Annotated in this window: 110 protein-coding genes, 1 tRNA gene and 3 rRNA genes (2 of these 114 running past the window's edge); 82 read left to right on the top strand and 32 right to left on the bottom strand. The window is 65.4% G+C overall.

The annotated features are described in order from the left end of the window. The 27 genes from thrC to ACQPZ2_RS38400 form a co-directional block, all read left to right on the top strand. On the top strand, positions 1 to 629 hold the 3' portion of the coding sequence (gene thrC / locus ACQPZ2_RS38530) for a threonine synthase (protein ID WP_433527634.1). It extends 433 nt beyond the left edge of the window; 629 of the gene's 1,062 nt are visible here — the last part of the coding sequence; its start codon lies off the left edge, out of view; the stop codon is at positions 627 to 629. Between the two features lie 25 nt (positions 630 to 654). Next, positions 655 to 1,611, top strand: a complete 957-nt coding sequence (gene thrB / locus ACQPZ2_RS38525; protein WP_433522894.1) for a homoserine kinase — start codon at positions 655 to 657, stop codon at positions 1,609 to 1,611. Between the two features lie 474 nt (positions 1,612 to 2,085). Continuing rightward, the gene (gene rho / locus ACQPZ2_RS38520; RefSeq protein ID WP_433527633.1) at positions 2,086 to 4,050 is read left to right on the top strand and encodes a transcription termination factor Rho; all 1,965 of its coding nucleotides are present in this window, start codon (positions 2,086 to 2,088) and stop codon (positions 4,048 to 4,050) included. Positions 4,051 to 4,273: 223 nt separating this feature from the next. After that, positions 4,274 to 4,396: a hypothetical protein gene (locus ACQPZ2_RS38515; RefSeq protein WP_433522893.1), complete on the top strand. Its 123-nt coding sequence runs from the start codon at positions 4,274 to 4,276 to the stop codon at positions 4,394 to 4,396. A gap of 430 nt (positions 4,397 to 4,826) precedes the next feature. After that, on the top strand, positions 4,827 to 5,057 hold the full coding sequence (rpmE, locus tag ACQPZ2_RS38510) for a 50S ribosomal protein L31 (protein ID WP_062982643.1): 231 nt from the start codon (positions 4,827 to 4,829) through the stop codon (positions 5,055 to 5,057). A gap of 84 nt (positions 5,058 to 5,141) precedes the next feature. Next, positions 5,142 to 6,212, top strand: coding sequence for a peptide chain release factor 1 (gene prfA, locus ACQPZ2_RS38505; protein ID WP_433522892.1), 1,071 nt, complete (start codon positions 5,142 to 5,144; stop codon positions 6,210 to 6,212). A gap of 148 nt (positions 6,213 to 6,360) precedes the next feature. Continuing rightward, the gene (gene prmC, locus ACQPZ2_RS38500) at positions 6,361 to 7,233 is read left to right on the top strand and encodes a peptide chain release factor N(5)-glutamine methyltransferase (protein ID WP_433522891.1); all 873 of its coding nucleotides are present in this window, start codon (positions 6,361 to 6,363) and stop codon (positions 7,231 to 7,233) included. 72 nt (positions 7,234 to 7,305) lie between these two features. Then, positions 7,306 to 7,971: an L-threonylcarbamoyladenylate synthase gene (locus tag ACQPZ2_RS38495; RefSeq protein WP_433522890.1), complete on the top strand. Its 666-nt coding sequence runs from the start codon at positions 7,306 to 7,308 to the stop codon at positions 7,969 to 7,971. A gap of 40 nt (positions 7,972 to 8,011) precedes the next feature. After that, positions 8,012 to 9,154, top strand: coding sequence for a glycosyltransferase family 4 protein (locus ACQPZ2_RS38490; RefSeq protein ID WP_040687108.1), 1,143 nt, complete (start codon positions 8,012 to 8,014; stop codon positions 9,152 to 9,154). A gap of 26 nt (positions 9,155 to 9,180) precedes the next feature. Further along, positions 9,181 to 9,636, top strand: coding sequence for a hypothetical protein (locus ACQPZ2_RS38485; protein WP_433522889.1), 456 nt, complete (start codon positions 9,181 to 9,183; stop codon positions 9,634 to 9,636). A 243-nt stretch (positions 9,637 to 9,879) separates the two neighbouring features. Continuing rightward, positions 9,880 to 10,728: a F0F1 ATP synthase subunit A gene (atpB, locus tag ACQPZ2_RS38480; protein WP_245721385.1), complete on the top strand. Its 849-nt coding sequence runs from the start codon at positions 9,880 to 9,882 to the stop codon at positions 10,726 to 10,728. A 72-nt stretch (positions 10,729 to 10,800) separates the two neighbouring features. Continuing rightward, positions 10,801 to 11,049 carry an ATP synthase F0 subunit C gene (locus ACQPZ2_RS38475; RefSeq protein WP_063047767.1) on the top strand — a complete coding sequence of 83 codons (249 nt, stop codon included), beginning with the start codon at positions 10,801 to 10,803 and terminating at the stop codon, positions 11,047 to 11,049. Positions 11,050 to 11,056: 7 nt separating this feature from the next. Beyond that, on the top strand, positions 11,057 to 11,617 hold the full coding sequence (locus ACQPZ2_RS38470; protein ID WP_364393234.1) for a F0F1 ATP synthase subunit B: 561 nt from the start codon (positions 11,057 to 11,059) through the stop codon (positions 11,615 to 11,617). A gap of 19 nt (positions 11,618 to 11,636) precedes the next feature. Then, on the top strand, positions 11,637 to 12,443 hold the full coding sequence (locus ACQPZ2_RS38465) for a F0F1 ATP synthase subunit delta (RefSeq protein ID WP_433522888.1): 807 nt from the start codon (positions 11,637 to 11,639) through the stop codon (positions 12,441 to 12,443). 49 nt (positions 12,444 to 12,492) lie between these two features. Further along, a complete protein-coding gene (atpA, locus tag ACQPZ2_RS38460; RefSeq protein ID WP_433522887.1) occupies positions 12,493 to 14,130 on the top strand; it encodes a F0F1 ATP synthase subunit alpha in 1,638 nt (545 codons plus the stop codon). Between the two features lie 56 nt (positions 14,131 to 14,186). Next, positions 14,187 to 15,158 (top strand): F0F1 ATP synthase subunit gamma, encoded by a 972-nt coding sequence (locus ACQPZ2_RS38455; RefSeq protein WP_433522886.1) that lies wholly within the window; start codon positions 14,187 to 14,189, stop codon positions 15,156 to 15,158. An 18-nt stretch (positions 15,159 to 15,176) separates the two neighbouring features. Beyond that, on the top strand, positions 15,177 to 16,619 hold the full coding sequence (gene atpD, locus ACQPZ2_RS38450) for a F0F1 ATP synthase subunit beta (RefSeq protein ID WP_063047772.1): 1,443 nt from the start codon (positions 15,177 to 15,179) through the stop codon (positions 16,617 to 16,619). Positions 16,620 to 16,625: 6 nt separating this feature from the next. Continuing rightward, positions 16,626 to 17,000 (top strand): F0F1 ATP synthase subunit epsilon, encoded by a 375-nt coding sequence (locus tag ACQPZ2_RS38445; RefSeq protein ID WP_040687139.1) that lies wholly within the window; start codon positions 16,626 to 16,628, stop codon positions 16,998 to 17,000. Between the two features lie 274 nt (positions 17,001 to 17,274). Next, entirely contained in the window at positions 17,275 to 17,697 is a 423-nt protein-coding gene (locus tag ACQPZ2_RS38440) for a DUF2550 domain-containing protein (RefSeq protein ID WP_040687141.1), read from the top strand. Between the two features lie 9 nt (positions 17,698 to 17,706). Further along, positions 17,707 to 18,288 (top strand): cob(I)yrinic acid a,c-diamide adenosyltransferase, encoded by a 582-nt coding sequence (locus ACQPZ2_RS38435; protein WP_433522885.1) that lies wholly within the window; start codon positions 17,707 to 17,709, stop codon positions 18,286 to 18,288. A 150-nt stretch (positions 18,289 to 18,438) separates the two neighbouring features. Then, positions 18,439 to 19,698 (top strand): UDP-N-acetylglucosamine 1-carboxyvinyltransferase, encoded by a 1,260-nt coding sequence (murA, locus tag ACQPZ2_RS38430; protein WP_433522884.1) that lies wholly within the window; start codon positions 18,439 to 18,441, stop codon positions 19,696 to 19,698. A gap of 506 nt (positions 19,699 to 20,204) precedes the next feature. Continuing rightward, a 16S ribosomal RNA gene (locus tag ACQPZ2_RS38425) occupies positions 20,205 to 21,723 on the top strand. A 327-nt stretch (positions 21,724 to 22,050) separates the two neighbouring features. Beyond that, a 23S ribosomal RNA gene (locus ACQPZ2_RS38420) occupies positions 22,051 to 25,183 on the top strand. A gap of 122 nt (positions 25,184 to 25,305) precedes the next feature. Beyond that, positions 25,306 to 25,422, top strand: a 5S ribosomal RNA gene (gene rrf / locus ACQPZ2_RS38415). Together the 16S, 23S and 5S rRNA genes form the textbook arrangement of a ribosomal RNA operon. A 189-nt stretch (positions 25,423 to 25,611) precedes the next feature. Then, on the top strand, positions 25,612 to 26,361 hold the full coding sequence (locus ACQPZ2_RS38410; RefSeq protein ID WP_433522883.1) for a rhomboid-like protein: 750 nt from the start codon (positions 25,612 to 25,614) through the stop codon (positions 26,359 to 26,361). Positions 26,362 to 26,419: 58 nt separating this feature from the next. After that, the gene (nucS, locus tag ACQPZ2_RS38405; RefSeq protein ID WP_063047965.1) at positions 26,420 to 27,106 is read left to right on the top strand and encodes an endonuclease NucS; all 687 of its coding nucleotides are present in this window, start codon (positions 26,420 to 26,422) and stop codon (positions 27,104 to 27,106) included. Positions 27,107 to 28,526: 1,420 nt separating this feature from the next. Beyond that, positions 28,527 to 28,835 carry an ATP/GTP-binding protein gene (locus ACQPZ2_RS38400; RefSeq protein WP_433522882.1) on the top strand — a complete coding sequence of 103 codons (309 nt, stop codon included), beginning with the start codon at positions 28,527 to 28,529 and terminating at the stop codon, positions 28,833 to 28,835. Between the two features lie 719 nt (positions 28,836 to 29,554). Here the strand turns inward: ACQPZ2_RS38400 and ACQPZ2_RS38395 are convergent. Together ACQPZ2_RS38395 and mce are read right to left on the bottom strand one after the other, a co-directional pair. Further along, complete coding sequence (locus tag ACQPZ2_RS38395; protein ID WP_433522881.1) at positions 29,555 to 30,559, bottom strand: hypothetical protein; 1,005 nt, start codon at positions 30,557 to 30,559, stop codon at positions 29,555 to 29,557. Positions 30,560 to 30,645: 86 nt separating this feature from the next. Continuing rightward, entirely contained in the window at positions 30,646 to 31,119 is a 474-nt protein-coding gene (mce, locus tag ACQPZ2_RS38390) for a methylmalonyl-CoA epimerase (RefSeq protein WP_433522880.1), read from the bottom strand. A 197-nt stretch (positions 31,120 to 31,316) separates the two neighbouring features. Between mce and ACQPZ2_RS38385 the strand changes: the two genes are divergently transcribed. The 3 genes from ACQPZ2_RS38385 to ACQPZ2_RS38375 all read left to right on the top strand — a co-directional run bounded on the left by ACQPZ2_RS38385 (position 31,317) and on the right by ACQPZ2_RS38375 (position 33,874). Beyond that, the gene (locus tag ACQPZ2_RS38385; RefSeq protein WP_063044703.1) at positions 31,317 to 32,495 is read left to right on the top strand and encodes an acetyl-CoA C-acetyltransferase; all 1,179 of its coding nucleotides are present in this window, start codon (positions 31,317 to 31,319) and stop codon (positions 32,493 to 32,495) included. A 97-nt stretch (positions 32,496 to 32,592) separates the two neighbouring features. Beyond that, entirely contained in the window at positions 32,593 to 32,961 is a 369-nt protein-coding gene (locus ACQPZ2_RS38380) for a DUF3817 domain-containing protein (protein ID WP_433522879.1), read from the top strand. A 61-nt stretch (positions 32,962 to 33,022) separates the two neighbouring features. Further along, entirely contained in the window at positions 33,023 to 33,874 is an 852-nt protein-coding gene (locus ACQPZ2_RS38375; RefSeq protein ID WP_433527632.1) for a tetratricopeptide repeat protein, read from the top strand. A gap of 765 nt (positions 33,875 to 34,639) precedes the next feature. Here the strand turns inward: ACQPZ2_RS38375 and glgB are convergent. Genes glgB through ACQPZ2_RS38360 form a run of 3 tightly spaced genes read right to left on the bottom strand, consistent with a single transcriptional unit; the run spans position 34,640 to position 39,512 of the window. Then, complete coding sequence (glgB, locus tag ACQPZ2_RS38370; RefSeq protein WP_433522878.1) at positions 34,640 to 36,796, bottom strand: 1,4-alpha-glucan branching protein GlgB; 2,157 nt, start codon at positions 36,794 to 36,796, stop codon at positions 34,640 to 34,642. Beyond that, positions 36,793 to 38,799 carry a maltotransferase domain-containing protein gene (locus tag ACQPZ2_RS38365; RefSeq protein WP_433522877.1) on the bottom strand — a complete coding sequence of 669 codons (2,007 nt, stop codon included), beginning with the start codon at positions 38,797 to 38,799 and terminating at the stop codon, positions 36,793 to 36,795. The genes glgB and ACQPZ2_RS38365 overlap by 4 nt, the downstream gene beginning before the upstream one ends. A 38-nt stretch (positions 38,800 to 38,837) precedes the next feature. Further along, positions 38,838 to 39,512 carry a LysE family translocator gene (locus ACQPZ2_RS38360; protein ID WP_433522876.1) on the bottom strand — a complete coding sequence of 225 codons (675 nt, stop codon included), beginning with the start codon at positions 39,510 to 39,512 and terminating at the stop codon, positions 38,838 to 38,840. 189 nt (positions 39,513 to 39,701) lie between these two features. Here ACQPZ2_RS38360 and glgP point away from each other — a divergent pair, with 189 nt between their 5' ends. Then, positions 39,702 to 42,272 (top strand): alpha-glucan family phosphorylase, encoded by a 2,571-nt coding sequence (gene glgP / locus ACQPZ2_RS38355; protein ID WP_433522875.1) that lies wholly within the window; start codon positions 39,702 to 39,704, stop codon positions 42,270 to 42,272. Between the two features lie 15 nt (positions 42,273 to 42,287). On the opposite strand, the gene ACQPZ2_RS38350 is transcribed toward glgP, so the two are convergent. Beyond that, on the bottom strand, positions 42,288 to 42,974 hold the full coding sequence (locus tag ACQPZ2_RS38350; protein ID WP_433522874.1) for a hypothetical protein: 687 nt from the start codon (positions 42,972 to 42,974) through the stop codon (positions 42,288 to 42,290). A 216-nt stretch (positions 42,975 to 43,190) separates the two neighbouring features. Here ACQPZ2_RS38350 and ACQPZ2_RS38345 point away from each other — a divergent pair, with 216 nt between their 5' ends. Both ACQPZ2_RS38345 and ACQPZ2_RS38340 read left to right on the top strand, forming a co-directional pair. Then, positions 43,191 to 44,552, top strand: a complete 1,362-nt coding sequence (locus ACQPZ2_RS38345; RefSeq protein ID WP_433522873.1) for an NCS2 family permease — start codon at positions 43,191 to 43,193, stop codon at positions 44,550 to 44,552. 111 nt (positions 44,553 to 44,663) lie between these two features. After that, positions 44,664 to 45,209: a DoxX family protein gene (locus ACQPZ2_RS38340; RefSeq protein ID WP_433522872.1), complete on the top strand. Its 546-nt coding sequence runs from the start codon at positions 44,664 to 44,666 to the stop codon at positions 45,207 to 45,209. Here ACQPZ2_RS38340 and ACQPZ2_RS38335 read toward each other — a convergent pair. The 3 genes from ACQPZ2_RS38335 to ACQPZ2_RS38325 form a co-directional block, all read right to left on the bottom strand. Continuing rightward, the gene (locus ACQPZ2_RS38335) at positions 45,193 to 45,930 is read right to left on the bottom strand and encodes a methyltransferase domain-containing protein (protein ID WP_433522871.1); all 738 of its coding nucleotides are present in this window, start codon (positions 45,928 to 45,930) and stop codon (positions 45,193 to 45,195) included. The genes ACQPZ2_RS38340 and ACQPZ2_RS38335 overlap by 17 nt on opposite strands. A 194-nt stretch (positions 45,931 to 46,124) precedes the next feature. Beyond that, entirely contained in the window at positions 46,125 to 48,173 is a 2,049-nt protein-coding gene (locus tag ACQPZ2_RS38330) for an ATP-dependent DNA helicase (RefSeq protein WP_433522870.1), read from the bottom strand. A gap of 123 nt (positions 48,174 to 48,296) precedes the next feature. After that, positions 48,297 to 48,863, bottom strand: coding sequence for a nicotinamidase (locus ACQPZ2_RS38325; protein ID WP_063044710.1), 567 nt, complete (start codon positions 48,861 to 48,863; stop codon positions 48,297 to 48,299). Between the two features lie 116 nt (positions 48,864 to 48,979). Between ACQPZ2_RS38325 and ACQPZ2_RS38320 the strand changes: the two genes are divergently transcribed. Continuing rightward, a complete protein-coding gene (locus ACQPZ2_RS38320) occupies positions 48,980 to 49,243 on the top strand; it encodes a hypothetical protein (RefSeq protein ID WP_433522869.1) in 264 nt (87 codons plus the stop codon). Here the strand turns inward: ACQPZ2_RS38320 and ACQPZ2_RS38315 are convergent. Continuing rightward, a complete protein-coding gene (locus tag ACQPZ2_RS38315; RefSeq protein ID WP_433527631.1) occupies positions 49,173 to 50,471 on the bottom strand; it encodes a nicotinate phosphoribosyltransferase in 1,299 nt (432 codons plus the stop codon). The two genes, ACQPZ2_RS38320 and ACQPZ2_RS38315, sit on opposite strands and share 71 nt — an antisense overlap. Before the next feature lie 120 nt (positions 50,472 to 50,591). Between ACQPZ2_RS38315 and clpS the strand changes: the two genes are divergently transcribed. From clpS to rdgB, 10 genes are all read left to right on the top strand, one after another. After that, positions 50,592 to 50,912, top strand: coding sequence for an ATP-dependent Clp protease adapter ClpS (clpS, locus tag ACQPZ2_RS38310; protein WP_040687186.1), 321 nt, complete (start codon positions 50,592 to 50,594; stop codon positions 50,910 to 50,912). A 23-nt stretch (positions 50,913 to 50,935) separates the two neighbouring features. Next, the gene (locus tag ACQPZ2_RS38305) at positions 50,936 to 51,505 is read left to right on the top strand and encodes a DUF2017 domain-containing protein (RefSeq protein WP_364355678.1); all 570 of its coding nucleotides are present in this window, start codon (positions 50,936 to 50,938) and stop codon (positions 51,503 to 51,505) included. A 9-nt stretch (positions 51,506 to 51,514) separates the two neighbouring features. Continuing rightward, on the top strand, positions 51,515 to 52,591 hold the full coding sequence (locus tag ACQPZ2_RS38300; RefSeq protein WP_433522868.1) for a P1 family peptidase: 1,077 nt from the start codon (positions 51,515 to 51,517) through the stop codon (positions 52,589 to 52,591). Positions 52,592 to 52,764: 173 nt separating this feature from the next. Continuing rightward, positions 52,765 to 53,187: a Mov34/MPN/PAD-1 family protein gene (locus ACQPZ2_RS38295; RefSeq protein ID WP_040687189.1), complete on the top strand. Its 423-nt coding sequence runs from the start codon at positions 52,765 to 52,767 to the stop codon at positions 53,185 to 53,187. A gap of 33 nt (positions 53,188 to 53,220) precedes the next feature. Continuing rightward, on the top strand, positions 53,221 to 53,493 hold the full coding sequence (locus ACQPZ2_RS38290; RefSeq protein WP_387292356.1) for a MoaD/ThiS family protein: 273 nt from the start codon (positions 53,221 to 53,223) through the stop codon (positions 53,491 to 53,493). Between the two features lie 8 nt (positions 53,494 to 53,501). Next, a complete protein-coding gene (locus ACQPZ2_RS38285) occupies positions 53,502 to 54,464 on the top strand; it encodes a PLP-dependent cysteine synthase family protein (protein ID WP_433522867.1) in 963 nt (320 codons plus the stop codon). 89 nt (positions 54,465 to 54,553) lie between these two features. Beyond that, positions 54,554 to 55,261 carry a rhomboid family intramembrane serine protease gene (locus ACQPZ2_RS38280; protein WP_433522866.1) on the top strand — a complete coding sequence of 236 codons (708 nt, stop codon included), beginning with the start codon at positions 54,554 to 54,556 and terminating at the stop codon, positions 55,259 to 55,261. Between the two features lie 78 nt (positions 55,262 to 55,339). Next, on the top strand, positions 55,340 to 56,104 hold the full coding sequence (locus ACQPZ2_RS38275; protein ID WP_433522865.1) for a cyclic nucleotide-degrading phosphodiesterase: 765 nt from the start codon (positions 55,340 to 55,342) through the stop codon (positions 56,102 to 56,104). A 42-nt stretch (positions 56,105 to 56,146) separates the two neighbouring features. Beyond that, positions 56,147 to 56,917: a ribonuclease PH gene (gene rph / locus ACQPZ2_RS38270; protein WP_040687192.1), complete on the top strand. Its 771-nt coding sequence runs from the start codon at positions 56,147 to 56,149 to the stop codon at positions 56,915 to 56,917. Beyond that, positions 56,917 to 57,528, top strand: coding sequence for an RdgB/HAM1 family non-canonical purine NTP pyrophosphatase (rdgB, locus tag ACQPZ2_RS38265; RefSeq protein ID WP_063044716.1), 612 nt, complete (start codon positions 56,917 to 56,919; stop codon positions 57,526 to 57,528). The genes rph and rdgB overlap by 1 nt, the downstream gene beginning before the upstream one ends. A 383-nt stretch (positions 57,529 to 57,911) precedes the next feature. On the opposite strand, the gene ACQPZ2_RS38260 is transcribed toward rdgB, so the two are convergent. The 3 genes from ACQPZ2_RS38260 to ACQPZ2_RS38250 form a co-directional block, all read right to left on the bottom strand. Continuing rightward, complete coding sequence (locus ACQPZ2_RS38260; RefSeq protein WP_245567036.1) at positions 57,912 to 58,211, bottom strand: DUF3817 domain-containing protein; 300 nt, start codon at positions 58,209 to 58,211, stop codon at positions 57,912 to 57,914. Between the two features lie 71 nt (positions 58,212 to 58,282). Further along, positions 58,283 to 58,738, bottom strand: a complete 456-nt coding sequence (locus ACQPZ2_RS38255) for a transcriptional regulator (RefSeq protein ID WP_433522864.1) — start codon at positions 58,736 to 58,738, stop codon at positions 58,283 to 58,285. Between the two features lie 50 nt (positions 58,739 to 58,788). Beyond that, the gene (locus tag ACQPZ2_RS38250) at positions 58,789 to 59,664 is read right to left on the bottom strand and encodes an oxidoreductase (RefSeq protein WP_433522863.1); all 876 of its coding nucleotides are present in this window, start codon (positions 59,662 to 59,664) and stop codon (positions 58,789 to 58,791) included. Between the two features lie 141 nt (positions 59,665 to 59,805). Between ACQPZ2_RS38250 and ACQPZ2_RS38245 the strand changes: the two genes are divergently transcribed. The 5 genes from ACQPZ2_RS38245 (at position 59,806) to ACQPZ2_RS38225 (ending at position 65,442) form a co-directional block, all read left to right on the top strand. Further along, positions 59,806 to 60,453: a PadR family transcriptional regulator gene (locus tag ACQPZ2_RS38245; RefSeq protein ID WP_433522862.1), complete on the top strand. Its 648-nt coding sequence runs from the start codon at positions 59,806 to 59,808 to the stop codon at positions 60,451 to 60,453. 180 nt (positions 60,454 to 60,633) lie between these two features. Beyond that, entirely contained in the window at positions 60,634 to 61,842 is a 1,209-nt protein-coding gene (locus tag ACQPZ2_RS38240) for an FAD-dependent oxidoreductase (RefSeq protein ID WP_433522861.1), read from the top strand. A gap of 106 nt (positions 61,843 to 61,948) precedes the next feature. Then, positions 61,949 to 62,713, top strand: a complete 765-nt coding sequence (locus ACQPZ2_RS38235) for an ABC transporter ATP-binding protein (protein WP_040687208.1) — start codon at positions 61,949 to 61,951, stop codon at positions 62,711 to 62,713. Continuing rightward, on the top strand, positions 62,698 to 64,266 hold the full coding sequence (locus ACQPZ2_RS38230) for a hypothetical protein (RefSeq protein WP_433522860.1): 1,569 nt from the start codon (positions 62,698 to 62,700) through the stop codon (positions 64,264 to 64,266). Before ACQPZ2_RS38235 ends, ACQPZ2_RS38230 begins: the two co-directional genes overlap by 16 nt. A 252-nt stretch (positions 64,267 to 64,518) precedes the next feature. Next, complete coding sequence (locus ACQPZ2_RS38225; protein WP_433522859.1) at positions 64,519 to 65,442, top strand: LysR family transcriptional regulator; 924 nt, start codon at positions 64,519 to 64,521, stop codon at positions 65,440 to 65,442. A gap of 244 nt (positions 65,443 to 65,686) precedes the next feature. Here ACQPZ2_RS38225 and ACQPZ2_RS38220 read toward each other — a convergent pair whose 3' ends face one another. Then, complete coding sequence (locus ACQPZ2_RS38220) at positions 65,687 to 66,493, bottom strand: helix-turn-helix domain-containing protein (protein ID WP_433522858.1); 807 nt, start codon at positions 66,491 to 66,493, stop codon at positions 65,687 to 65,689. Positions 66,494 to 66,616: 123 nt separating this feature from the next. Here ACQPZ2_RS38220 and ACQPZ2_RS38215 point away from each other — a divergent pair, with 123 nt between their 5' ends. From ACQPZ2_RS38215 to ACQPZ2_RS38205, 3 genes are read left to right on the top strand one after another with little or no spacing between them, the layout of a single operon-like run. Further along, positions 66,617 to 67,057, top strand: coding sequence for a hypothetical protein (locus ACQPZ2_RS38215; RefSeq protein WP_433522857.1), 441 nt, complete (start codon positions 66,617 to 66,619; stop codon positions 67,055 to 67,057). Then, a complete protein-coding gene (locus ACQPZ2_RS38210; protein WP_433522856.1) occupies positions 67,054 to 67,446 on the top strand; it encodes a cupin domain-containing protein in 393 nt (130 codons plus the stop codon). The genes ACQPZ2_RS38215 and ACQPZ2_RS38210 overlap by 4 nt, the downstream gene beginning before the upstream one ends. Further along, on the top strand, positions 67,443 to 68,462 hold the full coding sequence (locus tag ACQPZ2_RS38205; protein ID WP_433522855.1) for a zinc-dependent alcohol dehydrogenase family protein: 1,020 nt from the start codon (positions 67,443 to 67,445) through the stop codon (positions 68,460 to 68,462). Before ACQPZ2_RS38210 ends, ACQPZ2_RS38205 begins: the two co-directional genes overlap by 4 nt. A gap of 6 nt (positions 68,463 to 68,468) precedes the next feature. Here ACQPZ2_RS38205 and ACQPZ2_RS38200 read toward each other — a convergent pair whose 3' ends face one another. Together ACQPZ2_RS38200 and ACQPZ2_RS38195 are read right to left on the bottom strand one after the other, a co-directional pair. Next, entirely contained in the window at positions 68,469 to 68,693 is a 225-nt protein-coding gene (locus tag ACQPZ2_RS38200; protein ID WP_433522854.1) for a hypothetical protein, read from the bottom strand. 35 nt (positions 68,694 to 68,728) lie between these two features. After that, positions 68,729 to 69,508, bottom strand: coding sequence for an HNH endonuclease family protein (locus ACQPZ2_RS38195; RefSeq protein ID WP_433522853.1), 780 nt, complete (start codon positions 69,506 to 69,508; stop codon positions 68,729 to 68,731). 624 nt (positions 69,509 to 70,132) lie between these two features. Here ACQPZ2_RS38195 and ACQPZ2_RS38190 point away from each other — a divergent pair. After that, entirely contained in the window at positions 70,133 to 71,005 is an 873-nt protein-coding gene (locus tag ACQPZ2_RS38190) for a haloalkane dehalogenase (RefSeq protein WP_433522852.1), read from the top strand. Positions 71,006 to 71,089: 84 nt separating this feature from the next. Next, positions 71,090 to 71,974, top strand: coding sequence for an RNA polymerase sigma factor (locus ACQPZ2_RS38185; RefSeq protein ID WP_433522851.1), 885 nt, complete (start codon positions 71,090 to 71,092; stop codon positions 71,972 to 71,974). Here the strand turns inward: ACQPZ2_RS38185 and ACQPZ2_RS38180 are convergent, their stop codons facing one another. Further along, positions 71,975 to 72,862 carry an oxidoreductase gene (locus ACQPZ2_RS38180; protein ID WP_433522850.1) on the bottom strand — a complete coding sequence of 296 codons (888 nt, stop codon included), beginning with the start codon at positions 72,860 to 72,862 and terminating at the stop codon, positions 71,975 to 71,977. A gap of 75 nt (positions 72,863 to 72,937) precedes the next feature. Here ACQPZ2_RS38180 and ACQPZ2_RS38175 point away from each other — a divergent pair, with 75 nt between their 5' ends. Together ACQPZ2_RS38175 and ACQPZ2_RS38170 are read left to right on the top strand one after the other, a co-directional pair. Beyond that, the gene (locus ACQPZ2_RS38175) at positions 72,938 to 73,537 is read left to right on the top strand and encodes a TetR/AcrR family transcriptional regulator (protein ID WP_433522849.1); all 600 of its coding nucleotides are present in this window, start codon (positions 72,938 to 72,940) and stop codon (positions 73,535 to 73,537) included. A gap of 29 nt (positions 73,538 to 73,566) precedes the next feature. Next, positions 73,567 to 74,391 (top strand): acyl-CoA thioesterase, encoded by an 825-nt coding sequence (locus ACQPZ2_RS38170; protein ID WP_433522848.1) that lies wholly within the window; start codon positions 73,567 to 73,569, stop codon positions 74,389 to 74,391. A 4-nt stretch (positions 74,392 to 74,395) separates the two neighbouring features. On the opposite strand, the gene ACQPZ2_RS38165 is transcribed toward ACQPZ2_RS38170, so the two are convergent. Beyond that, positions 74,396 to 75,535 (bottom strand): TDT family transporter, encoded by a 1,140-nt coding sequence (locus ACQPZ2_RS38165; protein ID WP_433522847.1) that lies wholly within the window; start codon positions 75,533 to 75,535, stop codon positions 74,396 to 74,398. Between the two features lie 70 nt (positions 75,536 to 75,605). Between ACQPZ2_RS38165 and ACQPZ2_RS38160 the strand changes: the two genes are divergently transcribed. After that, a complete protein-coding gene (locus ACQPZ2_RS38160; protein WP_433522846.1) occupies positions 75,606 to 76,514 on the top strand; it encodes a LysR family transcriptional regulator in 909 nt (302 codons plus the stop codon). Here ACQPZ2_RS38160 and ACQPZ2_RS38155 read toward each other — a convergent pair. Further along, a complete protein-coding gene (locus tag ACQPZ2_RS38155; RefSeq protein WP_433522845.1) occupies positions 76,511 to 77,161 on the bottom strand; it encodes a phosphate signaling complex PhoU family protein in 651 nt (216 codons plus the stop codon). The two genes, ACQPZ2_RS38160 and ACQPZ2_RS38155, sit on opposite strands and share 4 nt — an antisense overlap. 102 nt (positions 77,162 to 77,263) lie before the next feature. On the opposite strand from ACQPZ2_RS38155, the gene ACQPZ2_RS38150 reads away from it, so the two are divergent. The 13 genes from ACQPZ2_RS38150 to ACQPZ2_RS38090 all read left to right on the top strand — a co-directional run bounded on the left by ACQPZ2_RS38150 (position 77,264) and on the right by ACQPZ2_RS38090 (position 88,702). Next, positions 77,264 to 77,395 carry a hypothetical protein gene (locus tag ACQPZ2_RS38150; RefSeq protein ID WP_433522844.1) on the top strand — a complete coding sequence of 44 codons (132 nt, stop codon included), beginning with the start codon at positions 77,264 to 77,266 and terminating at the stop codon, positions 77,393 to 77,395. Positions 77,396 to 77,404: 9 nt separating this feature from the next. Next, positions 77,405 to 77,800, top strand: a complete 396-nt coding sequence (locus tag ACQPZ2_RS38145) for a nitroreductase/quinone reductase family protein (RefSeq protein ID WP_433522843.1) — start codon at positions 77,405 to 77,407, stop codon at positions 77,798 to 77,800. Positions 77,801 to 77,863: 63 nt separating this feature from the next. After that, complete coding sequence (locus ACQPZ2_RS38140) at positions 77,864 to 78,946, top strand: calcium:proton antiporter (protein ID WP_433522842.1); 1,083 nt, start codon at positions 77,864 to 77,866, stop codon at positions 78,944 to 78,946. A 198-nt stretch (positions 78,947 to 79,144) separates the two neighbouring features. Further along, the gene (locus ACQPZ2_RS38135; protein WP_433522841.1) at positions 79,145 to 79,984 is read left to right on the top strand and encodes an ABC transporter permease; all 840 of its coding nucleotides are present in this window, start codon (positions 79,145 to 79,147) and stop codon (positions 79,982 to 79,984) included. Next, positions 79,984 to 80,850, top strand: a complete 867-nt coding sequence (locus ACQPZ2_RS38130; RefSeq protein ID WP_433522840.1) for an MlaE family ABC transporter permease — start codon at positions 79,984 to 79,986, stop codon at positions 80,848 to 80,850. The genes ACQPZ2_RS38135 and ACQPZ2_RS38130 overlap by 1 nt, the downstream gene beginning before the upstream one ends. A gap of 3 nt (positions 80,851 to 80,853) precedes the next feature. After that, positions 80,854 to 81,888, top strand: coding sequence for an MlaD family protein (locus ACQPZ2_RS38125; protein WP_433522839.1), 1,035 nt, complete (start codon positions 80,854 to 80,856; stop codon positions 81,886 to 81,888). Then, positions 81,885 to 82,889 (top strand): MlaD family protein, encoded by a 1,005-nt coding sequence (locus tag ACQPZ2_RS38120; protein ID WP_433522838.1) that lies wholly within the window; start codon positions 81,885 to 81,887, stop codon positions 82,887 to 82,889. The genes ACQPZ2_RS38125 and ACQPZ2_RS38120 overlap by 4 nt, the downstream gene beginning before the upstream one ends. Then, positions 82,877 to 83,884, top strand: coding sequence for an MlaD family protein (locus ACQPZ2_RS38115; RefSeq protein WP_433522837.1), 1,008 nt, complete (start codon positions 82,877 to 82,879; stop codon positions 83,882 to 83,884). The genes ACQPZ2_RS38120 and ACQPZ2_RS38115 overlap by 13 nt, the downstream gene beginning before the upstream one ends. Further along, entirely contained in the window at positions 83,884 to 84,972 is a 1,089-nt protein-coding gene (locus ACQPZ2_RS38110; RefSeq protein ID WP_433522836.1) for an MlaD family protein, read from the top strand. The genes ACQPZ2_RS38115 and ACQPZ2_RS38110 overlap by 1 nt, the downstream gene beginning before the upstream one ends. After that, entirely contained in the window at positions 84,969 to 86,006 is a 1,038-nt protein-coding gene (locus ACQPZ2_RS38105; protein ID WP_433522835.1) for an MlaD family protein, read from the top strand. The genes ACQPZ2_RS38110 and ACQPZ2_RS38105 overlap by 4 nt, the downstream gene beginning before the upstream one ends. Continuing rightward, entirely contained in the window at positions 86,003 to 86,959 is a 957-nt protein-coding gene (locus ACQPZ2_RS38100; RefSeq protein ID WP_433522834.1) for an MlaD family protein, read from the top strand. Before ACQPZ2_RS38105 ends, ACQPZ2_RS38100 begins: the two co-directional genes overlap by 4 nt. A gap of 116 nt (positions 86,960 to 87,075) precedes the next feature. Continuing rightward, positions 87,076 to 87,774, top strand: coding sequence for a hypothetical protein (locus ACQPZ2_RS38095; protein ID WP_433522833.1), 699 nt, complete (start codon positions 87,076 to 87,078; stop codon positions 87,772 to 87,774). A 46-nt stretch (positions 87,775 to 87,820) separates the two neighbouring features. Then, complete coding sequence (locus ACQPZ2_RS38090; RefSeq protein ID WP_433522832.1) at positions 87,821 to 88,702, top strand: aminoglycoside phosphotransferase family protein; 882 nt, start codon at positions 87,821 to 87,823, stop codon at positions 88,700 to 88,702. Between the two features lie 133 nt (positions 88,703 to 88,835). Here ACQPZ2_RS38090 and ACQPZ2_RS38085 read toward each other — a convergent pair whose 3' ends face one another. Further along, entirely contained in the window at positions 88,836 to 89,393 is a 558-nt protein-coding gene (locus ACQPZ2_RS38085) for a TetR/AcrR family transcriptional regulator (RefSeq protein WP_433522831.1), read from the bottom strand. 217 nt (positions 89,394 to 89,610) lie between these two features. On the opposite strand from ACQPZ2_RS38085, the gene ACQPZ2_RS38080 reads away from it, so the two are divergent. After that, on the top strand, positions 89,611 to 90,828 hold the full coding sequence (locus tag ACQPZ2_RS38080; protein WP_433522830.1) for a cytochrome P450: 1,218 nt from the start codon (positions 89,611 to 89,613) through the stop codon (positions 90,826 to 90,828). Between the two features lie 13 nt (positions 90,829 to 90,841). Here ACQPZ2_RS38080 and ACQPZ2_RS38075 read toward each other — a convergent pair whose 3' ends face one another. Both ACQPZ2_RS38075 and ACQPZ2_RS38070 read right to left on the bottom strand, forming a co-directional pair. After that, positions 90,842 to 91,210, bottom strand: coding sequence for a DUF5313 family protein (locus ACQPZ2_RS38075; protein ID WP_433522829.1), 369 nt, complete (start codon positions 91,208 to 91,210; stop codon positions 90,842 to 90,844). Next, positions 91,207 to 91,677 (bottom strand): MarR family winged helix-turn-helix transcriptional regulator, encoded by a 471-nt coding sequence (locus ACQPZ2_RS38070; RefSeq protein ID WP_387292284.1) that lies wholly within the window; start codon positions 91,675 to 91,677, stop codon positions 91,207 to 91,209. The genes ACQPZ2_RS38075 and ACQPZ2_RS38070 overlap by 4 nt, the downstream gene beginning before the upstream one ends. Positions 91,678 to 91,867: 190 nt before the next feature. On the opposite strand from ACQPZ2_RS38070, the gene ACQPZ2_RS38065 reads away from it, so the two are divergent. Both ACQPZ2_RS38065 and ACQPZ2_RS38060 read left to right on the top strand, forming a co-directional pair. Continuing rightward, positions 91,868 to 92,893, top strand: coding sequence for a DUF418 domain-containing protein (locus tag ACQPZ2_RS38065; RefSeq protein ID WP_433522828.1), 1,026 nt, complete (start codon positions 91,868 to 91,870; stop codon positions 92,891 to 92,893). Positions 92,894 to 92,928: 35 nt separating this feature from the next. Next, a complete protein-coding gene (locus ACQPZ2_RS38060; protein WP_433522827.1) occupies positions 92,929 to 94,506 on the top strand; it encodes a Na+/H+ antiporter in 1,578 nt (525 codons plus the stop codon). Positions 94,507 to 94,588: 82 nt separating this feature from the next. Here ACQPZ2_RS38060 and ACQPZ2_RS38055 read toward each other — a convergent pair whose 3' ends face one another. Then, on the bottom strand, positions 94,589 to 95,404 hold the full coding sequence (locus ACQPZ2_RS38055) for an NAD(P)H-binding protein (RefSeq protein ID WP_433522826.1): 816 nt from the start codon (positions 95,402 to 95,404) through the stop codon (positions 94,589 to 94,591). Between the two features lie 89 nt (positions 95,405 to 95,493). Here ACQPZ2_RS38055 and ACQPZ2_RS38050 point away from each other — a divergent pair, with 89 nt between their 5' ends. After that, positions 95,494 to 96,402 (top strand): AraC family transcriptional regulator, encoded by a 909-nt coding sequence (locus ACQPZ2_RS38050; RefSeq protein ID WP_433522825.1) that lies wholly within the window; start codon positions 95,494 to 95,496, stop codon positions 96,400 to 96,402. On the opposite strand, the gene ACQPZ2_RS38045 is transcribed toward ACQPZ2_RS38050, so the two are convergent. Then, on the bottom strand, positions 96,351 to 96,542 hold the full coding sequence (locus tag ACQPZ2_RS38045) for a heavy-metal-associated domain-containing protein (protein WP_062990687.1): 192 nt from the start codon (positions 96,540 to 96,542) through the stop codon (positions 96,351 to 96,353). The genes ACQPZ2_RS38050 and ACQPZ2_RS38045 overlap by 52 nt on opposite strands. Positions 96,543 to 96,685: 143 nt before the next feature. Here ACQPZ2_RS38045 and ACQPZ2_RS38040 point away from each other — a divergent pair, with 143 nt between their 5' ends. Continuing rightward, entirely contained in the window at positions 96,686 to 97,177 is a 492-nt protein-coding gene (locus ACQPZ2_RS38040) for a hypothetical protein (RefSeq protein ID WP_433522824.1), read from the top strand. Between the two features lie 11 nt (positions 97,178 to 97,188). Further along, entirely contained in the window at positions 97,189 to 97,347 is a 159-nt protein-coding gene (locus tag ACQPZ2_RS38035) for a DUF6131 family protein (RefSeq protein ID WP_169814592.1), read from the top strand. A gap of 51 nt (positions 97,348 to 97,398) precedes the next feature. Here the strand turns inward: ACQPZ2_RS38035 and ACQPZ2_RS38030 are convergent, their stop codons facing one another. The 5 genes from ACQPZ2_RS38030 to ACQPZ2_RS38010 form a co-directional block, all read right to left on the bottom strand. Further along, positions 97,399 to 98,121, bottom strand: coding sequence for a VIT1/CCC1 transporter family protein (locus ACQPZ2_RS38030; RefSeq protein WP_433522823.1), 723 nt, complete (start codon positions 98,119 to 98,121; stop codon positions 97,399 to 97,401). Positions 98,122 to 98,131: 10 nt separating this feature from the next. Beyond that, positions 98,132 to 99,724, bottom strand: a complete 1,593-nt coding sequence (locus tag ACQPZ2_RS38025; protein ID WP_433522822.1) for a GMC oxidoreductase — start codon at positions 99,722 to 99,724, stop codon at positions 98,132 to 98,134. 62 nt (positions 99,725 to 99,786) lie between these two features. Beyond that, a complete protein-coding gene (locus tag ACQPZ2_RS38020) occupies positions 99,787 to 100,359 on the bottom strand; it encodes a YdcF family protein (protein WP_433522821.1) in 573 nt (190 codons plus the stop codon). Between the two features lie 70 nt (positions 100,360 to 100,429). Then, positions 100,430 to 101,134 (bottom strand): flavodoxin family protein, encoded by a 705-nt coding sequence (locus ACQPZ2_RS38015; protein ID WP_433522820.1) that lies wholly within the window; start codon positions 101,132 to 101,134, stop codon positions 100,430 to 100,432. Positions 101,135 to 101,523: 389 nt separating this feature from the next. Next, positions 101,524 to 104,409, bottom strand: coding sequence for a BTAD domain-containing putative transcriptional regulator (locus tag ACQPZ2_RS38010; protein ID WP_433522819.1), 2,886 nt, complete (start codon positions 104,407 to 104,409; stop codon positions 101,524 to 101,526). A 304-nt stretch (positions 104,410 to 104,713) separates the two neighbouring features. On the opposite strand from ACQPZ2_RS38010, the gene bla reads away from it, so the two are divergent. Then, positions 104,714 to 105,613 (top strand): class A beta-lactamase, encoded by a 900-nt coding sequence (gene bla, locus ACQPZ2_RS38005; protein WP_433522818.1) that lies wholly within the window; start codon positions 104,714 to 104,716, stop codon positions 105,611 to 105,613. On the opposite strand, the gene ACQPZ2_RS38000 is transcribed toward bla, so the two are convergent. Continuing rightward, positions 105,602 to 106,624, bottom strand: a complete 1,023-nt coding sequence (locus ACQPZ2_RS38000; protein WP_433522817.1) for an AraC family transcriptional regulator — start codon at positions 106,622 to 106,624, stop codon at positions 105,602 to 105,604. The genes bla and ACQPZ2_RS38000 overlap by 12 nt on opposite strands. Before the next feature lie 96 nt (positions 106,625 to 106,720). Between ACQPZ2_RS38000 and ACQPZ2_RS37995 the strand changes: the two genes are divergently transcribed. After that, positions 106,721 to 108,259 carry a flavin-containing monooxygenase gene (locus ACQPZ2_RS37995; RefSeq protein ID WP_433527630.1) on the top strand — a complete coding sequence of 513 codons (1,539 nt, stop codon included), beginning with the start codon at positions 106,721 to 106,723 and terminating at the stop codon, positions 108,257 to 108,259. Here ACQPZ2_RS37995 and ACQPZ2_RS37990 read toward each other — a convergent pair. Next, on the bottom strand, positions 108,232 to 109,464 hold the full coding sequence (locus ACQPZ2_RS37990) for an FAD-dependent oxidoreductase (RefSeq protein ID WP_433522816.1): 1,233 nt from the start codon (positions 109,462 to 109,464) through the stop codon (positions 108,232 to 108,234). The genes ACQPZ2_RS37995 and ACQPZ2_RS37990 overlap by 28 nt on opposite strands. A gap of 80 nt (positions 109,465 to 109,544) precedes the next feature. On the opposite strand from ACQPZ2_RS37990, the gene ACQPZ2_RS37985 reads away from it, so the two are divergent. Both ACQPZ2_RS37985 and ACQPZ2_RS37980 read left to right on the top strand, forming a co-directional pair. Next, complete coding sequence (locus tag ACQPZ2_RS37985) at positions 109,545 to 110,012, top strand: MarR family winged helix-turn-helix transcriptional regulator (RefSeq protein ID WP_433522815.1); 468 nt, start codon at positions 109,545 to 109,547, stop codon at positions 110,010 to 110,012. Between the two features lie 50 nt (positions 110,013 to 110,062). Further along, complete coding sequence (locus ACQPZ2_RS37980; RefSeq protein WP_433522814.1) at positions 110,063 to 110,779, top strand: hypothetical protein; 717 nt, start codon at positions 110,063 to 110,065, stop codon at positions 110,777 to 110,779. Between the two features lies 1 nt (position 110,780). On the opposite strand, the gene ACQPZ2_RS37975 is transcribed toward ACQPZ2_RS37980, so the two are convergent. Next, positions 110,781 to 111,194 (bottom strand): VOC family protein, encoded by a 414-nt coding sequence (locus tag ACQPZ2_RS37975; RefSeq protein WP_063044765.1) that lies wholly within the window; start codon positions 111,192 to 111,194, stop codon positions 110,781 to 110,783. Between the two features lie 101 nt (positions 111,195 to 111,295). Between ACQPZ2_RS37975 and ACQPZ2_RS37970 the strand changes: the two genes are divergently transcribed. After that, positions 111,296 to 111,369: transfer RNA gene (locus tag ACQPZ2_RS37970), tRNA-Met, on the top strand. A gap of 756 nt (positions 111,370 to 112,125) precedes the next feature. Further along, a protein-coding gene (locus tag ACQPZ2_RS37965; protein ID WP_433522813.1) for a type I polyketide synthase crosses the window boundary here: on the top strand, positions 112,126 to 113,268 show its 5' portion. It continues 12,705 nt past the right edge of the window; 1,143 of the gene's 13,848 nt are visible here — the first part of the coding sequence; its start codon is at positions 112,126 to 112,128; the stop codon falls past the right edge of the window.

The following is a 113,268-nucleotide window of genomic DNA, read 5'->3' as shown; positions in this document are numbered from 1 at the left end:
TCACCGCGGAATTCCCGACCGTCGGTCTGGTGAATTCGGTGAACCCGGCCCGTATCGAGGGCCAGAAGACCGCCTCGTTCGAGATCTGCGATGTGCTCGGCAAGGCGCCCGACGTGCACGCCCTCCCGGTGGGCAACGCGGGCAATATCACCGCCTACTGGCGCGGGTACCGCGAGTACTACGCCGACGGCATCACCACCGGCCTGCCGCGCATGCTCGGTGTGCAGGCCGCGGGCGCTGCCCCGCTGGTCAACGGTGCCCCGGTCAAGGATCCCGAGACCATCGCGACCGCCATCCGGATCGGCGCGCCCGCGTCCTGGAACGGCGCGGTGGAGGCCAAGGAGCAGTCCGGCGGCGCCTTCCGCGCCGCCACCGACGAGGAGATCTTGGAGGCGTACCGACTGGTCGCCGCGACCGAGGGTGTTTTCGTCGAGCCCGCGTCGGCGGCCAGCATCGCCGGCCTGCTCGCCGCGCGCAAGGAGGGTTGGCTGGATTCCGGGCTGACCGTCGTGTGCACGGTGACCGGCAACGGCCTCAAGGATCCGGATAACGCGCTCGCGGGAATGCCGCAGGTGCAGGCGATTCCGGTCGACCCGATCGCGGTCGCCCACGAACTCGAGCTGGCCTGAGTTGAATTCGCGCGAAAGCCAACTGATGACGAGGACGCTGCCCGCCGGTCTGTCCGTGACCGCGCGGGTGCCCGCGTCCAGTGCCAATCTCGGCCCCGGATTCGATTCGCTCGGTATGGCTTTGGGCATCTACGACGAGATCGAGGTGCGCACTACCGATTCCGGCCTTACCATCCGAGTGGAGGGTGAGGGAGCCGACGATGTGCCATGGGGCCCTTCACATCTCGTGGTGCGCGCGATCGAGCGCGGCCTGGAGGCGGCGGGCGTCTGGGCCGATGGTCTCGATGTGGTGTGCCGCAACGTAATTCCGCATTCGCGTGGTCTCGGCTCGTCGGCCTCGGCGGTCGTCGGCGGGCTCGCCGCGGGCTGCGGGCTCGCCGCGAAATTGGATCCGGCCTTGGCCATCGGCAGTGACCAATTGGTCCAGCTCGCATCGGAATTCGAAGGTCATCCGGACAATGCCGCGGCCAGCGTGCTCGGCGGAATCGTGGTGTCCTGGACCGAAACCGCGGCGGACGCCGCAAGCGACGGTGCCGTGGCGCTCGATCACGGCCGCGTCTACCGTGCGGTGCGCCTCGATCCGCATCCCACGCTGCGTCCGGTGGTGCTGATTCCCGAGGAGCGCTCGTCGACCGCGCATACCCGCGGCTTGTTGCCCGAGGTCGTGCCGCACGGCGATGCCGCGTTCAATGTCAGCCGCGCCGCACTCGCGGTTGTCGCCCTGACGCAACGTACCGACCTGCTCCTGCCCGCGACGGCCGATCGTCTGCATCAGACCCAGCGCGCGCCCGCACTGCCGCTGACCACCGAATGGATCGCCCGGCTGCGCGCGGCCGGGATCGCGGCCACGGTATCCGGCGCGGGACCGACCGTACTGGCCTTGGGTACCAGCGAATTCCCCGCCGAGCTCCGCCAACTGGCGGCCATCGACGGGCTCCGCGTGGTCGAGCCGGGACTCGCGGAAGGCGTCCAGGTCGACTGACGGCGCGTCTGCCTTGCCGATGTTCCAGGTTGCCAGCTATCCTGAGCACGTCCGTACATCGTGCGCATCAGACGCCGGTGCTTCATCAGGGCAATCGCTCCAGCAGGCTCCAGGCTCGAGCCTCCAGGCCATGGGGGTGCTGCGTAGCTGCGCAACTGGAATGATCTCTCCCACCTTTCGGGAACTGGTGGCGAAGCCGCCGGTCCGGCGGGGCAGGTGATACGGCAAAAAGCGCCGGTCCGAGCTTTGTGCTCGGCCCTCGCATCCGAGTCCGGCAGAACGCACGGACTGCGGGACGAAACCCTCGAAACAGCACACGGCAATCGAGGGAAGGAAAGGATTTCCGTGACAGATACGGACCTGCTCGCGACACCCGGGGTGGATTCCAACCCGACAGGGGACCGCGAAAGTGACTCCGGACAGATTTCGAAGATGAGCGAACAAACCGACGTCGCACGATCGGGGCTGACTGGAATGCTGTTGCCGCAATTGCGCGCGCTCGCGGGGGAGCTCGGTATCCGAGGCACCTCTGGAATGCGCAAGGGCGATTTGATCGCCGCCATCAAGGAAAATCAGGCCGGAAAGTCGGCGAAGGCGGAAAAGTCCGCGCGAGGCGAGGTGAAGTCCGATGCGGACGCCGCCAAGGCGGCGCCGGCGAAGGCCGAGCAGGGCACCCTCGACGTGACGCCCGCCGCTTCCGCCCCGGCGAAGGAGGCTCCCGCTCCGGCGAAGGAAGCCCAGGCCAAGGACGCTCCGGCGAAGCAGGCTGTCGCGAAGGAGGCCGTCGCCGAATCCGCAGCGCCGAAGGCCGCCGAGAAGTCTGCCGAGTCGAAGTCCGATCAGTCCCAGGCCGATGCCGCGTCGGCGGAGACCACTGAGGATTCCGGTCGCGAGGGCGGTCAGCGCGGTCGCGGCAGGCAGCGTCGCGGTCGCGACCAGGCGCGCGCCGGTGGCGATGCCGCCGCGGGCGAGGCCCGTGCCGACGAGCCCAAGCAGGAGCAGGAACAGGGCGAACGCCGCCGCGAGCGCAGCCAGGGCGGCGACCGCAATCAGGGCGGCGACCGCAGCCAGGGTAGCGAGCGCAGCCAGGGTGGCGACCGCAACCAGAACGGCAGTGCCAACGGCGGCCGCGGCGGCGAGGGCGGCGGCCGCGGCGAGGCCAACCGTGGCGGTGACGAGGACGAGGGCGGTCGCGGACGGCGGGGACGCCGGTTCCGGGAACGTCGTCGTGGTCGCGACCGCGAGGGTGGCGCCGGTGGCGGTGAGGCCCGCGAGCTCGAGATCCGCGAGGACGATGTCCTGCAGCCGGTCGCGGGCATCCTCGACGTGCTGGACAACTACGCCTTCGTGCGCACCTCCGGCTACCTGGCCGGACCGAACGACGTCTATGTCTCGATGAACCTGGTCCGCAAGAACGGCCTCCGCCGCGGTGACGCGATCACCGGTGCGGTGCGCGCCCCGCGCGACGGTGAGCAGAGCAACCAGCGCCAGAAGTTCGATCCGCTGGTGCGCCTGGACACGGTCAACGGCGGTGAGGTCGACGCGGCGAAGCGGCGGCCCGAGTTCAGCAAGCTCACCCCGCTGTACCCGAACCAGCGTCTGCGCCTGGAAACCCAGCCGAACAAGCTGACCACCCGCGTCATCGACCTGATCATGCCGATCGGTAAGGGCCAGCGTGCCCTGATCGTCTCCCCGCCGAAGGCCGGTAAGACGACGATCATGCAGGACATCGCGAACGCCATCGCCATCAACAACCCGGAGGTCTACCTCATGGTTGTGCTGGTCGACGAGCGTCCGGAAGAGGTCACCGATATGCAGCGTTCGGTGAAGGGTGAGGTCATCGCCTCGACCTTCGACCGTCCGCCGTCAGATCACACCTCGGTCGCCGAACTGGCCATCGAGCGCGCCAAGCGCCTGGTGGAAATGGGCAAAGACGTTGTGGTGCTGCTCGACTCGATCACCCGATTGGGCCGCGCGTACAACAACTCCTCGCCCGCATCGGGCCGCATCCTCTCCGGTGGTGTCGACTCGACCGCCCTGTACCCGCCCAAGCGGTTCCTCGGCGCGGCTCGCAATATCGAGAACGGCGGCTCGCTCACCATCATCGCGACCGCCATGGTCGAGACCGGTTCGACCGGTGACACGGTGATCTTCGAGGAGTTCAAGGGCACCGGCAACGCCGAGCTCAAGCTGGACCGCAAGATCGCGGAACGGCGCGTGTTCCCGGCCGTCGACGTCAACCCGTCCGGTACTCGCAAGGACGAGCTACTGCTCAGCCCCGACGAGGCGGCGGTGCTGCACAAGCTGCGCCGCGTACTGTCCGGCCTGGACTCGCACCAGGCGATCGATCTGCTGATCGACCGTCTGAAGAAGTCCAAGAACAACCTCGAGTTCCTGATGCAGGTCAGCAAGACCGCACCGGGCGCGCTGGACGAATGAGTGAACGGGGACTCCGCGGAGGCGGAGTCCCCGTACTGTTTGCACAAACGCCGCAACAGATTTCGTGGGCACATGGGTAACTCGTCGGGTACGCCCAGAACTGAAGTCCACTTTCCGCCGCCGGTCCGCAGCGGTGGTCTCCGTGCACATGACCTCCGGCAAAAGGCGCGGGGCGGCGGGGGAGCGTCCTTTCGGCGTTCTCGGGCTGAAGAACGCGAGACCTATGGCTGCCGCGCCCGCGATCATGAAGGCCAGGATGATCGCCGTTGTGGCGGCTGGAACACTGCCGTTCGCGGCGGTAGTCGCCGGGGCGAACTGTGCGGCAGTGGGCCTCGCGTACGCGTAGGTGTCCGGGCGATCCGGAGTGGTTGACCAGCCGCCCGCGACAGTGAGAATCAACGAAACGAAGACCGCCAGAGCAACGCGGCTGTTCACAGTGTTCTCCCTTCTGTCTCGGCACGCCGATGTGCATCAGGCCTTAAACTCTATGAACATTGGTGTTCGTATCCGCGAGTAGTTGACTACCTGTATTAAGGGTTCCGTAAGAACACGATCAACGCGTGCCAGTAGTTCAATTGGCAATGGGACTCGGGGACTACCTAGGGGGCGGGAACAAACCGGGGGTCTGGGGTGTTTTGGGAGCGTAACCACCGTTCTGGCATACTGAGCGGTCGTTGCGTCTGCTCCGATGAGCAGGCCTCCCGCCTAAGTCGGCTCCGGTTCACGTCCTCGCGATCTGCGCGGGCGACCCGGCGGCCAATATCGAGAGGACACCCATGAAGGCAGGAATTCACCCGGCGTATGTCGAGACCACGGTCGTCTGTGGTTGCGGCAACACCTTCCAGACTCGCAGCACCAAGGAGTCGGGACACATCACCGTCGAGGTCTGCTCGCAGTGCCACCCGTTCTACACCGGCAAGCAGAAGATCCTCGACACCGGTGGTCGCGTGGCCCGCTTCGAGGCTCGCTACGGCAAGCGTGCCGGCAAGAAGGCCGACGCAAAGTAGCTTCCCCGCCGACGCCCGGTCCTGCACTGCAGGCCGGGCGTCGGCGCTTTTGTGTGGCCAGTACGGATATTGAGAGGAAGCACCGTGACGCAACCGTCCGCGATCGATGACATTCTGGCCGAGCACGCGGGCCTGGAGACGCAGCTCGCCGATCCGGCGCTGCACAACGATCCGGGTGCCGCGCGCCGGGTCGGCAAGCGGTTCGCCGAGCTCGCCCCGATCATGGCCACCTACAACAAGCTGAAGTCCGCCCGCGACGATCTCGCCGCGGCGCAGGAACTCGCGGCCGACGACGCGTCCTTCGCCGCCGAGGTGCCGGGCCTGGAACAACAGGTCACCGAGTTGGAGCAGACACTCGCGGATCTGCTGGCCCCGCGCGACCCGCACGACGGCGACGATGTGGTGCTCGAGGTGAAATCCGGTGAGGGCGGTGAGGAATCGGCGCTGTTCGCCTCGGATCTGGCCCGCATGTACGTCCGCTATGCCGAGCGGCACGGCTGGAAGGTCGAGATTCTCGATGTGAACATCTCAGATCTGGGCGGCTACAAGGACGCGACCATCTCCATCAAGAGCCGCGACGCCGCGCGCGACGGTGTCTGGTCCCGCTTCAAATTCGAGGGCGGCGTGCACCGCGTCCAGCGGGTTCCGGTGACCGAATCGCAGGGTCGCATCCACACCTCGGCGGCCGGTGTACTGATCTATCCGGAGCCCGACGAGGTCGAAGAGGTGCAGATCGACGAATCGGATCTGCGCATCGACGTCTACCGCTCCTCCGGCAAGGGGGGCCAGGGCGTCAACACCACCGACTCCGCGGTCCGCATCACCCACCTGCCCTCGGGCATCGTCGTGACCTGCCAGAACGAGCGTTCTCAGCTGCAGAACAAGGCCCGCGCCATGCAGGTGCTCGCGGCTCGACTGCAGGCGCTCGCCGAGGAACAGGCCGATCAGGAAGCCGCCGCGGGTCGGGCCAGCCAGATCCGCACCGTGGACCGCTCCGAGCGCATCCGAACCTACAACTTCCCGGAAAACCGCATCACCGATCACCGCATCGGCTTCAAGGCGCACAACCTCGACGCCGTACTCGACGGTGATATGGACGCACTACTGGATGCCCTGGGTAAGGCGGACCGCGAAGCCCGAATGGCTGCGGAATAAATCGCGGTTGGACACCGTCCCGTCGCGTCGACTGATTTGGTATGAACATGGGCAACCGCTCGGGGACGCGACCCGGCAACCAACCGCTGGCGCGCGACGCCAGTGCGCACCTACAACCGGCAAGATACGCGGAGAGACGGACAAGCCCATGACGCGTGTGGCATTGCGCCCCGCCATAAACCAAGCGGTCGAAGCTCTCCGGGCGGCGGGCGTGCACAGTCCGCAGGCCGACGCCGAACATTTGGCCGCTCATCTGCTCGGTGTCGATCGGACCCGACTGGTGCTGTCCCCGCTGGTCGCGCCGGAACTGCTCGAGGACTATCGAGCCCTGGTGGACCGGCGCGCGCAGCGTATTCCGCTGCAGCACTTGACCGGCACCGCGGCGATCGGCGAAATCGAACTCGCGGTCGGTCCCGGCGTCTTCGTGCCCCGTCCCGAGACCGAGCTGCTGTTCGCCTGGGCATTGGCGCAATTGGAGGCGCTGCCGCACGATCACACACCAGTCGTCGTCGATCTGTGCACCGGTTCCGGTGCGCTGGCACTTGCCATTGCCCAGGCCCGCCCGGATGCGGACGTGCACGCGATCGAAATCGATCCCGCGGCCCTGCAGTGGGCGCGGCGCAATGCCGATCTGCGCATTGCCGAGGGCGACACCCCGATCACCCTGTACGCCGACGATGTCACCGATCCGAATCTGCTCACCGAATTGAACGGTGTGGTCGATCTCGTCGTCGCCAATCCGCCGTACATTCCCGAAGGCGCCGACCTCGATCCCGAGGTCGCCGATCACGATCCGCATCTGGCCCTCTTCGGCGGTCCGGACGGACTGGACGTCATCCGCCGGATGACCCCCACCGTCACCCGCCTGCTGCGCTCCGGCGGCTCCTGCGCCGTCGAACACGACGACACCAACGGCTCCGATCTCGCCGCTCTGCTGGCCGAACATGATGACTTCACCGACATCGTCGAGCATCCGGACCTCGCGGGTAAGCCCCGCTTCGTCGCCGCGACTCGTGCTTGACCCGGCGACCATCGGATCGAACCAACCCCGCCGATGGTGGCATCGAGTGGCACGCGTGACAGGATGGTGGCCGTGAGTACCGTCTACGACTGCGCGGATCCCGACTCGCGCGCCGCCGGACTGACCGCGGCCACCAGCGCCCTGAAATCCGGCCGGCTGGTCGTACTGCCGACCGATACCTTGTACGGCCTGGCCGCGGACGCGTTCGATTCCACCGCGGTGAGCGATCTGCTCGCCGCCAAGCGGCGTGGTCGCGATATGCCGGTGCCGGTGCTGGTCGGCTCCTGGCACACCATCGACGGTCTGGTGTTCTCGGTGCGCCCGCAGGCCCGCGACCTGATCCGGGCATTCTGGCCCGGTGGGTTGAGTCTTGTTGTGCAGCAGGCGCCTTCGCTCGCCTGGGACCTCGGTGACACCCGTGGCACGGTCATGCTGCGGATGCCGCTGCACCCGGTCGCGCTGGAACTGCTGCGCGAGGTCGGCCCGCTTGCGGTCTCCAGCGCCAATGTCTCCGGACAGCCACCCGCCAAGACCGCCGCCGAGGCGCGCGATCAGCTCGGTGATCTGGTCGGCGTCTATCTCGACGGCGGCCCGGCCGAACATGCGATCGCGTCCACCATCGTCGACCTCACCGCCGATCAGCCGCGGATCCTGCGCGCGGGCGCGGTTCCGGTCGGCGATATCGCCGATGTGCTCGGAATGTCCCCGGAGGCGCTGACCAGCGTCGCGACGCGGTGACCTCGGGACGCAGTGATCAGATGGCGGATCAGATAAACGGATGATCGGTTCGGGTGCGGTAGTTCCTTTGCGCGAGCTGCTGCTCGTGCTTCTCATCTCGGGCACGGTGACCTTCCTGGCCACCGGCGGAATTCGGGTGCTCGCCATCGCCTTCGGCGCGGTGGCTGTGCCGCGCGAGCGCGATGTGCACGTCAAACCGATTCCGCGAATGGGCGGCGTCGGCATGTACGTCGGGGTGGTCGCCGCGGTGCTGTTCGCGCACCAATTGCCCGCGCTGCGAAGGGGGTTCGATTACGCGCCGGATATCCCGGCGGTGCTGGTGGCGGCCACGCTCATCGTGCTCGTCGGCATTGTCGACGACCGCTGGGGCCTGGACGCGCTGACCAAATTCGCGGGTCAGGTGACCGCCGCCGGTGTGATGGCGGTGATGGGCCTGAGCTGGTACGTCATCTACAACCCGTTCAACGACACGACAGTGGTGCTGGACGCGCTGCAGGGCGGCCTGGTCACGGTCGGCATCACGGTGACGCTGGTCAACGCGATGAATTTCGTCGACGGTCTCGACGGCCTCGCGGCCGGATTGGGTCTGATCTGCGCGGGTGCGGTCTTCGTATTCACCGTCGGCCTGCTCTACAGCCAGGGCGGTTCGGTCGACACATATCCGCCTGCCCTGCTCGCCGCCGCGCTCGCGGGCGCCTGCATGGGATTTCTGCCACACAACTTTTCGCCCGCCCGGATATTCATGGGTGATTCCGGTTCGATGTTGATCGGGCTCATGTTGGCCGCGGTGTCGACGGGTGCCTCGGGCCGAATCAATTTGGCGGGCTACGGACCTCGCGACATCGTCGGTCTGCTTTCGCCGCTGCTGCTCGTCGGCGCGGTGATGTTCATTCCGGTATTGGATCTGCTGTTGGCGATCGTGCGCCGGGTCCGGGCCGGTGTGAGTTTCTCGACACCGGACAAAATGCACTTGCATCACCGGCTGTTGCAGATCGGACATTCGCACCGTCGCGTTGTGCTGGTGATCTATTTGTGGGTCGGTGTGCTCGCCTTCGGCGCCGTCGGCACTTCGCTGATCCATGACCGCCGGATTGTGGTGTTGATGATGGCGGGCGGGCTGGTTTTCGCGCTGGTGGTGACCGCCATACCGGGCCTGCGGCGCAAGGAGCCCGCGGATTCGTAAAGCAAGGCCCAGGTAAAGTTCGGGTCGTGAGTCTTACTAACCCTGCCCCCGGTCCTGACGCCCCGCTGAAGGCGGCGCTGCGCTACGGCGTGATCGGTTTGGCTGTGTTGGTAGTGGTTTCGGTGGCCATCGCCTCGGCCGTCGCGGGCCTGTCCGGGCTCTGGGGCGCACTGCTCGGCGCGGCCATCGGCGGCGGCTTCATTCTCACCACCGCGGCCGTCGTGCTGTTCGGCGCGAAGCTGCCTGCGAGCACCGCGGGCCTGGTCATGCTGGTGAGTTGGGTGGGCAAGCTGCTGGTCGCGATGATCGTGATCGCGGTGCTGCAGCGGTTCGACTTCTACGACCGGATGGCACTGTTCCTGACCGTGGTCGGGTCCTTGCTCATCGTGCTCGGCGCGGAGACGTATGGCGTTCTGCGGCAGAAGGTTCCGTACGTAAACGTACCGACCGGTGAGTCCGATTTGCCCTCTGCGCAGCAATAATCGCCCCCACCTACACGCTGTCGTAGATAACTTGGTAAAGTGTTGGTAAGCAAGCGACCAAGCAAGGGGGGATCACCGAGATCCCGCCGACTGCCGCTATGCTTACTGCCGTGCCGGGCTCCGAGGGGTTCCGGTTCTGCATGTCGACGAATGTCGCCGACACTACGTACAGACGCCCGGGCGGGATGCCGCACAGCTGCTGACGAATTTCGAGCCGACCTGAGTCGACCCAATTGATCGTCAATGTCCGATCGAACCGCGGGAATGACCGTACCCGCGGCCCGAACACGGGAGAGAACGCTGAGCGTCACCACTTTGGCGGGCGAGTTCCACGCGCCATCGCTGTCCGACTTCTTCCCTCCAGCAGTGCTGTTCGAGGGTACGCCGTTCGAACTCGACCGTTTGATGCTGATCCGGCTGCTGATGACCGCCGTATTGGTGCTCGTCATGGTGCTGGCATTCCGCAATCCTCGCATCGTCCCGCGTGGTCTGCAGAACATCGCCGAAACCGGTTTGGTCTTCGTCAAGGATCAGATCTGTGACGAAGTGCTCGGCAAGGAATCCGGTCGCAAGTACTTCCCATTGATCGCGACGATCTTCTTCGCGGTTCTCTTTCTCAACTTCTCCGGCATCATTCCGGGGCTGAACATCTCGTCGAACGCCCGAATCGGCATGCCGCTGGTGCTGGCCCTCATCGCGTACCTCGCGTTCAACTTCGTGGGTATCAAGAAGTACGGGTTCGTCACCTACATGCGCAGCAGCATCGTCGTTCCGAATGTTCCGCCCGCATTGCACGTGTTGCTGATTCCGATCGAGTTCGTCTCGACGTTCATCCTGCGTCCGTTCACGCTGACCGTCCGACTCATGGCGAATATGCTGGCCGGCCACATCATGCTGGTGCTGTTCTTCAGCGCCACCTGGTTCTTCCTGTTCGATGCCGCGGCCTGGATGAAGGTGTTCTCGCCGTTCTCGCTGCTGGCCGGACTCGGGTTCACGCTGTTCGAAATGTTGGTCATCTTCCTGCAGGCCTACGTTTTCGCGCTGCTGACCGCCGTTTACATCGGACTCGCACAACACGCCGATTCGCACTGACCACACAACTACCGGATATCTGCTGCACCACGCCGACCGGCGGGTGAGCAAAAGAAAGGGAATGGAAGACTCATGAGCCTCGCGTACCTGGCCCAGGAAGCCGCCACCACCACCGAGAAGTTCAAGGGCTTCGGCGCCATCGGCTACGGTCTCGCCGCCATCGGCCCCGGCATCGGCGTCGGCATCGTGGTCGGTAAGGCCATCGAGGGCATCGCCCGGCAGCCCGAGCTCCAGGGCACCATCCGCACCAACATGTTCCTCGGTATCGCGTTCACCGAGGCCCTCGCCCTGATCGGCCTTGTGGCCGGCTTCATCTTCTGAGATTGCTATGAGCACGCTTTCTATGCTCGCGGCGGAGACAGGGGAGGACATCAATCCCCTCATCCCCGAGACCTACGACATCGTCTGGTCGGTGGTCTGCATTGCGATCGTCGGCGCCATTTTCTACAAGTACGTCATCCCCCGCCTTATCAAGGTGTTGGATGAACGTGCGGACAAGATCGAGGGTGGAATCCAGCGGGCCGAGGCCGCGCAGGAAGAAGCCCAGCTGACGCTGCAGCAGTACCAGCAGCAGTTGGCTGACGCTCGGCTCGAGGCCGCGCGCATCCGTGAGGACGCACGCACCCAGGGCCAGCAGATCCTCGCGCAGATGCGCGCGGAAGCACAGGCCGAAAGCGACCGCATCGTCGCTGCCGGTCACAGCCAGCTGGAAGCACAGCGCCAGCAGATCCTGACCGAGCTGCGCGCCGAAGTCGGCAAAACTGCCGTCGATTTGGCCGAAAAGATTATCGGACAGTCGGTTTCGGACGAAGCTAAGCAAGCGGCATCGATCGACCGGTTCCTGTCCGAACTCGATCAGTCGGATGCCGGCATCGGGGTCGGAAGGTAGCGACGCGAAAGTGAGAAGCATGTACGCAGCGAGCCGCGAGGCAAGCTCCCGGGCACGGGAGGCACTTCGGGCCGCTCTGACCGGAAGCGACAGTGTTGCGGCCACGACGGGGTCGGAACTGTTCGCCGTTGTCGCCGTGCTGGATGACCAGCGTTCGCTGCGTGTTGCGCTCGCGGACGTGTCGGTGGCCGGCTCGGCACGCGCCGAACTCAGCGAGCGGGTCTTCAGCGGCAAGGTCAGCCCCGCCACCCTGGCGGTGCTGACCACCGCGGTGGCCCAGAACTGGTCGCGCACCGCCGATTTGGTCGACACCCTGGTGTTGCTCGGCCAGGAGGCGTTGCTGGAGTCCGCCGCCGACAGCGGACGACTCGGGGCGGTCGAGGACGAATTGTTCCGGCTCGGCCGGATCATCGGCGACAATCCCGAACTGGAGCAGGCACTTTCGGATCGTGCGAAGCCCGCAGCGGCCAAGCGCGAACTGATCGACCGGCTGCTCGCGGGCAAGACCGAGACCATCACCCAGACCCTGGCGGATCAGGTGGTCACCCGGTCGACGAATATCGGCGGCGCGTTCGGCGAGCTGTCCGATCTCGCGGCCGCGCGGCGCGATCAGATCGTCGCGCATGTGCGTGCCGCGGTCGCGCTGACCGACCAGCAGCGCGACCACCTCGGGGCGTCGTTGCAGCGCATCTACGGCAAGCCGGTCACGGTGCACGTGCAGGTCGATCCGAGTCTGCTGACCGGCGTCGTGGTGCAGGTCGGCGACGACCTGATCGACGGCAGCGCCACCGGCCGCTTGGAACGGCTGCGTCGGGCTCTGGCCTGACGACCCACCTCCCCCGACATCCAGACCAGACAGCGAGAGCAGGAAGACTATGGCGGAGCTGACGATCTCCACCGATGAGATCCGTAGCGCGATCGAGAGCTACACCCAGAGCTATACCCCGGAAACCTCCATCGAAGAAGTCGGTGTTGTCACCGACTGCAGTGACGGCATCGCGCACGTCAGCGGCCTGCCCTCGGCGATGGCCAATGAGCTGCTCGAGTTCCCGGGTGGTGTGCTCGGCGTCGCGCTGAACCTCGAGGACCGCGAGATCGGTGCGGTTATCCTCGGCGAGTTCGCGGAAATCGAAGAGGGCCAGCAGGTTCGCCGCACCGGCGACGTGCTCTCGGTCCCCGTCGGTGACAAGTTCCTCGGCCGCGTGGTCAACCCGCTCGGCCAGCCGATCGACGGCCTCGGCGAGATCGAGGCCGAAGAGCAGCGCGTGCTGGAGCTGCAGGCCGCGACCGTGCTGCAGCGTCAGCCGGTCGAGGAGCCGCTGGCCACCGGCATCACCGCCATCGACGCCCTGACCGCCATCGGTCGCGGTCAGCGTCAGCTGATCATCGGCGACCGCAAGACCGGTAAGACCGCGGTCTGCATCGACGCGATCCTGGCGCAGAAGGCGAACTGGGAGACCGGCGACCCGACCAAGCAGGTTCGCTGCATCTACGTCGCGATCGGCCAGAAGGGTTCCACCATCGCGGGCGTGAAGACCGCGCTGGAATCGCACGGTGCGATGGAGTACACCACCATCGTCGCGGCCCCCGCCTCGGACTCGGCCGGCTTCAAATGGCTTGCGCCCTACACCGGTTCGGCGATCGGCCAGCACTGGATGTACCAGGGCAAGCACGTCCTGATCGTGTTCGACGACCTGACCAAGCAGGCCGAGGCGTACCGCGCCATCTCGCTGCTGCTGCGTCGTCCGCCGGGCCGCGAGGCGTACCCGGGTGACGTCTTCTACCTGCACTCGCGTCTGCTGGAGCGTTGCGCGAAGCTGTCCGACGAGATGGGCGCCGGCTCGATGACGGGTCTGCCGATCATCGAGACCAAGGCCAACGACATCTCGGCGTTCATCCCGACCAACGTCATCTCCATCACCGACGGCCAGGTCTTCCTCGAGTCCGACCTGTTCAACAAGGGTGTCCGTCCGGCGATCAACGTCGGTACCTCGGTCTCCCGTGTCGGTGGCGCCGCCCAGACCAAGGGCATGAAGAAGGTCGCCGGTTCGCTGCGTCTGGAAATGGCGCAGTACCGCGAGCTGGAGGCGTTCTCCGCGTTCGCCTCCGACCTCGACGCCGCCTCGCTCGCACAGCTCGAGCGCGGTGCCCGCTGGGTCGAATTGCTCAAGCAGGACCAGTACTCGCCGGTTCCGGTCGAGGACCAGATCGTCTCGATCTTCCTGGTCGACGCCGGCTACTTCGACTCGGTTCCGGTTGCCGACATCCGTCGCTTCAACGTGGAACTGCTCGAGGATCTGCACCGCAGCGCGGCCGACGCCTTCAAGTCGATCCAGGGCGGCAAGGTCCTCGACAACGAGAACGGCGACGCCATCAAGGCGGCCACCGACAAGTTCAAGCAGGGCTTCCTCGCTTCCGACGGCTCGCGCGTCGTGAACGAGGCTGCCGCCGGTGAGCTCGACCACGAAGAGGTCGAATCGCTGTCGGTGACCCGCAAGCACGTCGAGAAGTAATCGAGCCCGCTGATGCGTTATTCGATTCTGGCGAATGAAGGGAGTGTGAACCGCTGATGGCAAGCTTGCGTGAATTGCGCTCCCGCATTCGTGGTGTGAGTTCGATCAAGAAGATCACCAAGGCCCAGGAGCTGATCGCGACCTCGCGAATCTCCAAGGCCCAGGCCAGGGTTGCGGCCGCGAAGCCGTTCGCCGAGGAGATCACCAAGGTCCTCGGCGAACTGGCGAGTGCGTCGACGAATCTGTCGCACCCGCTGCTGACCGAGCGGGCCAACCCGCGCCGCGCCGCCATCCTGGTGATCACCAGTGACAGTGGCATGTGCGGTGGCTACAACTCCAACGTGCTCAAGCGCGCCGAGGAGCTCATGGTCACCCTGCGTGGCGAGGGCAAGGAGCCGGTGCTGTACGTGATGGGCAATAAGGGCCTCACGTACTACACCTTCCGGAATCGGCCGGTGGTCAACGCGTGGACCGGGTTCTCCCAGCAGCCGAAGTACAACGATGCCACGGCCGCGTGCCACCACCTGGTGGACGCGTTCATGGCGGGCTCCGAGGCCGAGGTTCCGGCCCCGAACGGGGTGGGCAATATCGAGGGCGTCGACGAGTTGCACATCGTGTACACCCGTTTCGTCTCGATGCTGACCCAGACCCCCGAGGTGCGTCGCCTGGCGCCGATCCAGGTCAGCTATGTCGACGAAGACTACGACATGGGTGAGGACAGCTTCACCGACTCGCCGACCGCGGAACTCACCGCGCAGTACGAGTTCGAGCCCGATGCCGATGTGCTGCTGGCGGCGCTGCTGCCCAAGTACATCAACACGCGCATCTACTCATCGTTGCTCGAGGCAGCGGCATCCGAGTCCGCGGCTCGGCGCACCGCAATGAAGGCAGCCACCGACAACGCCAACGAACTGGCCAATGTGCTTACCCGGCAGGCGAATTCGGTGCGGCAGGCCCAGATCACGCAGGAAATCAGCGAAATCGTCGGCGGCGTGAACGCGCTGGCTTCGAGCTCGGACCGCGACTAAAGGCGCAGGAAGAGAAAAATGACCGCAGCAGTCACACAAGAGAGCCGGACCGGCGCGAAAACAGGTCGCGTCGTCCGCGTCATCGGCCCCGTCGTGGACGTCGAGTTCCCGCGGGGTTCCATCCCTGAGCTGTTCAACGCTCTGCACGCCGAGATCACCCTGACCTCGGTGGCCAAGACCCTGACCCTCGAGGTCGCCCAGCACCTCGGTGACAACATCGTGCGCACCATCTCGATGCAGCCCACGGACGGTCTGGTCCGTGGCGCCACCGTCACCGACACCGGCAAGCCGATCTCGGTGCCCGTCGGCGACATCACCAAGGGCCACGTGTTCAACGCCCTCGGCGACTGCCTCGACACCCCGGGTCTCGGCCGCGACGGCGAGCAGTGGGGCATCCACCGCAAGCCTCCGTCATTCGACCAGCTCGAGGGTAAGACCGAGATCCTGGAGACGGGCATCAAGGTCATCGACCTGCTGACCCCGTACGTGAAGGGCGGCAAGATCGGTCTGTTCGGTGGTGCCGGTGTCGGCAAGACCGTTCTGATCCAGGAGATGATCACCCGTATCGCGCGGGAGTTCTCCGGCACCTCGGTGTTCGCGGGCGTCGGTGAGCGCACCCGTGAGGGCACCGACCTGCACCTGGAAATGGAAGAGATGGGCGTCCTGCAGGACACCGCCCTCGTCTTCGGCCAGATGGACGAGCCGCCGGGCACTCGTATGCGCGTCGCGCTCTCGGCTCTGACCATGGCTGAGTACTTTCGTGACGTGCAGCACCAGGACGTGCTGCTGTTCATCGACAACATCTTCCGGTTCACCCAGGCCGGTTCCGAGGTGTCGACCCTGCTCGGCCGCATGCCTTCGGCCGTCGGTTACCAGCCAACGCTGGCCGACGAGATGGGTGAGCTGCAGGAGCGCATCACCTCGACCCGTGGTCGGTCCATCACCTCGCTGCAGGCCATCTACGTGCCCGCCGACGACTACACCGACCCGGCCCCGGCGACCACCTTCGCCCACCTCGATGCGACGACCGAGCTCTCCCGCCCGATCTCGCAGAAGGGCATCTACCCGGCCGTCGACCCGCTGACCTCGACCTCCCGCATCCTGGAGGCCTCGATCGTCGGTGCGGAGCACTTCCGGGTCGCCAACGAGGTGAAGCGGATCCTGCAGAAGTACAAGGAACTGCAGGACATCATCGCCATCCTCGGCATGGACGAGCTCTCCGAAGAGGACAAGGTCCTCGTCGGCCGGGCCCGTCGTCTGGAGAAGTTCCTCGGCCAGAACTTCATCGTGGCCGAGAAGTTCACCGGCCAGCCGGGCTCCGTGGTGCCGCTGACCGACACCATCGAGGCGTTCGACCGCGTCTGCAAGGGCGAGTTCGACCACTTCCCGGAGCAGGCGTTCAACTCCTGCGGTGGTCTCGACGACGTCGAGGCGGCCGCGAAGAAGATCGCCGGAAAGTAGTCACCCATGGCGGAGATGTCAGTTGATCTGGTCGCCGTCGAACGTTTGCTCTGGTCCGGCCAGGCGACGTTCGTCAGCGCGCAGACCACCGAAGGTCAGATCGGCATCATGGCGGGTCACGAGCCGCTGCTCGGCCAGCTGGTCGAGGGCGGCATCGTGAGCATCGTGCCCACCGAGGGTGAGCGGATCACCGCGGCGGTGCACGGCGGGTTCTTCTCGGTGACCGCGACCTCGGTCCGGGTGCTGGCCGAATCCGCGGAGTTCGCCGATGAGATCGACGTCGAGGCGGCCCGTCGGGTGCTGGCCGACGCCGATGCCTCCGAGGAAGCGAAGATCGCGGCCCAGGGCCAGGTGCGCGCGGTCGAAGAGGCGAAGGCGTAGTACCGCACCAGGATTGGGTACGACCCGATAGCACGGCGCTGTCGGCGGCGAAGGTATTCGCCGCCGACAGCGCCGTTTCCGGATTCGAATGTTCAAAGACAAGGCCCGGCCATTTGTAAACTCGGGGCCGTGGTTGAATGGCCGCACGCGGTGTGAGCATCAGGCCCGGAGGCGGTAGCCTGCGTGGCCACGGAGGGCCTGCGAATACCGCAATCGAATACCGTGTCGTCGACACGGCGGCGGAACGAAGGGACGAACGGCATTGCAGACCGGGATGGTTCTCCTGATCATTCTGGTGCTCACGCTCGTTCTGTTGGCGTTGGCCTCCACCTACCGGCTGATCATGTTGCGCCGCGGCGGCACCGCCGCGATTCTGCGGGTGCTGCCCGCGCGCGGCGGTCAGGGGTGGCGGCACGGCCTGATTCGATATGACGAGGATCGCCTTGTCTTCTACAAGCTCTCCAGCCTGAAACTGGGCCCCGACTCCACCATTCGACGCCAGGGCATCGAGATCGGTGATCGGCGCGGCCCGCGTGGCGACGAATACGACATCATGACCGACGAGATCGCGGTGACCGCGGTTTCCGATAATGACGGTAATTACGAATTGGCCCTGGATCGCGGCTCACTGGCCGCCTTCCTCTCCTGGGTCGAATCCCGGCCCTCGGATCGCACCCGTCGGCTGCCCGGACTCTAGGCTGAACTCGTGAATGTGCACCTGACGCGGATCTATACGCGGACCGGCGACGACGGAACGACCGGTCTCAGCGATTTTTCGCGGGTGGTCAAAACAGATCCGCGTCTGGTCGCCTATGCCGACTGTGACGAAACGAACGCCGCTATCGGTGTAGCCGTCGCGCTCGGTGACCCTGGCCCGGAGTTGCTGAGGGTATTGCGCCAGGTGCAGAACGATCTGTTCGATGCGGGCGCGGATCTTTCGACCCCGGTGGTCGAGGAGCCGAAGTATCCGCCGCTGCGCATCACCCAGCCCTATATCGACCGCCTCGAAGCCTGGTGCGATGAATTCAATGCCGATCTGCCCGCACTGAATTCGTTCATTCTGCCCGGCGGTACGCCGCTCGCCGCCCTGCTGCACACTGCTCGAACGGTGGCGCGGCGGGCGGAGCGTTCGGCATGGGCCGCGGTGCAGGCGCATCCGGACGATACGAATATCCTTCCGGCCAAGTACCTGAACCGCCTCTCCGACCTGCTGTTCATCCTCAGCCGTGTCGCCAACCCGGGCGGTGACGTGTTGTGGAAGCCTGGTGGCGAACAAGGTGGTTCGTGAACTGTCCGATCCGCACCGACACGCGCAAAAGTTGCTGGACACCCCGAAAGTCGTCCCAGCTACCTGGATATAACCCCGGCACTGCTACCACCGGCCCGCAACGCAACTATCCTTTGCACCAACAGTGCGCCGAATACGCGGAGAGGCGGCATGGAACGGTTTTTGGTTACTGGCGGGAATCGACTCGTCGGTGAGGTCACGGTCGGGGGTGCGAAGAACAGCGTCCTCAAGTTGATGGCGGCTGCATTGCTGGCCGAAGGCACGACCACCATTACGAACTGCCCGGACATCCTCGATGTTCCGTTGATGGGTGATGTGCTGCGCGGCCTCGGCTGCGACGTCACGATCGACGGGTCGGTCGTCACGATCAACACGCCTGCGGAGCCCAAATACCACGCGGATTTTCCGGCGGTGACGCAGTTCCGTGCCTCGGTTTGTGTGCTCGGTCCGCTGATGGCGCGGTGTAAGCGCGCTGTTGTCGCACTGCCCGGTGGTGACGCGATCGGTTCGCGGCCATTGGATATGCATCAGGCGGGTCTGCGTCTGCTCGGCGCGACCAGCGAAATCGAGCACGGTTGTGTAGTGGCGCGCGCCGAAGAACTTCAGGGTGCGCGGATCAGGCTGGACTTTCCCTCGGTGGGCGCTACCGAAAACATCCTCATGGCGGCCGTGCTGGCCGAGGGGGAGACGGTCATCGATAACGCGGCCCGTGAACCCGACATCGTCGATCTGTGCAACATGCTCGTTCGGATGGGCGCGCGGATCAGCGGCGCGGGTACCTCGGTGCTCACCATTCAGGGTGTCGAGCGGCTCGAGCCGACGACGCACCAGGTGATCGGCGACCGGATCGTGGCCGCGACTTGGGGGATTGCCGCGGTGATGACCATGGGCGATGTCCGGGTCACCGGTGTGAACCCCAAGCATCTGTCCCTCGTACTGGACAAGCTGCGCTCGGCCGGTGCGCGTATTTCGTTCGAACCGGATGGTTTCCGGGTTATCCAGGCCGATCGGCCGCGCGCGGTGAATTTCTCGACGTTGCCTTTCCCCGGATTCCCGACCGATCTACAGCCGATGGCCATCGGTCTGGCGGCAATTGCGGACGGCACCTCGATGATCACCGAGAACATCTTCGAGGCGCGGTTCCGTTTCGTGGAGGAGATGATCCGGCTGGGCGCCGACGCGCGGACCGATGGACATCACGCGGTGGTGCGTGGAATTCCGCGGCTGTCGAGCGCGCCGGTGTGGTCGTCGGATATTCGGGCCGGCGCTGGTTTGGTACTTGCCGGTCTGGTTGCCGATGGCACCACCGAGGTGCACGACGTCTTCCATATCGACCGCGGCTACCCGAATTTCGTCGAGCAGCTGCAGGCGTTGGGTGGTCAGGTGGAGCGAGTCGGCGCCGCGGATTGATCATGTGAACGGAAGGCGACGATCACCTCTTGCTGAAAACCGTTCCTGACCAGGCGATTTGACATCGTGCACACCGACACGTAACTTTATTCGAGTCAGAGCGACACGGACACCGACCCGGGGCCCGACGCGCTGAGCCGAAAGGCTGGGCGAAGGACCAGGGAAACGAGGTAGGACGTTGAGCGCCTGACGATCACACTAGCTCGAACGAGACCCCGATTTTGAATCGAGTTCCCGGCTGAGCTAAGCTGGATAAGTTGCCTCACCGATCGACCGGGATCAAACCCGCTAGATGGTGTGTGCGTGTGTTCTTTGAGAACTCAATAGTGTGTCGATGAATGTCAGTGCCAATTATTTATTGGTTCCGGTCCTTTCATACCCCCGTGTGGTGAGGGCTGGACATTTAGTCAGCAAATTTTTTTGCTGGCGTTTGATTTTGCCAAGGTTTTCGGACTCTGGTTAATTCTTCTGATTGCGCCTCTTTTTTGGGGTGTGGTTGAGAGTCTTCAACGGAGAGTTTGATCCTGGCTCAGGACGAACGCTGGCGGCGTGCTTAACACATGCAAGTCGAGCGGTAAGGCCCTTCGGGGTACACGAGCGGCGAACGGGTGAGTAACACGTGGGTGATCTGCCCTGTACTTCGGGATAAGCCTGGGAAACTGGGTCTAATACCGGATATGACCATGGGATGCATGTCTTGTGGTGGAAAGATTTATCGGTGCAGGATGGGCCCGCGGCCTATCAGCTTGTTGGTGGGGTAATGGCCTACCAAGGCGACGACGGGTAGCCGACCTGAGAGGGTGACCGGCCACACTGGGACTGAGACACGGCCCAGACTCCTACGGGAGGCAGCAGTGGGGAATATTGCACAATGGGCGGAAGCCTGATGCAGCGACGCCGCGTGAGGGATGACGGCCTTCGGGTTGTAAACCTCTTTCGACAGGGACGAAGCGTGAGTGACGGTACCTGTAGAAGAAGCACCGGCCAACTACGTGCCAGCAGCCGCGGTAATACGTAGGGTGCGAGCGTTGTCCGGAATTACTGGGCGTAAAGAGCTTGTAGGCGGTTCGTCGCGTCGATCGTGAAAACCTACCGCTCAACGGTGGGCTTGCGGTCGATACGGGCGGACTAGAGTACTTCAGGGGAGACTGGAATTCCTGGTGTAGCGGTGAAATGCGCAGATATCAGGAGGAACACCGGTGGCGAAGGCGGGTCTCTGGGAAGTAACTGACGCTGAGAAGCGAAAGCGTGGGTAGCGAACAGGATTAGATACCCTGGTAGTCCACGCCGTAAACGGTGGGTACTAGGTGTGGGTTTCCTTCCACGGGATCCGTGCCGTAGCTAACGCATTAAGTACCCCGCCTGGGGAGTACGGCCGCAAGGCTAAAACTCAAAGGAATTGACGGGGGCCCGCACAAGCGGCGGAGCATGTGGATTAATTCGATGCAACGCGAAGAACCTTACCTGGGTTTGACATACACCAGAAACACCTAGAGATAGGTGCCCCCTTGTGGTTGGTGTACAGGTGGTGCATGGCTGTCGTCAGCTCGTGTCGTGAGATGTTGGGTTAAGTCCCGCAACGAGCGCAACCCTTATCTTATGTTGCCAGCGCGTTATGGCGGGGACTCGTGAGAGACTGCCGGGGTCAACTCGGAGGAAGGTGGGGACGACGTCAAGTCATCATGCCCCTTATGTCCAGGGCTTCACACATGCTACAATGGCCGGTACAGAGGGCTGCGATACCGTGAGGTGGAGCGAATCCCTTAAAGCCGGTCTCAGTTCGGATCGGGGTCTGCAACTCGACCCCGTGAAGTTGGAGTCGCTAGTAATCGCAGATCAGCAACGCTGCGGTGAATACGTTCCCGGGCCTTGTACACACCGCCCGTCACGTCATGAAAGTCGGTAACACCCGAAGCCGGTGGCCTAACCCCTTGTGGGAGGGAGCCGTCGAAGGTGGGATTGGCGATTGGGACGAAGTCGTAACAAGGTAGCCGTACCGGAAGGTGCGGCTGGATCACCTCCTTTCTAAGGAGCACTTCTGCACGGCACCCCGAAGAGTCGGGGATGGTAAACGCTGGTGCCAGAGACCGTTTCGGAAACATATGTTTTCCGGCGGATGCTCATGGGTGGAACGCTGACAGGTTCATCGCATCAGATCGGAGCCGAGTCTTCGATCGCGGTGAATATATCGACACACTGTTGGGTCCTGAGAGAACAGACGTTCTTTCCAGGCAAGATAACGATCCGCTCGGGTTTTCTGTGAAACCGCCAGTGATTCTGGTCAGGTCCTGAAGTTCAATTCGGTGCGGGTGTGTTGTTTGAGAACTGCACAGTGGACGCGAGCATCTTTGTTTGTAAGTGTTTAAGAGCGTACGGTGGATGCCTTGGCACCAGGAGCCGATGAAGGACGTAGGAGGCTGCGATAAGCCTCGGGGAGCTGTCAACCGAGCTGAGATCCGAGGATTTCCGAATGGGGAAACCCAGCACGAGTGATGTCGTGTTACCCGCATCTGAATATATAGGGTGTGTGGAGGGAACGTGGGGAAGTGAAACATCTCAGTACCCACAGGAAGAGAAAACAATAGTGATTCCGTGAGTAGTGGCGAGCGAAAGCGGATGAGGCTAAACCAGGAGCATGTGATAGACGGCAGTTGTTGTGTTCTTGGGGTTGTGGGGCTCACTTTCTCGATTCTGCCGAGTCGAGCGACAGTCAGAAAAGTGCGTGTTAGTCGAAGTGGTCTGGAACGGCCCGCCATAGACGGTGATAGTCCGGTAGGTGAAAATGCGTGCTCTGTTGTAGTGGGTGCCCGAGTAGCAGCGGGCCCGTGAAATCTGCTGTGAATCTGCCGGGACCACCCGGTAAGCCTGAATACTCCCTGGTGACCGATAGCGGACTAGTACCGTGAGGGAAAGGTGAAAAGTACCCCGGGAGGGGAGTGAAATAGTACCTGAAACCGTGCGCTTACAATCCGTCAGGGCCTGCGAGTGACTTTGTTGCTGTGGGTGATGGCGTGCCTTTTGAAGAATGAGCCTGCGAGTTAGTGGCATGTGGCGAGGTTAACCCGTGTGGGGTAGCCGTAGCGAAAGCGAGTCCGAATAGGGCGTTTGAGTCGCGTGTTCTAGACCCGAAGCGGAGTGATCTACCCATGGCCAGGGTGAAGCGACGGTAAGACGTCGTGGAGGCCCGAACCCACTTAGGTTGAAAACTGAGGGGATGAGCTGTGGGTAGGGGTGAAAGGCCAATCAAACTCCGTGATAGCTGGTTCTCCCCGAAATGCATTTAGGTGCAGCGTCACGTGTTTCACACCGGAGGTAGAGCTACTGGATGGTCTAGGGGGCCTACAAGCTTACCGAAATCAGCCAAACTCCGAATGCCGGTGTGTGAGAGCGTGGCAGTGAGACTGCGGGGGATAAGCTTCGTAGTCGAGAGGGAAACAGCCCAGATCGCCGGCTAAGGCCCCTAAGCGTGTACTAAGTGGAAAAGGATGTGGAGTCGCGAAGACAACCAGGAGGTTGGCTTAGAAGCAGCCATCCTTGAAAGAGTGCGTAATAGCTCACTGGTCAAGTGATTCTGCGCCGACAATGTAGCGGGGCTCAAGTACACCGCCGAAGCCGCGGCATTCACACAATACATCCGCCATAGATTACGGTTTGTGGTGCAGTGGTGTGGATGGGTAGGGGAGCGTCCTACAGCCATGGAAGCAGCAGCGTGAGCTAGTTGTGGAGGCTGTGGGAGTGAGAATGCAGGCATGAGTAGCGAAAGACGAGTGAGAAACTCGTCCGCCGAATGACCAAGGGTTCCTGGGCCAGGTTAATCCGCCCAGGGTGAGTCGGGACCTAAGGCGAGGCCGACAGGCGTAGTCGATGGACAACGGGTTGATATTCCCGTACCCGTGTATCCGCGCCCAATGGCGAATCAGTGGTGCTAAGTATCCAAAAGCGGACCTATCACCTTCGGGTGAAGAGAAGTGGCTGCATACGACCCCTGCTGTAGTAGTCAAGCGATGGGGTGACGCAGGAAGGTAGCTGGGCCAGGTAATGGTTGTCCTGGTGTAAGCCTGTAGGGAGAACGGTAGGTAAATCCGCCGTTCATATATCCTGAGAGGTGATGCGTAGCCGATTGAGGTGAATTCAGTGATCCTATGCTGCCGAGAAAAGCCTCTAGTGAGTTGGTACACGGCCCGTACCCCAAACCGACACAGGTGGTCAGGTAGAGAATACTGAGGCGATCGAGAGAACTGTGGTTAAGGAACTCGGCAAAATGCCCCCGTAACTTCGGGAGAAGGGGGACCATGTCTGGTGAACGGATTTACTCCGGGAGCTGGGGGTGGTCGCAGAGACCAGAGAGAAGCGACTGTTTACTAAAAACACAGGTCCGTGCGAAGTCGTAAGACGATGTATACGGACTGACGCCTGCCCGGTGCCGGAAGGTTAAGAGGACCGGTTAGCCAGTAATGGCGAAGCTGAGAATTTAAGCCCCGGTAAACGGCGGTGGTAACTATAACCATCCTAAGGTAGCGAAATTCCTTGTCGGGTAAGTTCCGACCTGCACGAATGGCGTAACGACTTCTCTGCTGTCTCAACCACAGACTCGGCGAAATTGCATTACGAGTAAAGATGCTCGTTACGCGCGGCAGGACGAAAAGACCCCGGGACCTTCACTATAGCTTGGTATTGGTGTTCGGTACGGTTTGTGTAGGATAGGTGGGAGACTGTGAAGCGGGCACGCCAGTGTTTGTGGAGTCATCGTTGAAATACCACTCTGATCGTATTGGACCTCTAACCTCGGGCCATGATCTGGTTCAGGGACAGTGCCTGGTGGGTAGTTTAACTGGGGCGGTTGCCTCCTAAAATGTAACGGAGGCGCCCAAAGGTTCCCTCAGCCTGGTTGGCAATCAGGTGTCGAGTGCAAGTGCACAAGGGAGCTTGACTGTGAGAGTGACAGCTCGAGCAGGGACGAAAGTCGGGACTAGTGATCCGGCACCGGCAAGTGGAAGCGGTGTCGCTCAACGGATAAAAGGTACCCCGGGGATAACAGGCTGATCTTCCCCAAGAGTCCATATCGACGGGATGGTTTGGCACCTCGATGTCGGCTCGTCGCATCCTGGGGCTGGAGTAGGTCCCAAGGGTTGGGCTGTTCGCCCATTAAAGCGGCACGCGAGCTGGGTTTAGAACGTCGTGAGACAGTTCGGTCTCTATCCGCCGCGCGCGTCAGAAACTTGAGGAAGGCTGTCCCTAGTACGAGAGGACCGGGACGGACGAACCTCTGGTGTGCCAGTTGTCCTGCCAAGGGCACTGCTGGTTAGCTACGTTCGGAAGGGATAACCGCTGAAAGCATCTAAGCGGGAAGCCTGTTCCAAGATGAGGTTTCTCACCACCTTCGAGTGGTTAAGGCCCCCTACAGACCATGGGGTTGATAGGCCAGAACTGGAAGCCCGGTAACGGGTGTAGGTGACTGGTACTAATCGGCCGAGGACTTACCAACGAAGAAGCTACGCGTCCACTGTGCGGTATCTGAAACAACACACAGACACTGCAGCAGACGGTTCGTGAGGGTTTATGCCCTCGGGGACTTGTCGCGTTGTTGTGTGGATAGTTTCATAGAGTTACGGCGGCTATAGCGGTGGGGAAACGCCCGGTCCCATTCCGAACCCGGAAGCTAAGGCCACCAGCGCCGATGGTACTGCACTCGACAGGGTGTGGGAGAGTAGGACACCGCCGGAACATCCTTGCGAAAGGCCCCCAACACCAGTTGGGGGCCTTTTTGCTTTCATGTCTTCTTTGTGTGCTGTACACCACGAGGTTTCGGAGCAATCTCACAGGGAACAGTCACCCTATGCGGCGCTCCGGCGTTCATCATGGAGAGTGACAGTAAGTAGTAATCAGCGTCGGCATGCTCGATAGGAGCGGTCGATGCGCATGGAGGTGTTGATGGTCGCAGCGACGACAACCGCCGACCGCGCGCCGGTCGATCCCCTCAGACCGCTTCGCTCGCGCTGGTGGCAGCTGAGGCTCCCGGCGACGTTCGGATATCTGGCGGCTCTTGTCGCTGTCACAGCTGTCTTCTCCGCGATGAGTGAGACCTCGCAGGCACGGGTGGTGCTGCACGCGAGCACGAATCTGCACAATCTGCTGAATGGCCGGGTGGGCACCGTGCTCTCGAGCGCACTGGTGATCGGCGATGTCAGTGCCGCCTGGGTGCTGATTCCATTGCTCGGTTGTCTGCTCGCACTTGCCGAACTGCGCTTCGGCGCGGTCCATATGGTGCGGGTGTTCCTGGCTGGACATATCGGTGCCACGCTCCTTGTCGCGGCCGGTCTCTGGATCGCGATCGAGGCCGATTGGTTGCCCACGAGCATCCGCTGGGCGCAGGACGTCGGCGTGAGTTACGGCGCTATGGCATTGGTCGGGGCGATTGTGGTCGCCATTCCGCATCGCTGGCGAATCGCTTGGTCGACGGTGTGGTTTCTCGTCGCGGCCGAGGGCGTGCTGATCGAACAGACCTTCACCAATGTCGGTCACCTGCTGGCCTTCTGTATCGGAACCGGGGTCGGCTTCGGCATGCTGCGCGCGAAAGCGGCATCTACTCGGCGGCTCACCCGGATCGAATCCGGTCTGCTCGCCGTGAGCGCGTTCCTCGCGGCAATTCTGCTCATGGGCTGACCGCCGACGCTGCAGGGGTGACGCTGGGCCGGGCCGGGCGTTCCCCTACAGTGCTTGGGTGCGCCTAGTGATTGCTCGCTGTCAGGTCGACTACGTAGGGCGACTCACCGCCCATCTCGCGATGGCCCGCCGATTGTTGCTGATAAAAGCGGACGGATCGGTCCTCGTGCATTCCGATGGCGGCTCGTACAAGCCGCTGAACTGGATGAGCCCACCGTGCTGGTTGGAGGAGCGCGACGGTGATGCGGTTCCCGAGGGGGCGAAGGCCTTCTGGGTGGTTACCAATAAGGCGGGTGAGGAACTGCGCATCACCATCGAGGACATCGAGCACGACTCCGCGCACGAGCTGGGTGTGGACCCCGGTCTGGTGAAAGATGGTGTGGAGGCCCATCTTCAGGAGCTGCTCGCCGAACACGTGCAGACCCTCGGCCCCGGCTACACACTGATCCGCCGTGAGTACATGACCGCGATCGGTCCGGTCGACCTGCTCTGCCGCGACGCCGACGGTTCAACCGTGGCCGTCGAGATCAAGCGGCGTGGTGAAATCGATGGCGTCGAACAGCTCACCCGCTACCTCGAACTCCTGAACCGGGACCCGCTCCTTGCCCCGGTCGCCGGTGTCTTCGCCGCCCAACAGATCAAGCCCCAGGCCCGCACCCTCGCCGAGGACCGGGGCATCCGCTGCCTGACCCTCGATTACGACGCCCTACGCGGCACCGAGAGCAACGAATTCCGCCTCTTCTAGCAACCCCTCGGCGCACGAGTTCGCCTGCGGCGCATGAATTCCTCGCCGCGCACCGGTTTGCCGCCGCTGCGTGTGAGTTTGCCCGCCTGTACGTCGGTTCGTGCGCCACGCGTGAGCTCGCGCGCTGCCGATAGATTCGCCAGGCAAGGGTGGACGGCGCGCGAGGGTGTTGAGCGGGAAGGCACGGACCGTGCCTCTGGTATGCGAGGTCATCGGCGGTTCGTGACGTCGCCCGCAGTACTTTAGCTTCGGGAGCCGCGGGTGGCTTTGCTGGCCGTGCAGGGGTTGCCTGCTGCACGAGCTCATGCGCCGCGCATGGATTCGCCGGGCAAAGGTGGACGGCGCGCGAGGGTGTTGAGCAGGAAGGCACGGACCGTGCCTCCGGGGCGTGAGTTCGTGGTCGGTACGCACGTTCGGTGGCCGCGCATGCCTTTGCTCGCTGCATATGAGCGCATTGCATACGGATTCGCCGGGCAACGTGCACGCTGCGGGAGGCGGGGCGTGGGAAGGGGCCGACTGCGCTCCCGGTAGGTGAGGACACCGGCTGTGCGTGACGTCGCCCGCGGTGGCGTTGCTTATGTTCGGAGCCGTGCATGGCTTTGCTCGCCGTGCACGGGGGTGCCGGTGTGCACGAGTTCGTGCGCCGCGCATGGATTCGCAGGGTAAACGTTGAGGCGCGGGAGGGTGCTGAGTAGGGAGGGACGGACTGTGCCGTCGGTACGGGAGTTCGGCGTCGGTGCTTGACGTCCGCCCGCCGTGGTTATGTGTTGGCGGCCACGCATGGCTTTGCTTGCCGCGCATTTTGTTTGTTCGCCGGGCACGGTTTTGTTCGCCGCCTGTGGGTTGCCCGCACGAGTTCGTGCGTTGCGCGTCGATTCGCTGCGCCAGCATGGGCGGTGCGGGAGGTGTTGCGTGGAAGGGACGGAGTGCGTCCCGGGCATGGGAGGTACTCGGCGGTACGTGACGTCGTCTGCAGTGCGTATGTTCGGCGGTCGCGCATGAGTGTCCGCGGCGGACGGGTTCGTGCATTGCGCGCGCCGCGGCGGATGCGTTCGTGCGCTGGGGATGAGTTTGGCGGGCGCACAGTGGTTTGTCGGCGCACTGGTTTGGCCGCCGCGCACTGGATGGCCGCTGCGTATGACTTTCCCGCTGGGCATGGTTCGTGGGCAGGGGTAGATGCGCGGGCTGGGCGTGGATTTGCGGGCTGGGCGTGGATTTGCGGGCTGGGCGTGGATTTGCGGGCTCGGCGTGGATTTGCGGGCTGGGTATGGCGGGCTGTTCGTTGGCTCGGGTGTGCGCATGGATTGGTCGGGCATTGGCTTGCGCGGCGTAGGTAGTGCGGGGGAAGGGGTGTGGGTGGTGCGTCGGAAGGATGGACTGCGCGCGCTGCGTGAAGTAGGCCACGACCTAGGCTTATGGGATGCCCCGACGGAAACCGCGGACGGAACGCCAGGTGGGCCGCTCGCAGGAGGGCAACCCGCCGATCGGCGATGTCTTCGGTAGGCGGGAGGCCGGACCGGACAGCGACGACACGTACATCGTGCGAACCATCCCAGGCAGCCGGGCCGTCAAAACCTATCGCTGCCCCGGCTGCGATCACGAAATCCCGCCCGGCGTAGCACATATCGTCGCCTGGGCGGTCGACGACGGCGAAGACGACCGCAGGCACTGGCACCGCGGCTGCTGGAACGGCCGCCGCACCCGCCGGATCACCCGCCGCTGGTCCTGAATCCCACTGCGCCTCAGAGCAACCCATTGCGCCCCTGGATCGCCAGTGCACACCCCGCGTAGACGGTATGCGGCCACACAAACGGTGCGCGTCCAAGTCAGCAGGTGCTTGGGTTAAGGGTGCCCGCAGGGTGAGTCTGCGGACTGACCGGGCGCGCCTACAGACAGTGGGCTGCTGCGGGCAGTGCGCATCTGTGGACGGGGTAGCGCTTGCGGCAAAGTGCGGACTTCCGGCCTGAAGGCGTACCTTCGCCCCGAGGGGGCACTTACCAGGAAGAAGCGGGGCACCTGCGGGCAGGAGTCCTGCGTCCGAGGTTGTGCAGGTCGCATGTGCGGGTATATGGCCGCGCCTGGGAGGCGAGGGGCTGAGTATCTCTGGAAAAGCGGATGTCGTCGTGCCGTGCACGGCATCGCTGGTGGCCACATGAGTCCACATCGGAAGCCGGGACGCGGCACCCGGTCGTCAGGCGGCCGGAGCTTCCGACAAGACTGTGGATCTCCTTTGGGCTGAACATCTCTGGGGTTGCCAAGGGCTGCAAACCCGAATGTTCCAGGGGCTCTGGGCGTCTCGATTGGCCGGGATGTCTTTCTGGTGGGCTGTGTCCCGTATCGCGGCAGTTTCCGGCTACTCGGGACATTAGGAAGGCCGCCCCGGTATGGGGCGGCCTTGGTGTGAATTCGGTTGGGGTGTTGCGTTTGTCGCCGCTCAGCCCGCCGTCGTCAGTTGGTGATTTCGGCGTTCTCGCGCTCGTCGGCGTCGATGTCGTCTTCCTCGGCCGAGAGCTCGGGGATGGCCTTGGCGCGCGAACCGCCGGTGACCGACTTGGTGCCGCCGCCGATGGACTTGCGCTGATCCGGAACCCCGTCCAGCAGTTCGCTTTCCCGGTTGACGGCCGCGAGCATGGCGGGCACCGAGTCGAGCTGGCCGCGGATACCGAGCAGCTGGGCGAGCACCCGGCCGCGCAGCACGCGCATCTCCTCGGCGAGTTCCTTGGCGTGCGCGATCTTGCGCTCGGAGGTCTGCGTGGCGGAGGTGATGAGGCGGTTGGACTCGTCGGTCGCGTCCTTGATCCGCTGAGCGGCCTCGGCGCGGCTGGTGGCCTCGAGCTCCTCCATGGCGCGGGTGAGCTTGGTGCGACGCTCCGCCATGGTGGCCTCGAAGTCCTGCTGGGTCGCCTTGCGCTTGGCATCGGCTTCCTTGCCGAGGCGGTCGGCCTCGGCCTGAGCGGCCTCGATGATCTTGGCGGACTCGGTACGCGCATTCGCCAGGGTCTGCTCGAATTCGATTTCGAGCGCCTCGCGCTTCTCCTTGGTCTCGGCGAGCAGCGATTCGTACTTACCACGCATTTCGGTGGCCTGCTGCTCGGCGATCGACACCATTTCCGCCGCCTCGGCCTGCGCGAGCGCGCGGACCTCGGACGCCTCGTCGGACGCCAGGCGCAGCATCCGGGAGATGCGGTCGGACATGCCTTCCGCAGTGGTCGGCGGAACCGAAAGGCGATCGACTTCCTTACGGAGCTCGTCGATCTCGTCCCGCGCGTCCTCCAGCTGGCTGGCGAGGTTACGGGCTTGCGCCGCAGCGGCATCCCGATCTGTGGCGGTGACCCTTAACTCGGCATCGAAACGGTCGAAGTAGTTGCGTACCTCGTCTTGCGCATAACCCTTGCGCACAACGGTGAAGGGCAGTGCAACGAAGCGATTGCGATCGGACTCAGGTGACGACATGGCACACAAACTACAGCCTACTTGCACCTCATGGTGACTCGACCGCGAATGTGATGCGGACGAGTTTTTCAGGCCCGATCTTGATACTAGTGCGTAACATTCGCGTTGGGTTCGACCAACTCGATCAGCACACCGCCAGCATCCTTCGGGTGAATGAAATTGATGCGGGAATCTGCGGTTCCGTGACGGGGGGCGTCATACAGCAAACGCAGACCTCGATCACGAAGATACATGGAGACGGCCTCGATATCGGTAACGCGATAGGCGAGTTGCTGCAGGCCCGGTCCGCTGCGGTCGATGAACTTGGCGATGGTGGAGTCCGCGTTGAGGGGCGCCAGCAACTGCAGGGCAGTCGCGCCGTCCGGTGCACCGGGCAATGACAGCATCGCCTCGTGCACACCTTGGGCCTCGTTCACCTCCCGATGGGTCTCGATCATGCCGAGATTGTCGGCATACCAGGCAATTGCGGCATCCAGGTCGGGTACCGCGATACCCACGTGGTCGACGGCGATGACGTAGTCGCCGGGGATGAAGTTCGACGGGTCGATAGTGTTGCTCACCCCTCGAACGTAGCGCCTGATCCGACACAGTCGGCTGGAGGCTGTCATCAGTCCCTTGCGCTTGGCCGAGCGTAGGCGAGGGCACCGCCTACCTGGGAGGGGGCGTTCGGGTAGGACAAGCTACCGTTGGGTACAGAGGTTGACGTCGCGGGTGCTCGGTGCGCGACGCTGTTCGATCAATGAATGCGAGGCTCGTCGTGACCACAACCGTGATCGTTTCCGGTGCGCGTACCCCGGTCGGTCGGCTGCTCGGGGGTCTGAAGGACTTCACCGGTTCCGACCTGGGCGGTTTCGCCATCAAGGCGGCGCTGGAGAAGGGCGGCGTCGCGCCGGAGCAGGTCGACTACGTGATCATGGGCCAGGTGCTCACCGCGGGTGCTGGGCAGATCCCGGCCCGGCAGGCAGCGGCCGCCGCGGGGATTCCGATGGATGTGCCCGCGCTGACGGTGAACAAGGTGTGCCTGTCCGGTATCAATGCGATCGCGCTGGCGGATCAGCTGATTCGCGCGGGCGAGTACGAGATCGTCGTCGCGGGCGGTCAGGAATCCATGAGCCAGGCCCCGCATCTGCTCGAAAAGAGCAGGGAGGGTTACAAATACGGCGATGTGACGCTGCGCGACAGTATGGCCTACGACGGTCTGCACGACATCTTCACCGATCAGCCGATGGGTGCGCTGACCGAACAGCGCAACGACGCCGAGCCGGTCAGCCGCGAGGATCAGGACGCGTTCGCGGCGGCCTCGCATCAGCGTGCGGCGGCGGCGTGGAAGAACGGCGTCTTCGATGACGAGGTGGTCCCGGTCTCGGTACCGCAGCGCAAGGGCGATCCGATCGTGGTGAGCACCGACGAGGGCATTCGCGCGGACACCACCGTCGAATCGCTGGCCAAGCTGCGCCCGGCCTTCCGCAAGGACGGCAGCATTACCGCGGGCACTGCCTCGCAGATCTCCGATGGCGCGGCCGCGGTGGTCGTGATGAGCAAGGAGAAGGCGCAGTCGCTCGGCCTGAGCTGGATCGCCGAGATCGGCGCCGCGGGCGTGGTGGCCGGTCCGGATTCGACCCTGCAGGATCAGCCTGCCAATGCGATCGCGAAGGCGTGTGCGCGCGAAGGCATTTCGCCCGCCGAGCTGGATCTGGTCGAGATCAACGAGGCGTTCGCGGCGGTCGGCATCGCGTCCACCCGCAAGCTGGGGATCGATGCGGAGAAGGTGAACGTCAACGGTGGCGCGATCGCCATCGGTCACCCGCTCGGCATGTCCGGTGCGCGCATCCTGCTGCATCTGGCGCTGGAGCTGAAGCGGCGCGGTGGCGGTATCGGCGCGGCCGCGCTGTGCGGTGGCGGCGGTCAGGGTGACGCGCTGATCATCAAGGTGTAATTCCCGGCTCCGCCGGCCCGGATCTACGGGGTCGGCGGAGTTCAGGTGTGACCGGTTCAACTACGACCCGTCGTAGCAGTCCGGCACAATGGTGGTCATGGGCAATTTCTTCGACTTGAGCACCGTGGCCAAGCGGTTCCGCTTCATCGCCGTGCTGGAGGCGATCTCCTGGGTTTTCCTGATCGTCGGCATGGTGTTCAAGCGCCTCCCCGAACCGGTGCTGTGGCCGGTCAAGGTGTTCGGGATGACGCACGGCATCATCTTCGTCCTTTTCGTCATCACCGCGATCCTCGCGGCCCGCGAGCTGGCCTGGAACACAAAGACCACGGCGCTCGCGTTGCTGTCGAGCATTCCGCCGTTCTTCACGGTCCTCTTCGAGGTGTGGGCGGTGCGTGCGGGCCAGCTCGGTGAGCTGAGCGACGTGACTTCCGTCGACTCCGGAGCCCCGGCCTCGGTCACGCCGTGACAAACTGGAAACCGTGACTCGACCCGCTGCCCGCCGCCCTTCGCCAGCCGTCGCCGCCGCCATGTCAGGTGCGGTGGATCTGTCCAGCCTGAAGCAGCCCCCGGCCGGTGCGTCGGGCGCGGGAGGCGGCGGCGACTACGCCGTCTCGGAGGCGGATTTCGAAACGAAGGTGCTGCGCCGGTCCACCCAGGTGCCGGTGGTCGTCGTGCTGTATTCGCAGCGCAGCCCGGGCAGCGTCGAACTGGTCCGGACGCTGGAGCGGCTCGTCCAGGAGGGCGCGGGCGCGTGGGATCTGGCCACGGTCGAGGCCGAGGCCAATATGCGGATTGCGCAGGCCTTCGGTGTGAAGGGCATTCCGACGGTGATCGCGGTGGCCGGTGGCCGCCCGCTCGCGGATTTCGAGGGCGCCCAGCCGGAGCCGCAGGTCCGGCAGTGGTTGAGCGCGGTCGTCGAGGCGGTCGGCGGGCAGCTCGAGGGCGGTGAGCAGCAGCCCCAGGCCGTAGAGGACCCGCGTTTCACTGCCGCGGAGGCCGCGCTCGAGCGCGGCGACATGGCCGGTGCCGAAGCGGCCTATGAGGCCATCATCGCTGCGGAGCCGGGCAATGAGGAGGCAAAGAACGCGCTGCGTCAGGTGCGTTTCCTGTCCCGTGCCCAGACCATTTCGGACTCCGCGATCGCCACGGCCGATGCCGATCCGGCCAATGTCGACGCGGCCCTGGATGCCGCCGACCTGGAGATGATGAGCCAGCAGCCGGAGGCCTCGTTCGACCGGTTGATCGCCGTGATCAAGAAGACGGCCGGCGATGATCGAACCAAGGCGCGCACCCGGCTACTCGAACTCTTCGAATTGTTCGACCCGGCAGAGCCTTTCGTGGTTGCTGCCCGCCGCAAACTGGCTGCCGCGCTGTACTGACCCGGGCTGCTGCGGCGCGCATGGCATCGGCGGATCGCCTGCGCTGATGGAATCGCCAGGCACTATTCGCCGACCGCAGCCGTGCGGTCGGTTGCCGGGCGGTCATCTGCAACGCACCGGCCCAGCTGAGCGCCGGGACCTGCGGGACTGGCGCGGCTGAGCGCTGCGGGTGGCTTGCGGCTCGCTCTACCTGTGTGGTGGCCAATGACTCTGGTGCGGGCTGGATCGCAGGTGTTCGGAGCTAGCGCCATGGTGGCTGAGGGCCGGGCTCAGGGCTGCGGCTTTGCCTGCGCGACTCACCCGGGTGGCCTGCTCAACCTAGCGTGTTGTGGCTTATGTCTTTGGCACAAGCCAGATCGCGGTATTCGACGCGAGGGCCACGGTGGCCGACGCCGGGGTCGGCGCCGCGGTTCGGCCTGCTCGAATCACCGCGTGGTGGCCTGCTCGCCTATCCGTGGCGTGGCTTATGTCTTTGGCGCGAGCCGGATCGCGGTGTTCGGGACCGGCGCTACTGGGGCCGAAGCCGGGCTGAGCGCTGCGGGGTGGCGCCTGCTCGACCTGCCCGCGTGGTGGCTTATATCTCCGACGCGGGCCAGATGGCGGTATTCGTGGTCGGCTACTGGGCTGAAGTCCAGGCTGACGCTTGCGGGGTGGCTCGACCACTGCGTGGTGGCTTATGTCTTGGGCGTGAGTTCGATCGCGGTGTTCGGGATCGCGCTACCGGCGCCGTAGCCATGCTGAGCGCTGCGCGGTGGCGCTCGCCCCTTATGTCTCCGGTGCCAGCCAGATCGCGGTGTTCGGGGCCAGCGCCACGGTGGCCGATGCCGGTCGACCGTGCCATGGCTCGTCGGTCGCTTCGACACCGCCCAGGTTTCCGATGCCGGAGCCGCCGTAGTCGGCGGCGTCGGTGTTGAGGATTTCGCGCCAGGTGCCTGTGCTCGGCAGGCCGACGCGGTATTCGCCGTGCACCGAGCCGGAGAAATTGAAAACGCAGGCGATCACCGAACCGTCGGAGCCGTAGCGCAGGAAGGCGATCACGTTGTTTTCGCGATCGTCGGCCTGCACCCAGGAGTAGCCGCCGGGGCTGGTGTCCTGACTCCACAGCGCGGGGTGGGCGCGGTAGACCGCGTTCAGATCCCGGACGGCAGCCGTAATGCCCTGGTGCAGTGGGTTTTCCAGTTCGTGCCAGTCCAGGCCGCGGTCGTGTGACCATTCCCGGAACTGGCCGAAATCCTGGCCCATGAACAGCAATTGCTTGCCGGGATGCGACCACATGTAGGCCAGCAGTGCGCGCACGCCCGCCGCCTTGGCGAAATCGTCGCCGGGCATTCTGGTCCAGAGGGTGCCCTTGCCGTGCACGACCTCGTCGTGGCTGATGGGCAGCACGTAGTTCTCACTCCACGCGTACACCAGCGAGAAGGTGATCTCGTTGTGATGCCAGGAGCGGTGGATCGGATCGCGCCCCAAATAGCCCAGGGTGTCGTGCATCCAGCCCATATTCCACTTCATGGTGAAGCCGAGTCCGCCGACATCGGCGCCGCGGGTGACGCCGGGCCAGGTGGTGGATTCCTCGGCGATGGTGACGACGCCGGGATGGTGGCGGTGCACGGTTTCGTTGAGGTCCTGCAGGAAGTCGACGGCCTCCAGGTTCTCCCGGCCGCCGTGCACATTGGGTTCCCATTCGCCGTCGGCGCGTGAGTAATCCAGGTACAGCATGGAGGCGACCGCGTCGACGCGCAGTCCGTCGATATGGAATTCCTCGATCCAGTACCGCGCATTGGCGACCAGGAAGTTGCGCACCTCGTTGCGGCCGAAGTCGAAAATATAGGTGCCCCAGTCGAGTTGCTCGCCGCGGCGTGGGTCGGCGTGCTCGTAGAGCGCGGTGCCGTCGAAGCGCGCGAGCGCCCATTCGTCGCGGGGGAAGTGCGCGGGCACCCAATCGAGCAGGACGCCGATGCCTGCCGCATGCATGCGGTCGATGAAGGCGCGGAAATCGTCGGGGGAGCCGAAGCGTGCGGTGGGTGCGTAGTACGACGTGACCTGGTAGCCCCAGGAGCCGCCGAACGGGTGCTCGGCGATCGGCAGCAGTTCGATATGGGTGAATCCGGCCGCGCGCACGTAATCGGCGAGCTGATCCGCCAATTCACGGTAGCCCAGGCCGGGCCGCCAGGAGCCCAGGTGCACTTCGTAGACACTCATCGGAGCGCGAGTGGGGTCGGTGCGTGCGCGGGTCGAAACCCAGTCACCGTCGGACCACACGTAATTACTTTCGGTGACCACCGATGCCGTCGCGGGCGGCAGCTCCGTCGCGAAGGCCAGCGGATCGGCGTGATCCACGGTGCGTCCGTCCGCGCCGTGCACCCGGAACTTGTATCTGGTGCCGACGCCGACCCCGGGTACGAAGACCTCCCATACCCCGGAAGACCCGAGCGAACGCATCGGTGCGGTACTCCCGCTCCAACCGTCGAAATCCCCGATCACGGTGACACCCCGGGCATTCGGTGCCCAGACGGCGAACGAGGTCCCGTCCACCTCGCCGTCGAGGGTGGTGTAGTGACGCGGGTGCGCGCCGAGCACATCCCAAAGGTGTTCGTGGCGGCCCTCGCCGATGAGATGCAGGTCCAGCTCGCCGACGGTGGGCAGGAAGCGGTAGCCGTCTGCGCTGATGATCGTCTGTGCGCCTTGGTAATTGGTGACGATGCGGTAATCCATCAGGTCCGGATGTGGTATGACACCGGCGAAAATGCCGTGCCCCAATGACTTCAGCGGATGGTCGACGCCGCCGACCCGGGCGAACACCGTATCGGCATGTGGGCGCAGCACCCGCACGATCGTGCCGTCTGGATGCGGGTGCGCGCCGAGCACGGTATGGGGATCGGTATGGGTGCCCGCCGCGAGCAACATCAGATCGCGACGCTTCATCGAAATGTCCTCCGGAACGCCAGTTCCGCGCGCGCCTGCTGCGATACGGCGGGCAGCGTGAGAATGTGGGCGACCGCGCCGGCCGGATCCAGCCGCACGTAATTGGTCTGCGCCCAGTGGTATTCCTCGCCGCTGACCTCGTCGAACACCACCGGATGGTCGTGCCATTCGCGGCCGATGGCGGGCAGGTCGAGCGAGATCATGCCCCATTCGGCCGCATAGGGATTCAGATTCACCACGACCAGCACCGCGTCACCGCTGACCGGATCGACCTTCGAATAGGCCAGCAGTGCGTCGTTGTCGACGTGATGGAAGTGGATGCAGCGCAACTGCTGCAGCGCCGGATGCGCGCGACGGATCTCGTTGAGCCGAGTGATCCACGGCTCCAATGATTCTCCGCGCGCGAGCGCCTCGGCGAACGGGCGCGGGCGCAGCTCGTACTTCTCCGAATCCAGGTATTCCTCGCTGCCCGGACGCACCGCCTGATGCTCGAAGAGTTCGAATCCGGAGTAGACACCCCAGGTCGGGGCCATGGTCGCGGCCAGCACCGCGCGGATGGCGAACATGCCGGGCCCACCATGCTGCAGGCTCTCGTGCAGGATGTCGGGAGTGTTGACGAACAGGTTCGGTCTGGCCTCGTCGGCCTTGGCGGCCAGTTCGTTGCCGAATTCGGTCAGCTCCCATTTGGCGACGCGCCAGGTGAAATACGTGTAGGACTGGCTGAATCCGCGGCGGGCCAGACCATAGAGCCGGGCCGGTCGGGTGAACGCCTCGGACAGGAAGATCACATCTGGATCGGTGCGCCGCACGGTCGCGATCAGCCATTCCCAGAAATCGGCGGGCTTGGTGTGCGGGTTGTCGACGCGGAAGATCTTGACGCCCAAGCCGATCCAGTGCCGGACTACACGCAGCACCTCCGCGTACAGTCCGTCCGGATCGTTGTCGAAGTTGACCGGGTAGATGTCCTGGTACTTCTTCGGTGGATTCTCGGCGTAGGCGATGGTGCCGTCCGGGAGCGTGGTGAACCACTCCGGGTGCGCGGCGACCCACGGATGATCCGGTGCACACTGCAGCGCCAGGTCGAGCGCGACTTCGAGGCCGAGTTCGGCTGCGGTGGTGACGAATTCGGCGAAGTCGGCGGCGGTGCCGAGTTCCGTATGAATCGCGTCGTGCCCGCCATCCTTCGACCCGATCGCCCACGGGGAGCCGACGTCACCGGGTTCGGCGGCGAGCGCGTTGTTGCGGCCTTTGCGATTGATCTCGCCGACCGGGTGGATCGGCGGCAGATAGACCACATCGAAGCCCATGCCCGCGATGCGCGGCAATTCCTTTGCGGCGGTGGCGAAAGTGCCGTGGATCGGGTTGCCCGCGGCATCACGGCCGCCGGTCGAGCGCGGGAAGAACTCGTACCACGAGCCGTACAGTGCGCGTTGACGTTCCACCAGCACCGAGTGCTGCGGGCCGCGAGTGACCATGTCCCGTAATGGCGTATCGCGCAGGATCTCCGCGACCTCCGCGCTGAAGGCGGGGGCGACCCGGGCGGGCAGCTGTTCGTCGGCGCGCAATGCCGTCGCGGCGGCGCGCAAGCGCTCGAACTGCTTCTTGGGCACCGCCTGCGCGGCGCGTTCGAACAGCCGGGCGCCGAGCTCCAGGTCATTGGCGAGGTCGGCGGCGCTCTGCCCGACGGCGAGCTTGGCCTCTACCGCCGCACGCCAGGTGGCGATCGGATCGCTCCAGCCCTCGATGCGGTAGGTCCACGTGCCGGGCAGGTTCGGTACGAAGGTGGCATTGAAGACATCCGGCTCGTAGTCCGGCGTCATGCGAATGCGGGTGATCCGCGTAGAGCCGGGGCCGCGCACCGCGAGCGTGGCGGAGACGGCGTCGTGTCCCTCGCGCCAGACCACGGTTCGCACCGGAAACACCTCGCCGACCACGGCCTTGGCCGAACTGTTGTTCAGCCATATCGAAGGGGCGGTGTCATCGATGGCGATGCGGCCGGTCACGTCGACCAACCTACCGGGTGCGGGTCGGGTGGACGGGATCAGCGTGCGTCGGCCGCCAGACCGAGACCGAGTGCGACCAAGATCGCGCCGAGCGTGCGCTCCACCCGCTGCCGGATTCCGGTTCGCCGCAGCCAGGTCCCCGCGCGGTCCGCCGCCAGCACGATGCCGATGCACCAGGCGGTATCGATGACCAGCTGGATACCCGCCAGGATCAACACGGTCGGCAGCACCGGACCGCTCGACGGCAGGAACTGCGGCAGGATTGTCAGGCCGAAGACGGCCGCCTTCGGATTCGCCGCGATCGAGATCAGTGCGGCGCGAAACGCCGAACCTGGGGTCCGGCCGGTGGGCAGCAGCTTGGTCGCCAGGGGATGGCAGCCGGCGGGGCGGGTAAGCGCTGTGCTGCCGAATTCGTCCGTACCGCGGGCGCCGCGCCAGGCCTGCACACCGAGCCAGATCAACACCAGCGCCCCGATGACGTGCACCGCCGTATTCATGAACCGGTTCGCGACCAGCAGCACAGACAGACCTGCGCCACCGGCGAGCGTCCAGCCGAACACCCCGATCTCGTTTCCGGCCACCGCCGCCAGCCCGGCCGCGCGACCGTCGCGCACTGCGCGCTGAAGGAACAGCGCCGTCGCCGGTCCGGGTAATGCGGCCAGAATGAGGCAGGCCAGCAGGAACTGGGGGAGCACATCGATCCAGTGCGGCATCAGCCGATGCTCTCATTCACGCGGGTTCGCCGCGAATGATATTCCGGCGCGATTCAGTAGCGACCGCGGCAGTTCCTGTGGTTCGTCGCGTCTGCTCCGGTTGCTCGGTAGCAGACCCGCGGCGGCCTCGATGGGTGCCGTGGCCCGCTGGAGCCACCAGGTGCTGCGGCATTGGGTAGGGTTCGGTTGGTGAAGGCACTCCGTCGTTTCACCGTCCGTGCCCATCTGCCCGAGCGTTTGGCGGCCCTGGGCGAGCTTTCCACGAATCTGCGCTGGTCGTGGCATTGGGCTACCCAGGATCTGTTCGCGGAGCTCGATCCCGAGCTGTGGCGCGAGCTCGGCCACGATCCGGTGCGCATGCTGGGTGAGGTGCCCGCGGCCCGGCTGGACGAGCTCGCCGCCGATGCGGACTACATCGGGCGAGTGGACGCCGTCGCCGCGGATCTGCGCGACTATCTGACGCGGCCGGGCTGGTTTCAGCGGCAGACCGATGAGCCGGTGCACGGCATTGCCTATTTCTCGATGGAGTTCGGCGTCACCGAGGTCCTGCCGAACTATTCGGGCGGCCTCGGGATTCTCGCCGGTGATCATCTGAAGTCCGCATCGGATCTGGGACTGCCGCTGATCGGCGTCGGATTGCTCTACCGCTCCGGCTATTTCCGGCAGTCGCTGACCGCGGACGGTTGGCAGTCCGAGCACTATCCGGCGCTGGATCCGCAGGGGCTGCCCTTGCGGCTGCTGACCACCGAAGGTTCGCCGGTGTTGATCCACGTGGCCATGCCCGATCAGCGGGTGCTGCGGGCGCGGGTGTGGATCGCGCAGGTCGGGCGGGTGCCATTGCTGCTGCTGGATTCCGATATCGCCGAGAACGATCCGGAACTGCGCGCGGTCACCGACCGGCTCTACGGCGGTGATCAGGACCATCGGATCAAGCAGGAGATCCTGGCCGGTATCGGTGGCGTGCGGGCGGTGCGCGCCTATACGCGCGCCGCGGGTGTGCCGGATCCCGATGTGTTCCACATGAACGAGGGGCACGCCGGATTCCTCGGCGTCGAGCGGATCCGTGAATTCGTCTCGGCCGGACTGGATTTCGACACCGCGCTGACTGCGGTGCGGGCCGCTACCGTGTTCACCACGCACACGCCGGTACCCGCCGGTATCGACCGGTTCCCGATGCCGTTGGTGCGCAGGTACTTCGGCGGTGGCCACGGGGAATCCGAATCCGCCATGCTGCCGGGGCTTTCCGTCGACCGGATCGTCGCGCTCGGTCGTGAAGCAGATCCGTCCGTATTCAATATGGCGCATATGGGCTTGCGACTCGCCCAGCGCGCCAACGGTGTTTCCAAACTGCACGGCGAGGTGAGCCGCGACATGTTCGCGCCCCTGTGGCCCGGCTTCGACGCGACCGACGTGCCGATCGGTTCGGTGACCAATGGTGTGCACGCCCCGACCTGGGCGGCGCGCGAATGGTTCGACAAGGCACGCGAGCACATCGGTCCCGAGCTGGTCGAGGAGGCGCGTGGTTGGGAGAAGCTGCGCGATTTCGACCTGGGTGAATTGTGGTCGACCCGGAATGCCTTGCGCGCCACCCTCGTTGCCGAGGTGCGCCGACGGGTTCGCGCGTCCTGGTTGGAGCGCGGCGCGGCTTCGGCTGAATTGGGATGGGTCGATAGCGTTTTCGATCCGAATGTGTTGACCGTCGGTTTCGCGCGCCGGGTGCCGACCTACAAGCGGTTGACCCTGATGCTGCGCGATCCGCAGCGCTTGCGTGCGCTGCTGCTGAATCCCGATCGGCCGATGCAACTGGTCGTCGCGGGTAAGAGTCATCCGGCCGACGATGGCGGCAAGGCGCTGATTCAGCAGGTCGTTCGGTTCGCCGACGATCCGGAAGTGCGTCATCGCATCGTCTTCCTGCCCGATTACGACATGTCGATGGCCCGCTACCTGTACTGGGGTTGCGATGTCTGGCTGAACAATCCGCTGCGTCCGCTGGAGGCCTGCGGCACCTCGGGTATGAAGTCCGCGCTGAACGGCGGGCTCAACCTCTCCATCCGCGACGGCTGGTGGGACGAGATGTACGACGGCGAAAACGGTTGGGCCATACCGACCGCCGACGGCGTCTCCGATGAACACCGCCGCGACGACCTCGAGGCCGCCGCCCTCTACGACCTGTTCGAACGCACCGTCGCACCGCGCTTCTATGACCGCGACGGCTCCGATATGCCGGTGCGCTGGGTCGAGATGGTGCGTCACACCCTGCAAACGCTCGGTCCGCAGGTGCTGGCCTCCCGCATGGTTCGCGACTATGCCGTCGAGTACTACACCCCCGCCGCATCGGCCGGTAAGCGCGTGAGCGCCGACGAATTCGCCGGTGCCCGAGCGGTTTCGGAGTATCGCCGCCGGGTCGAGGCCGCCTGGCCCTCGGTCAAGATCATCCAGGTCGACAGCGCGGGCCTGCCCGACACCCCGGTCATCGGCGCCGAACTCTCGCTCGCCGCCCGCATCGACCTCGCTGGCCTCACCCCCGCAGACGTCACGGTGCAGGCGGTACTCGGCCGAGTCTCACCGACCGACGACCTCTCCGACACCACCATCTTCCCGATGACCCACACCGGATCCGACTCCGGTGTAGACCTTTTCACCGTCGAAACCCCAGTCCCCCTGTCCGGCGCCGTCGGTTACACGGTCCGGGTCCTGCCCCGCAACGAACTACTCGCCAGCGACGCCGAACTGGGCTTGATAATCGCCCCGAACGGCTGATGTCGAATCCGGGACCTACTCGGAGCTCAGTTGGACCAGGCCTTTCGGGTCCCAGGGCAATGGTCCGGTCGGGAAGCTGAAGCGGAGCATTCGGTGGGGCGCGGCGGCGTCGAAGTGCAGGGTGAAGGCGGGCAAGATGCCGTGGATCACCTTGTCGAGTAGGCCGTTGATGTGGGCGAAGCTGGGTTTGGCTTTGACCTGCCAGGCGTCGAATTTGCCTGCGGGGACGTCGATGGTGGTGCGCTTTTCGACTTTGACCTCCACGGGCCAGTGGATCGAATAGGCGAGCCAGAGGTTGATGGTGGCCTTGGCGCCCTTGGTGAAATCCAGGCCGCGGAAGGTGGTGGCGCCGCCGAGCAGTGAGGTCAGTGGGCTGGGGAACGGTTCGACCTTGCCGCCGAACTGCAGGTGTGCGGTGCCTTCGAAATTGCCGTCCTCACGGCTGACCAGGGTGTCGCCGAGTTTGCTCTCCGCGACATAGCTGCGCGTGGAGAGCGTGCCGCCGGTGCGGTCGAAGAACTGCTCGACGCTCATGGTGAAGTTGTTCGCCATCTCGACCGTCAGCTGGGTGCGGTAGGCGTCGTCGCCGTGGTGTTCGACCAGGGAAGACACCTGGTACCGGATCGGGTCGTCGCCGACGGTCGCCACATACTGGGACAGCTCGCCGTCGGCAATGCCGGGATCGCGAAAAGTGTTGCGCACGTTTACTTCCCCTTGAGTGTTTCGGTCCGCCGATTCGAGCACCATTGCTTGCGAGACGTCGTGCGAAGCAAAGGTAGATCAATCTGTCTGAGATGGCTACCGTGACGCTGCTCACGAAAACCTGATACCTGCTGATGGGCCGGGTTCTCGAGTGCAGTGAATTGTCGGCTACCGTGCCCTGGCACGCCTGTACTCGTTTTTCGACTGGAGAGCTTCATGGTCACCGACGTTCTGACGCGAACCCGAGGACGCCTCGACGCGTACTTCGGCATCAGTTCGAACGGTTCGACCATGAAGCGTGAGTTGATGGCCGGAACCATCACCTTCCTCGCCATGTCCTATGTGCTCGCCGTGAATCCGTCGGTGCTCGGCGACGAGGGCGCGCTCGGTGCCAAGGGCATTCCCATGCAGGCGGTCTTCACCGCGACGGCCGTCGCCGCGGTCTTCGGCACACTGGTCATGGGGGTGTGGGCCAGATATCCGATCGCACTCGCGCCGGGTATGGGCCTGAATGCCTTCTTCGCCTATTCGGTGGTGCTCGGGATGGGGATCCCGTGGCAGTTGGCGCTGTCGGGAACCTTCCTGTCCGGGGTGATCTTCTTCGTACTCGCGATCACCAAGGTGCGCGAACGCATTCTCAATGCGATTCCGATGCAGATGAAGCTGGCCGTCGGCGCGGGCATCGGCATGTTCGTCGCATTCCTCGGTCTGAAGAACGCGGGCATCGTGGTCAATAGCGAGGCCACCCTCGTCACTCTCGGCGACTTCACCAAGGGCACCACGCTGCTCGCGCTGTTCGGTCTCGTGATGACCGTGGTGTTCCTGGTCATCGGCTGGCACGGGGCGGTGCTCTACGGCATCGTGCTCACCGCCATCGCGGGCGTCATCAGCGGTCTGGTCGATCTGCCCAACGGTGTCGTCGCGATGCCGAAGGGCCTCGAGCACACCTTCGGTCAGGCCATCATCCATCTGCCCGACGCGTTCACCGGGCAGATGGCCGTCGTCGTTCTCACCATGCTCTTCGTCGACTTCTTCGACTGCTCCGGCACCCTTATCGGCGTCGCCAACCAGGCTGGACTGCTCGACAAGGACGGCAAACTGCCGCGCGCGGCCAGTGCACTGGCCGCCGACTCGGTGGGCACCATGGCCGGTGCGGTCATCGGCACCTCGACCACCACCGCCTATGTCGAATCGACGGCGGGTGTCTCAGCGGGCGGCCGGACCGGTATGACCGCTGTGACCACGGCGGGCTGGTTCCTGATCGCCATGTTCTGCTATCCGATATTCGCGGTGGTCGCCGGTTCGGCGGCCATCACCGCACCCGCGCTGATCGTGGTCGGCGTGCTGATGGCCCGCGCGCTCGGCGAGATCGATTGGAATCGGCTGGAGTACTCGACTCCGGCCTTCGTCACCGTCGTCATGATGCCGCTGACCTACTCCATCGCCAATGGACTGGCGATGGGCATGCTGTTCTATCCGATCGTCATGGTCGCGAAGGGGCGCGTCAAAGAGGTGCATCCGGCGATGTGGGCGCTGATGGTGATGTTCCTCGGATATTTCTTCTTCCTCGCGGAATAAGCCTCGCCTATCGCGCGGTTGGGCTGAACTGTGGGATAATCGGACCGCAGTCCGATTCATTGCCGAGGCTAAAGAGCCATTGTTCATACCGATGCGCGGATGAGGACCAGCATGACTTCCAACGGCACACTCGAACGCCCCACTCATCCGAGTGGCGTGACTCTCGACAACTCCGCCGCCGATATCGGCCTCCTGGTGCTGCGCGTCGTCTTCGGCGGCCTGCTCGCGGCGCACGGCTCACAGAAACTGTTCGGCTGGTTCAGTGGCCCGGGTTGGCGCGGCAACGCCTCCTCCTTCGACTCCATGGGCTACAACCCCGGAAAACTGTTCGGCACCCTCGCCGGACTCAGCGAATTCACCGGCGGCCTCCTGCTGGTGCTCGGCCTGCTGACGCCGCTGGCCTCGGCCATCGTGCTCGGCACCATGATCAATGCGATCAATGCGACCTGGGGCGGCGGCCTGCTGACCGGTAAGGGCTATGAAATGCCCTTGCTGTTCGCCACCGTCGGCGCGGTTGTCGCATTCACCGGGCCCGGCAAGTTCTCTATCGACCACGGGCGTCCGTGGCAGCGGCAGGGCTTTGTCTGGGGCGTGGCGGCGATTGTGGTGGCCGTGATCGCGGCTGTCGTCACATTGATCCTCAAGTGGACGCTCTGATCTGTCGTTTCCACGTATGGTCCCGGTTCGAGTGCAGGACCAGAACCGTGGTCGCGCCGTGGTGGAACTCGTAGGCCGTCTCCCGGAGCGACGAGCGGATTCCCTTGTCGTGCAGTTCTTTTCGCAGATGCGCGACCAGATCGTCTTGGCGTGCGCCGGTGTGATCGACCAGTGGATACAGGCGAGTCTCGCCTGCGGACACTCGGGAGAGTTCGAGCAGGGACGCCAGATGGAAATCCGGATCGAGGCGGTCGGCGTAGGTGAAGAGCAGATGTGAGCTCAGGACCAGATCGAAACTGTTGTCGGGGAAGGGAAGCGACGGCAATAGCGCCGCGACGTACCGATCGCGATGCGCGGTGAGGTCGGCGCCGAAGCGGGCCGCCGCGGCCAGGCGTATCGCTCGGTGCTGTTGCGGATCGCCGTAGAAGTCCCACCGATACCGGTCCAGATGTGCTGTCGCCCAAATGTTTCCGCGATCGGTCTCGGAGACCGCGAGGGTGCGCAGTCGCTCCGCGGGTTGGGCGTAGATCGGATCCGCCGCGATGACCGTGGCCCCGAGTTCACTCGCCTCGGCGGTGAAACTTGCTGCGCCGCCTGGACAGTCGAGTAGGCGTCCGCTGAGGTCGGCTTCGGTGAGTGCGAAGATCGCACGGTATTCGGCCAAAGATCTTGCGCTGATCAAGAATTCGCCGAGAGTGTCGATATCTGGCTGGTGCGTCATTGGGAAACGGTCTCATGGGTGGACCGGCGGTGACAGGGATTTGTGGTGTCCCCGCGCCGCGTGCAGGGCTTGGCGCGGGGACTCGCCGATACATCCGGTGTGGGAATTGGGGTTCCACCGAAGTATCGGTTCTCAACTTACTTCTGCCTGGAAACATTGGAATGCTTTGTGAGTGGTCTCACAGGTTCGCCAGCTCAGGCGCTTGCGGCGGTCAGCCGACGCAGTGCTTTGGTGACGACTTCGGGATCCGAGGTCTCCCAGTACGGCGGCAGTGAGGCCCGCAGATAGCCGCCATAGCGTGCGGTCGCCAAACGAGAATCGAGGATCGCTACGACACCCCGGTCGTCGACGCTACGCAAGAGCCTGCCGGTGCCCTGGGCCAGCAGCAGCGCGGCGTGATTGGCCGCGACGGTCATGAAGCCGTTGCCGCCGCGCGACTCGACGGCCCGCTGTCGCGCGGTCAGCAGCGGATCGTCAGGGCGTGGGAACGGGATCCGATCCAGGATCACCAGACTCAGTGACGGACCCGGCACATCGACGCCCTGCCACAGCGACAGCGTGCCGAACAGCGAAGTCTCGGGGTCGTCCGCGAACTTGCGCACCAGCGCGCCGGTTGCGTCGTCCCCTTGACACAAAACGGGCGTATTCAGCCGCTCGCGCAGTGCGTCGGTGGCCGCGCGTGCGGCGCGCATCGAGGAGAACAGCCCGAGCGTGCGCCCACCTGCAGCGCCGATCAGCCGCTCGATTTCGTCGAGGTAGGCCGGTGCCAGACCGTCTCGGCCGGGCGCGGGCAGATGCTTCGCGACGTACAGGATGCCGGATTTGGCATGGTCGAACGGCGAGCCGACGTCGAGCGAACTCCAGCGCACGGTCTCCGCGTCCGAGGGCGCCTGGGCGCCGTTGGCGGTTGCGGTATCGCTGCGGTTGGCCGATTGCGCGGGCAGGCCCCAGGTGATGGCGAGTCCGTCGAAGGAGCCGCCGATCTGCAGGGTGGCCGAGGTCAGCACGACGGTGGCGGTGCCGAAAAGTCTGCTGCGCAGTAGTCCGCCCACCGACAGCGGCGCCATCCGCAGCGTGCGCCGGGTGACGCCGCGGATCTCGTCGGCGGCGAGCCAGATGACATCGTGACGCTTGGCCGGATCGGATTCGTCGAATGCGGTCGCGGCGCGTACCGCGCTGTCGTGCACCTCATCGATGGCGGCCAGCGCCTGGGTGCGGGCGGCGGCGCTTTCCGGATCACCCTGTGCGGTGGTGCCGCCGCCCTGTGGCGCGAGAGCGGTGCGGGCATTCCAGGCGGCATCGCGGACCAGCGCCAGCACCGGCGCGATGCCGTCGGGCAGTGCGTCCCAGCGGGCGGCGGGCAGTTCGTCGAGCACCGCGTGCCAGGCCTCTGCGGCCTCCTCGAGCCGGTCGACCTCCTGTTGGTCGATGAGTTTGGCGCAGCGCCGTGCCGCGGCGCTGATCGCCGATGCGGCCAGTTCGGCGGTGGCGACGCCGGTGACCCGATCGACCAATTCGTGCGCCTCATCGATCACGACCACATCATGTTCGGGCAGCACCTGGATGCCGCTGATCGCATCGATGGCGAGCAGGGCGTGATTGGTCACCACCACATCGGCCTGCGCCGATTCCGCCCTGGCCAATTCGGCGAAGCAGTCCTGGCCGAACGGGCAGCGCGACTTACCGAGGCACTCCCGCGACGACACGCTGACCTGCCGCCAGGCCCGATCGGTGACACCGGGCGCGAGCTCGTCCCGGTCGCCGGTTTCGGTATTGGAGGCCCATTCGTTGAGCCGCTGCACCTCCCGGCCCAACCGCGAGATGGCGAATGCGTCGAAGAGTTCCGCCTCCGCGGGCTCGTCCGGAATCACGCTATTGATCTTGTTCAGGCACAGATAGTTATTGCGCCCCTTCAAGATCGCGAATTTCGCCTCCCGGCCCAGCGGTTTGCTCAGCGCCTCGGCCAGCCGCGGCAGATCCCGGTCGACGAGCTGACGCTGCAGCGCGATCGTCGCCGTCGACACCACCACGGTCCGGCCGGTGCGCACCGCGTGACGCAGACTCGGCACCAGATACGCCAGCGATTTTCCGGTCCCGGTGCCCGCCTGCACCGCGAGGTGTTCCTTGGTATCGATGGCGTGATCCACCGCGGCCGCCATCGTCACCTGCCCGACGCGCTCCTTCCCGCCGAGCGCGCGCACAGCGGTGGCCAAAAGCTCGGGGACGGGCGGCAGTTCGGGCACGCGACGAGCCTACTGCTTGGGACCGACACCGATCACCGCCCGATCGGATCCTCGGCCCGCTTCGCACACCTTCCATGCGCGAACCCGGCGTGTCCTGCGGCAGGTCGGGGCGGGCGGTTTGCGTCAGCGAACGACCGAACCCTCGATGTCGACTCCCGCCGTGCGCATGCGGTCGAGTGCGGCGGCGGTCGTGTCGGGTGCGACGCCCGCGGTGAAGTCCAGCAGCACCCTGGTGTCGAAACCTTCGATGCGGGCGTCCAGTGCGGTCGCGCGGACGCAGTGGTCGGTGGCGATGCCGACGATGTCGAGTTCATCGATGGCGCGCTCGCGCAGCCAGTCCGCCAGGCCGGTGCCGTCCTCGGTGGCGCCTTCGAAACCCGAATAGGCCGCGGAGTATTGGCCCTTGGAGAAGATCTCCTGGATCTGCTCGGTATTCAGGGCGGGATGGAAATCCGCGCCGGAGGTGCCGACCCGGCAGTGCGGCGGCCAGGTATCCACATAATCGGGGTGTTCGGAGAAATGGCCGCCGGGATCGATGTGGTAGTCGCGGGTGGCGACGACCGCACTGTAATGCGCGGAGTTCAGGTAGCCGGTGATGCGCCGGGCGACCGTGGCCCCGCCGGTGACGGCCAGCGATCCGCCCTCGCAGAAATCGTTCTGCACGTCGACGATGATCAACGCTCGGTTCATGTCGACCTCACTTTCCCACGATCTGAGCACCGAGGCTGTAAACACTCGGCACCTGTCTGTGGATTACATTGTGCCGCCTGATCGATCGGGCGGGCTACGAACACTCGGAGGTCCAGGTGAGCAGCACCGTCAGAATCTCGATCGCTTTCTTCATCGGCTATACGGCCTATCTCGCCGTCGACTTTCTGCTCGGCAACCGACCCGACGAGGCCGTCGATTGGGTACTGCTGGTGCTCAGGGGCGTCCTGATCGTGCTGGTAGCCGTCTCCGTCGTGGAATGGGCGAACCGACGCAACGCCGCAGCCCGGGTCAATTCACAAATGTCGTCGGAATCGCAGGTTCCCCAGCCGACAGTTTCAGGCCCTCCCACGGCAGGCTGACCAACCCGCGCGCCACCAACTTGCGACTGTCCGCGAGGGTGGGCAGTCCATCGACCGGTTCGCCACCGCGCACCAGCGGTGCCAGCAGCTCGCGAACCTCGAATCCGTTTGCGGCGGGCTGGTTTCCGGCGGCCGGGTAGACGATCTCCTCGACCACGGTGCCGGTCCGGCGGGACAGCCGAATCGCCTTCTTGGTGCCGCCGCGCGACTCCTTGTGGCTGCTGCGTTTCGCGACCGGCAGCCCGTCTACCTCGACCAACTTGTAGACCATTCCGGCGGTAGGCGCCCCGGATCCGGTGACCAGCGACGTCCCGACCCCATAGGCGTCCACCGGTTCGGCGCGCAGTGCGGCGATCGCGTACTCGTCCAGATCGCCGGAGACCACGATGCGGGTCTTGGTCGCGCCGAGTCCGTCGAGTTGGTCGCGCACCTGCCTGGCCAGCACGCCGAGATCACCGGAATCGATACGCACACCGCCCAATTCGGGCCCGGCTATCTCGATTGCGGTCGCCACCCCCTGGGTGATGTCGAAGGTGTCGACCAGCAGTGTGGTGCCGATGCCGAGCGCCTCGATCTGGCCGCGGAACGCGGCCGCCTCGTGCGCACCGTCCGCGGCGCTGTGCAGCAGGGTGAACGCATGCGCGCTGGTGCCCGCGCCGGGCACGCCGAAGCGCCGCACGGCCTCCAGATTGGAGGTGGCGTCGAAGCCGGCCAGATATGCGGCGCGCGAGCAGGACGGTGCGGCGAGTTCGTGAGCGCGGCGCGAGCCCATTTCGATCATCCGGCGACCGTCGGCCGCGCTCACCATGCGGGCGGCGGCCGAGGCGATCGCGCTGTCGTGATTGAGGATCGACAGGGCCAGGGTCTCCAACAGGACGCATTCGGCGAAGCTGCCGCGCACCGAAAGAATCGGGGAGCCCGGGAAATACAGCTCACCCTCCGGATAGCCGTCGATATCGCCGGTGAAGCGGTAGTCGCGCAGCCAATCGATGGTCTTCGAGGAGTCCAGGAAACCGGCCGCGATCGCGAGCTCCGATTCCTCGAAACGGAAATGCGCCAGCGCGTCGACGAGTCGGCCGGTGCCCGCGACAACGCCGTAGCGGCGACCATTCGGCAAGCGCCTTGCAAACACCTCGAAGGTGCAGCGGCGGTGCGCCGAGCCGTCGCCGAGGGCGGCCGCGAGCATGGTCAGTTCGTACTGATCGGTCAGCAGTGCGGTGCTGCGCATGTCCACGCAAGCCACTGTAGACAGCCGTGGCGGGCATGATAGGCCGGTGTGGCCGGGGCGTCCGTCGATTCCTGGTGCGCGGGTGTTGTGTATCCGGAGTCGAGTCGTACCCTGAGTGTTATGGCCTTGTGCGAAGTGAACGCGACACTGTCGGCGGCACAGGCGACTCCGGAGGCGGTCGAATACACCGAGATCCTGGAGGCCGAGGACCGTCCGTGGGTGACGGTCGTCTGGGATGATCCGGTCAACCTCATGCACTACGTCGCCTACATCTTCCAGAAGCTGTTCGGCTACAGCAAAGCGAAGGCGACCGAATTGATGCTCAAGGTGCACAACGAGGGCAAGGCAGTGGTGTCGTCGGGTTCGCGGGACAAGATGGAACAGGACGTGCGACGGCTGCACGCCGCGGGACTCTGGGCGACCATGCAGCGGGACGACTGACCGGTACGACTACCCTGACGTCAGTGCGTAAGTGGAGCCGGAAGAACTCGCTGAGCGGCCTCAAATTGCGATCCGAAATGGACGCGCGTGAGGCGAGCGTACTGCGGTCCCTGGTCGGCGCTGTTTCCGGGCTGCTGACCGAGCGGGCCGAATCCGCACCCGATGATGAGCTCGCCGAGCTCACCGGGCTGCGTAGCGGCAATACGACCCCGCCCGATGATCCCCGGCTGCACCGATTGCTCCCGGATTTCCACCGGAGTGAACCGGGCTCTCCCGACGCCGATCGCGCCGATCTCAACAGCGCGCTGCGCGGCTTACACGAGCCGGAGATCATCGATGCCAAATTGGCGGCCGGATCGGTGGTACTGAATACGGTGCCGACCGACGGCGGGAAGATCGTCCTGACGCCGGAGCAGGCCGACGCCTGGTTGACCGCGCTGACCGATGTGCGGCTGGCATTGGGCACGGTGCTCGGAATCGATGCCGAGACACCGGATCACCTCGAACCCGACGATCCGCGTGGGCCGCATCTGGATGTTTATCACTGGCTGACTTGGATGCAGGATTCCCTGCTGCAGGCCCTCGCGCCCTGACGGTTGATCGTGACGAACAGCCAGGAGAATGTGCAAGCGGGACAGCGGAATTCGCTCACCGATGTGCCCAGCCTGCTGGTCGGGCATCATCATGTGCTCGATCCGGATGCGACGTTGGGTTCCGGCGCGGCGACCGGCTGTACCGTCGTGCGCGTACCCGGCGGTGCGGTCGCCGCGGTCGATGTGCGCGGCGGCGGACCGGGGACCAGGGAAACCGATCTGCTCGACCCGGGCAACACTGTGCGCCAAGTGAATTCGATTCTGCTCACCGGCGGTAGCGCCTACGGACTCGCGGCCGCGGACGGCGTAATGCGTTGGCTGGAGGAACATCACGAGGGCATACCGATGGATCCGGCCGACCCGAGCCGGGTGGTGCCCATCGTCCCCGCCGCGGTGATCTTCGATCTTCCGGTGGGGGACTGGCGAATTCGACCGACCGCCGACTTCGGCTTCCTGGCGGCCGAAGCTGCGGCGGAGGAGTTCGAGCGCGGGTGCGTCGGCGCGGGCGTCGGTGCGCGTGCCGGTTCGATCAAGGGCGGCGTGGGGACCGCGAGCGTCGTGCTCGGTGCGGGTGCCGCCGCGGGCGTCACGGTGGCGGCGCTGGTCGTCGCCAATCCGGTCGGCTCGGTCTTCGATCCGCGTACCGGCCTGCCATGGGGCGTCGGGACCGAAGGCCCCGAGGTATTCGACCTGTATCCCGCGACGCCCGAGCAACTGGCCGTGGCCAACGCCCTCCCGGTCAAGGGCACCGTTCTCAACACGACCATCGGTGTGGTCGCCACCGACGCACCTCTGGACCCCGCCGGTTGCCAGCGTATGGCCACCACCGCCCATGACGGGCTCGCCCGCGCCATCCGTCCCGCGCACTCACCCCTCGACGGTGACACTCTCTTCGCACTGTCCACCGGCACCGCCGAAATCACCGCCGCCCCGATGCCGCCCGCCTTCCCGTCCGACCTGCTGGTGCTGGATGAGGTCTGCACCGCGGCGGCGGTCTGCGTCGAGCGCGCCATCGTCGACGCGATCCTTTCCGCCCACTCCGTGGCAGGCATCCCTGCCTACTCGGACCTCTTCCCGCGCTCCTAGCGGGTTCCCGTACCGACATGCCGGGCGGAATCCGCGAAAGTGTGCGGGAGCGTTGGCAACAGCGCCGGGGAGGGTACCGGCCGACAGGCGGGCGGGAATAGCCGAATATTCTGGGTCGTTGTCGGGTGCGATAGGTCGGCAGCGGATATGCCGAATGCGGAAGGGTTTGACTCGTGCTGGTGATCAGGACCGACCTGGTGGAGGCGATGGTGGCGCACGCGCGCGCCGATCACCCGGACGAGGCCTGCGGCGTCATCGCCGGTCCGGAGGGTTCGGATCGGCCGGAGCGGTTCATCGCCATGGTCAATGCCGAGCGCTCGCCGACCTTCTACCGGTTCGATTCCGGTGAACAGCTGAAGGTGTGGCGGGCGATGGACGATGCCGACGAGACCCCGGTGGTGATCTACCACTCGCATACCGCCACCGAGGCCTACCCGAGCCGCACCGATATCTCCTACGCGTCCGAGCCGTTCGCGCATTATGTGCTGATCTCCACCCGCGATCCCGAGCAGCACGAGTTGCGCAGCTACCGGATCGTGGACGGTGAGGTCACCGAGGAGCCGGTCCGGATCGTCGATGCGTACGAGACCGTTTAGTACCCCTATGTTCGTCGAATTCGAGGAGTTCCCATGCCGGTAACCGTGTCCATCCCGACCATCATGCGTGGCCTTACCGGAGGCGAGAAGCGCGTCGACGCGCAGGGCTCGACCCTGTCCGCGCTGATCGACAACCTCGACGCCAACCATCCGGGCCTCGCGGAGCGGCTGCTCAAGGACGGCAAGCTGAACCGCTACGTCAACATCTACGTCGACGACGAGGATGTGCGCTTCGCGGGCGGCCTCGAGGCGGAGGTGCCCGAGGGCGCGAGCGTCACCATCCTGCCCGCCGTCGCTGGAGGCTGATCGACCCCGTGGCGCGCTACGAATCGCTGATCGCGACCCTCGGCAACACCCCGCTCGTCGGGCTGCGCAACCTGTCCCCGCAGTGGGACGGTGACAATCCGGTGCGGCTGTGGGCCAAGCTCGAGGACCGCAACCCGACCGGTTCCATCAAGGACCGGCCGGCCCTGCGGATGATCGAACAGGCCGAGGCCGACGGCCTGCTGACGCCCGGCTGCACGATCCTGGAGCCGACCAGCGGAAATACCGGCATTTCGCTGGCCATGGCGGCCAAACTCAAGGGCTACCGGCTGGTGTGCGTGATGCCCGAGAACACCTCGGTCGAACGCCGTCAGCTGCTGACCATGTTCGGTGCGGAGATCATCGATTCCCCGGCCGCGGGCGGTTCGAATCAGGCGGTCGCGCTGGCCAAGCAGATCGCGGCGGAGAATCCGGACTGGGTGATGCTGTACCAGTACGGCAATCCGGCCAATGCCTTGGCGCACTACGAGACCACCGGCCCGGAGATCCTCGCCGACCTGCCCGAGATCACGCATTTCGTCGCGGGTCTCGGGACGACCGGCACGCTCATGGGGACCGGTCGCTTCCTGCGCGAGAAGGTGCCCGGCATCGAAATCGTCGCGGCCGAACCGCGCTACGGCGAACTCGTGTACGGACTGCGCAATATCGATGAGGGCTTCATTCCCGAGCTCTACGACGAGTCGGTGCTGACCACTCGCTTTTCGGTAGGTCCCTTCGATGCGGTGAAGCGCACGCGCGAGCTGGTATTGGAAGAGGGCATTTTCGCGGGCATTTCGACCGGCGCGATTCTGCATGCGGCGCTCGGTGTCGCGCGCAAATGCGTGCGTGCGGGCACGCGGGCGGATATCGCCTTCGTGGTTGCCGACGGCGGGTGGAAGTACCTGTCCACCGGCGCGTACGACGGAACTCTCGAAGAGGCCGAGGAACGCCTCGACGGCCAGCTCTGGGCCTGAGTTCATCGGCCGCTGGGTCGCGATAGGCCCGGTACGCTCGAAGGAGCGGGCCCTCGCGCGCCGAGGTCTCGCTCCACGAGGAGGTTGCGATGACCGGCGGTTCGGGAATCGGTTCGTCGTTCGATCCGGAGCGGATCGCCGCACTACGCGCCCAACTGGGGCAACCGATCGGTTCGACTCCCGCGAAGGCGAACAGCTTCGCGCCGGTCAAACAGCTCTGGTTGCGCGCGGGCATCATCATCACCGCATTCGTCGCACTGCTCTACGGCGTCGAAGGCGTCGACGAACTCGACCACAATCAACTCGATTACAACGGCATCGAACCGCGTGAGGCGGACGGTCTGTGGGGCATTCTCTGGGCCCCGGTCCTGCACCACGGCTGGGACCACCTGTTCGCCAATACGCTTCCGGTTATCGTCCTCGGCTTCATCACCCTGCTCGCGGGCATCGGGCGCGGACTCGCCGCCACCGCGATCATCTGGATCGTGGCCGGAGTCGGCGTCTGGCTCACCGGCGCGACCGGGTCGGTGCACCTCGGCGCGTCCTCGCTGATCTTCGGCTGGCTGACCTTCCTTATCTGTCGCGGCTGGTTTGCCCGCAATCTCGTGCAGATCGGCATCGGCCTGGTTGTACTGGCGATTTACGGGTCGGTGCTGTGGGGTGTGCTGCCCGGACAGCCCGGAATCTCTTGGCAGGGGCATCTTTTCGGGGCAATGGGTGGAGTGCTGGCCGGCTGGGTACTCTCTGGTGATGAACGTCGACACCGTCGCGGGGATCGAGCCGGAGTCAATGCGTAGCCGTGGTACTCGCGCGGCGCGCAGCGGAATGTGGGGGATCGGTTCTTGAGTCAGAATTCGTCGTGGGAGCATGGGGGAATGCGCCTTACCGTCCTCGGGTGCTCGGGCAGTGTGTCCGGCCCGGACTCCCCAGCGTCGGGGTACCTACTGACCGGGCCGGATATGTCGCCGGTGGTCATCGATTTCGGACCCGGCGTGCTCGGCGCATTGCAGCGCTATGCCGATCCCGGTGAGGTCGACATCTTCCTCACGCATCTGCATGCCGATCACTGCCTCGATCTGCCCGGACTGCTGGTCTGGCGGCGCTACCACCCGACGCCCCCGGTGGGGCGGGCGATCGTGCGTGGTCCGTCCGATAGCGCGGTGCGCATCGGCAATGCCTCCGCCGAAATCGGCGGTGAATGCGACGACTGGTCCGACGTCATCGATCACCAGACGTGGGTCGACGGCGAGGCGGTCGAATTCGGTCCTGGCCATACAGTGCTCGCGCGTCGGATGTATCACCCGCCGGAGTCGTACGGGCTGCGCATCGCGACCGCGTCCGGGCGGACCTTCGTCTACACCGGCGATACCGCGATGTGCGATGCGGTTCTCGAACTCGCGCAGGGCGCCGACCTTCTCATGTCGGAGGCGTCGTGGACGCACGACCCGGCCAACCGGCCCCCCGGCATTCATCTCTCCGGCACCGAGGCGGGCATCATCGCCGCCCGTGCGGGCGTGAAAGAGCTGCTGCTCACCCACATTCCGCCGTGGACCTCCCGCGAGGACGTGATCGCGGAGGCGAAGGCGCAGTTCTCCGGACCGGTGCACGCCGTCGCACCGGGCGAAACCTTCGACATCTGACCGGTTGCCGCGCGCGGTAAGCCATGTGACTAGGCTTGGCGCGTGTCGAGACGAGCCGATGGCAGGGCGGACGATGAGCTCCGCGAGGTACGGATCACCCGTGGTTTCACCACGCATCCAGCCGGTTCGGTGCTGGTGGAGTTCGGGCAGACCCGGGTGATGTGCACCGCGAGCGTCACCGAGGGCGTGCCCCCGTGGCGTCGCGATTCCGGGCTCGGCTGGCTCACCGCCGAATACGCGATGCTGCCCGCGGCCACCCATACCCGCAGCGGGCGGGAATCGGTGAAGGGCAAGGTCGGCGGGCGCACCCAGGAGATCAGCCGGTTGGTCGGCCGGTCGCTGCGCGCATGCATCGACCTGGCTGCCATCGGCGAGAACACCATTGCCATCGACTGCGATGTGCTGCAGGCCGACGGTGGCACGCGGACCGCGGCCATCACCGGCGCGTATGTCGCGCTCTCGGATGCGGTGACTTACCTCGGCGCGGCGGGCGGATTGGCCGACCCGCAGCCGATCTCGTGTGCGATCGCCGCGGTGAGCGTCGGCGTCGTCGACGGCCGGGTGCGGTTGGACCTGCCGTACGAAGAGGATTCGCGCGCCGAGGTCGATATGAATGTGGTTGCCACCGATACCGGCACCCTGGTGGAGATTCAGGGCACCGGTGAAGGCGCCACCTTCCCGCGCTCCACCCTGGACAAGCTGCTCGACTCCGCACTCGCGGGATGCGACCGGCTGTTCGCCATCCAGAAAGAGGCGCTCGCACTGCCGTATCCGGGTGTGCTGCCGCAGCCTGCCGAGTCGAAGAAGAAGTGATGTCGCGCCGCGTCCTGGTCGCCAGTCGCAATGCCAAGAAGTTGAACGAACTGCGTCGGATTCTCGCCGATGCGGGTATCGCGGGCATCGAGATCGTCGGACTCGGCGATGTGCCCGCCTACGACGAGGCGCCCGAGACCGGCGCGACCTTCGAGGAGAATGCGCTGGCGAAGGCGCGCGATGGCGCCGCCGCCACCGGATTGCCTTGTGTCGCAGACGATTCCGGTATCGCGGTGGACGCGTTGAACGGGATGCCCGGTGTGCTGTCCGCGCGCTGGTCCGGGGGGCACGGCGATGATGCGGCCAATAACGCGCTGCTGCTCGCGCAACTCGGTGACGTTCCGGACGAGCGGCGCGGTGCACAGTTCGTTTCCACCTGTGCGCTGGTGGTGCCCGGTGGTACCGAGATCGTGGTGCGCGGTGAATGGCCCGGTGCGATCGGCCGGAAACCGGTGGGTGACGGCGGTTTCGGCTACGACCCGCTGTTCATTCCGGCGGGCGGCGATATCACCGCTGCTCAGCTGACCCCCGCTGAGAAGGACGCCGTATCTCACCGCGGACGCGCGCTCACCCAACTTCTCCCCGCGCTCGCGGCCCTCGCCGAGTCCTGAATCAGCGGCACCCTCGGGGCCACAACGGATGCGGATCCCGGCGACGGATGTGCGCCGCGCAACGGGTGCTGTTCTCCGGCCATGGAGGCGGATCCCGACGACGCGTGCGGGCGCCGGGTTCGGCTCCACAGCGGGTGTGGATCCGGCGACAGGCGTGGGCCACGCGACGGGTACGGGCCGCACCACGCGTGTTGACCCGCGACAGGTGCGGATCCCGGCGAAAGGTGGCTGGTCCAAGCGCTGGGGCTGAACTCGGGGCTGTGGGAAGTGTGCGGATCCCGGCGAAGGGGCTGGCCCATAGCGGGTGCGGATACGGACGACGGGTGTAGGCCCAACTCCGAATGCCGCACCCCGCTAAGGGTGCGGCATTCGGAGCGATCCGGTCAGAGGTTGAAGTCTTGCTTGACCTTGTTCGCGTTGACGTGTTCGACGAAGAAGGACAGCAGCGGGATGGTGCCTGCGATCAGGGTGCCGACGGTGCGCGGGATCGGCCAGCGCACCTTGACCGCGAGGTCGGCGGTGACCAGCAGGTAGACGAAGTAGACCCAGCCGTGCACGACCGCGATCCAGTTCGGGGTGTGCACATCGAAGCCGTACTTGGCGATCATTTCGCCGGTCAGCAGCAGCAGCCACAGACCAGTCGTCCAGGCGAGCACACGGTAGCGCAGCAGCGCGGGCTTGATCTTCGCGACGTTCGTGGCCGTCGGCTCGGGGGTGAGCGTCGCGGCGGATTCGGTCGAGTTCTCGCTGGTGGTCAACCGGCGCTCCTGTGTGTGTCGTGGGCCAGGCCCGCATCCCGGACGTGTTGGTCGATATCTTGGGCGTGCAGCTCGGCCAGATATTTGTTGTATTCGGCGAGCACCGGATCATCGTCGCGGGCAGCCTTTGGCCGCTCGGGCAGCAGTCCGGCCGGAATCTCGCGCGGTGCATCGACTTTCGCGGGTCGGCGCGCCTTCGCGGGAGCCGGTTCGGCTTCCGGCTCCTTATCCGCTTCCGATTCCAGCCGCACGAACCGGAAGTACGCGAAGACCGCGAACCCCGCGAACAGCGGCCACTGCAATGCGTAGCCGAGATTCTGACCGGTGCCGCTCGCGGATTCGAACCGCTCCCACTGCCACCATCCCAATGCCAGGCAGGCGAGGGCGGCCACGATCACCAGCACGATGAGGGCCGGGCGATTGTGTGCCGAGCGGCGAGGTGGAGCGGACACGCATACCACGGTACCCGTCTACTACACGATACGTAGGAGCAGGTCGGGCCTCAGAATTTGTAGGTGACCCCGGTCATGCGCTCGGATTCCTCCCACAGGCGGCGCAGCAGTTCCGGATTGTTCGACAGCTTGCTCGACGGCGAGGGCTCGACCGGGCCCTGGCTCTGGAACAACCGGTTCGGACCCCAGTAGGTGGTGGGGTCGGCATCGGGCATGGTGGCCGCGAACAGCGTGGAGTGGGCGGCCTTGGCCGGGGGATGGCCGATGATGCGGATGAAGGGTTTGCTGATCCGGTCCAGTGGGGTTTCGGTCCTGGCGAACAGATCGGTCGCCGAGACGCCCGGGTGCACCGCGTAGGAGCGCTTGTCGGAGCCCGCTTCGGTGAGTCGCCGCTGCAGTTCGCGGGCGAACATGAGGTTGGCCAGCTTGGACTGGGCGTAGGCGAGATTGCGCTGGTAGCGGCGGTTCTCGTAGTTGAGATCGTCGATCCACAGTTTCGGGGTCTGCTTGTGCGCGATGCTCGCCAGGCTCACCACCCGGTCCCGGAGGCGATCCAACAGCAGTCCGGTCAGCGCGAAATGTCCGAGGTGGTTGACGCCGAACTGAGTCTCGAACCCGTCCTTGGTGCGGGAGAACGGAATGTTCATCAGACCGGCATTATTGATGAGCACATCGAATTCGCCGGTCTTGGCGGCGAATTCGCGCACCGATGCCAGATCCGCCAGATCCAATTGCTCGACCCGGACGTCGCCGTCGATCCGGTCGGCGATCGGCTGCGCCTTCGCGACATTGCGGCAGGCCATGATCACGGTGCCGCCCTTGCTCGCCAGCGCCGTGGTTGTCTCGACGCCGAGGCCGCCGTTGGCTCCGGTGACGACAAAGGTGCGCCCACTCTGGTCGGGCATATCTTTCGGGTTCCATGCCATGAGCCGACCTTACTCTGGAGTAAGTTACGGCGGAAGAGCGACACGCGATCTGGACCTGCGGGGAGCGCGAGCCTGTCTGCGACCAGTACTTGTGCCCGAATACTCGTGGACGTATATTCGTATACGAGTAAGGAGGTGTCCATGGCCACGAAGCGCAAGGTGAACAATCTGCTGGCGCTGGCGGTGCTCGCGACCGTCATCGAACGGCCGATGCACCGCTACGAAATCGCCTCGCAGATGCGTGAGCGCGGTAAGGACCGCGATATGGACATCAAATGGGGCTCGCTCTACACCGTCGTGCAGAACATGGAGAAGGCGGGCTTTCTCGAGGTCGTCGGCAATGAGCGCGACGGTGCTCGGCCGGAACGCACGATCTATGCGATAACCGATGCCGGTCGCGCCGAAATGGCGGACTGGACAAGGGAATTGATTGCCGAGCCGACTCCGGAACACCACCGGTTCACGGCCGGACTCTCCGTCGTGGCGGCATTGCCGCCGGATGAAGTCGTCGAGTTGCTCGGCCGGCGCATCGACGCGCTGGGTCGCACCATCGAAGCTGCGCGCCGAGAACTCGATCAACTCGCGGCTGCCAATCTGCCCAGGCTGTTCGTCGTCGAAGCCGAATACGGTGTGGCGATGCTGGAGGCCGAGGTGGCATGGGCCGCGGCGCTGCGTGACGAGATCGCCGCCGGCGCTTTCCCCGGTGTCGATCTGTGGCGGCATATGCATGCCGTCGGCATGACGCCCGCCGAGGTCACGGAGGTGGTGGAAAGGGGGATGACGGATTAGAGACCGAGCCCGGCGGGGTGCGGCAACACCGCCGCCGAGCTCGATGTAACCGTCTCGAACCGTGTCCGCATGCGCGCACCCGGCTACAAGGCTGGCAACCACAGGATAACTGGGTGTGCGGTGGGGCGGTCGGTTCGGGCTTTCGAAGAAACCCGCATCGCACATAACTGGAGTACACCCATGTCCAAAACAGAAACGGCCATCGTTATCGGCGGTGGTATCGCCGGACCCGTCACGGCCACCGCATTGCACAAGGCGGGCATTGCCGCTCGCGTCTACGAGGCCTATCCAGGTCCTACCTACGGCATCGGCAGCGGGCTGGCATTGGCGCCGAATGGTGTTGCCGCGCTCGACATTGTCGGTGCAGGCGACCTCGTTCGTGAGATTGCGAGTCCGATATCGCATACCCAGCTGTCGGTCGGCGGCAAAGTGCTGCGGATGCCGGAAATGCCGGACGTTCCGTCGTTGAAGATGGTCGACCGCAATGAATTGCACCGGACGCTGCACGATCACGCGGTCGCCGCCGGTGTTCCTTTCGAATACAACAAGCGACTCGTGCGCGTCGAGGAGGACGCTGACGGTGTCACCGCGCATTTCGCCGATGGCAGCCGCGCGACCGCCGATGTGCTGATCGGCGCGGACGGTATTCGATCCACGGTGCGCGGTCTCATCGACCCGGATAATCCGGGACCGGAGTACACCGGGATGATCGGATTCGGCGCGATTGTCGACGGTGATTTCGGAATTCCCCCCGAGACAATGGTTTTCGCATTCGGGAAGAAGGCGTACTACCTCTACGGAGTCGTCGACGGCAATAGGGTCATGTGGGGTGCGAATCTGCCACACAAGGAGTATCTGTCGCTGACCGAGGCGCGTGCGATTCCGGCCGAGCACTGGTTGGCCATCCTGCGGGAGACCTATGCCGAGGACACCCCGGGCGGTGAATTCGCCCGCAGGACCACGGCGGAAAGCCTGGAAACGACTGGGGCACTGCACATTATGCCGCCGGTGCCGACCTGGTATCGGGGGCGCATGGTGCTGGTCGGGGATTCGGTGCATGCGCCGTCCAACAGTTCGGGTCAGGGTGCGTCGCTGGCTATCGAGAGTGCGGTGCAGTTGGCGCGCTGTCTGCGGGACCTGCCGGATCACACCTCGGCCTTCGCGGCCTATGAGGGGGTGCGGCGGCCGCGGGTGGAGGCTGTCGCGGCGCGGGCGCGCAAGATCAACCACAGCAAGACGCCGGGGCCGGTGGCCCGCCGGATGATGTCCATGCTGATGCCGCTGCTGATCAAAGGGATGAACCCGGAGAAGACCATGGGGGTCGAGCAGCGGTATCGGATCGATTGGGATGCGCCGGTGCAGCAGGAGGTGGCGACTGTGCGGGTGTAGGGCTGGTGCCGCCTGCCTCTTGCAGGGGCAGGCGGCATTATTTTCGAACCCGATGGCCGGTTCGTCCGTAACGTAGGAGATGGGAAACCGAACACCAGGGGGATAGATGGTGCATACCGATCCTGCGCTGCAGTTGACCGGGCTCTATAAGCGATTCGGCGGTCCGTGGGTGGTCGACGATGTCGGCCTCACCGTGCCGCCGGGCTCGTTCTTCGGGCTGGTCGGCCCGAACGGTGCGGGCAAGACGACCACCCTGTCGATGGCCTGCGGACTGTTACGGCCGGACGCCGGACAGGCGCGGATCTTCGGCGTCGATGTGTGGGCCGATCCGATCGCGGCGAAGACTTTGGCGGGCGTATTGCCGGATGGACTCGCCCTGCCGGAGCGCCTGACGGGCCGAGAACTGTTGACCTACACCGGTTTACTGCGCGGACTGCCCGCGAATACGGTGGCCGAACGTGCCGAGGAATTGCTCGGAGTTTTCGAATTGACCGGTGCCGAACGGACGCTCGTCGTCGACTACTCCGCGGGCATGCGCAAGAAGATCGGGTTGGCGACGGCGCTGCTGCACGCACCGAAACTGCTGGTGCTCGACGAACCGTTCGAGGCCGTCGATCCGGTATCGGCGAGCACGATTCGCACCATTCTGCAGCGGTTCGTCGCGGCGGGCGGCGCGGTGGTGCTGTCGAGTCATGTGATGGCGCTGGTGGAGAATCTGTGCGATCGGGTCGCGGTGATCACCGCCGGGCGGGTGGTGGCCGCGGGGACGCTCGACGAAGTGCGCGGGGACAGCACCTTGGAGACGGCGTTCGTACATCTGGTCGGCGGCCGGGTCGGCGGGGAGGACGGGCTGTCGTGGTTGGCGTCCTGATTCGGATGCGGTTGTTGCTGACCAAGCGCGCGCTGGGCAATGGCTGGCAGGGTGTCACGTTCGTCAGCGGTGTGATCATCGGTCTGGTGTTCGCGCTCGGCACAGCGGGTCTCATCGGATTCGGGGTGCGGGACGGTGATGTGGCCGGTGGCATCACGGTGGCCGCCGCATGGTTCGGGATATGGACGCTCGGCTGGCTGTGCGGTCCGGTATTGATGGGCAGCAGCGATGAGACCGTGCAGCCCGAACATCTGCGGCTGTTGCCGCTGAGTCATCGGCAGTTGGCTACCGGGTTATTGGCGGCGGCCTTCGTCGGGCCCGCGCCGGTGATCAATCTGCTCGCTTTCTCCGGACTGATTGTGCTTGCGGCGCAACTGAGTTGGAGTGCCACCGCGGTGGCGCTGGTCGGTGTGGTGCTGCAGTTGATATTCGTGGTTGTGCTCTCGCGGGTAGTGCTGGCGTGGATCGGTGCCGCGATGCGTTCGCGGAGGGGGCGCGATCTCGGGGTACTGCTCGCCGGTCTTGCCGGGTTGGCCTACTATCCGATGAGTTTACTGCTGAATCATGTGGATTCGGTGCGGGAATCGGCACCGTGGTTGGCGAATGTATTGCGCGCCTTGCCATCCGGGTGGGCACCTGTTGCGGTAGGGGCAGCCGCGCGCGGCGATTGGCTGATGGCGCTCGGCGCGTTGGCCGGATTGCTGGCCTTGACGGCGGTGCTGTGGCAGGCATGGTCGGTGCTGTTGCGGCGGCGGCTGACCGCACCGCTGGATTCGGTATCCGGCACGGGCGGGCGTGGGATGCTGCTCGGCCGGGTGCGGACGTCCGGGCCGGTGGGTGCGGTGGTGATCAAGGAGTTGCGGACGTGGTCTCGCGACAGTCGACGCCGGGCGGCGCTATTGCCCTTGCTGCTGGTAGGGGCTCTGCTGCCGGTCTTTCCGGCAATACAGGGCAACGGCTCGGACGGTGCGGTGTTCGCGGGTGTGAGTGCCGCGTGGTTCGCGGGCCTGGCCGTCAACAATCTCTACGGCTACGACGGAACCGCGCTCTGGCAGACGTTGGTGACGCCCGGCGCGGTGCGCGCCGATGTGCGGGGGCGGCTGCTGGCCCTGCTGCTGGTGATCGGCTTGCCGTCCGTGCTGCTGGCCGTGGTTTTGCCGGGTGCGCTCGGCCGCTGGTCGATGTACCCGTGGACGCTGTCGACGCTGTTCGCCGTGCTCGGCGTCGGCGCGGGATCGGCCGTATTCCTGTCGGTAATCGCGGCCTACCCGCTACCGCCGCGTACCGGAAACCCCTTCGCATCCTCCGGAAATCCAGGCTGCGCAAAGGCTTTGGTGCAAATCGCCGCCAGCCTGGGCCAACTGGTCGCGTTGATCCCGGTCCTGATCGTGCTGATCATCGGCCTGGCCCTCGACCTGACCTCCGTGCTGTGGCTGGCCCTGCCGGTCGGGATCGCGATCGGGATCATCGGGGCAATTGTCGGTGCACGCCTCGCCGAGGAGCGGTTGTCCGCTCGTGGACCGGAGGTCCTTGCGGCGGTGCAACCGCGTTGATGCCGGTCAGGAACGCGCTCGGTATTGCGGGTGTGGTCGTGTGCATGCGAGCAGCGGATGGTCTGGAGACCGGAAGCTCGGGGAGTCGTGTAGTAGCGTCGACGATTGCGCTCACGCGGCAGCTAGCGCCGCGTCCAGCTGGCTTCTGAGCAGTCTGGCCCAGAGGTCATGGCGGGGATTCGGGCGAGGGGCGGAGGGGTGTGGGATCGGTGATCGGCTGATCGAGTATTGGGAGAGAAATACACTTGTTGGGTGGGCGATAGGGATTCCGATGGCAGTCTCGATCTGAATCAGCTGCGGACGTTCCTGGCGGTGCATCGTGCCGGATCCGTTACGGCGGGGGCGCGGTTGGTGGGGCTGTCGCAGCCGACGGTGACGACGCAGTTGCAGGCGCTGGAGAAGCGGCTGGGGTATCGGCTGTTCGAGCGCTTGCCACGCGGGGTGGCGTCGACCACCGCTGCCGTGGAGCTGGCGGCGCGGGTCGGCGGGCCGTTGGATGCGCTCGACGGGGTTACGGTGCGGGCCGAACCGGCCGAACCGGTGCCACAGCCGCCGGTGCGCTTGGCCGGACCCGCCGAATTGCTTGCGGTGCAGGCACTTCCGGCCCTCGCACCGTTGATCGAGCGCGGTGTGCGGCTGACGGTCACCGCGGGTCTTTCCGAGGAGCTGCTGGCCGGACTCCGCGCCGGACACTACGACCTCATCGTGTCCACGGTGCGCCCCCGCGGCCGCGCTTTGGTCGCCGAGCCGCTCGCGGACGAGGAATTCGTTCTGGTCGCCGCCCCCCAACTGGCCGCCCGCATCGATACCGCGAGACTGCGCACCGACGGACCCACCGTCCTCACCGGTCTACCCCTGGTCAGCTACTCGGCCGAGCTCCCCATTCTCCGCCGCTATTGGCGACACGTCTTCGGCGTCCGCCTCGCCGCCGAAGCCGCAGTAGTGGTCGCCGACCTGCGCGCCATCACCGCAACCATCGCCGCAGGGGCGGGCATCAGCGTCCTCCCGCGCTACCTCTGTGCACCCGAACTCGCCGCAGGCACCCTGGTCCCCCTACTCGAACCCGACGACCCGCCCATCAACACCGGCTTCCTGGTCCGCCGCCCCGGCACCACCTCCCGCCCCCACATAGACCTGGTCCACAACCACCTTCGTTCCGCCGCCCGAGCCTGGTGAACCCCGCGCCGACGTGGACGTCGCCGCCAAAGTCCGCCCGGCGGGTCGGTCCGCGGTCGATTGCGAGCCGCCGGGCGGCCAGGGGATTTGCTGCTGAGGTGACTGACGCTGACGCCAGCACTGGGCCAAGGTCTGCTGTCCAGCGGTGCCCCGGGTTGCAGAGCCGGGTGTCGATGCCGACGGTTGTCGAGCCGAGATCGGCCGCTGCGTCGGCGCCTCCGAGTTCACATCGCGCGACAAAACGCTAGTTGGCGTGTGCTCGGCGCTGTTCGGAGCGGCGGCGGAGGAATTCGGCGGTTCGGTCGTCGGCGGGGAGGAAGGCTTCGAGGTGGAGTTCGGAGAGGGTTATGTCCACCGCGGTCGCGAAGCTGGTGATGGTGGTGATGAGGCGGAGTTCGCCGTCGGGGCTGGTCAGGCGTAGGGGGACGGCGAAGCCGAGGTGGTCGGGGCCGGGGGTGGCGGCGGGGAGGTAGCTTTCGAGTTCGGCGATGAAGTCGTCGAGGTGGGGGTCGGGGCTGCGCAGGGCCTTGCCGCGCAGGCTTTCGGTGACGTGGCGGCCCCATTCGGGCAGATTCAGCACGCGTCGTGCCAGGCCGTCGGGGTGCAGGGCGAGGCGCAGGACATTGATCGGCGGGGTGATCAGTTCCACCGCGGCCCCCTCGGTGAGGATATCGAAGGCGGCATTGGCGGCGACCAGTTCGCCGTATGGGCGGGTGACGACCGCGGGATAGGGCATGTGCCCCTCGAGAATGCATTCCAATGCGACCCGCACCGGGCCCAATTCCGGTGTGTCCAGGTCGGATTCGGGAAAGATCGGGGCATAACCAGCGGCGAGCAGCAGTGCATTGCGCTCGCGTAGCGACAACTCCAGCGATTCGGCCAGCCGCACCACCATGGTGCGGCCCGGACGCGAGCGGCCCTGCTCCAGGAAGCTCAGGTAGCGCTGGCTGGTGTCCGCGCGAATGGCCAGATCGAGCTGGCTCACATGTCGCTGCGTGCGCCAGTGCCGCAACTGCTGAGCGAACGGATTCGGCTCCACCACTGTCGTCATGAGTTCAGTGATATCCGACCCGCGGTGTCCGCGCCATTCCCCGGAGGGAATCACCGAACCCGCATCGGCTTCATTCCCTGGAGGGAATCGCGCCGCAGCGCCGCGCTCGCAAAACTCGGTGCCATGAGCAACCGAGTTGACAACAACCTGGCCCACTTCGCAGAGCGCTACATGGCCCAGTGGAACGAATCCGATCCGGCGATCCGCCGCAAGATGATCGAGGAGATCTGGGCGCCCGCCGGTGCGCAGACTCTGGTCGACCCGCCGGTGGAGATCCGCGAGGCGGCGGCGAACCTGAATTTCGCCGTCCCCGCCCTGGAAGTGCGCGGCCACGACGCGATGGATGCCCGGGTGTCCCGCGCCTACGAGATGTTCGTGGCACCCGGCGAGTACACCTTCGAGGTGGGCGTTGCCACCCGGCTGCCCGCTGGTCTGATCGGCCTGCCCTGGTCGATGATTTCGCGGGCCGACGGCTCCGTCGCGGGCGGCGGTTACGAGGTGATCGGCCTCGACTCCGACGGCCGCATCACCTTCGATCACCAATTCATCGAAGGTGTGCGGTGACCGACGGCGCGACCTTGCGGTTCAGTCGAATCGTGCGCACTGCGGACGGCGGCTCCCGATTCGTCGATGCGGAACTCGCATTGACGGGACGAACCGTCGCCGCAGGCGTACCCGCGATGGCCGTCGCCGGAATGTCGGCGGCGGCGACCGTAACCTACTTGCGCAGTGCGCAATTCGACAGCGAACCGCATCCCGCTCCGGTGCGGCAGTGGGTCGTGATGCTGCGCGGCGTGATCGAAGTGACGACGAGCGACGGCGCTCGGCGCAGATTCGGGCCCGGCGACCTGGTCCATGTCGAGGACACCGACGGCCACGGCCACATCACCACCGGTATCGGAGAAGCGCCCTTCGAGGCGCTGTTCGTGCCCACCACAGGAAGCAGATCATGAAAGCCATTGCCTACCACCTCGATCCACTACAGGGCCTCGCCGGTTTGACCGTCCGAGACCAGGAACTGCCGCAGCCGGGACCGAATCAGGTGGTCATCCGGGTGCGCGCGGCCTCGCTGAACCGGCGGGACCTCATGCTCATGGACGGCATCTACCCGCTGCCCGCCACCCCGGGCATCATCCCGCTGTCCGATGGCGTCGGTGAGGTCATCGCGGTGGGCGACAACGTGACTCGCGCCGCCCTCGGCGACCGGGTAACCGCGTCGTACTTCGTGCGTTTCATCAACGGCCCGCAGCGGTTGGCGCAGGTCGCCGAGCAGTACGGCGCCAACTTCAACGGGATGCTCGCCACCTACGCGGTGCTCGAAGAGGATTCGGTGGTGCATGTCCCCGACCACCTCACAGATGTCGAGGCGGCCACGCTGACCTGCGCGGGAGTCGTCGCATGGGCCGCGCTGACCACACCGGTACCGGTGTCTCCGGACCAGACGGTACTGACTGTCGGCAGCGGTACCGTCGCGTTATTCGCCGTGCAGCACGCGAAAGTGCTCGGCGCACGGGTCATTTCGATCACCTCCGGCCCGGATAAGGCCGAGCGGCTGCACAAGCTCGGCGCGGACGAGACCATCGACCGCAATGCGACGCCCGACTGGGACGAGAAGGTACTCGAACTCACCGACGGCCACGGCGTCGAACATGTGGTGGAGGCCGTCGGACTGCCCACCCTGTCGAAATCGGTGCGCTCCGCGGGCTACAACGCGATGATCACCATGATCGGCGCCACGCAACTGGCGGAAGGCGAGGCATTCGAGAATCCGTTCGTCGGACCGTATCTCGCGATCCGCCGGATCGCGGTCGGCAGCCGGGACGATTTCGAGGCGATGAACCGCACCATCACCGCACACCGCATGCGCCCGGTCATCGATCGAACATTTCCGCTCGACCAGGCGGTGCAGGCGTACCGCTACTTCCGCGAGGACAATCCGTTCGGCAAGGTCGTCATCACCATGCCGTAGTCCGGATCAGGCCTCGAAGGGCACGGTATTGCCTGCCGCATCGCGGGTTCCGGCGGTGGCTTCGATGGCGGCCGCCAGCTCGGTGACGGTGGTCCAGGTGCGCGGCGGCTCCGCCTCGAGATTGCCGATGGTGTACCAGGTCTCGGTCTTGCGGTAGCGAACCAGACCTTTACCCGCCGCATCGACGGTCACATCGAGCTCGCCGGAGACCGTCCCTTCCTCTTCGGTCATGACGGCCGCCCTGGCGGAAATCTCGATGATGTCGCTTATTTGAACTCTCCTCGACTCACGCAGTCGGCGACTGCGTTGCGCAGTGCGGTGTGTTCGGCGGGATCAACGTTCAGCGCGTATTTTACTTTGATCTTGACGTAATGCTCGAGATAGCCACACCGGAATTTTCCCGGCGGCAGATAGTTCGCGGCGTCCTGGTCACCCTTGGACCGATTGGCCGAGGGATCGGAGGCGATCAGATTGACGGCGTCGTTGGCGATCCGCCGACGGGTATCTTCATCGCGCTTATTCGCACCCGAACGCCAGGCCTCGGCCAGCGGCACGATGTGTTCGGCGTCGACACCGGCCGGGTCGGTTATGAACTTGTACGGCTTGAGTTTTCCGGTCTTCGAGTCCATGACGCCGTACTGGTCCTGCCAGCCACCACCCTTACCCACCGTGAGCTCACACGTCTTCGGGTCGAGTTTGACCGATCCTGTCGCGTCCCTGAGCATCATCACGTCACGGCTGGTGCACTTGCTGTACTGCGCGAAATCGGGGCCGAAGCCGTGCTCGGTCTTATTGGTGTCCCAGTGTGGGAACTTCTCCCGGCTGTAGCCTTCCATCGACTCTTCGGGCGCATCGACGAGCTGACCGAGCAGGTCGTTGATGTCCTTGCCGGATACGGTCGCGGCATTCGCGGCATTCGCGGGTCCGGATCCCTTGCCGGTCCGCTCGTCGGTAGAGGAACAGCCAGCTGCGACAACGACAGCCAATACGATGGGTGCACAAACAGCGAGTACGCGACGCGCGGTGCGGGACGACAACCACTTCACAAAGATCGAACTTCCTAGCCTCGCACCGATGAACTTGTCGGGCGTCAAGCTACCTGCGGCCGCTCGTCCCGTATGTGATTGTCGCGTATGACGTTCGGCACAGCTAGTCGAGAAACGCATGGCGTGGCAGGGGGACTCGACGGCAGACATGGAACCACCCCTGACTCGGCGTGCCGGCGCCGTTCCAGGGGTGGTCGTGTCACGAATGAGCTCGTGCGCGGCCGAATGAACGGGCCGGTTGTCCAGGCCGGATGATCCGTTCTCGCGGCGCCACGAGGCTGATGAGGGAAGTCTCGTCGTGCCGTGTCGTACTGCGGATAACTCCTCGTGACGGTCTGTGTGAACTTCATTGTTCTTACGTAGAGAGACAGTAGATCATTCCAGATTCCTTTGCAATCACTTTACTTAAGTCTGAGAATCTCCTGAATGGCGCATCGAACGGTTGAAACATATACGGCTCACATACGGAAGTTAGGTTTACCTGCGGTTGCGCTGAGATCGGCCGTACAGGCGCCTTCCGGGCTGGTGACGAGCGTCACATTCGATGGCGGTCACGGCGCGGCCGAAAACTGTGTCGAAACCGGGTGCAGGCACAAAAAGCCGGATCCAGGAAGGACCCACATCATGGCCACCGTCGACGTTCTCGACTCGTTCATCAACTACACCGACCTCGGTACCGGTTCGGTACCGGTGGTATTCCTGCACGGCAACCCGACCTCATCGCACCTGTGGCGCAATGTGATCCCGCACGTCGCCGATCAAACCCGGGTACTCGCACCGGATCTGATCGGAATGGGTGCGTCCGGGAAGCCGGACAGCGCCTACCGCCTCGCCGATCACGCCCGCTATCTGGATGCCTGGTTCGACGCGCTGGGCCTGGACCAGGTCGTCATCGTCGGCCACGACTGGGGCGGCGCGCTCGGCATGCATTGGGCGGCAGGGCATCCCGAGCGCATCCGGGGCATTGCATTGATCGAGACGTTCCTGCGGCCGATGCGCTGGGAGGAACTCCCGCCGCTCGGCGCCGAACTGTTCCGGAAATTCCGGACGGCCGAGGGGGAGCGAATGGTGCTGGTGGAGAATACGTTCATCGAGTTCAACCTGCCGAAGGGCATTGTCGATCTGAAGCAGGAAGATCACGATGTGTACCGCGCACCCTTCCCGACGCCGGAATCGCGCAAGCCGATGCTGGCCTGGACGCGGGAATTTCCGCTGGAGGGCGAACCCGCCGATGTGGTCGCGCTGGTGGAGAACTACGACCGGTGGGCCGCGGACTCGCCGGAGGTGCCGAAGCTCATCATGGGGCTCGACAATGGCGTCGGCCTCGGTTCGCCGGAGGTGATCGCCTGGGCTGCCGAGACGTTCGCCAGTGCCGAGGTCGTGTCGGTCGGGGAGGCGGGACATCACGCTCCGGAGGATCAGCCCGATGCCATCGGGACCGCCGTCGCGACGTGGTTGCGCGCCCACTCGTTGACAGCGGCGACCGCGAGTGCATGAGCCGGGTGCGCCGCGCGGGTGCGAGTCACCCGCGCGGCGCATATAGGACTTGCGTAACGGCGGATACCGCCGAAGGATTGTGCGGTGGAACCCGAGCTATCGCACCCCGACCCGCCCACGGCAGAAAACACCGAAGACATCGCTCGGGAGCGGGAACTGGTCGATCGGGCGATTGCCGGTGACGCGGCCGCCATCTCGGATGTGGTGCGGCGGCTACAGGATCCGCTGTACCGGCTGGCGCTGCGCATGGTGTGGCGGCCCGCCGAGGCCGAGGATGCGACGCAGGAGATCCTGCTGCGCGTGGTCGGCAATCTCGCGACGTGGCGGGGTGAGGCCAAGCTGCTGACCTGGGCCTACCGGATCGGCGTCAACTATCTGCTGAACCTGAAACGCCAGACGCCCCAGGAGGCGGCGCAGCTCAGCCTCGACGCCTACCGCGACGGTTTGGCGGACGGGCTCGCCGCCGACGACTATCGCGGCCCCGAGGCCGAACTGCTCTCCCATGAGGTGCGGTTGAACTGTACTCAGGCCATGCTGCAGTGCCTGGCCCGCGACGAGCGGGTCGCCTTCGTGCTCGGTGACGTTTTCGAACTCGGTTCCGCCGATGCGGCCTGGATTCTGGGTATCACCGCACCCGCCTTCCGAAAGCGGTTGGAACGCGCCAAGAAACGCATCGGCACATTCCTGAACGCGACCTGCGGGGTGGCAAATCCCGAGGCCTTCTGTCGCTGCTCCCGTCGGGTGGACAAGGCATTGGCGCTGGGGCGCGTCGATCCTGAGCGGCCGGTATTCGCCCGGCATGCGGTGAGTGCGGGCGGCCGCAGCGTCACCGAGGCCGAACAGCAGATGATCCGGCTGCACGACGCCGCGGCGGTAATCCGGCTGCATCCGGATTACGCTGCGCCGCAGGCGAAAATGGACGCGATCGCCGGATTGCTGAATTCGGGCAGATTCCCGATGCTCGACTGATTACGCGTTGGCCGGAAAGCGCACGTCGGTCAGTTCTTCGGATTTGGTCCACAGTGCGGCGGCGAGGTCGGCGTTCGCGGCGGCTGCGCTGCGGCCGACGATCTTCGGGTGACCGCGGAATTCGAACCAGCTGTCCGGGCCGATGTAACTTCCCGGCGGCAACTCCTGGCTGGCGGCGAACAGCGTGGGCAGCGCGCCGAAACTCGCATCCTGGGCGAGCAGTCTATTGCCCGCCTGCATGACCTCGTGCAGGATCCGGTTGCCGGAATGGCCCTGCAGATTCGTTGCGGCCCAACCGGGGTGGGCGCTCAGCGCGAGCCGGGATCCGGATTCGGTGAAGCGCCGCTGTAGTTCGAGGGTGAACAGCAGGTTGGCCAGTTTGGACTGCCCGTAGGCGGCGGCGGAGTTGTAGGACCGGGTTTCCCAGTTGAGGTCGTCGAGGTCGATGCTGCCGCGTCGGTGCGCCTGCGAGGAGACGGTCACCACGCGCTCGGTGATATGCGGCAGTAGCAGATTCGTCAGGGCGAAATGGCCGAGGTGGTTGGTGCCGAATTGGCGTTCGAAACCATCTTTCGTGCGTCCGGCGGGGACCAGCATGATGCCCGCATTGTTCACCAGCACATCGATATCGCCGGACCAGTCCGCGGCGAAGCGGCGAATGGAGGCCAGGTCGGCGAGGTCGAGTTCGCGTACCTCGGTACGACCCGACATGCTCTTCGCCGCTTCCGCGCCGCGCGCGATATCGCGCACCGCGAGCACGACGCGGGCGCCGACGCGGGCCAGTTCGCGGGCCGTCACCAGGCCGATCCCACTGTTGGCGCCGGTGACGACGACGGTGCGGCCGTCGAATCGGGGCAGATCTGCGGAAGTCCACTTGTGGTTCGTCATAGCGCCCAATGTAGGCAGCGACAACAAAGTAGTCAATGCCAACAATATCGCGATATCGGATATCCTGCAGCAACCATGAGTTTTGTCCGCTCCCGCTCCTATCACCACGGTGACCTGCGCGCCGAACTGCTCCAGCGTGCCGAGGCGACATTGCGCGAGTCCGGCGTGGACGGGCTTTCGCTGCGTCAGCTCGCCCGCGACCTCGGCGTCAGCCACGCCGCGCCGAGCAGGCACTTCCGGGACAAGCAGGCGCTGCTCGACGCGCTCGCTCTGGTCGGCTTCGACCGGCTCGCCGCGGTGTACGGCGAGGTCGGCCCGACCGGATCGTTCTCCGAGCGGCTGCATGCCGTCGCGCGCGCCTACCTGGATTTCGCGATCGACAATCCGGCGCTGCTCGCGCTGATGTTCGCGCGCAAGCACAGTCCGAGCTCGGGCGAGGAAATGCTTGCCGCGGTCGGACGGGCATTCACCGTGCCCATCGCCTTGATCGCCGAGGGGCAGGCGGGTGGCGAAGTCGTTGCGGGGGATCCGATGCGGATCGGTATCGCTGCCATTGCCGCACTGCAGGGTTTGGCCACTTTTGTCGGGTCCGGGTTCGTCGAAGCGGAGAACGTGGACGTGGCACTGACCGAAACGATTACCCAGCTGACCTACGGTCTGCGCCCCCGCGATTGACCGGCGTCTACCTCGAGGAGAAGAACACGATGAGTCCGACCGTCACCGCACGGCACGCCTTCGACAGCGCGGTCGCGCTGACATTCGACGGCGCCGGAAACTTCAGCGGTCGGACGACTCCCGAATACGGCAATATGGTCGGCCCGTTCGGCGGCATCACCGCGGCAACGATATTGCGTGCGGTACAACAACATCCGCAATGTCTCGGTGACCCGATCTCGCTAACCGTCAACTTCGCGGGCCCGATTGCCGAGGGCCCCTTCGTCATTGCGGCGCAACCGGTGCGGACCAATCGCAACACCCAGCACTGGACGCTGTCGATGAGCCAGGACGGCATCGTGACCACCACGGCCACAGCGGTTTTCGGTACCCGTCGCGAGACCTGGACCGCTACCGAGGCCACCGCGCCCGCCGCTCCGCCACCGGACACCGTCGAGCCGGACGCACTGCCCGAATTCATTGCCTGGGTGGACAATTACGAGATGCGCTTCATCGAGGGCGGTATCACCCAGCTCGACGGCGCTGCGGCACAACCGACTTCCACCACGACGCTCTGGGTCCGCGACCGGCCCGCGCGCCCACTGGACTATCCGGCCCTCACCGCGCTGAGCGATGTGTTCTTCCCGCGGGTGATGCTGCGACTCGGCCGCGTCGTTCCCGCCGGAACCGTCACGCTGACCGTGTATTTCCACGCCGATACCGACCGCCTCGCCGCCCAGGCCGATCACCCGCTGCTGGCCACCGCGCGCTCTCAGCATTTCGGCAAGGGGTTCTTCGATCAGTCGGCCGAACTCTGGGCGCACGACGGTGGGTTGCTCGCGACGAGTCATCAGCTGGTGTACTTCAAAGCGTGACGGATCAGGCCGGTCGGAGCAGCGGCCCGGTGAGTACACCGCGAATGGTCTTGGCGGCGACGACGGCCCAGGCACTGACCAGTCCGACGTACAGCACGACCGCGGCGACGGCGAAGAGATCGGCGCCGGTGTGACCGTAGAGCACGGTGCTGCCGGTAATGCAGGTGCCAAGCGGGAAGGTGAAGCCCCACCAGGTCAGGTTGAACCGCAATTCGCCTGCGCGAGCGGTCTTTACGGTGACGGCGGTCGCCAACGCCAGCCACAGCATCGCGAATCCCCAGGTGACGACGCCGAAGATGACCGAGAAGACGGTCAGCCCCTTGGCATAGAGGTCGGGCAGCGCCGAGGGACCGGCAGTGGCGAGCAGGCCCGCGGCGGTGACGGATTGGCCGAGCGGGCCGAGCACGAGCCAGAGGGTGGGCACCATGCCCGACTGCGGGACGCCGTGGTGCACCAGGCGTGACCAGATCATGGTGGTGGTGACCAGTGCGGCGATCAGGCTCAGGCCGAACATGGCAAGGCACAGCACGATCATGGTGAGGCGCGACTGGCCTTCGGGCAGATAGGGGACCAGCAGTGCCCCCATGGCCGCCGACACCATCGGCGGCACCACGGGCATCAGCCAGCCACCGAAGGCGGCATCGGGCTCGATGTGGAAGTGGGTGAACATCCGGTAGGGAATGGCGACGGCGGTCAGCAGGCCCAGCGCGGTGCCGAGCGACCACAGCAGCCAATCGATGGTGAGCGCGGCGTCGAGGCCGATCACCTCGCGTCCGAGCACCAGGGTGCCTCCGCCGACGGTCACCAGTGCCATGGGCGGTGCGCCGTAGAAATGTGCCATGACCGGGTGATCCTGGTGGCTGCGGGCCTGCTCTGGGTAGCGCACCCAGTGCACGACCCAGGCGACGCTCAATGCCACCAGCAGCAGTGCCGCCAGTGCCCATACGACGGTCGCCGCGCCGCGCAGTCCGGGGAACTGTAGCGGCAGCGTGGCGGCGGCATTGGCGACAATGCTGGTGCCCATGACGGCGGCGAACCAATTGGGTGCGAAATGCCGCAGTGAGGGGGTTTCGATGCGGTGGGTCGCGCTCTCGCCGAGCAGTTGCCGCGTGGGTGCGGGGCGCAAGGTTGCTATGGCGGTCATGAGTCCAGGTTCGTCGGCTTCGGCGGTGTCGAGTAGCCACCGCATTCCTATGGATGCATAGACTCGTTCTATGCCCCTGTCGCCGCGTGTCCCCGACCTGGCCGCGCTCGACCTGCTGCTTTCGGTCATCGAACTAGGCAGTCTCGGACGCGCGGCGCAGGCGCACGGCATCAGCCAGCCCTCGGCGTCCTCCCGCATCCGCTATCTGGAGAAGCTGGTCGGCGTGCCGGTGCTGGAGCGCACCACCCTCGGTTCCCGGCCCACGCCCGCCGGGGCATTGATCGCCGAATGGGCGCGCGGGGTCGTCGATGCGGCGGAGCAATTGGACGCGGGCATCGACAGCTTGCGCTCCGAGCGTGATTCGCACCTGCGGGTGGCGGCAAGTCAAACCATTGCCGAATACCTGTTCCCCGGCTGGCTCATGACCCTGCGCGCCACGGCACCCGATACCGCGATCGCGCTGCAGTCCGGCAATTCCGTCGAGGTCGCGCAGGCGGTGCTCGACGGCAAGGACGCCATCGGCTTCATCGAGAGCCCGCGGAATTTCCGTGGGCTGGACAGTCATATCGTCGCCCGTGATCAGTTGGTCGTCGTGGTCGCCCCGCAGCACCGCTGGGCCGGGCAGGGCTCGGTCGACCTGGCTGAACTCGCTCGAACCGCGCTGATCCAACGCGAACCCGGATCGGGCACCAGGACCTGGTTCGAAAATGCTGTCGCGCGGGCCATTCCGGGCTGGGAACCCACGGTCGCGCTGGAACTGTCCTCCACCACCGCGATCAAAACCGCGGTCGCCTCCGGTGTCGGTCCCGCCGTCCTCAGCTCCCTGGCCGTAGCCGCCGAAATCGCCTCGGGCACTCTTGTTTCCCCGACCGTCACCGGCCTGGATCTGACCCGAACCCTGCGTGCGGTCTGGCCGACGGGCCACCGCCTCACCGGCCCCGCCCGCGACCTCTACACCATCGCCCGCCGCAACTCCTAACCTGCTTCGGAAGTTTGGGCCGTCGGCGGAATTCCGGTGTCCAGGAAGCGGATCAGGCGATCGATGCGGATGGTGTGGTCGATACAGCGTTCGAGGTTATTGCCCACCAGGGCGATATCGATGGCGGCTTCGGTGGCGGTTCGTTCGGTCAGGGCCGAGTGGAGTTGCCGCTGAAGTTGATCCATTGCGGGGGTCCCGGATTCGGGAGTAACGGGTTGGCGGCCGGTGGCGACCGATTCGCCCGCGAGGGCGGTGTGGTGTGCGGCCAGCCGACCCATGGCGGTGAGGATATCCATCAGGGGTTGGGGCGCAACGGGTTCCGGATGGTACTTGTAGACCTGATCGGCGACGCGGTTGATCAGCGAGCCGATCCGGGACAGTTCACCGGCGATCTGGATGGCGGTGACCACATGCCGCAGGTCGCGCGCGACCGGCGCCTGCAGTGCGAGCAGCACCACCGTTCTTGCCTCGCAGGCGGAGTACATCTTCTGTAGCTGCTCGTCGATTGCGAAGGCCTCATAGGTGGCGGCGAGATCGGCATCGCCGAGCGCGGCCGTGGCACGCTCGGCGGCATCGTGGGCGAGCCGACACATGAGCGTCAAATCATTGGTCAACGCGATGAGCTCGCGAGTGAACTGGGTCCGCACTCCGCACATTGTCGCTTATCGCCGCGCTATCCAGTACACGAATCTCGAGTCGATCGTCGCAATGGCCGAAATCCGTGCGTGTTCGGCTGGCGGGATTGTGAGGTGAAGCGCGATGTCTCGGCCCATCCGCGGGTGCACTACAGCGCGACCGTTGTCGCGGCGAACCCCGAACCGGCATCGGACGACGGCGTGTGGCGAGCAACGGTCGCCGCAGATGCGATCGGCCGGTGCTAGCGTCGGGACATGGCGAACTTGCGTGATATTCAGCACCGAGTCGTGACTACATTTCAGCGGCGGTTGGGGAATCCGATTCTGCGCAGATTGCCGACGCAGCAGTTGCTGGAGACCGTCGGGCGCAAGAGTGGGCAGCCGCGTATCACGCCGATCGGGGGGCGACGAGTCGGCAAGGAGTTCTGGCTCGTCTCCGAATTCGGTGACAAGTCGCAGTACATTCGAAATATCAAGGCCGACAACCAGGTTCGATTGCGGCTGCACGGACATTGGCACACCGGTACCGCGCACCTACTGCCGGATGACGATCCGCGCGCGCGGTTGCAAACATTGCCCAAGGCCAACAGTGCGGGTGTTCGATTGCTCGGCACCGACTTGCTGACCGTCCGGATCGATCTCGACGACTGACGCACCGCATGCGCCCGATCACACGCGATCGAGTGCGAATAATTTGCTGACACGATGGAAGTCATGCTCCGTGCGTCGACTTCCCGCTGGACCGTATTCATCCCGCTACTAGCCGCGATCATCCTGGCCGCCACCTGGGGGCGATCGCTACCCGGAATCGGCGTGGTCGTGGTGATCGCCGCACTGGCCGGTGCGGTGCTGGCGGCGGTGCAGCACGCCGAGGTCATCGCGCATCGGGTCGGTGAACCGTTCGGGTCCCTGGTGCTCGCGGTGGCGGTGACGGTGATCGAGGTCGGGCTGATCGTCACGATGATGGTGAGCAGCGGGGAGAAGTCCGCGGCGCTGGCCCGCGACACCGTTTTCGCGGCGGTCATGATCACCTGCAACGGTATTTTCGGTCTGGCGTTGCTGGTCGGTGCGGTTCGCAGGCGGGTGGCGGTATTCAATGCCGAGGGCACCGGCGCGGCGCTCGGCACGGTTGCGACCGTGTCCACCCTCAGTCTGGTCCTGCCGACCTTCACCACCAGTAAGCCTGGGCCGGAATTCTCCCCAGCGCAGTTGGCCTTCGCCGCGGCGGCTTCCCTACTGCTGTATGCCCTGTTCGTAATGGTGCAGACCGTCCGGCATCGCGATGATTTCCTGCCCGTCGAGGAATCCGATGGCGCTGATGAGCGCGGCGATCGGCCCACGGTGCGCGCGACGCTGCTCAGCCTGGCCATGTTGATGGTCGCCTTGGTCTCGGTCGTCGGTCTGGCCAAGGTGGTTTCGCCGTCGATCGAATCGGCCGTCGCCTCGGCTGGTCTGCCGCAGTCCGCGGTCGGCGTGGTCATCGCACTGCTCGTCCTACTGCCGGAAACTCTCGCGGCCGTGCGTGCCGCTCGCCGCGATCAGGTGCAGATCAGCCTCAATCTCGCGCTCGGCTCCGCGATGGCGAGCATCGGCCTGACTATTCCGGCGATCGCCGTAGCAACTATCTGGCTAGACGGTCCGCTGGTCCTCGGGCTCGGTGCGACGCAGATGGTGCTGCTCGCTTTGACGGTCGTCGCCGGTGTGCTGACGGTGGTGCCGGGTCGCGCGACGCTGTTGCAGGGCGGTGTCCATGTGGCTCTGTTCTCGGCTTTTGTGTTTCTCGCCGCGAGTCCGTAGCCGGTGTGACCGGATCCATGAATGACCACGCTGAGCGGGGAAACGGTGACTAAGTGGCGAGCATCACAGCTTGCCGATTTTGTTGTTACTCGCCGTAACGATTAGCTTGCTGAATGTTGGCATCGACGCCGAATCCGGAGAGTGCGGCATGAAATTCGACACAGCCCGTGCCGCAGGCGCGACACCGGGATACGGACTATGACGCCGGACCTGCATACCCGCGAATCCGCGAGTTCGGTTGTCCGGAAGAACTTTTCGGATACGGTCGTCTCGTCGCTGCGCACCTTCGGCCGGGCGTTCGGCGTCGCGCAGGAGTCGGTCTTCGGCGCGGTCGGTGATATCGCCCGCGGCCAATTCCAATGGCGCGAGGCCCTGCTCCAGGCTTGGCGGTTGATCACCGTCACGACCGTCCCCGCGATCTTGATGGCGATCCCGTTCGGTGTGATCGTCTCGATCCAGGTCGGCAATCTCATTCACACCCTCGGCGCCGATTCACTGCTCGGCGCGACGGGTGGACTCGGCGTCATCAAGCAGGGCGCACCGATGGCGACCGGATTTCTGCTCGGTGGCGCAGGCGCGGCGGCCATTGCGGCGGACCTCGGCGCGCGCACCATTCGCGAAGAGATCGACGCGCTGAACACCATGGGCATCAGCCCGATTCACCGCCTGGTGATCCCGCGAATGGCGGCGATGCTGGTGGTCGCGCCGCTGCTGAATATCCTGATCATCTTCGTCGGCATCATGGCCGGATACGCGGTCGCCATCGGCGGACAGGGCGTCACGCCGGGTAGCTACTGGGCCACCTTCGGCTCGTTCACCACCACCGCGGATGTGTGGGTCTCGCTGGTGAAGGCGCTGATATTCGGCTTTCTCGTGGTGGTCATCGCGTGCCAGCGCGGGCTGGAGGCCAAGGGCGGACCGCGCGGTGTCGCCGATGCGGTGAACGCCGCCGTGGTGCTTTCGGTCGTCTCGATCACCGTGGTGAATCTGGTGCTCACGCAGGTCACCGCCATGTTCCTGCCGACGAGGCTGGCGTGATGGCGATTTCGTCCTACGCCCCCAAGGGGTTCGGCTGGGTCACGCGGTATTTCCGTCGCGGTAGCCGGGTACTCGGTGCGGTCGACGGGTTCGGCTTCGTCGCGGTATTCGTGTGGCAGGTGCTCGCGGCGATTCCGTTGACGCTGAAGCGGTATCGCGGTGAGACCATGCGTGCCATCACCGATATGACCTGGGGTCGCGGCTCGGTCGTGGTCGGCGGCGGCACGGTGCCGATGATGATCGTGCTCGGACTGGTGATGGGCGCATCCGTCGCGGTCGAATCGTTCGCGACGTTGAGCATGCTCGGGATGGGGCCGGTCACCGGCATCGTCTCGGCCTATGCCACCACTCGTGAATTGGCTCCGATCGCGGCCGCGGTCGGTTTCGCGGCACAGGCGGGTTGCCGGATCACCGCGGAGATCGGTTCGATGCGCATCTCCGAGGAGATCGACGCCATCGAGGCGCTCGGTCTGTGCTCGGTGCCGTTCGTGGTCACCACCCGGGTGCTCGCGGGTGCGTTGGCCATCGTGCCGACCTTTCTGATCGCGCTGATCCTCAGCTACGCGGCCTGCCGTGGCATCATCACGCTCGTGCACGGCCAGTCCGCGGGCGTCTACGACCACTACTTCTTCCAGTTCGTCTCCGGCTTCGACGTGATCGCCGCGGTGATCAAGGTCGCCATCTTCGGGACGGTGGTGATCCTGGTGCACAGCTATTACGGATTCTTCGCCACGGGCGGCCCCGAGGGCGTCGGTATCGCGTCGGGTCGCGCGGTGCGCACGAGTTTCGTGGCCATTATCGCGATCGACATGGTGCTCAGCATTGTGCTGTGGGGCTTCAACGCGGCGATCAGTTTTACGGGGTAGCGGATGCCGAAGTATGGAATGCCCGGCGTTGCCGCGGATAAGAAGCGTTCGCGGACGGTCGGTTCGGCGATCATCGCGCTGATAGCCGTCGTCGCCCTTGCGACCACGCTCTATCGGAACCTGCGCGCCGACGAGGGCCTGCGGATCGCCTTGCACACCCGGGAAATCGGTGACGGTGTCAGCGCTGGCACGCAAGTGCGTCTCGACGGTGTGCTGGTCGGCACGGTCGCGCGGATCGCGCCGGATGCGCGCGGCACCCAGCGAATCACCTTGCAGCTGGACCAGTCTCGGCTCTTCGGCATCGATGACAGCCTGCGTGTCGACTACGCGCCCGCCAACCTGTTCGGCATCAGCGAACTCGAATTGCGCCGTGGCCCGGGCGGTTCGCCGTTGCGACCGGATGCGGTCATCGATCTGACCGGGGGACGCGCGGCGGATGTCTACGACGCGACGATGGGCAGCATTCTGCGCAGCCTGTCCCAGGTCGGCGCGACCATATTCACACCGCAGCTGGCCAGTGTCATCGCCCAGGTCTCCGCGGATTTCCAGGCATTCACCCCGCTGGTGCAGGCGCTGATCACGGTGGCACGCACCATTGCCGACAACCAGACCATGCCGACCTCCGAACTCGTCGGCAGACTCGGCCCGGCCTTCGACGGCGGCGGCAAATTCGCGGGCGCGACCATCCAGGTTCTCGACCAGATCCGCGATATCAAGATCCTGCAGACCGATCGCGAACGCTACGACCGCGGTGTCGCGGCGCTGGCCGGCAGCATCCTGCCCGCGCTCGGAACCACGCTGACCACCGCGGGCGGCCACTTCGCCGAGGGCGCCGACATGCTCGCGCCGATACTGAATGTGTTGGCGCAGATGGTCCCCCGGCCCCAGCAGTCCGCGGCCGAACTGCGCGCCCTGCTCGAGCGGCTGCGGGCCGCCATGCCGGATACGCCCGACGGTCCGGTGCTGAATCTCGATGTCGATCTGCGGGGTGTGCCCGGTATCGCGGTGCCGCTGCTCGGTCAGGCGGGTGTGCGATGACGGTGCGTGGCGCGGCCTGGCGGCTCGGTGTTTTCGCCGCGGTGATGATCGTGGTGCTCTCACTCGTGCTGACGGCGATCAAGCGGCCGGTGGCCGGGGATACCGAGGCGCACGATGCGCTGTTCACCGATGCCAACGGCTTGAAGGTCGGTGATGACGTGCGCATGTACGGCGTGCAGGTCGGCAAGGTCGAGGGCCTATCGCTCGACGGCCTCGAGGCCAAGGTCCGGCTCACCGTCAAGACCACCACGCCGATCTATGACAACAGCACCCTGGCGATCCGCTATCAAAACCTCACCGGCCAGCGGTATATCGACCTGCAGCAGCAGCCGAATCCCGGTGTCCGGTTGCCCGCGAACGCGGTCGTCGATACCGAGATGACGTTGCCGTCCTTCGATGTGACCAGCCTGTTCAACGGCCTGAAACCGGTGCTGGCCACCATGTCTCCGGAAGCCGTCAACCAGTTCACCGAAAGCATGCTCGCGGTGATCGAGGGCGACGGTTCGGGTTTGGGTCCGGCCATGGATGCCATCGGCAAGCTGAGCAAATACGTCGGCGATCGGCAGACGGTGATCGCGACGCTGGTGCGCAATATGTCCGAACTCGCCGACCGGGTCGGTGGCCGGGTGCACTATCTGGTTCCGCTGCTGGCCCGGCTGACCGATATTTTCCAAGCGCTGCAGGCGAATATCGGCGGCCTCGCCGAATTCGCGATGAACGCGCCCTCGGTGCTCGGACCGCTCGACCGGCTGCTCGCCACCGTCGGCCTGACCGCCGGCAGCGGCGCGGATATCGACGGGCTCCTCCGCAAACTCTTCCCCGACCCGCAGGAAGCCGTCGACGTTTTCGGCAAGTTACCGGGGCTGCTCGCCTCGATCGACAATGCCGTGCCGCACACCGTCGCGGACTGGAAACCGGAGTGCAGCAGAGGGAATGCGGAGCTGCCGAATCCGGTGCAGGTGCTGATCGGCGGACAGAAGGTGGCCGTATGCAACGGGTGAGACGGTGGTTCGGCGGAAACACGCCGATCCTCGACGAACCGGCGCGGCTGCGCAAAGAAGTGCGGCTCGGCATTATCGGCGCGGTGCTCGTGGTCATCGCAATGGGCGCTGCCGCGGCGCTTTACGTGATTCCGTTCGGCAAGACGACCTATACCGCAGAGCTGTCCGAGGCGCAGTCGGTGAAGTCCGGCGACGATATCCGATTGGCGGGCATCTCGGTCGGTACCGTGAAATCGCTGGAGCTGAGACCGGATAAGGTCGTCATGCGATTCACCGTGGACTCCGATGTTTTCGTCGGCGACCAGACCTCGCTGGACGTGCGCATGCTCACCGTGGTCGGCGGCCATTACATCGCGCTGTTCCCGGCGGGCACCGAGCCGCTCGGCGACAAGCCGATTCCGGCCGATCGAGTTCGCCTGCCCTACAGCCTGATTCAGACCTTCCAAGATGCGACGACACCGATCGGCAAGATCGATGGTGATACCTTGCGGCGCAATCTGGCCGCACTCGACAAGTCGGTCGAGGGCGCACCGGATACCTTGCGCAGCACGCTGGATACCGTCGGCAGCTATATCGATGCCATCGACCGCCAGCGCACCCAGGTTTCCAGTGCCATTGCGGTGGCGGATGAATACGTGACCATGTACGACGGCGCGAAGAGTGATCTGCGCAGGCTGATGGAGAATGCCAATCTGCTCGAGACCGTACTCCTCGATAAGCGCGCCGAATTGCGCGAATCGATTGCCTTGCTCAACAGCGTGGTTCAGCGGGTCGCCGCACTCGCGCCTTCTTGGGATTCCACGCTGAAACCCAAGGCACAGCAGTTGGCCGATGCCCTGCCGCGGTTGGAACAGATGGGCGGTCAGCTCGAGCCGATCATCTCCTCCGCACATGATCTGAGTCAGAAATTGCAGGGCCTGGTGATTCCCGAGGGCGGGATCGTGGCGGATCAGTCCGGTGCAGTGTGCGTGCCGCTCCCCGGTAAGGCGTGCTGATGCTGAACCGGGTGCTCGGCTCGCAGGCGTTCATGTCGATCGCCGGTGCCGTCGTTGTCGCCGCGCTCGCGGTCGGCGGGTATTTCATCGCCTTCGATCCGATGCGGAAGACCGAATCCTATTGCGCCATAATGCCCGACAGCATCGGGCTGTATCCGGGCAATCAGGTGACGATGCGCGGCATCACCGTCGGCACGGTGACCTCGGTGCGGAACCAGGGCAAGAGCGTGCGGGTCGAATTCGATGTCGATGCCGACCATCCGGTGTACGCCGATGCCTCGGCCACCACCGTGTCCGACACCGTGGTCGCCGATCGCAATCTGGCCGTGCTGTCCAGCGGTAAGAACATGCGGCGCTGGGACAGCGGTCAGTGCATCACCAAAACGCTCACCCCGAAGAGCCTCACCGAAACGTTGACCGCGCTGTCCTCGCTTTCCGATCAGCTCAACGGATCCGATCAGAATTCGCTGGCCAAGGGGCTCGCCTCGATCGACGCGGCGACCGCGGGCACGGGTCCGCAGGTCAACGAGCTGATTCGCAAACTCGGCTCCGCACTGAAATCACCCGATGCCGATATCGGCCATCTGGCAGGCATTTTCGATGCGTTCGCCTCGGTATCGCAGAAGGTGAATCAGTATTGGGGCGACCTGCAGTCCATGCTGGTCCGCATCGGCCCCGCACTGGATCAGGCGAGTACCGAATTGCTCGGTCCCGCAGTGCAACTCTTCGACGGCCTGCGCCAGATTCTGCCCATGCTCAATGACATCACCACCATGTTCGGTGATCCGATCATGCGCGCGCTCGACGCCAGTGTGCCGCTGATCAAACTCTTGCGCGCCAATGTCGGTTCGCTGCGCGATGTGGTGCTCATGACGCCCGCGCTCACCTCGGCATTCCGCACGGTGGTTTCCGATGGTGCGCCCGGCATCAGCTACGCGCCGCCGAAGGTGGCCATTGCACAGCAGAACGCCGAAGAGGTCTGTGCCGCGGTCAACGCCGTCACGCCGGGCAAATGCATGGGCGCCGCGGACGGCATGGTCGACACGCAACTCGTTCCGCTGGTACTGGGATTGGCAGGTGGACGATGAGAAAGCGTCTCGTGGCGACCGTGCTGGCGACCGGAATCGCCTTGGGCGGCTGTGCTTTCGATCCGTCATCGGTGCCGGTCCCCGGCACATCGGTATCCGGAGCCACCTATCGCGTGAAGATCGAATTCGCGAATGTCCTCAACCTGCCCGCCAAGGCCAAGGTGATCGCCAATGGTGCGCAGATCGGCACGGTCGACAAGGTGACAGTGGTCCCGGCGGCCGATGCGTCCACGGGCCGAGGTGGATTCGTGGTGGTCGACGCCGATATCGCGAAGTCGGTGCAACTGCCAACGACGACCATTGCGGAGCTGCGGCAGAACACCGTGCTCGGCGATATCCACATCGCGTTGACCACGCCGTCGAATGGTTTCGGTTCGCTGCTCGGACCCGACGGCACCATTCCGATCGAGCGGACCAAGCCGCCGGTACAGCTCGAGGACACCATGGCCGCCATGGCCTTCTTCGTTCAGGGCGGTGCGATCGGCCAGCTGCAGGACATCATCACTCGATTCAATTCCGTACTGCCGCGGGATCCCAGGGAGACCGCGCGCATCTCGAAGGTGATGGGCGGCGATGCCGCGGATCTGGCGGCGAATCTCGACCAGGTGGATTCGCTGCTGTACGGCCTGCTCACCAATTCCGAAGTGCTGCATGATATTCGGCCCGAACTGGACAATATCCTCAGCGCCGAGTCGGTAGCGCAGGTGAATGCGGCGACGAATTCGTTTGCCGGAGTGGCGAATATCTTCGGCGTACTCGGCCCGGTCGGTCGCTCGATGACCTGGCTGGCACCGCTGGTGCAGGCCGATGACGCGATGCTGCAGGCCTTCGTGCCGATGCTGACCGGTGGTCCGCTGGACCTGCGGTCGCCCTCGAATCTGGCCATGCTCGTCGCGTTATTGCGCGACAAGATCATTCCTTTCGTGGAACGCGGGCCGAAGCTGAATATCAGGACCGATGGCACCGCCGTATCCGAACCCGAGCAGGTGGATCGGATCATTCGAACGTTGCGCATGATCGGAGCGGTCCGATGAAGGTGGGTTCGCTGATCTCGCTCGGCGGTATCGCCGCCATCCTGATCCTCGGCGCAGGCTATCTGACCTTCGGTGTGGTGCGGTTCGATCCGCTCGCCGATTACACCAATGTGTCCATGGTGCTGCGGAATTCGGGCAGTCTGGGAGTGGGTTCGCCGATTCTGCTCACCGGTATCCCGGTCGGCAAGGTGACATCGGTGGAGAATACGGCCGCTGGCGTCGAGGTCGGCTTCCGCGTCGACAAGGGCCAGCAGGTGCCGACCGACAGCACCGTCACCATCGAACAGCTCTCCGCGCTCGGCGAGCCCTATGTGCAGTTCGTGCCGAATACCGACGGCGGGCCGTATCTGAAAGACGGACAGCGGCTCGATACCAAGGACATTCGCACACCGCTATCGATTCCGGAGGTGGCGCGGCTGGTCACCAAGACCATGAACCAGCTGGATCCCACTGTGGTCGGCTCGATCGTGGATACGCTCGGCAAGTCGATCTCCGGCACGTCCGCGGTAATGCCGGAACTGGCACGCTCGGGCGATCTGCTCGCTGCCACCATCATGACCAGGGCCCCGAAAATCGCCGAACTGCTCAATAGCTTTCAGCTGGCCGCGAGCGATATCGAATGGGCCGGACCGGCCACCTCGATCGGTGCGCCCGATCTGGCGCGATTCGGTCAGTCGCTGGACGATCTCGTCGAGGCGGTCGGTCGCTTGGTCACGGCCGGGAACAGTCCGGAGATGTATCTGGAGGGCGACGGTCTGGTGCCGTTCCTGCAGCGGGTGACCGAATGGATGGACAAGGTCGGGCCCGAGCTGAAATCGCTCATTCCGGGGTTGCGGCCGCTGGCCGACGCGGTCGCCGCCAGTGCGCCGCGCATCGATCTCAGCAGTCTGATCAGTCAGGCGCTGCGCGAAACCGGCGATGACGCCGTCAAGCTGCGTGTCGGCGTCAAATAAGGCACTACCTGCGCAAACGCAGGTCGCAAAAGTTGATATTTCGCACTGCGATCTTCGGTAGCCTGCCAGCAGAGCTTTTCGTGAAGGTAGTCCCTACTCGGCACGAAGGCGGTGTGATGGTGGAACCCGGCGGCGGTACGACATCGGGAAACGACAGCGGGCGCGTCCTGACCATCGCGGCCGTTATCGCCGCCGCGCTCGCGCTGGTGGTCGCGATCGCGCTGCTGCGGTCGAATCAGGATTCGAACAACGACGCACCGACGTCGGGCACGTCGAGCGCCAAAGCCAGCACCGCCCGTCCCGCGCCCCCGCTCGTGCCGCAGTCGAACCGTGCGACGACCTCCGCGGGGCAACCGGCGCGCAAGCGTGGCGACGATTGCTCGCACGAAGGGGTCGTCGCGCAATGGGATCAGCGCAACGGCCTGTGGGTCTGCGCACCGCAGGAACAGGCGCGCGAGGCGCACCGGAGCGGCGACGATTGCTCGCACGAAGGGGTCGTCGCGCAATGGGGACAGTCGCCGGATGGCCACTGGACCTGCATACCGCAAGGTCAGGGCGTCGCGGAACCGCCGCCGGTGCCGCAGAATCCGGTGCCGCAGAATCCGGTGCCGCAGAATCCGGTGCCGCAGAATCCGGTGCCGCAGAATCCGGTGCCGCAGAACCCGGCCCCGCAGAACCCGGCCCCGGAAAATCCAGTCCCGGAGAATCCGGCCCCCAACCCGGTCCCGCCGAATCCGAACCCCAACCCGGTCCCGCCGAATCCGATCATCATCCCGGGCCTGCCCCCGCTGCCGCCACTGCCCGGATTCCCGTAGCCGATCGACGACGAAAACCGTTCGACACGGCTGAGATGCTCGATTGGTGATCGTTGTCCCCGAATTCTTCGCCGATCGTCTCGTCAAGATGGAGCCTGCGGCTCGGGCTTGGTTGGATGGTCTGCCCGAACTCGCGGCTCGGTTCGCCGAGCGCTGGGAGCTTCGGTTCGAGGGCGCACCCATGTATGGCTACGGCGGCTTGGTGCTGCCCGCCGTGCGCGCGGATGGCGGTCGGGTTGTGCTCAAACTCGGCCATCTCACTCCCGAGACTCGCGACGAACCGGTCGCGTTGACCGCTTGGGCGGGCGATGGCGCGGTGCGATTGCTCGACAGCGACGCCGAGCACGGCGCGCTCCTGCTGGAACGACTCGATCCCGCCCGGTCGTTGGACTTCGAGCCCATCGACGACGCGGTTCGCATCATCTCCGTCCTGCTGCGTCGGCTCGCCATCCCCGCTCCGTCCGGAATCTCTCGCGACCTGCGTACCGAGGCCGAGCGCTTGGCCGAGGATCTGCCGAAGAACTGGCAGCGCCTCGGCGGACCCTTCCCGCGCAAGATGCTCGACGCGGCCGTCGACGTCTGCGCTCAGCTCGGTCCGAGTGCGGACCGACTGCTGGTGAACGAGGATCTGCACTACGAGAACGTCCTCGGCGGCACCCGCGAACCATGGCTGGTCATCGATCCGCAGCCCCTGGCGGGCGATCTCGAATTCACCACGCTGTCGCTGCTGTGGAACCGGCGCACCGAATCCGCCCTCGACGATCGATTCGCCGCCGTCGTCGATATCGCCGGACTCGATCCGGATCGCGCCCGCGCCTGGACGCTGGTCCGAGCCGTGCAGAACTGGCTGTGGTTCGTCGAAGACGAGGACACCGAAGACTTCGGCTGGCCCGCCGTCCAGGCCATTGCCCCGTGGGCCCTGCGCTGACGCTCCTGGCCATGCGAAAGAAACGACTCCACGCCACCCGCCCCGCAGACGCCCCATGGCGAACCCGTCGGCGCGCCAGGCCGACCGAGACCAGGCCGCCCAACTTCACCGCTCGACGCTCCGCGCGTCGTCGCTACTGGTGAATCGCGAAAGCCGGGAGGACGTAGCGTTCGACGAGAGCGCGCTCGGCGCTGGGATCGGTTGCGGGCCAGAACAATAGCGAGAGGACCACGCGGACGATCCACTGTCCGGCGAGCGGGTCACCGCTGGTTCCGGTGAGTTCCGTTGCGGCCTCGGCCAATCGGGGATTGCCCGCGAGATAGGTGTCGACCTCGTTCGGGCTGGTCGTCGTCAGGAAGGCCGTGGCGACCGGGTCGGCGCGGACCGCTGCGAGCGCGGCGAGGATCGCGTGGGTGATGCGGTCGGGGCCGGTGTGGGCGGCGACGGCGCGCCGGATGATCTCGGCGTTGCGGGCGGTGGCCTCGCTCAATACGGCATCGCGCAATGCCGACTTCCCGCCGACGTAGCGGTAGACCGTGGCGCGCGAGCATCCGGCCGCGGCGGCGACGTGATCGATATTCAATCCGGCCATGCCCTTGCGGGCGATGAGGTCTGCCGCGGCGGCGTGGATGCGTTCGATCGCGAGGTCGCGGCGGTGGCCGCCGGCGAGCCAGTCGGGGTGTCCGGTCATCGCGACCTCCCAGATACGGTTCGAAAAATTTGTCTCGAGTTAAGACATTCTAGGCGCGGATTCGCAGTGCGTCAGCAGGTCGGCGGCAGGCGCCGAGACATGGTCCGACCTGCGGATTCGGTACCGGAATCTCAGTTTTCCGAGGCTATTGACGAGGGCGGGCGGCACCGCGAAATCTGGTGTGCGGAAACCGAAACCGTGCCGGAGAGGTGAGCGAATGACCCGAGTTGAAATCGACCTGTTCGACCCCGGGGTACTCGACGATCCGTATCCGCTCTACGACCGGCTGCGCACCGAATCGCCGGTGCACCGCATCGCCGACACCGATTTCTACTTGGTCAGCCGCTGGGATCTGGTCACGGCGGCGACCACCCGCCCCGCCGACTTCTCCTCCAACCTCACCGCCGCCCTGGTGCGCCAACCCGATGGTTCGGCGGCGGTCTTCGATCTGGACGGCGGGGGACAGGCCATCCATGTGCTGGCCACCGGTGACGATCCGACCCACCAGGCGCACCGCAAACTGGTGCTGCCCGCGCTTGTCGCGAAACGCATTCGCGCACTGGAACCCACCATTACCGCTGCGGCGGACCGGCTGTGGGAGGAGGGTTTCCGTGACGGACACATCGAGTGGATGTCGGCCATGGGCGACCGATTGCCGATGACCTTGGTGGCCGAGCTGATCGGCCTGCCCGATGCGGACATTCCCCAGTTGCTGGCCTGGGGCTATACGAGTAATGAACTGCTCGACGGCGTGGTCACCACCGACCGGCTGGTTGTCGTCGTAACCGCCGCAACCGAACTCGCCGATTATCTGCGCCGCCAACTCGTCCAAGCTTGCGACCATCCGGGCGACAACCTTCTCGGTGACCTGGCAAAAGCCTGTGCCACAGGTGAACTCACCCGCGATGTCGCCGTCCTGATCCTCATCCAACTCGTCGGCGCGGGCGGCGAATCCACCGCGGGCCTCATCGGCAATGCGACCCGCATCCTCGCCACCGATCCCGCGCTCCAGACCCGTCTCCGCGCCGAACCCGACATGCTCGCCACGTTCCTCGAAGAGGTTCTGCGCCTGGAGTCTCCGTTCCGCGCCCACCACCGCCACGTCGTCCGCGACACCACTCTCGGCGACACCGATCTCCCCGCGGGTAGCCACCTCCTCCTACTGTGGTCGGCCGCCAATCGCGATCCCGCAATCTTCCCCGCGCCCAACGAAATCCGCCTCGACCGCCCGGCTCGACGTAATCACCTGGCCTTCGGCAAGGGCATCCACTTCTGCGTCGGCGCGGCCTTGGCCCGGTTGGAGGCCCGCGTTGCTCTGCAAACCCTCCTGACCCGCAGCCCGTCATTCGGCCTGGCATCGAATCCTGATGCAGTCCAATGGGTTCCGAGCATTTTCGTGCGCCGCCACCGTCGTCTGGACCTCACCGTCCACTGACAGGATGGTCTGCTCAATGCGGATGCTGCGCCGCGTAGGTCGCCCGCTCCAGCGCCCGCCGCCGCGCCCGCTCCGGATTCTGCAAATCCGCCGGGAGTCCGTGTTTCGCCAGGCGATGCGCCCGATTCATCGGCATGAAGGCCGTTGTGTAGAACAGTGCGAGCAGTAATGCCAACAGCACCATCGACCCGCGCAACCACAATTCGCCTGGGAACAAAAGGAATACGGCGAACAGCGGGGTGAACGGTACCAGCCCGCGCACGATATGACGTGGCGTCGCGTACTTGCCGGTGAGGTCGTTGCGCACCCATTCGCGCAACGGATCCGGCAGGCGCCGCCCGAAGGCGTAGCCGATCCACTGGATGGGATTGGGTCGAGTCATGCATGCACTCCTCTCGAGGTGGCAGGGTCACCCGCGCGACGCGCGGCCTCGTTGACCCGGGTCAGTACTTCGCGCAGTTCCTCCAGATCCGCCAATGTCACGCCGAGCCGCTCCACCACGGCGGGCGGAATCTGCTCGGCCTGCTTGCGCAGCGCCCGCCCGGCCGGGGTCAGATCCACCACGAGGTTGCGCTCGTCACGACTATCGCGACCTCGTGTAATCAGCCCGGCCGACTCCAGCCGCTTGAGCAGCGGCGAGAGCGTCGGCGAATCCAGCTGAATCGCCTCGGCAATCGCCTTCACCGACATCGGTGCCTCACCCCACAGCGCCAACATCACCAGATACTGCGGATGTGTGAGCCCGAGCGGCTCCAACAGTGGGCGGTACACACCGAGCACCGACCGATTGGCCACGGCCAGCGCGAAACACACCTGTCGATCCAGCCGCAACGGATCGTCGATCTCCATGGCACCTCCTAGGGTCGACATCCAACTTAGCGCATGAATAGTTAATGCACGAAGTATTAGTGCTCGATATCACCGGCATGGGCTGCGGCAGGCGAAGGATGCTTTCGCTGTGCGCGCTGGTCGTCGCCGACCCGGGCTGAGCGGCGTTGTCTTCACCGGATCTGGAGCGGGGCCTCGATAGCGTGAATCTATGGATCCCGCCGGTGCGCGCCCGCGCATCCACGAGCTCGACGCCGTGCGTGGTTTCGCGCTGTGCGGGATTCTGGTGGTGAATATCTGGCAGATCACCGATATGCGGGCGATGGTCGGGCCCGGAACTGTGGATCCGACACGGCACGTGTTGTCCGTGCTGTTCGAGGGACGGTTCTTTCCGATCTTCTCGTTCCTCTTCGGGCTCAGCTTTTCGCTGTTCCTGGATCGCGCGGCCGAGTGCAATGACCGGCCACGGCTGGTACTTGCGCGGCGGCTCGTCGCGCTCGGTGTGTTCGGTCTGATCCACCATGTTTTCCAGCCGGGTGAGGCGTTGCTGCCGTATGCGATCGTCGGGTTGGTGGTTTTGCTGCCCGCCGCACGGCTACCGCGCTATGGGATATTGCTCGGCGGGTTGGTCGCGACGATCGGTGTTCCGGTCACGATCGGCGGCGGGCTCGGCCTGGTGCCCGGTCTGTTCCTGCTCGGTCTGGCCGCCGACCGCTTCGGCCTCGCGGATAACCTGCGCTATCGCGGTTGGGGGATCGCGGTGGTATTCGTGCTGGCCGTACCCGCTGCGGCGGCCGCCGGGGTGTGGGAGTACCGCACGCCGTATAGCGCGCTGTGGACCGGCAGTGTGGCTCCGGTCGCCGGACTGCTCGGCGCGCTCGCCTATCTCACCGGATTCCTGCTATTCCTGCGCACCGAGACCGGTGAGGTCTTCGCGGAGGTGCTCGAGCCGATGGGGCGGATGGCGCTGACCAATTACGTCTCGGCAACCGGACTTGTCCTGGCCGCTGATCCATGGCTCGGCCTATCCGATTCCAATCGCTACGGCGCACTGCTCGGCTCGGCCGCCGCAATTATCGCGGTGCAGGCACTGTGGAGTTGCTACTGGTTGCGCTGGTTCCGCTACGGCCCGATGGAATGGGTGTGGCGGTGTGTGACCTGGTGGCAGCTGGTGCCCAACCGTTTGACGCGACAGGAACGCCGGAAACTCACAGTGCCGTATGGGCGCGGTCGCTAGGGAAATCTCAGCAACTCACCGCAGACTGGGGCGTCATGGACCAGTTGGTGCTGATGTTCGTCTTGCTATTCGCCACGATCCTGGCCGAACCGCTCGCGCGGCGACTCGGTATCGCATCGGCGGTCCTGATGACGGTATTCGGATGTGTGCTCGCGCTGATACCCGTGGTTCCTCGAGTCGATGTGCCGCCCGCCCTGATTTTGCCGCTGGTGCTGCCGCCGCTGTTGTACGCGGCAGCACGGCGGACCTCATGGCGGCAGTTCGCGGAGAATTGGGGTCCGATCGCATTGCGCGCGGTCGGGTTGGTGTTCGCGACGGCCGCCGCGGTGACGGCGGTCTTCCACGCCTGGTATCCGGCGCTGCCATTGGCGGCTTGCCTGGCGCTCGGTGCTGTTGTCGCCCCGCCCGATCCGGTGGCCGCGACGGCCATGGCGGGCAAGCTGGGCCTGCCGCGCCGCCTCGTGGTGACGCTCGGTGGGGAGGGGCTGTTCAACGATGTGACCGCGATCGTCATCTACAGCGTCGCGGTACAGGCCGTGCTCACCGGCAAGTTCTCGGCATGGCACGCGGCCGGTGAGTTCGTGATCTCGGCGGCGGTCGCGATCGTGGTCGGGATGGCGCTCGGCTATGCGGGCAGCAAGTTGACCAGCAAGCTGGCGGAGGCATCCTGGCAGGTGGCGCTGAGCCTGCTGTTGCCGTTCGCCGCTTACGGTGTGGCCGAGGCGTTTTCGGGGTCGGCGGTGCTGGCGGTACTGGTGTGCGCGCTGTATCTGACCGATGCGGGTACCGATTTCGGCGATCGCGATTACCGCCTGGTCGGCGATGCGTTCTGGGAGATCACCGAAATGCTGATCAGCGGTTTCGCTTTCGGATTGATCGGCCTGGAACTCGGAGTCGTACTCGACGATACGGGCGACGGCTGGCCGCGACTGCTCGGCGTCGCGAGCGTCGTTGTCGCGGTGGTGGTGGGACTGCGGCTGGTGTGGCTGTTGACCACCCTTTCCCTGCGCAGGTGGTGGTGGCGCGACGAGGACGCCGACGAGCCCTACACCTGGAAGGAAACGGTCGTCACCTGGTGGGCGGGCATGCGCGGCGTCGCGACCATCGCACTGGCACTGGCCATTCCGCTGCTCACCGATGCCGGCGAACCGTTTCCGGGCCGCACCCAGATCCTCTTCACGGCCTTCGCCGTCGTCCTGTTCACCCTGCTGCTACAGGGCCCTACGTTGCCACTTATCGTGCGGCTCACCGGTGTTCAGGCCGACTCCCAGAAGGAACGGCTGCTCGAACGAAGCCTTTGGGAGCGTGTCGTCCGCGCGGAACTCGACTGCCTCAAGCAGATCGCCGAAACCGAAGGCCTCCCCGACGAAGTCTACGAACGCCTGCGCAACCAACTCCGCCAACGCCTGGCCCGAGCCGATCCTGAGGCCGCCGACGAGGACGCCAAGGCGCACGCGGCCCGAGATCTGAATCTGGTGATGAAGATTCGCGATATCCAAGGCGATGTCCTGGAAGCGGGCCGCCGCGAAGCTCTGGCCGCCCGCCGCGAACCCGGCATGCCTCCGGACCTGGTCGACCGGGTAACTCGACGCCTCGATCTCGGGCGGCGTTAGTCCGGTTGGGTGGACGGGAGGCGTCGATCTCGGGCGGCGTTAGTCCGGTCGGGTGGACCGGAGGCCTCGGCCTCGGGCGGCGTTAGTCCGGTCGGGCGGACCAGACGCGTTCGACGTACTCGGCGAAATCGGTGGCAGGTCGGCCCAGTACCGCATGCACGCCGTCCGACGGTTCGGCGATGCGCCCAGTGCGCATCAGCTCGAACATCGCGTTCAGCGCTGTCGCGACCTCCTCGGGAAGACCATGGGCGAGCAGTTCGGTGCGGTAGGCGTCGGGTGTCAAAGTCTCGTATTCGATGGGGCGCCCTGCCGCCGTGGCGATTTCCGAGACGGCCTGCGCGAATGTCAGCGCACGCGGCCCCGACAACTCGTAGACCCGCCCCGCATGGCCGTCCCGAGTGAGCACCGCCGCGGCTACCGCGGCCACATCCTCGACATCCACGAACGGCTCACCGACCTCGTTCATCGGCAGGCCGAGCCGACCGGCGGACAGCGGCTCGAACCACAGGTCTTCGTCGAAATTCTGAGCGAAGTTATTGGCGCGCAATACGGTCCATTCGGCACCGCTGGCCCGCACCGCCGCTTCCGCGGCGCGCATGCCCTCCCCGAACTCCTCGTTGACGTGCTCGATTCCGCGCCCCGACAACACGACGAAGCGCCGTACACCGCTCGAAACCGCCTCTGCGACAAAGGCGGCAACCGGATCCGGATCATCGGGTGCGATCAGATAGACCGCCTCCGCGGCGTCCAGCGCACCCGCCCAGGTGGCGGGTTCGGACCAGTCGAAACGCACCTCGCCGGAACGCGATGCCGCGCGGACCTTTTCGCCCGCCGCACGTAAGCGGGCGACAAGCCGTCGCCCGGTCTTGCCGGTACTGCCGAGAACCAGAATCGTCATGATTCGAGTCAACCGGGCGCCGCGGCGGACGACCATGGACGAGCGTCCGCCGTCCATGTCCGATCATCCGCGGTGGATATCGTTGGGATGTGGACCCGTTCGACGATCTGCTGCGCGGTGTGCGCGCGACCGGCGCGATATTCGGTACATCGGTGCTGACCGCGCCGTTCGCGGTGCGCTTCACCGACGCCGCCGCGCTGACCCTGCTCGCGCCGCTGCGTGGCGAGGGCTGGTTGGTGGTCGACGGCGCGGCGCACCATATCGGGGTGGGGGAGACCGCCATCGTGCGCGGTCCGGAGCCGTTCGTGTTCACCGATGACCCGGCGGGCACCGGCAATCCGGTCGACGTGTGCTGCACCGCGCTCGAGGAGCCGGTCGGCGACACCGTCCTGCTCGCGGGCACCTATCAACTCAGCGGCGCGGTACCCGATCGGCTGCTGCGCGTGCTGTCGCGGGTGGCCGTCGTGAGCGATGACCACGATTGCGGTCCGATGCGCGACTACCTGGAGGTGCAGCTGTCCGGGCCGCGCCCTGGACGTCAGGTGGTACTGGACCGACTACTGGACTGGCTACTGGTATGCACCTTGCGCGACTGGTTCGGCCGGGAATCCCCGCCCTGGTACCGGGCCGCGAGCGATGACGTGGTCGGTCCGGTATTGCGGGCGATGCACGAAACACCGGGCGCACCATGGACACTCACCACGCTGGCCGCCGTCGCCGGAGTCTCGCGCACCACGCTCGCCAAGCGGTTCGCCGAACTGGTCGGCGAACCGCCGCTGGCCTATCTGACGGATTGGCGGATGACGATCGCCGCGGACCTGCTGACCGAACCCGGCGCCACCGTGAGTGCGGTGGCCCGCCGGGTCGGCTACGCGGATGCCTTCGGATTCAGCACGGCATTCAAACGCGTGCGCGGGGCGAGCCCGAGCGAATACACCAGGTCCGCCTACTTCGCGCCGACGCCCGCGGAGCGGATCGCGTCGAGCACTTCACCGTAGGAAAGGGTGGAATTCACGGTGATGGTTTCCGAGGTGCGGTCGACGTCGACCGATTGCACGCCGCCGAGGTTGTAGAGCGCGCGTTCGGCGACCACAGCGCGTTCGTCTGAGTAATCGGTCATATCGAAGGTATAGGTCATCACGACCTCCTTGTAGGTGGCTGTCCTTCGATCCGGCAGATAACCGAATCGGCAGTTTCCAAACGCCGCGCCGGTCGGGTGTTTGACTACGGAATTACCGGGCATAGCCAGAAAGTAATGTCAACCAGCGCAACGGGATTGTCATGATCATTCTCATCGGCCTCGTCGTTCTCATCGGCGCGGTAATTATCGGCGTTGCCGGAGTGGCGGCCAATACGGGCGAAGTTCGTACGTCATCCAGCGATTTCGGGGTATTCGACTATCACTTCACCGCTTCCGCGGGGGAACTTTTCCTCTACGGGATCGCGATCGGAGCGATCGGGATGCTCGGCCTGAGCCTGCTACTCGCGGGCGTCTGGCGTAGTTCCCGCCGCAACAGCGCCACACGGCGCGATCTGCGGCAGTCGCGCCGGGAGTTGGCGGCCCAGGAAAAGGCCAAGGCAAAGGACGCCGGGCAGCGTCGAAGCACGCCACCGGCGGCGGCACCGCCGCCTGCCGCGACCAAACCCGCCGCGCAGGTCACCCCGCCGCAGGGCGGTAAGCAGGTGTGGAGCTGGAATCGGTTCATGCGCCAGCCCGGCGGGTCGGCACCGGTCGAAACATCCGGCCGCGCAACGGTCAAGACGACCAAGTAAAGGAAAGAACGATGATCATCCTCGGCTTGATACTCCTCATTGTCGGGTATCTACTCGGCATCGGTCTGCTCACCACGGCCGGAATCATATTGCTGATCATCGGTGCGGTACTGGCCCTCGCCGGGTCGGTGGGGCGGCACCCGGTCGGCGGTCGGCGGCACTACTACTGACGCCGGTGCGCTGAATACAGAATGGGCCGAGGGGTTTCCTTCGGCCCGTTCTCATACCCCGGCGACACCCGCCAATTGACCGATGCCATAGGTGACCGCCATCGCCAGCGCGCCACCGACCACCACTCGCACCACCGCGCGCCCGCGATTGCTGCCGCCGAGCCGCGCACTGACCGACCCGGTGATCGCCAGCGCGATCAGCACCGCCGCGAATGTGACCGGAATGCGCGCGGTGGTCGGCGGCAGGATGATCGCCAACAGCGGCAGCAGCGCACCCACGGTGAACGCGACCGCCGAGGAGGCGGCCGCGGTCCACGGATTGGTCAACTCGCGCGGATTCAGACCGAGTTCGGCCTCGGCGTGGGCCAGGAAGGCGTCGTGCGCGGTCAGCTCCTCGGCCACCTTGCGCGCCGTCTCCGCTGTCAGCCCCTTCGACTGATAGATATCGGCCAGTTCGGCCAGCTCGAAGTCCGGTTCTTCCTTGAGTTCCGTGCGTTCCTTGGCCAGTAGCGCCCGTTCGGAATCCCGCTGTGCGCTGACCGAAACGTATTCGCCGACAGCCATGGAGATCGCACCCGCGGAGAGTCCGGCGATGCCCGCGGTGAAAATGGCCGCGGCGCTGGTCGTCGCCGCGGCGACACCGACAACCAGACCCGCGGTCGAAACAATGCCGTCGTTCGCCCCGAGTACGCCCGCCCGCAACCAGTTCAGCCGAGAGGCCAGACCCTCGCGATGCGGTTCATGTGGGTGCGGCGAACCGGGCGTCTTGTCCATAAGCCGCAGACTATGCGAAAGTCCGCAAAGTATCAGCTAGCCGAACCGCCAGCGCAACGATCGTCAGGGTCGGATTCGCATGGCCGGTGGTCGGGAAAACCGAACTGCCCGCGACATAGAGATTGGCCATTCCGTGCACCCGGCAGTCGGTGCCGACCACGCCGTCGCGCGGGTCCGCGGACATCCGGGTGGTCCCGGTCGGATGTGCCCAATCGGTGAGCACCAGCGGCAACTCGCTGTCCATCCGCGCCCAGTCGTACAGCGTTGGGGCCGGGAATCCCAGTCGCGCGAACTCCTCGACCGCCAAGGCCGCCGCCCGGCGCACGGTTGTGTCTTCCTGCGGATTCACCCGCCAATCGATCCGGGACAGCGGTACACCGAGCCGATCGGTGCGGTCGGTCAGCGTGACGCGGCTGTCCGGGTTCGGCAGCTGTTCGACCATGCAGCGCAATTCGATTCGATCGAGTTTGTGCGGCAGTCCGGCGTGTTTGATGAGCCTGGCCCGCGCGCCCGCGAGCAGTAATCCGGCGTGGCTCATCGCGACTCGCGCATCGTGCCGATCGCCGCGTCCGCGCAGCAACTGCTTCACCGACTCCCATGGATCGTCCTCCGCGGTCACCTCCTGTAGCCACAGTGCGCAGTTGAGCAGGCCCTCGGCCTCCTGGATCTTCGGCGAGAGCGCGACGCCGTGCAGGAAGGTGTGCTTACCGTGCGGCGTCTTCACCACGTACTTGCCGAAGCGCTCCAGCGCGCTGTCCGCCACGGCCGGATCCAATGCGCCGACCGCGCCGCAGCGGTGATCCATCAGATACCGGCCGACCATGTCGTGCCGGTTGCCGATGCCACCGGGCACGCTTCGCCGGGATGCCAACAGCAGCCGCGGATTTCCGATGCCGCCGGTGGCCAGGACGAACGCGGATGCGCGCACTGACCGCGGCTGCGGATCCGCTCCGGCGACCTGTACCGAAACCACCCGGGTGCTTTCGGGATCGGTGTCGATATGGGTGACCGTCGCATCGATGAGCACCCGGATATTCGGTGCGACAAGATCTTTCACGTGCGCACCGAAGCGCTTGCAGTCGAATGGGTCCACCGGATCACGGCTGATCTGCCAGAAGTACGGACGCAAGCGCGTCGGATCGAGGGCATCCGTGGGTTGGGGCCGACCGGCCAACTGCCAGAACGCGTCATCGGTGAAGCCACTGCCGTAGCCGATGCCGATATGTTCGGCCGCGCGCGCCAGATACGGCTCGAGGCCGACCGCGCCGATCGGCCAGCCCGAGCCGGAAACCCAGGGGCGGCAATTGAAATCGAGATCGTCGAGCAGACCGCAGCGACCGCTCCAGGTATGGGACGCACCGCCGAGGATCCGGTCGCCCGCGACTCGATCCGACTGCGCCCGGCGCGCGCCCACATTCTCGATATCGGCTAGTGCGTCGACCTCTTCGGTCGCGGTCAGCCCGCCGCTTTCCAGCACCAGGATGCGTAGTGGTGTTCCGGCCAGCTCGGTCGCGATGGTCAGTCCGGCGGGCCCGGATCCGATAATGACGATATCGGCGCTCAGCTCGTCGTCACCGACCGTGCGCAGCTCATCGATTCGCAACGGCGGTCCTCTCCCAACAACCGCATCCAGCCTATGGGACCCGACATCGCTGCGTTCGCGGTTCAACAACCTCGGTTGAAGAATGCCCGCACGTAGCCCGCGGACTGCCGGATGTACATCCAGGTCCAGAACTTCAGGCCGCTGTCGCTCGGGCTGGCCACCATGGTCAACTCGCCGTGGAAGCATTTGCCGACGATGTACCTGGCCCGCGACACATGCGGGGTATAGGTCACCACGATGATGTGGTGCCAGCCGTAAAGGCTTGCCCGCCGGGCGATCTCGCGCGCCTCACCGTCGGTCGTCCACGGATCGGGTACGAAACAGCTGACGGTGAACTCGAATCGGGGCGCGCAATACCGGTCCATCACCGAATCGTCTTCGCCGGTCGATCGGGAGATCAGCAGTTGCGGTGCGTATCCGCGTTCGGCGAGATCGAGGCCGACATCGAAACGCTCATATGCGGTGCCGCCCAACACCACGATCGCATCGGCACGGCGCAACGGATCGGTCTGCGGATGCACATACACCGGCAGTCCCGCCACACCGAGGACCGCGACCAGGGCGAGCAGTGCACCGAGAAATAAACCAGCTCGTCGTAGGCCGGGCACCGTTCCGACGATACCCGTGTCTGACATCGGCGCAGTTCACACCCGAATCCCGGTGTGGCACAGCATGTCCGGCGACCATGCCCGAATCTGCTGAGCCCTAACGATAGTCGGGGTTCTCGAAATCGAATCGGCAGCCCGCATCCCATTCGGAGCGCTGATTGCCGTGGGCGGGGATGCCGCTGTTGTCCTTCAACATCCGGGCCAGGTGGAGCAGATTCCAGGTCATGAAGGTCGTATTGCGGTTGGTGAAATCGTTTTCCGGTCCGCCGGAGCCCGGATCCAAATACGACGGTCCGGGGCCTGCCTCGCCGATCCAACCGGCGTCGGCCTGCGGCGGAACCGTGTAGCCGAGGTGCTGGAGGCTGTAGAGGATATTCATCGCGCAGTGTTTGACGCCGTCCTCGTTGCCGGTGATCAGACAGCCGCCGACCCGGCCGTAATAGGCGTACTGGCCGCGCTCGTTGAGGATCGACGAATTGCCGTACAGTCGCTCGATCACCCGTTTCGTGACCGAACTGTTGTCGCCGAGCCAGATCGGCCCGGCCAGCACCAGGATGTCGGCGTCCATCACCTGCCGCTGCAGCGCAGGCCATGCATCCGTGGCCCAGCCGTGTTCGGTCATATCCGGCCAGACGCCGGTCGCGATGTCGTGATCTACGGCTCGGATATGCGAAACCTGGACGCCGTTCTTCGCCATGATGTGGGCACTGACATCGATCAGGCCCTGCGTATTGCTCGGCTCGGGGGAGCGCTTGAGCGTGCAGTTGATGAACAGCGCCCGGAGGTCGTCGAAGGTTGTCATCTCCGAAGTGTGTGCTGGTCCGGGGGGCGCGACAAGGAGTACGCCCGGCATGTCACGGACTCGTCAGAGCTCGCGATTGCGACTCGACGTGCTTTCAGATTGCCGATGGACCGGGCGCACCGGCAACCGGTGCTGCCGGGGCGACCACGGCGTGCGCGGACTGCGTGGACCGGACCCGGCGGGCCCGCAGCCGCTGTCGATGCGACGCCCGCGATCGGGTGAACCTGTCGATCGGAAACCGCGGTCGGACATGTCGATACGCCTTGCGTACCCCTCGCACACAAGTCGATATATAGCGCGCCCGCACGGTGACATCACGACGGCAATCGCATCGACCCAGAGAATTCCAGGCAACCATCAGCGTCCGATAAACGTTGAATAAACGCCGCCTAATCCGCGACGTCAGCGGTCGGCGCGGCACTGAAGAGCCGGTCGATGGTGGGCGGCGCCAGCCCCGCGCGCCGGAAGATCTCGGCGGCCTCGCCGAACTCCGCCGCGGCCGGACCGGTGCGTCCCTGTGCCGCCAACGCGCTCGCGTGCAGAGCCAGGGCACGCGCCCGATCGATCGGATCGGCGGCCTTGGTGAGCAGCCGAACCGCCTCTGCGGCTTGGCTTTCCGCATCCGCGACATTGCCGGCGCGCAGCTGGATCTGCGCCAATCTGGTTCGCGCCCAACCCTCCCAGAGTCGCACACCATTGCGCTGCGCGATCCGCACGGCATCGCGGCCGAGTTCGAGTGCGCGCTCGTGCTCTTCGCGCATCGACAGTGTGGCGGCCAATTCGTGGGTGGCCCAACCGAGTGCGACCGGATTCGACGACGCCTGCGCCAGCGCGATGGCCCGATCCGCGATGTCGATCGCTTCGTCGTATCGTCCTGCCTCGCAATAGGTTCGGGTGACCAAGGCCAGACACCACGCCTGCATCGACCGGTCACCGAGTTCACGGGCGAAGCGCATCGCATTCTCGAAATGCCGACGCGATGTTTCGACATCGCCGAGCCGCCGATCGGCAATGCCGAGCAGTACCTCCGAAAGCACCGCGATCCGGCGATCGGCGTCGTCGGTGGGTGGCCCGGCCGCCGCGTCGAGATATTTCAGACTCGCCTCGACTTCGCCGAGCCCGACCTGCAGCAGCGCGCCGAGCGCGACCCGGATGCGACGTTCGCTCGCGTGCGACTCGCGAATCGCGGTGTCCAGCAAGGCTGTCAGCGCTTCGGACAGTTCCCTGGCGCGGGTGCCCGCGTCCATCAGTTCGGCCATTACCCAGGCCAGATCCGCCGCCACCTGCAGTGCGCGGCCACCGACCCTGGCGGCCTGCCGGTGCAGCGCGATCACCACCGGTCGCTCGACGTCGTTCCAGACCTGTCCCTCGGCGCCGCTGGTGAACTGCCGCCCGGGCACCGTGGTCGGGATCAGCAAGCGCGTGATGTTGCTGTAGTCGATGGCGCTCAACAGGTTCTTCGCACCCGCGAGGTAGTAGTCCAGCAGCCGGCCCAGCACCGCCGACTCGTCCTCGTCGGCGACGCTCTGGGCGAAAAGACGCAGCAGATCGTGGAATCGGTAGCGGCCGGGCACCGTCGTCTCGAGCAGGCTCAGGTCGACCAGCGATTCGCATATCCGTTCGGCCTCGGACTCCGCGATGCCGAGCACCGCGGCCACGCCGTCGACCGGCAGATCCGGGAAGTCGACGAGCGCGAGTGTGCGAAAAGCCTTGGCCTGCTGCTCGTTCAGCTGCCCGTAGCCGAGCCGGAACGCCGCCTCGACGCCGAGTTCACCGGTCTCGAGCACCGCGAGCCGACCCTTCTCGTCGGCCAGTCGCGCCGCGAACGATCCGATCGTCCACTGCGGCCGGACCGCAAGTCGCGCGCCGACAATGCGCACCGCCAGCGGCAGGCAGCCGCACAGCGCGACGACCTGCCGTGCCGCGCCTTCCTCGGCCGCAACGCGTTCCGGGTCGAGGATGCGGATCAGCAATGCCATGGCTTCGTCGCGCTCCAGTACATCGAGGCGAGTCCGGCGCACGGCGGGCATCTCGGTGAGCGCCGAACGACTGGTGATCAGCACGGCCGTGCCGGGTGTTCCGGCGAGTAGCGGCGTCAATTGCGCACTGCCACGGGCATTGTCGAGGACGATCAGCATGCGCTTGCCGGAGAGGCGGGTACGCAGTTCGGCCGCGCGATCGTCGACGGCGCCCGGAATCTCGCCCTCCGCGATGCCGAGCGCACGCAGGAATCCGCCGAGCGCGTCACCGGGTGAGGTCGGCACCGGATCGACGCCGCGCAGGTTCACATACAGCTGTCCGTCCGGGAAGCGATCGCGCACGTGATGGGCCACATGCAGGGCCAATGTGGTCTTGCCGACACCGCCCATGCCGCCGACCGCGGAGATGGCGACCGCGCTGCCGCCGCCGGTCAACTGCTCGGCAATGTGCTCGACCAGTTGCTCGCGGCCGGTGAAATCGGCGATGTCCGGCGGCAGTTGCGCGGGCACGAACGGCTCCGGACCGTAGCCGTTCGATCGCGGTGCCGGCATTTCGGCGCGCAGGATGCGTTCGTGCATCGCGGTCAGCTCCGGACCGGGTTCGACACCGATTCCCTCCACCAGATCGCGGCGCGCCCGTGCGAACACCTCGAGCGCTTCGGCTTGGCGGCCGCAGTGATACAGCGCGGCCATGAGCAGCGCGCGGAACCGTTCGCGCAACGGATGCTCATCGATCAGCGGACCCAATTCGGCGACCGCGTCGGTGGCGCGGCCGACCTCGATATCGAGGGCGAGCCGGTCTTCGAGAATCGCCAAGTGCCACTGCTCGAGCCGGGTACGGTGCCGCTCGGCGAAAGGTCCGGCCAATCCGCTCAGCGCAGGACCACGCCAGCGGCCGAGTGCGTCGATCAACGCTTCGCGTGCCGCGTCCGGCGTTTCGCCGCGCACCCGTCCGGCCATGGCCACCAGGGCCTCGACCTCCTCGATATCGGTCGATCCCGGCGGTATTCGCAATGCGTAACCGTCACCGACCGAGACCAGCACCGTCGAGGGCGCGCGCGAAATCCGCTCCGGCTCCAGTACCCGGCGCAATTGCGCGACATGGGTGCGCAGCGCGGCAATGGCGCGCGGCACCGGATCCTCGCCCCAGATCCCCTCCACCAATTCCGCTGCGGTGACCGACTTTCCGGCGCGCAGCAATAGCGCGGCCAGTACCGCGCGACGTTGCGGAGGTCCCAATTCGAGCGGCGTCTCCCCACGCCACCCGCAGACCTCACCCAATACTGAAAACTGCACTGACCCGACCTCCCGGACCAGGGAGCTTACGCGCGCATCCGGCGAACGGCTCGTTCATTCCTTGACTATCTGGCGTTCATCGATCCCTGCTAGAGCGGTTGCAGCTCTGCTGCGGCGGATCGGGTGGCCGGACGTGCGAGGGTTCTCACAGATCCGGCCGAACAATCCTCGGCATTACGCCGTGATCCTCGGTGCATCCGAGCCCGCGTTCGGGGCGCTAGGCTGCGACGATATCGATTCCGATATCGGCTTTCGGTCACGTCGGTCTTGGACAGGCCGATCGACACTGTGCTGTCGTGTCGCCATGACGAAGATCGATAGACGTGGGGCTCGCATGGGGCTCGTCCTGGTGACGACGGTGCTGCTCGGTGCGTGCGGGAGCGAGTCGAAAGATCCGGCCCCGGCGCCGACTTCGGTGGGCCAGTTGGCCGATATCGAGCAGCAGCATCAGGCAAGGCTCGGGGTCTTCGCCGTCGATACCGGTTCGGGGAGGACCGTCGGTTTCCGCCAGGACGAGCGGTTCGCGATGATGTCGACATTCAAGACGCTCGCATGTGCCGCGCTTTTGCACGAACACCCGCTTGCCACAGGGTATTTCGATCAGATCATCCATTTCACCGAGGCGGATGCGGCGGCCGCGGGCGGTTCGGCGGTGACCGGCGCCCGGATCGACAGCGGTATGTCGGTGTCGGAACTGTGCGATGCGGCGATTACCCGCAGCGACAATGCCGCGGGCAATGAGCTGCTGAAACTGCTCGGCGGCCCGCAGGCGCTGACGCGGTTCCTGCGGTCCATCGGCGATCAGGTCTCCCGACTGGACCGCACGGAGCCCACGCTCAATACCGCCATTCCCGGCGACGAGCGTGACACCACCACACCCGCCGCGATCGCGGCCGACTACCGGGCACTGACAGTCGGCGACGCGCTCGCCGCACCTGAGCGCGAGCAGTTGACAGCCTGGCTGATCGCCACCACCACCGGCGGTGCTCGCATTCGCGCCGGACTGCCCAATGATTGGAAGACCGGCGACAAGACCGGAACCGGCGACTACGGTTCGGCCAACGATGTCGCCGTCACCTGGCCCGTCGGAGGCGCCGCACCGATCGTGATCGCGGTGCTGACCACCCATTCCAGCCCAGACGCCCAGACGGACAATGCATTGGTCGCGGAGGCGACCAAGGAGGCGGTCGGTCTACTGCGGTAGCCGGTGCTGCGCGCCCTCGCGCCGAACCGCGGTAGGCGTTGTGCCCCACCATCTTCGGCAGCATCGGGTGAAGGTGGCCTGTTCGGACAGTCCGATCAGCGAGGCCACCTGACTCATCGGCATATCGGTGGTGGTCAGGTAGCGGCGGGCTTCGTCGCGGCGGACCGTATCGAGGATGGTGGCGAAGGAGGTGTCCTCGGCTGCCAGGCGACGTTGCAGTGTGCGCGGGTGGATCGTCAAAAGTCTTGCCACGGCGGTGATTTCCGGCGGGGTGGTACCCAGTAGCTGTTGTACGGCGGCGCGGACCTTCGGTGCGATGGCGGCACCGGCGCCGCCGGACTGTTCGGCCAGGAATGCCATGGCCAAGCGGTGCAGATTCTCGTCGCCGCCGCTCAGCGGCCGGGTCGCCAGGCTGATCGGCACTCGCAATGCCGCCGCGGGACGCTCGACTCGCACGGGCGCGCCGAAGAACTCCTCATAGATACGGATCGGCGCGGCGGGCCGGTACGGCAGTTCGACCGAGCGCAGCCCGTAGCGCACGTCCACCAGCCGTTGAAATGTGCGGTGCACGAAGGCGAGTCCGAGGTCGGTACCTTGGACCGGTGTCGGTCCGCCGGGCTGGACGCCATAGCGCAAGGCGGTCACGCCACGGTCGCCGTACGGGTCGGGTTCGATCGTCAGACTGAGCGACCGCGCGTGCAGGAACAGATAGCGCGAACAGCATTCGAGGGCGTCGGCGAGCGTCGGCGAATTGCGGATGGCCAGGGCCAGCGGGCCGAGCATATCCAGATCCTGCCGATGCGAAATGCGCAGTCCGAGGTCGGGGCAGTCGAGCCGCTGCGCGGCCAGCTCCAGCGCCGCGGCGACCGCCTGATCCGGTACCAGCAGATCGTCGGCATCCAGCGCGGCGATCGGCAGTCCGACGGCGGTGGCGAACTCCTCGGCGTTCCCGCCCAGCTCGGCCACCGTCGCGCGAAATCCGCGCAACCCCGCGGACCGAATCACCGACATGTCGCCTAGAATCAAATACTTGTCGCTCAAAGTCAAGAATCTGGTCCGCTGGCCTCGCAGACTGGAACAATGAGGCCAGCATCGCGCAGCGATTCGATGAGGGGCGGTGGTCGGGTGACGGGTGGGCCGGAGACCGCCGTAGTTCCGGACCACCTCGATGTCGTGATCGTCGGCGCCGGGTTGTCCGGCATCGGCGCGGCGTATCGGCTGCAGACCGAATGCCCGGGCAGAACCTATGCCGTGCTGGAGGCGCGCGAATCGCTGGGTGGGACGTGGGATCTGTTCCGCTATCCCGGAATTCGCTCGGATTCGGATATGTTCACCCTCGGCTATCCGTTCAAGCCGTGGCGGGATGCGAAGTCGATCGCCGACGGTCCGTCCATTCTGCGCTACGTCGAGGAGACGGCCGCGGAATTCGGCATCGACCGGCATATCCGCTACGGCACCAAGGTGGTCGGGGCCGACTGGTCCACCGCATCGGCGCGCTGGACGCTCACCATCGAGCAGCGCGATGCTGCGGGCGGCACCACGCGGCGCACACTGACCTGCAATTTCCTCTACGCCTGCGCCGGGTACTACAACTACGACCAGGGCCACTCCCCGGATTTCCCTGGCATCGACTCCTTCGCCGGACAGGTCGTGCATCCGCAGTTCTGGCCCGAGGATCTCGACTACGCGGGCAAGCGCGTCGTGGTCATCGGCAGTGGTGCGACGGCGGTCACGCTGGTGCCCGCGATGGCCGAACAGGCCGAATCGGTGACGATGCTGCAGCGCTCGCCGACCTGGATCAGCGCCGTTCCAGGCCGCGACAAGCAGGCCGACAAGATCCGCGAGCTGGTGCCGCCACAGTTGGCGCACCGCGTGATCCGCACCAAGAACATCCTGTTCAGCATCGGTTTCTATCAGTACTGCCGTCGCCGCCCGGAGGCCGCGCGCAAACTGCTCACCGGGCTGACGGCACGAATCCTGAAGGATGAGAAGGCCGTTGCCGAGCACTTCACGCCGAAGTACGACCCGTGGGATCAGCGGCTGTGCGCCGTACCGGATGCCGATTTCTTCAGGGCGATGAAGAAGGGGAAGGCGCAGGTCGTCACCGACCACATCGAATCCTTTGTGCCCGAGGGAATTCGGCTGAAGTCCGGTCGAATCCTGGAGGCGGACATCGTGGTCACCGCGACCGGGCTGCAATTGCTGGCCTTCGGCGGCATCGTGCCGCAGGTCGACGGAGCGGCGGTGAACCTGTCGGAACAATTCGTCTGGCAGGGTGCGATGCTCACCGGTGTACCGAATTTCGCGGTCTGCATCGGCTACACGAATGCCTCATGGACGTTGCGTGCCGACCTGACCTCGCGGTTGGTCTGCAAGGTCATCAACCACCTGGACCGCAATGACTACGCGGCCGTGGTGCCGAAGCCGGAAGGCAAGCTCGACGAGCGCCCGCTGCTCGATCTGGCGTCGGGCTACATTCAGCGTTCGATCGGCGACTTTCCACGTCAGGGTGACCGGCATCCGTGGAAGGTGCGGCAGAACTATCTGCTCGACTCGGCCACGACCATGCGCACCAGTTTGCACAAGACGCTTTCACCCACGCCGCGCGCGGCCGTCCGTCACGCCGACCTCTCGGTTACCCGCTGAGCCCGTGGCACCGGCTGGGCCCAGTCGATCCGGTAGTCGAACATCCAGTTCAGCGGGGTGACACCGGCTTTGGCCGCCTTCTTCAGGAAGTAGGGCGTGAGCATGCGGACCAGTAGGCGGGCGAGTCCGTTCGACGCCTTGTCCCCACTGGTCTCCGCGCCATAGGCGACCACCTTCTCGACCCGCTCGCGGCGGCGGTCCTCGAAGGCGGCCAGGGCCGCGGCGGTATCCGGGATATCGCGCAGGCAGATCGCCAGTGTCAGGGCATCTTCCACCGCCATGGATACGCCCTGGCCGGAGGAGGACGCCACGGCGTGGGCGGCGTCGCCGACGATGACCATATTGTCGTTGTGCCACTTGGTGACCGTCGGCATGTCGTACTGGTTGAAGGCGGGGACGAAGACGTCATCCGTTGTGGCGGAGACGATCCGGGCGGCCGGGCCGCGATCCGCCGACAGCATTTCGACGAGTCGCGCTCGCCAGTCCACCGATTCGGCCGGTGAAAGTTCCTGTGTCCGGGGCATATTGGCGAACCACCAGATCTCGCCGTCGGGTGCGACGAAGTAGCCGAAGAATGCCTTCTTCCCGAAAATCATGCTGTACACACCGGGCCGCAACCCGAGTTCGCGATGCAGCCTCCGATCGGTGACGAATCCGCCGAGCCCGTAGATGCCGAGGAAGTGCGCCGCCGGGGCGGACGGATCGATGATTTCCCTTGTACGAGACCGTATTCCATCGGCACCGATCAGTACGTCGGCGTCCATCGTGGTGCCGTCGGCGAAGGTCGCACGCACGCCGTTCTCGGTCGATATCGCGTCCATCAGCCGCTTGCTGTACTCGAACCGCACGCCGCGTCGCACCGCTTCGGTATTCAGCGCTCGATACATATCGCGCCGCTTGATGCTGTGCGTGACGGTGCCATCGGGCAGTGTGCCGCCGATCGGCATATCGGTGATGTGCTTGCCGCTGCTGGTCGCGAACGACAGTGTGGCGGTCGGGTGCCCGATCTCGGTGACCACCTGATGCGCGTCCAACAGCGCCAGCGCCGACAATCCGTTCACCGCCACCGTCAGATACGCGCCGATCTGCTCGGCTGCCGCCTCCGCGTACGCCTCGCACACAATCGGCTCCAGTCCGGCCCGCTGCAGTGCCATCGCGGTGACCGGCCCGGCGATCCCGCCCCCGATGATCAGCGCCTTCTTCATGGTGTGCCTCCGAAATCTCTCTTGGCTCTGCTGTATCTTGATTATCAAGACATCAGTAGTTTGACGATCAAGAGGCTTGAATGTCAAGAGAAAAGTTGGAGCTGGCCGAACTGCGCGCCGAGCTCGGCCGCGAGGCGCAGGCGCTACAGGCCGCGGTCGATGCCGTCGACCAGGCGGCCGCGACCAATCTCGGCGTCAACCGCACCGACCTGCGCTGTCTGGAAATCCTGTGGCACGGCGAATCCACCCCTGGCGCTCTCGCCGCCGAACTGGGCCTGACCAGCGGCAGCGTGACCACCATGCTGGACCGTCTCGCCAAACTCGGCTACGTCGTCCGCCAGCCGGAACCGGGGGACCGCCGCAAGGTCGTCATCCGCATTACCGACGCCGCGATGGCCAAGGTCATGCGGATCTACGGGCCGATCGCCGAGGAGGGTGCGGGCGAGGTCTCGCGCTACAGCGCAGCGGAACTGCGCCTCGTCCTCGACTATCTGCGTCGCTCGCGTGAGCTGCAGGAGCGCCACCGCACCCGGATCACGGAGCTCTGAAATACCTTCCGCAAGTGGGTGCTCATGGCGACAGCTGACATGATCACCCCATGATCGAATTGCGTAATGCACGGTGGGCAGTGGCAATGGTGGCGGCCGCGGTACTCGTCGCGGGCTGCGGCAGCAAGGACGACTCGGCGGATCACTCGAGTTCCTCGGCGCCGACCACGCCTCGCGAGCAGTTGGTGCTGACCCCGGAGGAATTCCCCGCGGGCACAAAGAAACTCGATCTGCCGCCGGAGCAGCTGCAGTCGACGGTCGGCGATCTCACCGCAACCCAGCAGAACGCCACCTTCACACCGGCGGAGTGCGGTTCCACGCAGCAGGATCTCGGGGCGGCGACCAAGGAACTGCTCGCGCAGTCATCCATCTCCGCGGCGACCGGTAAGTCGGGCCAGATCTTTGTCGAATTCGTCTCCGGGCGGACCGGAGATCTGCAACGGATCGCCGACGGCAATAAGCGCTGCGGTTCGGTCGAGGTGGTAGCGACCTACGATGGCCATCAGGTCACCGCATCGGAGCGCGTCACGAGTCAGCCTGTGCCCCAGGGGCTGAATGGCGCGAACGCGATCGCCTATCACGCGACCAGCACCGCGACGACGGATGCCAGCGCCAAACCGCTGACCCAGAACGCATACCTGGGCTACGCCGAGGTCCGGGGCATCACGGTCGCGGTTCGCGTTGCCGCGCTGGATGATTCGCTCGACCAGGCGGCCTTCGACCAGTTCTTCGTCGCAGCGGTGCAGAAGGTGGTGAAGGCGGCCTAGCCTACTTGCGGACGATCAGTTCCAACGCGATATTGTCCGGATCCCGGAATTCGAGGATATAGCTGAACCCGATGTCCTTGATGTCTTCGCGCGCGACCCCGCAGTCATCGAGATGCGCTGCGGCAGCCTCCAATTCGGCCAGCGAGTTCAGTGGGAACGCGAGATGATCGAGCCCGACCCGATCTTCGTCGAAGCTGTCGGTGCCGACCGGCCGCAACCCGATCATCCCGTGCTCCATCCGATAGATCACCCCGCCGAACAGGAACCCGAGCCGCTCCCGCGTCGCCTCATCCGCATCGGCGGGCACCTCCAGCGCGACCGGCCATCCGAACACCTTCTCGTAGAACGCCCGCGACCGATCGATATCGCAAACTGTCAGTCGCACATGGGCAATGGCACTAGTGGCAATCGGCATACCCCCCATGCTCGCACCCACCGCCGATTACCCGCTGGTTAACCCCTCTCACCTGCCGTTTAGGTAAGCGCCGACCCATGCTGTAGCGTTGTCTCTACCGACGCGGGGTGGAGCAGCTCGGTAGCTCGCTGGGCTCATAACCCAGAGGTCGCAGGTTCAAATCCTGTCCCCGCTACTAGGGAAATGGCCCGGAACACTTTGTTCCGGGCCATTTTTCGTTTTCGCTCCGGCGAACAGCATCGTCGGTGGAGGTCCCGGTCGCAGCAAACGATCAGAACGCGGACCGGATCGCCTTCCCATATTTGGAAAGTTCACTCGGACGAGGTCTGCTATTCCTGGTGTAGCGATGCCCTGAGGAGACCAATGCTTTACACCGCACAACCACGCCGGAGCCGTCTGGTGATCACCGCCTCGAGCCCGTTGCTCGTCCTCGGTCGCGGTAACCATCGGGAAGCTACTGGCCGGTTGACAAGGTCAAGATCGTCAAATTACTGTTCAGTACGATGAATCGCGTTCTACTGTTCGAAAATTCGAAGGATCATCGTGCTGATCCATATCGCTGTCGCGTAGGTGCTGTGTACGCATCTCGCGGCAGATGTTTCGGGCACCACCCCCTCTTGTGCGCGCCTAGGCATTCTGGCGTACCCACGTAGCGCTTCGATCGTCAGCATCGTTTGCTGATTATTTGCCCTACTGAGTCCGGTGGTGCACCGTGTCCAGTCTGGGCTTAGCCTGAGCCATCTCCTCGGAGCCCCAGGTCGCTTGCGGAAGACGCTCCGCATCATTCAGGGCTCTTCGCTGATCCTCGACCGCGTCGGAATCCGTTATGTCCGTATCAGGAATCGCCTGATTCCTTTGCCGTAGACAACAAACACACTCGTCAGAGGCTTTACGGCGGGTCCCCAACCTGCCTTGGGAAGGATGTTCAGAGGTGACCGGATCGGCGTTCGAGGTCGCTATCGTCGGCATGTCCTGCAGAATGCCGGGCGCGGCCGATCTCGACAGTTTCTGGCAGCTGCTCAGAGAGGGGCGCGCCGCGATCGGCACGGCTCCCCCGGGGCGGGAGAGCATCACCGAGCGGGCGGGATTCGTCGACACCGTAGGGGAATTCGACGCGGACTTCTTCGGGGTCTCGCCCAATGAGGCGCGCGCAATCGATCCGCAACAGTTGCTGGCACTGGAATTGAGCTGGGAGGCGCTCGAGGACGCGGGCTTGGCCGCCACGGCGCGCGAGGCCCGCCGGTGCGGTGTGTTCCTCGGCAGCACCGGAACCGATTTCGCCGAAATCCTGGCCTCCCAGGGTGGCCCAGGTGTCAGCCGCCACTCACTGTGGGGTGTCGGCCGCGGCATCATCGCGAACCGCATCTCGAACTACTTCGGCTTCAGCGGCCCGAGCATCCTGGTCGACAGCGCCCAGGCATCCTCGCTGGTCGCGGTGCATCTGGCCTGCGAGAGCCTGCGCAGCGGTGAGAGCGATGTGGCCCTGGCCGGCGGCCTGAACCTGATTCTGTCGCCCACCAGCGGTGCGCGTATCGAGCAATTCGGCGCGCAGTCGGCGCTCGGCGCCTGCTACACCTTCGATGCGCGGGCCGACGGGTTCGTGCGTGGCGAGGGTGGCGGCATGGTGGTGCTGAAACCACTGGCGCAGGCGGTCGCGGACGGCGACCGGATCCATGCCGTCATCCGCGGCAGTGCGGTCAACACCGGCAACGAACGCCGCGTGCTGACGGCCCCGAGCCGGGATGCGCAGGCGGCGGCGATCCACTCCGCGCTGACCGCGGCAGGCATCGAGGCGCCGTCGGTGCAATACGTCGAATTGCACGGCACCGGAACACCCGCCGGTGATCCGGTGGAGGCCGCCGCGCTCGGCGAAACCTACGGTGTGCATGGAGAGCGGGATGCGCCACTGGCCGTCGGATCGGTCAAGACGAATATCGGGCATCTGGAAGGTGCCTCGGGTATCGCGGGTCTCATCAAGACCGTGCTCTGTCTGAGCCGCCGAGAACTGGTGGCCAGCCTGAACTTCGAGACGCCGAATCCACGAATTCCGCTCGCGGACTTGGGTTTACGCGTG

This window comes from Nocardia pseudovaccinii (genome assembly GCF_050942345.1).
Classification (GTDB): domain Bacteria; phylum Actinomycetota; class Actinomycetes; order Mycobacteriales; family Mycobacteriaceae; genus Nocardia; species Nocardia pseudovaccinii.
This window is presented reverse-complemented; position numbering and strand designations above follow the sequence as displayed.

Bases quoted from the DNA above. Each gene is read 5' to 3' on its own strand.
- thrB (WP_433522894.1), top strand. From the start codon at position 655: ATGACGAGGACGCTGCCCGCCGGTCTGTCCGTGACCGCGCGGGTGCCC.
- rho (WP_433527633.1), top strand. From the start codon at position 2,086: ATGCTGTTGCCGCAATTGCGCGCGCTCGCGGGGGAGCTCGGTATCCGA.
- ACQPZ2_RS38515 (WP_433522893.1), top strand. From the start codon at position 4,274: ATGGCTGCCGCGCCCGCGATCATGAAGGCCAGGATGATCGCCGTTGTG.
- rpmE (WP_062982643.1), top strand. From the start codon at position 4,827: ATGAAGGCAGGAATTCACCCGGCGTATGTCGAGACCACGGTCGTCTGT.
- prmC (WP_433522891.1), top strand. From the start codon at position 6,361: ATGACGCGTGTGGCATTGCGCCCCGCCATAAACCAAGCGGTCGAAGCT.
- ACQPZ2_RS38490 (WP_040687108.1), top strand. From the start codon at position 8,012: ATGATCGGTTCGGGTGCGGTAGTTCCTTTGCGCGAGCTGCTGCTCGTG.
- atpB (WP_245721385.1), top strand. From the start codon at position 9,880: ATGTCCGATCGAACCGCGGGAATGACCGTACCCGCGGCCCGAACACGG.
- ACQPZ2_RS38475 (WP_063047767.1), top strand. From the start codon at position 10,801: ATGAGCCTCGCGTACCTGGCCCAGGAAGCCGCCACCACCACCGAGAAG.
- ACQPZ2_RS38470 (WP_364393234.1), top strand. From the start codon at position 11,057: ATGAGCACGCTTTCTATGCTCGCGGCGGAGACAGGGGAGGACATCAAT.
- ACQPZ2_RS38465 (WP_433522888.1), top strand. From the start codon at position 11,637: ATGTACGCAGCGAGCCGCGAGGCAAGCTCCCGGGCACGGGAGGCACTT.
- atpA (WP_433522887.1), top strand. From the start codon at position 12,493: ATGGCGGAGCTGACGATCTCCACCGATGAGATCCGTAGCGCGATCGAG.
- ACQPZ2_RS38455 (WP_433522886.1), top strand. From the start codon at position 14,187: ATGGCAAGCTTGCGTGAATTGCGCTCCCGCATTCGTGGTGTGAGTTCG.
- atpD (WP_063047772.1), top strand. From the start codon at position 15,177: ATGACCGCAGCAGTCACACAAGAGAGCCGGACCGGCGCGAAAACAGGT.
- ACQPZ2_RS38445 (WP_040687139.1), top strand. From the start codon at position 16,626: ATGGCGGAGATGTCAGTTGATCTGGTCGCCGTCGAACGTTTGCTCTGG.
- ACQPZ2_RS38440 (WP_040687141.1), top strand. From the start codon at position 17,275: ATGGTTCTCCTGATCATTCTGGTGCTCACGCTCGTTCTGTTGGCGTTG.
- murA (WP_433522884.1), top strand. From the start codon at position 18,439: ATGGAACGGTTTTTGGTTACTGGCGGGAATCGACTCGTCGGTGAGGTC.
- ACQPZ2_RS38410 (WP_433522883.1), top strand. From the start codon at position 25,612: ATGCGCATGGAGGTGTTGATGGTCGCAGCGACGACAACCGCCGACCGC.
- ACQPZ2_RS38400 (WP_433522882.1), top strand. From the start codon at position 28,527: ATGCCCCGACGGAAACCGCGGACGGAACGCCAGGTGGGCCGCTCGCAG.
- ACQPZ2_RS38395 (WP_433522881.1), bottom strand. From the start codon at position 30,559: ATGTCGTCACCTGAGTCCGATCGCAATCGCTTCGTTGCACTGCCCTTC.
- ACQPZ2_RS38380 (WP_433522879.1), top strand. From the start codon at position 32,593: ATGGGCAATTTCTTCGACTTGAGCACCGTGGCCAAGCGGTTCCGCTTC.
- ACQPZ2_RS38375 (WP_433527632.1), top strand. From the start codon at position 33,023: ATGTCAGGTGCGGTGGATCTGTCCAGCCTGAAGCAGCCCCCGGCCGGT.
- glgB (WP_433522878.1), bottom strand. From the start codon at position 36,796: ATGAAGCGTCGCGATCTGATGTTGCTCGCGGCGGGCACCCATACCGAT.
- ACQPZ2_RS38360 (WP_433522876.1), bottom strand. From the start codon at position 39,512: ATGCCGCACTGGATCGATGTGCTCCCCCAGTTCCTGCTGGCCTGCCTC.
- ACQPZ2_RS38345 (WP_433522873.1), top strand. From the start codon at position 43,191: ATGGTCACCGACGTTCTGACGCGAACCCGAGGACGCCTCGACGCGTAC.
- ACQPZ2_RS38340 (WP_433522872.1), top strand. From the start codon at position 44,664: ATGACTTCCAACGGCACACTCGAACGCCCCACTCATCCGAGTGGCGTG.
- ACQPZ2_RS38335 (WP_433522871.1), bottom strand. From the start codon at position 45,930: ATGACGCACCAGCCAGATATCGACACTCTCGGCGAATTCTTGATCAGC.
- ACQPZ2_RS38325 (WP_063044710.1), bottom strand. From the start codon at position 48,863: ATGAACCGAGCGTTGATCATCGTCGACGTGCAGAACGATTTCTGCGAG.
- ACQPZ2_RS38315 (WP_433527631.1), bottom strand. From the start codon at position 50,471: ATGCGCAGCACCGCACTGCTGACCGATCAGTACGAACTGACCATGCTC.
- clpS (WP_040687186.1), top strand. From the start codon at position 50,592: ATGGCCTTGTGCGAAGTGAACGCGACACTGTCGGCGGCACAGGCGACT.
- ACQPZ2_RS38290 (WP_387292356.1), top strand. From the start codon at position 53,221: ATGCCGGTAACCGTGTCCATCCCGACCATCATGCGTGGCCTTACCGGA.
- ACQPZ2_RS38280 (WP_433522866.1), top strand. From the start codon at position 54,554: ATGACCGGCGGTTCGGGAATCGGTTCGTCGTTCGATCCGGAGCGGATC.
- ACQPZ2_RS38275 (WP_433522865.1), top strand. From the start codon at position 55,340: ATGCGCCTTACCGTCCTCGGGTGCTCGGGCAGTGTGTCCGGCCCGGAC.
- rdgB (WP_063044716.1), top strand. From the start codon at position 56,917: ATGTCGCGCCGCGTCCTGGTCGCCAGTCGCAATGCCAAGAAGTTGAAC.
- ACQPZ2_RS38250 (WP_433522863.1), bottom strand. From the start codon at position 59,664: ATGGCATGGAACCCGAAAGATATGCCCGACCAGAGTGGGCGCACCTTT.
- ACQPZ2_RS38245 (WP_433522862.1), top strand. From the start codon at position 59,806: ATGGCCACGAAGCGCAAGGTGAACAATCTGCTGGCGCTGGCGGTGCTC.
- ACQPZ2_RS38240 (WP_433522861.1), top strand. From the start codon at position 60,634: ATGTCCAAAACAGAAACGGCCATCGTTATCGGCGGTGGTATCGCCGGA.
- ACQPZ2_RS38235 (WP_040687208.1), top strand. From the start codon at position 61,949: ATGGTGCATACCGATCCTGCGCTGCAGTTGACCGGGCTCTATAAGCGA.
- ACQPZ2_RS38220 (WP_433522858.1), bottom strand. From the start codon at position 66,493: ATGACGACAGTGGTGGAGCCGAATCCGTTCGCTCAGCAGTTGCGGCAC.
- ACQPZ2_RS38215 (WP_433522857.1), top strand. From the start codon at position 66,617: ATGAGCAACCGAGTTGACAACAACCTGGCCCACTTCGCAGAGCGCTAC.
- ACQPZ2_RS38205 (WP_433522855.1), top strand. From the start codon at position 67,443: ATGAAAGCCATTGCCTACCACCTCGATCCACTACAGGGCCTCGCCGGT.
- ACQPZ2_RS38200 (WP_433522854.1), bottom strand. From the start codon at position 68,693: ATGACCGAAGAGGAAGGGACGGTCTCCGGCGAGCTCGATGTGACCGTC.
- ACQPZ2_RS38190 (WP_433522852.1), top strand. From the start codon at position 70,133: ATGGCCACCGTCGACGTTCTCGACTCGTTCATCAACTACACCGACCTC.
- ACQPZ2_RS38180 (WP_433522850.1), bottom strand. From the start codon at position 72,862: ATGACGAACCACAAGTGGACTTCCGCAGATCTGCCCCGATTCGACGGC.
- ACQPZ2_RS38175 (WP_433522849.1), top strand. From the start codon at position 72,938: ATGAGTTTTGTCCGCTCCCGCTCCTATCACCACGGTGACCTGCGCGCC.
- ACQPZ2_RS38170 (WP_433522848.1), top strand. From the start codon at position 73,567: ATGAGTCCGACCGTCACCGCACGGCACGCCTTCGACAGCGCGGTCGCG.
- ACQPZ2_RS38165 (WP_433522847.1), bottom strand. From the start codon at position 75,535: ATGACCGCCATAGCAACCTTGCGCCCCGCACCCACGCGGCAACTGCTC.
- ACQPZ2_RS38160 (WP_433522846.1), top strand. From the start codon at position 75,606: ATGCCCCTGTCGCCGCGTGTCCCCGACCTGGCCGCGCTCGACCTGCTG.
- ACQPZ2_RS38145 (WP_433522843.1), top strand. From the start codon at position 77,405: ATGGCGAACTTGCGTGATATTCAGCACCGAGTCGTGACTACATTTCAG.
- ACQPZ2_RS38140 (WP_433522842.1), top strand. From the start codon at position 77,864: ATGCTCCGTGCGTCGACTTCCCGCTGGACCGTATTCATCCCGCTACTA.
- ACQPZ2_RS38135 (WP_433522841.1), top strand. From the start codon at position 79,145: ATGACGCCGGACCTGCATACCCGCGAATCCGCGAGTTCGGTTGTCCGG.
- ACQPZ2_RS38130 (WP_433522840.1), top strand. From the start codon at position 79,984: ATGGCGATTTCGTCCTACGCCCCCAAGGGGTTCGGCTGGGTCACGCGG.
- ACQPZ2_RS38125 (WP_433522839.1), top strand. From the start codon at position 80,854: ATGCCGAAGTATGGAATGCCCGGCGTTGCCGCGGATAAGAAGCGTTCG.
- ACQPZ2_RS38120 (WP_433522838.1), top strand. From the start codon at position 81,885: ATGACGGTGCGTGGCGCGGCCTGGCGGCTCGGTGTTTTCGCCGCGGTG.
- ACQPZ2_RS38115 (WP_433522837.1), top strand. From the start codon at position 82,877: ATGCAACGGGTGAGACGGTGGTTCGGCGGAAACACGCCGATCCTCGAC.
- ACQPZ2_RS38110 (WP_433522836.1), top strand. From the start codon at position 83,884: ATGCTGAACCGGGTGCTCGGCTCGCAGGCGTTCATGTCGATCGCCGGT.
- ACQPZ2_RS38105 (WP_433522835.1), top strand. From the start codon at position 84,969: ATGAGAAAGCGTCTCGTGGCGACCGTGCTGGCGACCGGAATCGCCTTG.
- ACQPZ2_RS38100 (WP_433522834.1), top strand. From the start codon at position 86,003: ATGAAGGTGGGTTCGCTGATCTCGCTCGGCGGTATCGCCGCCATCCTG.
- ACQPZ2_RS38095 (WP_433522833.1), top strand. From the start codon at position 87,076: ATGGTGGAACCCGGCGGCGGTACGACATCGGGAAACGACAGCGGGCGC.
- ACQPZ2_RS38085 (WP_433522831.1), bottom strand. From the start codon at position 89,393: ATGACCGGACACCCCGACTGGCTCGCCGGCGGCCACCGCCGCGACCTC.
- ACQPZ2_RS38080 (WP_433522830.1), top strand. From the start codon at position 89,611: ATGACCCGAGTTGAAATCGACCTGTTCGACCCCGGGGTACTCGACGAT.
- ACQPZ2_RS38075 (WP_433522829.1), bottom strand. From the start codon at position 91,210: ATGACTCGACCCAATCCCATCCAGTGGATCGGCTACGCCTTCGGGCGG.
- ACQPZ2_RS38070 (WP_387292284.1), bottom strand. From the start codon at position 91,677: ATGGAGATCGACGATCCGTTGCGGCTGGATCGACAGGTGTGTTTCGCG.
- ACQPZ2_RS38065 (WP_433522828.1), top strand. From the start codon at position 91,868: ATGGATCCCGCCGGTGCGCGCCCGCGCATCCACGAGCTCGACGCCGTG.
- ACQPZ2_RS38060 (WP_433522827.1), top strand. From the start codon at position 92,929: ATGGACCAGTTGGTGCTGATGTTCGTCTTGCTATTCGCCACGATCCTG.
- ACQPZ2_RS38055 (WP_433522826.1), bottom strand. From the start codon at position 95,404: ATGACGATTCTGGTTCTCGGCAGTACCGGCAAGACCGGGCGACGGCTT.
- ACQPZ2_RS38045 (WP_062990687.1), bottom strand. From the start codon at position 96,542: ATGACCTATACCTTCGATATGACCGATTACTCAGACGAACGCGCTGTG.
- ACQPZ2_RS38040 (WP_433522824.1), top strand. From the start codon at position 96,686: ATGATCATTCTCATCGGCCTCGTCGTTCTCATCGGCGCGGTAATTATC.
- ACQPZ2_RS38035 (WP_169814592.1), top strand. From the start codon at position 97,189: ATGATCATCCTCGGCTTGATACTCCTCATTGTCGGGTATCTACTCGGC.
- ACQPZ2_RS38030 (WP_433522823.1), bottom strand. From the start codon at position 98,121: ATGGACAAGACGCCCGGTTCGCCGCACCCACATGAACCGCATCGCGAG.
- ACQPZ2_RS38020 (WP_433522821.1), bottom strand. From the start codon at position 100,359: ATGTCAGACACGGGTATCGTCGGAACGGTGCCCGGCCTACGACGAGCT.
- ACQPZ2_RS38015 (WP_433522820.1), bottom strand. From the start codon at position 101,134: ATGACAACCTTCGACGACCTCCGGGCGCTGTTCATCAACTGCACGCTC.
- bla (WP_433522818.1), top strand. From the start codon at position 104,714: ATGACGAAGATCGATAGACGTGGGGCTCGCATGGGGCTCGTCCTGGTG.
- ACQPZ2_RS38000 (WP_433522817.1), bottom strand. From the start codon at position 106,624: ATGTCGGTGATTCGGTCCGCGGGGTTGCGCGGATTTCGCGCGACGGTG.
- ACQPZ2_RS37995 (WP_433527630.1), top strand. From the start codon at position 106,721: ATGAGGGGCGGTGGTCGGGTGACGGGTGGGCCGGAGACCGCCGTAGTT.
- ACQPZ2_RS37990 (WP_433522816.1), bottom strand. From the start codon at position 109,464: ATGAAGAAGGCGCTGATCATCGGGGGCGGGATCGCCGGGCCGGTCACC.
- ACQPZ2_RS37985 (WP_433522815.1), top strand. From the start codon at position 109,545: ATGTCAAGAGAAAAGTTGGAGCTGGCCGAACTGCGCGCCGAGCTCGGC.
- ACQPZ2_RS37980 (WP_433522814.1), top strand. From the start codon at position 110,063: ATGATCGAATTGCGTAATGCACGGTGGGCAGTGGCAATGGTGGCGGCC.
- ACQPZ2_RS37975 (WP_063044765.1), bottom strand. From the start codon at position 111,194: ATGCCGATTGCCACTAGTGCCATTGCCCATGTGCGACTGACAGTTTGC.